Source organism: Brevibacillus sp. NPDC058079 (assembly GCF_042885155.1).
Taxonomy (GTDB): domain Bacteria; phylum Bacillota; class Bacilli; order Brevibacillales; family Brevibacillaceae; genus Brevibacillus.
On record NZ_JBHVSO010000007.1, the window covers coordinates 1 to 109,718 of the forward strand.

Here is a 109,718-nt window from a genome sequence, read left to right on the forward strand (position 1 = left end):
TAAGAAAAAGAAACGGATAGTATTTCGAGTTCGTTCAATCTGATAAAAAAGAAAAAGAGCTAACATTTGTTAACTCTAATCTGTAACGATACTGTTGTTTACTGAACAAGATTAGGTATCAAATTTGGATCTGTTGGTCTTTTTGGTTTTACAACTAAAGCACCCAATCCATATGTCGAAACATTCCGAACGAATTGCAAGGCTTCCGCACGAGTCAAAGAATCATTCCCCTTGTACGCAGCAATTGATTTTTGATTCCCCTTCCCTGTAGCCAGATGGAAGACAAGCAGGTATTTCACCGCATCGTTCCCTTTGAGATTTACTCCCTCTGTACTGGCAATTAATTCTGCAACTTGATAACGATTCATCACCTTGTTTCGCAACTCTCTCTGAGAGTTTCCTGGCAAGATGTAGTTATAACCAGCCCCATATGCATAATACCGATCTGCCCAATGGGAGGCTGTTTCACCCTGAAGATTTGGTTCATACAAACGGAGGAGCATCGTTAAAAATTCGGCTTCTGTCACCTTCTTCTCCGGTCTAAATGTCCCATCTGGGTATCCATTGACCATGTTCTTCTCTAATGCCCAATCAACGGTTTCTTTCACCCAATGTGTCTGAACATCGGTAAAAGAGTTACTTGTTTCGGCTTTAGCAACAGATTGTGGTAATCCCCCTCCACAGAGCACGGTAACTGCAAAAGCGATACTAAGAGCAACTCCCCTTATTCTCTTTATAATTTTCATAGTGCAGTCTCCTTTTTTGTAAAATAGAATTTATAAATGTTACTTCGAATAAAAGCGAGCTATTCAATAATTAGGATACCGTCCGATCCTTTCATCTGTCAAATTCTTCCCTGATATTCTTTACCCCTTAAAAGCGAAGAATCTGTTCCATTCTTTCTCTGTTTCTATTGCATCGTTACATAGATTGCATTACAAAATCGTATCAGATTCTGTTATCATCAAAGACAGATTTTTAGAAAGATCGATCTCCGAAGGATTACTAACTGCATGACCATTAGGATCTTTTAGAATGCGTACAGTAGGACGACCAGGTGCATCAAAATGATAAGCCACAACAACGGCTGTTTCTCCTGTATTCAACTTAACAGTTACACCAATTGGATACGATGCAACTGACTTTTGAAACATCTGGATTAACTGAGAATCAAAGTGAGTATTTGCTCCTGCAAAAATTATCTCCATTGCATCGTGTGGAAGCATTGCGTTTCTATAAGACCGATGAGAAGTTAATGCATCAAACACGTCAGCTATCGCCATAATTTTTGCGTATTGGTGAATTTCATTCCCTTTGAGTTTTCGAGGATAACCTGTGCCGTCCAATTTTTCATGATGCTGGAATGCACAGTGAGCGGCAAGTAGTGGCACAGATGATTGTCCCCTTAAAATCTCAAAACCGTACTCTGTGTGCCTTTTGATTTCGTTGAACTCTTCATTTGTTAATTTATCTTTCTTATTTAAAATCTCAAGCGGAATCATTGTTTTTCCAATGTCATGTAACATGCCCCCTATAGCAAGATCGTTTAGCTTTTTGTCATCGAGTCCTAATTTGACTGCCATTGCCAAGGTATAGATTGTTACATTTACTGAATGAGCAAATACATAGTTATCGTGAATATGGATGTTTGTTAATAAACTCAAGGCACTTCCTGATTTTTTCAACTCAGCTATCATTGTTTTCAAGACCTGTTGGAGCTTATCCGTGTTTAGGTTGTCAACAACCTTGTTCCATTTGTGATTTGAGTCTGAGATACTTGAAAACGTTTCGTTAATGGATTTCGATGCTTCAATGCGAAGTTCCATCGGAATGTCTTCTGTAATCGTCAAATCAGCAGTCAATTTATCTTTGATATAAACCATGCCCACTCCACGATTAGACAAACTATCAATCATCCGCTGAGTCAGACTGACACCCTCGCCGATGAGTACGGTTCCATTATCTGTATAAATAGGTTTTCCGATCTGCATCCCCGCTTCACATTTGGCAATCGATACCAATCTCATGTTTGAGTCCCTTCTATCTATAGTAAAATTATCACCTTAAACATTGACTATAGACAATAATAACTTATAGGATTACTATCTGCAATAGAAGATCTGATCAATACTCTTCGATATGAATAGGTAAGAAGCGAATGAGTTCTTATGCTTTCTTCTATGATGTAGAAAACAAAAACAAGGTAGATGATCATTTGCATTTATAGGAGGCTACCCAATATGGCACTATCATTTACAGGGAGAACTGCAAATTTTGAAAAATGGTATGAGAGACTTGAGAAATACACGATGCCCTCTGTTTATTTCGCAGTAGATGAGCAAACAAAACGGGGCATTATTGCAAAAACATTTGAACGAATATGTGAGTTTGATCCATACTTTGGGGAGATGAATAGCAATCCAAGTTTGTCGACACCTTTGAACTTGGATGAGATTCTAAGGAACCTGGAAAAACGTTTTGATCACATTCTGCAAGGCAAGACTTTCTTTTTTCGAACGAATTTATTTTCTCCAAAAGACGTTCGCCCAGACTGTCTTGTATCTAACGGAAACGAAGCTCTCGATCTTCTCTTGGCATCTCAACGGCTGTACAAAGGGTATCAAAATTTACTTAAAACGGAGGACTTGTACATTGTCTTTCGTGAGGCAGTCTCTTTCTCAGAAGAATTTCGTTGCTATATTGAAGGTGGGCAAATTAAAGCGATATCACAGTACGACGACAGTAATTCTGTTCATAAAGGGTTAGGTGCTTCGCGTTTGTTTCAGTATGCCCCCGATCAATACATCGATTTATATCGTTTTGTAGACAACGCTATAAAGGAGGTCGGAATAAAAGACGCGGTGATTGACGTTGGAAATACAGCTAATGGATTTTTGATTATCGAACTTAACCCGTATACAGAAGCAACTGATCTTTGCTTATTTGCCAAAGAAAATGTCTACAAAACCCCTTTCAATGGCACTCATATTCGTTTTTGGGAAGAAAAGCAACTCATGAAAACCTATGTACTTAAAGAGGCAAAGATCGTCGATATCTTGACAGAGGAGGTACATGAGAGGCAGAGTGTCTTTTCCACAGAATTGGTACTCTCTCGACTTCGTGCATCCTTGCCATCAAATAACCAAAACATATAACAATAAAAAAAGAGAGCGGGACGTGATATCCCCGCTCTTTCTTATTTAGCAGACCTCTGTGATAGGAGCTGGTTCTAATAATCCCTTCTCTAAACACATGTCTACAGCTAAATTCTTAATTCCGAGTCCTTCAAAACGAATGCCGATCATTTGGTTGTCGACTCTTTCAACAAACCCTATACCAAATGATGTGTGCTTTACCTTGTCGCCTACCACAACGTCTCTAATATCTTTATAAGCATTAGGATTAATGGTAGCAGGTACCTTTTTCGGTTTATTCAAGGTCTTTTCGCTTGATTGGTTAGGAAACATGATTTTCTTCACATCTTTAACAAAGATCGATTCTTGAAGGCTCTCTCCGTCCTTTCTTCTGTAACTGAGCAGCTCAAGGTCAAATCTCGCCCTGGTCATGCCCACATAGAAAAGACGCACTTCTTCCTCCATCTCATCAATTTTTCCATCTTTAAAATCTTTGATGATGTCATTAGAGGGTATTACTCCATCTACCAAGTCAATCATGAAAACATGGTCAAATTCTAACCCTTTTGAACTGTGAAATGTCGATAAAGTAACGGCACCTTTATGCTTATTAAACTTTGATACCTTGAGCAAGGATCTCAAATAATTGAGTCGCTCGGCAAAATCTTTAAGCGATTCAAGTTTGGATCCAATCCCCTCTAATGTATTTAAAATACCAAAGAGGTACTCCTTACTGAATCCAAGTCTTTCCGACATTTTCGTCAAGTTTTTATCGTAACCCAAGGTGTCTCGAATCACCCGAATTGCTCGATCCGGTCGCATTCCATTAATCTTTTGGAAGGTATCCTTACACATTTTCAATTGTTTGCGCTGATAGAGAGGAAGATCTAAGCCAAGGAGATTGTCAAAAACCGATTCTCCATTATCTAAACCCTTAATATGATCTATTTGCCGCTTTGTTATATACCCATTGAATTTGGTATGAATTCTCTCCAGTATCGCAGGGTATTTATCACTGTAAGAAATCCTCATGAAGTTTAAGATATCCTCAATGATCCAGTGGTTAAAGAACTTGTTATCTGAATCCTTGATGTAAAACGGTATTCCGCAGTGATCTAATTCATCGATCAACGAAATAGAAGAGGCGTTGTTCCGATAGAGGATGGCAACCTCCTTTAGATTCTCAAGTGCTTTCACCTTCTCAATCACATGACGAATTTGTGCATCATGCGTGTCCAGGTGTGTAAGTTTAATGGGAGCATGAAGCCCCTTTTCCGTGAACATGTTTTTGTCATAGCGATTCTTGTTTCGTTTGATGAATTGATTCGCGATATCGACAACATCTTTGGATGAGCGATAATTTTGCTCCATGTAGATAATGGCAGCATCAGGATATATCGACTTGAAGTTAAGAAGATAATCTGGAGCCGCTCCACGCCATCCATAAATGGACTGATCGTCATCTGCTACCACACAGAGATTCCTTTTGGCTGAAACCAATTTCTCTACGATTTTGTTTTGAACAAGAGAGTTATCTTGGCTTTCATCGGTAAGGAAGTAATCAAACATTTGCTGGTAATATTCGAGCATCGCTCGATCCTCTTCCAAAGCTCGATTTGCAATGATTAACATGTCATCAAAATCAACCAATTGCTTGTCATTATCCAAGTTTTTAAACGCTTCATACTCAGTGAAAATCTGCACAGCAGAAGGAACATCTGTTTTTACTTCTTTTAAGAGTTCCCTTGGTATTAGTTTGTTCTTTACATAGCTAATGTAAGAAAGTAAATCCTCCATTTGGTCATCCGTGATGTTTTCGCCTGTTACATCTCGAAAGATTTTTCGTAGTATCCACTTCTTGTTAAGAACTTGCTCAGTACCATCTCCTCCATTCAATCTCTCTTTGTCAGTTTCACCCTCAATCAACTGATAGCTGATTTTGGACTTTCGAAAATAATGTCTCACGACTTCAAAAGCAAAGCTATGAATCGTAGAAAACTTCACCTTGTTTTTGGATAGGTACGGAAAGAACTTATCAAATCGTTTGTCCATATCTTCCGCAGACGCATTACTAAAGGTGACTGCCCGTATCCGACTTGGATCTACATTCTTAACTTCAATCAAATATCCAATCTTCATGATGATAACCGTTGTTTTTCCTGATCCCGGTGATGCCAGGATTAATTCTGGTCCCTCGGTATGCTCGACAGCCTGACGTTGAGCAACGCTCAAAACGACCCCTAACTCTTGCCGCTTTTTTTCAAAAAACTCTTCGGCTAACATATAAAATCCTCACTTTCCTTTTCAAAATTGTCTCATATAAAAGGTGGCGCAATTAACAGAAAGATTTTCCTGTTCAAATACAAAACAAGTAATGTTCCCAGTTTTATCGAAGATTTTATGTTATATGCCGCATCAATGGTTGCTATTAAGCTGTTTTCATTTAAAAAAGTTGATATCAGCTGGTGACCAAAGATACAATCACCTTCTTTGAGCATTTTCAAACGGACTGAATTTACATGTCGGATAATATGCTTTCCCAAAATGCTCATGATACAAAAAAGAGCAACCATTTTTGGTTGCTCTCCCCCATATTGCTTATTCTACTTAGACTTCATCAGGATCAACATCAAACCTACGGCATTCAGTCGGTGAATGGCTCGAATCCATCCTTTGGATTATCTCCCTAAACTGACCATTCGAGTTAAAGTAAGTTAGAATGCGTTCTGCTTTCGAACGACCAATGCCCATGTTTTCAATTTCGTCTTCAATGTCATAATATCCGCGAAAGGCTTCGAATCGAACCCGATCCAGATGATATGGATTGAGGATGTTCGCCATAATTGCGATGTCTTGTTCCGTAATTGGATCATCTACACCCAACTGAGTGTCAATGACTGACTCAATCCCATTTAGCAAGCCAAAAATGGTTGTGTCTGACACTTGGCACATTCCCTCATTAACTCTTTTTTGAAGTCGATAGGTTTCCCCTAAAACTTTCCCGAGCGCAAATTTCAAGTCTCTGTCCATCATTCTTCATCCCTTCTGTTATAACGACCTTTGACTTTGACTTTCTTTGACCTTAATTATAGTTTACCATTCTTTTCGCTGTCAACCGTTGGAAAACAAGAAAGAGGAGCTACCGAATCTCCTCTCCTCTTCACACTTAAAACATATCTTCTGTTATTTTGTGACTTTGATGAATCCTTTCGCCCTTCTTCTCTTTCTTCAAGGAAGTGTACCCCATTCCAGCATAAAAACGCTCTTTTAAATCCTCTCTCATATGAGCCTTAATATGTTTAATGATGTGACCATCCACGCTCATTTGGCAAATCTTAATCATATGCCGTTGAATCTCAGGCTCAGCAAAATAATGGGTTAAGATCGATACATCAAATCGTTTACGCAGTGAGATGTTTTCACTCAATTCTTTTCTTCTTATTTCGCCAAGCAGAGAAACAAAGACCTCCAATACCCGCTCCAATCCAATTTTTCGATAGGGTGCCGTTCCTGGAGCAAAGATTTCATCTGGTTTCCCTTTTTTCTTAATGGTGAAGATAGGTGCATAGGTTAGGATTTCATGAATCGCTTTGATATCGTCAACAAAACAATCGTTATTCCACAAGGTATAATACGCTCCACTTTCAACGCCGCCTCTTGTGTAGTAATGATTGAGATCTCGCCCCGATGTATAAAGGTTAATAGCTCCAATGATTCCGCCCCATAACATTTCCATATCAGTAAACTTTAAACCATATCGATAGTACAATCCCAGTTGAAATCCACGATCCATGTATTTTTCTGCGCCTTCCCCACTCACGAACTTCCAAGAGTTATACAAAATCATAGAATTTATCCATTCCAGATCATTTAACCTGTCGTAGACTTTAACCAAAATATCAATATCAGGCACTTCATTCATACAAAACATCCGCTTAAACCCATCTACCAATTCTATTTTCGTATTCAGGTCTTCAATATCGCCTTCTACACATACTGCGATTGGCATTAATTCATAACCAAAGGCAATGCCTGCTTTTGTCCTTTTATCAACTGGTGCATTTTTTACCACTTTTTCTTTCGCTTCATCTAAATCCTCTAAATGCAAATCTAATACTTCATGCCCCCGCAAGTTTAGTTGTTTTATTTCCCTCGTATATTCCCCGATTTTCGATTCAGAATTGAATGTTTGTATCTCAAGCCTACTCAATCCATAGTTACTAAACAACCGTTCGCTTAGTATTCTTGCATTCACTTGATAAAGCTTATATTCCTTTTGCAGAAGATTGTCATACATTGTGTGTAAATATTTCACAACTATCCCTCCAACAAAGACATATTATACCATGAACACCTTATGTTGTAATTTATTTTTTACCTTTTTTATTGCAAAAAAGTAATTTATCACCTTATTATCTGATTTTCTCTTCATGATATGTTAGCAACATTCGTAAAAAGGCAATTTGTTTATCCTTCTTCTTTTTGTATTCATCTTTTCCCAGGCTTTGCTTATAGAGTTCAAAAAGATCTATGGTTTCAAGAATCGCAGTTCTAAATACATCAGCTGGAATATCAATCTCACTACTCCATCCTCGATCTTCATGTCGATGCATGTTTAATAAGAATTCATCATTGTGACAACTAACCGTTTTTAGGACATCATAGTTAAGCTTCCATTTTTTATTTTCTGCTTGCGCCTCTTTAAGTAATTCATTCTTTCTATTTTCATCTGAAATACGTTCAATTAAGCTCACTATAATGGCTTGCGTGCTATCTATTTTGATCTTCATCTCTGATAGGATGTTTTCTAAGAGAATTTTCCTTTGTATCGTCATACGAAATAAATGCTTTTCTGCTACGCTTTCTTCACGAAAAGTGAGTAATTTCCTCAATAGATCAATCTGCTGGTCTTTAGACTTTTTATGCTTTTCATTTAATGTCCGTTTCTTATAAAACTCCAACAGGTCAATGAAATGATGAATGGCTTCCCTAAATAAATCTATCGGAATCTCAGATTCATTATTCCAAGCCCGCTTCTCATATCTGAATATTTCTAAGTCGTAATCATCGTTATGTGAAACAACTGTTTCTATAACATCATGATAAAGCATGAGCTTTGTAAGCTCAGCATGAGCCTTCATTCGTGCTTCTTTCCCTATTTCTTCATCAGGATATTTTTCAATGATTTGTAATCCTAATTCAACGGATTCAATTTTGTTTCTTATGGTACTTATAATCCGACTTAGGATCATTTTTCGTTGCATGGTTAAACGAAACAATTTTTTACCACCTGTTTGCATTTTGTATTCCCCTCTCACTCTGAAAGAGAGCGAACCGAATGATCCGCTCTCTTTTAAAAAGTTATTCCTCTTCTTGATCTTCTTCATCTTTGCTTCGTTGAAAAGCTTCATCAATCATATTAAACAAATGGTCATTGTTTTGTTCAAAATCAATATTGTCCATTCCCACCGTTTGAAGTTTTTCCAAAAAGTCAGCAAAATGGAACAAATCTACTCCAACCAGTTGCTCTCGCAACACCATTGGATCAGAAAGATCTAATTGATTGAGTTGCAGGGCAATTTTCAAGTATTGCCCTGCATTGATTTTCCAACCACGACTGATAAATTTCCGTGTACGAATAAGCGAAGCCAGTGGATATTCTGAACCTGTAAAAATAAGACGCTTATTTACAATTGCCTTTTCCGTCTCTTCGCTCACGATAAGCTTATCCTCTCCGTAATCGTAAATACCTTTGCTATGCTCAAAATCAAAGTTTTTCTTAATCTCATCGGGACTTGCCACAAAACGCATAACGAATTGAACCTCATCCGTAAATGAAAAAGCATTAGAGGTAACAGCTACAGGTTGATACTTTTGACCCGTTTTTTCTACTTTGTGGATACCATGAGAAACAAAAACAGATACTCCATCTACCTTCTGTTGTATATCTCTACATTCGCTCCCAGCATCAGGCATTTGATTGATGAAATACTTAACGACTCGGTAACACGCTTCTGGATTTTTGAAGTAAAAGTCGTAGTCATTTGGTTTTTCATCCAGGATCAAAGACGCTATCGCTCCGCCAGCGATAAAAGCGTATTTCTCAAACAACTCCCTAATTTCTACATCTTGAATAGATGAAAAGAAGCCCTCTGCCGCAATGCGAAGTTTCCGTTTAATTTCATTCACTTTTCTTGGTTCCATGTCTTTATTCTCCTTTCACAATATCAGATATAAAATCCCACCAACTTTCTCAAATTCTCATTATTATAGATTTTAATCCCTTTTTCATAAGATCTAACTCTGCATGAAAAAGCTGACTCTAAACGAATCAGCTCATCTTTGATCTTTGTTATTGCATTTCTGGTTTCATAAAGGCTATACGTACGTAAAGTACCACGCCAAAGAATATCGTTGCAAAGGCAACAAGAATGGATGGAATGTCCATTCCTATTTTTAAGGCTCCTGTATAAAGAAGTGTGCTTGATAACATCAATAGATTCTCGCAAAAATTTTGGATCGCAATCACTTTCCCCGCTCCTACTTGATTTCCTTCGCTTTGAAGTGTTGTATTCAAAGGGATAATATAGACTCCACCGAAAAATCCTGCAACAAATAGAATCGTTCCTGTTACGATGGTGTATGGTAGGAAGCCAACTATGGCAATTGCAACAGCCATGCCAATGCCCAAGTAGTACAGGCGATCCTGCTTAACAAGAGGGATGATCTTTGTTGATAAAAGCGCCCCAAGCATAATGCCAATCGCTGAAACACCCATGAATAGTGACGCTCTATCAGCGCCCTCTAAGTGCAGGGCTATCGAAATCCACGCTAACATCGCTATACGTAGAACGGCTGAGATCATCCAGAATGCACTTGATCCAACCAGGGCTGACTTTGCCTTGGGTATACGAACCAGTGAAAGAATGTCCTTCGTGAATTCTCTCCAAGCACGGTTGCATGCTACATTGGTGGTAGCTCCTTTTGGTAGAATCCAAGCAAAAAAAAAGATAGTCCATAACAAACCATAATGACAATCATCGCGAGGAAAAATGACCATGTTGCTAAGAATCCACCAATAACGGTTCCTAACAAAATAGATACAATCGTGCTTCCTTCTACTGATCCATTCGCTTTGTATAGTTCTTGCTCGTTTTTTGTCAATTCTCTCAAGATCGCATACTTACCCGGCCCATAAATACAAGCACCTACACCAACCATTGCGTAAGATACCGCAGGATTAATCCCTATGAACAACATGAGTGCTCCTATGAGTTTAAAAACATTACCAATCCATAGAATATTCGACTTCGGCAATCGCTCAGACAATACACCCGAATAAGGAGCAAGGAGAATGTAGGCGACAAAGAAGCAAGCCTGCACAATGCCTACATAAACATTGCCCAATGCTTTCTCAGTAATGACGTAAATGGTCGCCATTAATATCATGTTATCCGCAAGTGCAGACAAGAATTGTGTAGCCAGTAATCGATTGATATCACCTATTTTCAAAATGGCTTCCCCTCTTAATCATAGAATGATTGAATTTGCTTGGTTAATTTGGTGACATCAACTTTTCCACTGCCAAGTAGAGGGATCTCACCGATAATATGAATTTCACTTGGTAGGGAAAGAGTTGTGATGCTATTCTGTTTCCAAAAATCTCGTATAGCTTCTTTTGTTGCAAGAGGGGACGTCGCAACTAACTCAATTCGTTCGCCTTTTCTCGCATCCGCAATGCGAACAGCGACAACCTCTCCATCGCCCACAGCTTTCTTCGCATTTTGTTCAACAGCTGCAAGACTTACCATTTCTCCTCCTATTTTTACAAAACGTTTTGCACGACCTTTGATACTTACGAAGCCCCGCTCGTCTACATTTACAATATCCCCAGTATCAAACCATTCGGGTTTGGGTACAAATCCTTCTCCAGCAACAAGGTATCCTCTCATGAGGTTTGGCGCTTGGATTTGAAGCCTTCCACCATCCTCAATGCCATCTACCCACTCCAATCGATGTTTTACTCCTGGAACAAGACATCCTACCGTTCCTTTCTTGTACAACATGGGCGTTTGTAACGATAAAATAGGGGATGTTTCGGTTAAGCCGTAACCTTCTAAGACACGAATTCCAAACTTATCAAACCATTGTTCTTTTACATTGTCTTGCAGTTTCTCCGCACCAGCATAAACATAGCGCAATCGATTGAAGTCATACGGATGAGCATAGCGAGCATAGGCGGATAAAAACGTAGAAGTTCCAAATAGAATGGTTCCGTTTCGGTCATATGTCAATTCAGGAATCGCCTTATACATCAGTGGTGATGGAATTAAATAGGTTGGTACATGACACAAGGGTGAAAGGAACATAAGAATGAGTCCGAATGAATGGAAGATTGGTAAAGCATTCATGATTTTGTCTTGGCTTGTAAAATCCACCATTAAACGTGCCTGTTGAATGTTTGCAAAGATATTGTTGTGAGTAAGTAATACACCTTTTGGTGTCCCCTCAGATCCTGATGTAAAGAGGAGAATATCTTGAGCTGGGGTGGTCACTCTCTCTGTTTGTTTCTTTAGCACACTTAATTTCAGGAATATATTCATTTCGCCCTTCATGTCTTCCAAATAGAACACCTTTGCTTGTTTCGAAACAGCTTCGATCAATGACTCAAGCTTTCCCTTTGTAACGAATGTTCGTGACGTCAAAATCGACTTAATGTCACCTGTTGTTAAGCAGGAGCAAAAGGTAGAAACATCCATTGATGCATTTAACATTGCTGGTGTTCTACCACTATATAGAGTGGCAAATGTAACAGTCATTCCAGCCATACTGGTTGGCATTAGAATACCGACTCTCTCCTCGCTCGTTACTCGTCGATCAATGAGAAATGATAATCCAATAGTGCTTTGCCACAATTTTTTCATGGTCATATTTCCAGTTGGCGGCTTCTCGAAAAATGCTGCTCGCAGATTATTTAACTTTTGTAAGATCGGTTGTTTAGTGTTCCATACTGCTCTTATCCTGCCTTGTACTGACTTATATACGACATTCCCTGTTGGATCTTCTGCAATTACCATATTTGGGGCTTCCAGCACCCGCTTGCGTAATACCTCCGCTAAATGTTCTGATTTCAACATACGGCATTCGAGCAACACCTCTTGAAGTTTCCGATAGATAATATGGCTCCCCATATCCTTTTTCTCTTTCATCATCATCCCTTCCATATGTGGAAGGTGGAATGCCTCGCCAATAAACATCGTTGTTTTCGGGAACCATTTTGTCGGAATTTTTCCCTCTAAGTAGGTCAATTTCTTCGCTTTTTCCCCACCATCAATTGCAATAGGAACAAGTGGAACTCCTGTTTTCAGTGCCAAGTAACCAACACCTGAATAAACTTTCATCAAGCTATTTGTAACCGTAATCCTACCCTCTGGAAATATCACCAAAGATTTTCCCCGTTTCAACACCTTGAGCATATTACGAATAGAGTATGGATTCATCGGATCAACAGATAATACTTCTCTTCCCCTCATCGCCCAACGGTATTTAGCTACGATCATTGTATTTGCCACAAAGACGATATCTTTCGGCAAATTCATAGTAAGGAGCACTGCATCCAGGAGGCTTGTGTGATTTGGAATGTAAATACATGCCCCGTTATTTTGAAACCTTTCTTTGTGAATGACATCGCATTTAATAAATGTTTTTAATAAGGACACTGGAATCATTATGACCCTCCTCAAGTTAATGTTTTTGAATTTAGTATCTTATATGCAAATTAGTATCAGGTAATAAAAGCTACCATAAGTTCATGTTATTATATTGACTATAAGCAATATTAAATTAAAATTCAATTATAAACAGGATAAATATGATTTAGATTTCCATCCTAAAAATCGCTTTACTGTTGTGATGTCAACGACATAGATATATAAAACCAAATTATCAACCCAAAAACACCTCATTGACTATGGTCAACTTTACGTTTAAGATTGCATATAGAATTCAAAGGGGGTGTGAACATGAAAAGTATCACGTTGTTCCTTCTATTGGCGATGATCTTATCGACTTTAACGGGGTGTGCGCAGGAAACTCTAACCGCCATCGAAGAAACGAAAAACAAGGTAACGTATGCAACGGGGGTTTTAAGCGAAGCTGCGCCGCTGGCGACGGCGTATGTAGGCTTGAATAACCTTTATCTAAATCCATTAAGTTACACAGATGGGAATTGGAAAACTGAATTTGATAAACATGACGACACCATTGAAGGCAGCTATGAAAGATTAAAAACCCTACAGCCTACACAAGAGTTTTCCGAAATGCACGAGCTTCTGCTGTCCACGTTGGATCAAACTATCAAAATTAATGATGTAACGGAGAAAACAATTGAAGTTGGGGGGAAAATGACAGGGGATATAACGAAGCAATTCGAAACTTCGTATGAATCCTTTCGAAATATATCGTCCCGCCTTGAAGAGTTAAAAAACATAAAAGAATAATGCTTTTAGACTCTGAGCCATTTCAGAGTCTTTTTTGCATACAAAAAAGCCAGCCTTATTACAGACTGACTCTCTTACGTTTACACTTTGCTATCAGTAATATAGAGTTTTTTAAATCTATTTAATCCTGACACGAGCATTTTTAGAATTTCTTGATACGTTAATGAACTTACTTTCAACTCTAATGTATAACGTGTTTCAAACTTTTCTTCTTCCCTTCCTATCTCTCTTTCTACTTGAACGACAGCAGCAAAAGGAAATTCGGTTTGTAGGTAGGCTTGCATATTTGGGCAATATTTTTCTTTCAGTGCTTCCCACTCTGCGCCATCATAGCACCTCTTGTTCAACTCACTGTAATACTCACGGTGAATCAATTTCACGAATGAAATTGTCATAAGTATCATTTTCGTATCAGCATTTATATCGTATACGCGTACAAATTTCGAAGCAAAGCCAGGTTCATAGATGTAATCAGCATCGTGTTTTTCCAAATCTCGCATCAATTTAGAAGCAATATCATGTGGACTTCGAATAATCTCAAAACGCTTTTGATTAATGATTTCCGTAACTTGTTCCAACTTTAAACGATTATCGCTCAGATTTTCTCTGCACTTTTTCATTTGACTTTCCAATTCTGCTAATTCTTTTTCCAACAAAAGCCTTTCTTGATACAACTTGTATGCTTCTTTCAGAAGGTTGGAGACTTCCTTTGGGAATCGAGTAGAAGATACAGTCTCGACTTCTTTTAACCATATTGGCATAGCTTCTGCATTTTTCGAAACCGAATCAAAAGGTACTAATAGGAGATGATCCTCTGATACATGGACAATAATCCCTTTGTATTCCATAGTTTCCGTAAGCTTTCTTACTATCACTTTTACCATACTTTTCACTTTCAAATTGGTCATATAAAACTCTCTCCTCACAAGTAAAATCGTTGATTTTCCTTTTTCATGTCCTTACTATTGTTGTATTCAAGTCGCGGGAAGTACATAAAAGAGTCAACCCAAAAGTTGACCCTTTATTTTTTCTACTCCATTATTTTCAACCTGCTATTAGTGTGATCCAGTAGGAGAGTTAACTCCGATACTCTCTTTCAGATCCCTATTATTGACAACCTTATTGTTTTGTGCAATGGTTTACAAGACGCTATCAATTTCAAATTCCTGAAGATTCGTGGTGTATGAGAAAATGAATGATTTCTTCGAGGAAATTTCTTTAGATCATACAAAACCCTTTATCACTTATATCAAATTAGATGACAAAGGAAAGAAATCTAAACGATTTGCGATTCCTCTTCATAAAGCAGTTCAAATGGTAATTGACAAAATGGCTTACGTCAAAAACCCAACCCAAATCGTTTCCTTGTATACAAAAGAAACGCTCTATTCCTATATCCAGAATAGAGACGCTGGTTTCTGTCAGATATGTGGTGGTTCTGGCAATCGAACAAGAATCCTCCAATCAAAAAATAAGGGGGGACTTCATTCTCCTGTTAACACAATTGCTTGTTGCAATCATTGTCTCAATCAAACGATAGATGATACTTGGATTCAAAGATGTCGAGAGGAAAACATCCGGTTATACAATGAATCAACAGTCCGACCAAAACCTGTATTACTGTTTCCTATTGGCTCTACGACTTCTTTGTTTTTTTCTTGTAACAAATGTAACGATAGCCTCTATTATCATGAATTCATATTTGATTACAAGAATGGAGTTGTTTCTTCCTCCATATGCAAAAATTGTCAACAACAGGAGCAGATTCACAAGCAAAATGTAAAAAAAACTGAAACCTCTATTATCTCGAAACTCGTACAAGACTACCCTGCATATATCGAACAAGCTACGATCCAGGAGTCGTCCAAACTGGATAGCAATAGAGAATTCATCTATGTGATTCATAAAGGCGGAATTCATGTAAAGACGATCCCATTTGAATTAGCAAAACGTTATGTGGAAGAAGGCATGTCAAAATTCATTAAAGAGTATCCTTATGTTATTTTTCACATGTATAATACGAGCTATAATAAATTCCGACAAGAGATTCTTAATAGAGATCAGTTCATTTGTCATTACTGTGGGGAATTCGGGGATACACTTGATCACATCCTCGCTGAATCGTGTGGGGGACTTCTTACTCCCCAAAACAGTGTATGTGCTTGCTTTGGCTGTAACAATGAAAAGGGAGATATGAGTTACGAAGATTTTATTCAAAATCGCAGAAAAATTGACGTTTTGAATACCTCTTCTCCCCTATATAAGTTATGTGTGAAATGCAATGAATACCGCTATCACATCTTCTTCAAAAAATATAAGAGGTCAATAGGCTCCACATGTCGATCCTGCGAATCGAACGAAGTCCGTATTGAAAAAATCGAGCAAATGTGTCGAAATATTTCTATGACCACTTTACCAGAAAAGAAAATATGGATTACTTTAAGCTGTAGTAACAATTTGCATTTACTCAATAAGAACCCAAATCACTTATGGAAAATTCAATTCGAATCAGGATCCACTGAAAAAATTTCTTACTCAATGGCTGTATCGCTCATACTCAATGGGATTGCTGGAATCTTGTATACTCATCCGTTCATTCTCATTGAATGGAATGAGCAATTGAAAACATTTCGGAATCAAGTGCTTCAAAGAGACAATAGAAAATGCGTATATTGTTCATCTGAGGGTGAAATACTCTCCTATAATGAAGAAGAGATCGATGGAGTTATGCCTTCTTTTGATCAAAACATGTGGTCAACCATTTGTACAACTTGTGCAAAATTAAAAAAGGGAAAAGGGCATCAAGAATTTTCGATAGTAAGTAAGCATTACAATAATGGAAAACTCGTAACGAATAAAATGAAAAAAATCCAAATGAAAAAGGACTGATTCAAATTTCAGTCCTTTTTCTTCCTGTGTTAACCTGCATCTACAATTAGTCTTCGTTTCGCTAAACGTTTTTTGATGATTTCAACTTCTTGAACATTCTCTTTTACCAGGTAATCCAATACCTCTCCAATCTTCTCTCCATATATTCCCCAGTTCATTAAGTCTCTTCCATTAATGGGCAGTTCATTCCGATAGAAAATCGTATCCAGCAAAACTTGCCGAAAATGACCTTCAACCGAGTTAGTAATTCGCTTCATTTCTGCTCCAAATGTTGGTTCAAACCCATCAGAATCACAATCCATAAACTGAAAGAGTTTTGTTATTCCAACGACTAATGAAGGCTTGTCACGAAAAAAATTCCCCATGCTTCTAAGATGTCTCGTTACAGAGCCTCGTCTTGGATTCTCATCCAATCTTGTCCCATGGAACTTGACAATGAAGCAGACTTGTTTCGCGACGGATTTACCAAACTGTAAACGTAGCAAAGCTTGTTCTGTAATCGGAACACCTGCTTCTTCATGTTCTAAGTCATTCGGTTGTCCTTCCTTATTGATACCTCGAACATCTGGCAAACCTTTGGCAACATCATGAAACACGGCAGATAATTGTAAAATCGTATCGCCAGGATATTTTTCTTCTACCGATTTCAGAACCCGCATGATATGATCAAATACATTTGAATCATGATACTTTGGATTCTGTGGCATTCCTATTGTATGGCAAAGTTCAGGAAACACATATTTTAAAGCTCCCGTCTCTTTAAGGAATAACATAAATGGATGCAGGCAATTGTGTTTCATTACTTTCATGAGGATTTTCCCAACCAACTCCACAGACGTTTCTTTCAACAAATTTATATTCTTTTTCATTGTACGAAAAGTTTCTTCTTCAATGGAAAATGAAAGTTTTGCCGCCAGATACATACCCCTTAAAATGCGACTTGGATCTTCTATAAATCGTTCAAGGGGGTTATTAACCGCTCGAATTACTTTTCTTTCAATGTCCTGTAACCCGCCATGATGATCAATGATTGTTCCGTCCAATTTTTTCGCCAAGGCATTAATCGTGAAGTCTCGTCGAGCAGAGTCTTCCTCAAAATTCCCAACTAATAGTACATCTGGTTTTCCTGGAATCAAATAAGATTCTGAACGAAATGTCGCTACCTCAATCCCATTGACTATCATCACTCCGAAATTTTTCCCCACTTCTTCAACAAACCATGTGCGAAAGATGTGGGCAACCTGATCAGGATTAGCGTTTGTAGCAATATCATAATCATTTACTTCTTCTCCAGTAAATTCTCCACGAACACATCCACCTACATATAACGCTTCAAATCCATGTTCAACCAGTAACTCAACAATTCTTCTGTGACTTTGTGTTGGCACAATAACTTACCCCTTCCCTATTCAAAGTAGAACTACCTGATGATACAAATTTCCTTTTTGATCAGTCGAATAAACAATCATTTGTTCTCCTCCGACTACGACACCATGCAACAATCCTCCGAATACTGCCCCACCATCGATCCCAATTTTTGTACGACATGGTGATATCCAAATCTCGTTTGTACCATTCTTGTGTAAATGTTTGGTTTGTTCATGCCCGAAGATAAATATCTTGTTAGTATCATTTTTCATGTAATGAAAGGGCTTTCTAATCCATCGATATTCAACATCCGATGTTTTTTTCCAATCCACATATGCCAGGTTCACACCTGCATGAACACAAACGTATTCCTTCCACTCGAAGAAATGGGGAAGACCTCTTAAAAAGGCAATCTCCTCATCAAAATTAGCTTTAATATATTCTGCGTGACGACTTGGTAAGTAGCGATAAGCACACGCTTTTCCATAGAAAGAATCAATCGTTCGATTTCCTCCAAGAGAATAGTATGCTATGCTTTCACTCATTCCCGCTTCTTCTTCCTCATTCACGCTGGACTCATCTTCAACCCATTTTAAGAACCAGAAATCCTCTGGGTCATCTAACCATTGAAGAAATAGACTTTCATGATTACCTCCAATAACCTCTGCACCATATTGTTTATGGAGTTTCCGAACCAACTGGATTACTCCGCATGATTGTTTTCCTCGATCCACATAGTCCCCTAAGAAAACCAACTTTTGCGAATCTTGTTTCCATTTTGTTAAGAGAGTATGAAGCTTATCTAATTCACCATGAATATCTCCAATGACAAACAATTCATCCATCCTGATTACATCCTTCTTCTTTTGATATAAAAGCAGGGCACTCTGTTTGCACACCCATTGTTACTTGGGCATCTTAATATTGTTTTCAACCATACTCAGTGACAACTCTATTTCGTTTCGAATGTTTTCAATACGAATTTGATGTTCTTGAATGGATGTTTTCAGCGCATTCATTCGTCGTTGTATTTTTCGCTGGTTTTTTAATAAACCTTGAATTTGTTTCTCGCGTCCAACGGTGGGTTCTTTCTCTTGACGCTCCGCAAGAAGATCTATCTTATCTTGGAGTTCAGAATCTCTGGTTTGAACGATGCCTAACATATTTCGTTTGCCTTTTATTTCTTCATCGACCTTTACTATCCGTTGTTCCATCATAGATTTAATCTTTTGTTTGAAATATTCAACGCTATCCTTATTAAATATATAAACATTCTCTGGTTTATCCTGGATTAAGAAACCCTCCACTTCCAATATCATTTCATTTGTATCAGGTCTTTGATAAATAAACTTTGCCAATCGAAGCAAATGAATTTCAACAGAAGAATTACCTACGCTTGAACGAATGCTGTCCGAATAGATACTTGCTTTTTCGCTTAAAACAAATGTTCCAAATTCCATTTAATAACTCACCTCATTATTATATTTTGATATTAAAAAAACCTGTCTTTTGTCAATCTAAAGTATTGTATGACCTTCAACGCATAGTAATAAGATCTATGGAAAAATTCGTTTATTGTCTATAGTCAATTATATCATTTTATTGTTTATAGTACACGAACAAATCAGAGACATAAAAAAACTTCCCAATACGCTTTGGGAAGTTTTACAACCAATTTAAGTATGATAAATATGATTGCCTGTTATTATGTAATCACAATCAAGTGACAAAGTGATTAATCCTCTCGAATAATATCATCAAGACTTCTTCCAAACACTTTAGCAAGTCGATAAACAACAATGAAACCTGGATTGGCCCGATCTCCTCGTTCTAAGCGATGGATGTAACTCTTTTCCACCTTCGACTTTCTGGCAAGTAATTCGAGTGACCAACCTTTTTCCATTCGTTTTTCATGTACCCATTTGCCAAACTCAACCATATCAGGTTTATACATCTCATATATATCATCTTGTTGATCCCGATCAATAATCTCCTTGTTATCGACTGTCATATTTCGTACACTCCCCAGTTTCATTATCTTGACACAATCATACACAGTTTGCACTTTTTTGTAAAGTTTATTTTACATTATGCTTTTAAATAATATCCTCTGTATTTAATTCAATAGAACCACCTTTTTCATTGTCTTATTCCTATTATAGTACATGAAAATTGACTGAATAATAATGTAAAGTCAATAAAGACATAAAAAAAAGAAGAAAAAAACTTCTTCTTCATTTTAATTAGTGCTTCATTTTAATAGACAATATGTACCCTTCCTGATTCAAATATTTCAATTGTATGTGAAGACATTAAAAAATCCCCAGAAGTATATCCTTTTTTGATTAATTCTTCTTGACCTTTTTCCCACGCGATCTTATCAATTACTAAGGTATACTTATAGAGAGTTTCATTTTCTACGTAAAGACTATCAGAAAGCATGAACTTATCTTCAAAAATGTCTTCGAACCATGTTTGAGCCTCAATATGAGAAGAAAATGAGGGTATGTCATTTTCAAAATTTCTTGTTAGCCTCCTAAATTTTTCATCCCACATATGAAAGTAAGACTCTACATTTTCCTTGGTTATCATAACTTGAACCCCCTTGAGTTCTTCATTTGATTTCAAAATTATTAATAACGTTTATCAGTATAACTATTTTACCATGAAACTTATCTCATTTTTAGGTTTAATAGTAATATATTTATCCAAAAACGGAGGACGTATTAATATGATTACGAGTGAGGATTTAGATATTATTAGAGAATCCATCTTTCTCGATCTACTCTTAACTAAATTAGAAAAAGACAAATCTATCCTAATCAAATCTCCTATTAAGATTATCAGACCCTACCTCTTCTTAATCGAAGATGTCATGATACGTGTAACAAAAGACATCTCTTCATTGAATAAATTGATACGTAAACGCGGAATAAAGATCCTCGATCCTCATCTCATGGAAAAACAAATAAAGGTTCAATTTCTTTGCCGAGGTTATCAAGATGATATTGTATTACAGTGGGAATTTGTTAGAGCTGAATTAGAAGTACGATTGAATCGATATTTTAATCTTACAGAGAACAAATAGTGATTTCATAATAAAAAGAGGAGACACCAATTTGTTGTTGTTTTGTTGACTATAGGCAATATATGATATACAATACCCTATAGTTTATAAAATGCGGATGGTGATTTATATGGCAAAAGTTTTATTCTCCTGGTTAAACGATGACTCAAGGATAAGAATTCATACCCTGTTAGGAAATTACTTGAGTTACTATCTCAAGCAGAATTATCCAAATCCGACAATTGAAGAATTCAATGGGATTAATCGCGATCAACTTACAAGATTGTTTTTGCAGAAAAATGGTCAGTCTTGTTCCTTTCTTGTTCATAAATACAACTACACAACAATATTTACATTTACAGAAGCAGAATTCCGTAGAGATATCTCTCAATTCTTCGATCTAAAAATGCCTCTTTTTTATTTTCGGTTAACCGTTGTAGGTGATAAAGATTGGATTAACTACAAGAAACGATACAAAGGTATCAGCATGTTTCCAGGGATGAAATTTCAAACAAGTAGCAACTATGAAAGAGAAAAAGATTGGATAGACCGTTGTGTCAAATTTTCATCTTCAAAGAGAAGAGAAAGCGAATCCTTAAAGTCGGAAACATTCGAATTAGTTCCGAATCCGTTTACTGGCAAAGCACGAGCTACGAAAAAACAAATTTCGTTCATTCGAGGGCTTTGTAGTAGAGCTGGGCTTGTATTAGTAAATGGAGACAACTTTGACTATTCGACCGCAAGCATCACGATTAACGCATTGTTACGTGGTAAATATCAATCTCCTGCTTTTATTATTCGAAGTTCAGATGGGAAAATTGTCACCAATGGAAACTTCCGTCGTTTTGAAAAAGAGATGGAACTATTAGAAAAATTGAATGCAATTTTCGAACAGATGTCAACGAAAGTTTCTACGCGAACAAAACTAACTCATTCGAATCGAAAAAATGCTTTTATCCGACCTTGGATTGAAGCTTTGGGTTATGATATGACGAATCATGAAGAAGTCTTTGAGGATTTTGTGATTTCTGGTGGAAAGAGTTCTGATTCCCTCGACTTCGTTATCAGGAATAATCAGATTCCCCAATTATTTGTGAAGTATACAGACAGTCAAGATTCCTTTCTACAATATATCGCTACTCGTAAAAAGTTCTTAAAAGCTGCCCGCTATTTTATCGTAACCGATGGACTCAAATTTTGTTTCTATGTGAATCATTTTAAATTTGGGATTATCTTGTTACACACTCATTCTCTTGGCGATGATACCACTGAGATTCTACACATCCTTGAATCTTTCTCAAAAGAAACCTTCTTCGACCAGGAAGAACCAGTTCTTTTGAAAGAACTGCTTCGAGAACAACTAAGGGAGACAGCGGTTGATCACTTCAAGGATATGCTGAAAAACCCTTCAAGTGAATTGATCTCACTTTTTGAGAAAGAAGGATTTGAAGAAGAAGTAGTAGCTTCTTTATTCCCACAGGCAGTAAACGAATTTGTTCAGGATTTGGCTAAGACATCAAAACCGAATAAGGCTGGATAATTAAGAAAAGCTGAGTAACGAATAATCGTACTCAGCTTTTTGTAACCTTGAATTCAAATGTTCATTGATATGAGCCATTCCAATCCTCAAGATTTTACACAAATTGAATCGCGAGTGCTTTCTTTCTCCAGTCTTTCTTTCTCCAGTCTTTCCACTGCCACTTTCCTTGCAGAATATAATGTATAGTTTTCTATGAATATCATCCTTTCAATCTTTGGTGATTGGATAGTGAATGTACCTATTCAGCAACTATTATTGATTCAATGTCTTTTCTCCTTCCATTCGGAAGTCCATTTACGTTTTCGTAAATGCCATCTGAACTCGTACTCATCCAATATCTATACCGATCTCCACCTATTTCAACTATCCAAAAAAACTGAATCACGCCACGAATGACTACTTCACGTAGCAAATTAACTTCATGATTTGGAAATGCAAGCTGCAATTTTTTTCGAAATAATTCGCCCATTTGCTTTTGTTCTGGAAGCATAAACCTATCCTCCTATTTTAGCTAAAGTATTTGGTCAATTCCTCTTCGGTTCAACAATCTAACACCATATGATATGCAATAAAGCACGTAGAAACAAAAAGACGACCTTTAATGGTCAGCCGTTGTTCGATTAGAATCAGGATTTATCAATGCGTATTAATAGACTCTACGATTCGACATTCCGATAAGATATTGATAACACTTTCAGAGATCGAATCATAACCTATTACTTTGCCCAGTTTTAGGTATTCTACAAAGTAAAAGGAGTTTCCAGATACATCATGATGAGGAGATTTCATCAAAATCTTCCCTCGAATTAAACCGTAGCTGATATGATCGAATTCCAAGACAGTTCCAACAACCACTTTAGATAGATCAATTGGTCGAAATGTATAAGGATCTTCCTCTACTTTTCTAATTGCTTTCGGAAATTTCTTCATTGCTTTTTTGAGAAGTTTTTCTGTCATGAAGTATGTTCCATATATAACAGAGGAAGAAGGAGGATGAAACTTACTATGTCGCTCTCCACCACTTGATTCGATAAATGTCCAGACATCATCGGCACACGGCAATTCAAGCATTAATCGATATGCCTTCATTTGATTTTATTCCTCCCGCATTCTCGCCAATTACTAACCGATTTTTACCGAATCCTTTTCTACTAAATAGTGTTTGCCATCTTTACGCAATAGATATACTTCTAACCCTTCTACTCTACGTTCTCCAATGACTTCAACTTCTACCATATAATCCAGAAGACTCCCCCATACAAGCGTTCCTTCACCTAATGTGATTGCTTCCAGAGATGCTTGAGATACTTTATCTGTTACTTGTTTGGTTGGATTAATCAAAACACCTTTTAATGAATCTTCATCAGAACTCCAAGCAGGAATGCCTGCTTTTATGCAGGCTTCAATGGATGCATATAGCGCGCTCCCACGTTTTCCAGTGATCTCTACGGGGATAAGCTCAAGTAGATCCATACTAAATCCGTCACGCTCCATAACCTCTTGCGCCAATTCTTTCGTAGAAAATGCGATTGCGGCATCTTGACCAGCAGTATCAATGTAACTCCATAATGACATTCCCATTATGTGTCCAAGAAATACTCCATCTTGCTCACTATATACAGCATAACCTGTTTGTTGCATCAAAATCTCCTCCTCAAAAGTGAATAAAGATTCGCCTAAATTCTTCCGATGACTTTGTATCTTATTCGATTTCATCATTGATTATCAATCGGCAAAATTTCGATTTTAATTCTTCTGCAAAAAACAAAAGAGTTTCCCCTTTCATGAGAAACTCCTCTCAATTGCTTCGTGTTTACCTGAATCTATTTATCTACATGGTTTGTTAGATCTATAATAATGGGTAACGAATTTAAATTAAGAAAGGAGACATTAAATCATGTCGCATTACTCATTCATCTTCCTGAAAAACATATCTGTTCACCCTTCATTCGATGCCTTCTTTGCGAATTCAAATACGCAGGATGCACTCTCTAAGGTAGAGAATGTCCTTTCAGGAGCCGTCTATACACCCGCTGCGGATGTTGTTCTTCGTTTTGCAACAGTCGATTTAAAAAGTGTAAAGGCAACTATTTATGGCAAGGATCCATACCCACAACAAGGCGTAGCTACAGGACGTAGCTTTGAGGTAAACGGCGTGACATCCTGGTTTGATACTGATGTTAATAGTTCTCTCAAAAACATCGTAAAGTCAATGCACAAATCTTATATGGGGTACGATGTAGGTTCTCCTATCGCTATTGTTCGAGCTGACATCGAGAGCGGTACATTCCCGATCCTTCCCCCAAATCAAGCGTTCGCTTATTGGGAATCCAAGGGTGTATTGTTCCTAAATACAGCGTTTACCTGCGAGGTGGGAGGAATCAAACAGGCAGGGAGCCATCTTGCACTCTGGAAACCATTCTTCAAGCTTCTAATGGCGTATATCGCACAAGAAAACCCAACTATCAAGTATTTCCTTTGGGGAGATGCAAGAAAGCATGCAGAGCCTTTGAAAAAGCTTGGTATACCGTCGGAGAACATCTATTTGGGAAAACATCCTTGCACGAATGGTGATAATGGGGGGTATCAGAACGGAACCAAATTCTTAAATTGCCCTTGCTTCAAAGATACAATGGACGTAATTCCTTGGGTAGTGTTTCCAGAATAAAAGAGAAAAGAGGCTATCTACACTACAGCCTCTTTTCTCTTATTTTTAATTTTTTATTCCTAACGAGAACTTATCATCCAAAACGTTCAATTTCTCACAAGAACTAATTTGTTTTACTTTTTCTTGATCTCCATTCACGTTTAGTGAATTCATATAGCTTTCAATGCCGACCAAGAAATAGTTCGGATGAATAAATTCTACATCCTTTTCTTGCAATGTCACTTTGGGATGACTCCCATTTACAACAATCGTTAACCATCCAAGCGGTGATACATGTCTCACATATCCGCACAAACCTTTAAATTCCCCTGTTAAAACTTTTACTTTTTCTTGACCTTTATACTCCATTACTAACCCCCGAGGACGAATCTGGATTTAATCATATACGACCTTTAACTTGCTATGTCGTGTCCGTAATATACTCCCAATTGAACAGCAGCAAACCGTACTCGATCTACTACAAGCTCCTCATTGTGATTATTCATTAATTGATACTTTGGGTCATTTTGATCGTCTATAATATTAAGAACCATATGTGGAATACTATCTCGACATGCAATGACGATATCGTAACCTTTCATCATATCTTTTATATGTTTCGGATGTTTTTCGAATGGATCAATCCATGTTGAAGTTAGACCATGTTTTCTCAACCGATTTACATATTTCTTGCCTTCGTTTGCCGTAACTATCAGTACCGAAAAATCTCCCAGGCATGGATAACTCATTTCTATATCTTTTTCTTGAAGATTTTGCTGTAAACGTACTGTATTACTCCTTACCTTCTGATTTTCTTTTCTTCTTGATCGAAAACATTTTTCGATGTATGCAACACGCAAATCATTATCTATGCTCGCTGTTACAACTGTACCCACGTTATATTTTTCATCATCAGACAAGAGAATCGGAAAGTGATCGCCATTAAGATTAATAAATCTCAAACGACCTTCTTTTTCTGTGACGTATCCAAGCTGGTGATTCACTTGGTTTCCCGATTGCTCAAGGTCTGCTTCAGACAAAACTTCTAATTTCTCTTCAAGTAATTTCACTTTATTAATAATCGCATGGATACCATGATAGTCATTAATGTTTGACATGTTTACTTGTTGATGAAGATATTGAATGAGGAAAGTCGTATCCATGTTTTCAAAAACTTGCAACCTTTCTTTTACCTTCGAAAGCTGCATCTCTGCCTTCTCTAATCGTTTTTTTACAAGCTCAAGCTTATCTTTCTGTTCGACGATACGGATTGAGTGAATGCGATTCGTGTTAATTAAATTTTTTAATCGCTTACGCAAATTACGATTTAACATTTGAAGAGAATCCGCGATATACAGGTCTTCATTGTGTTGAATGGACAAGCAATTATTTTCTTCAACTACCTTTTGTAGAATCTCCAAACACCCTTTTTGACTTTCTTCATGTTTTCGCTGAATATCTTCTACATGTTTTCTTGCCTGGTACAACTCCTCTTTTAAATTTGCAATCGTCTTATCTTTTTCTTGATTCATTTTCCGTAGTTGAACATTTTCTTTATGGCTTACCTTGAACATTTTCTCCAAACTATCAAATTCCTTTTTTAGCTTACGATATAAAGTTTTATATTTCATTTCGTTTTCATTTGGGTCTGTTGTTTCTGAATTTGAGGTTGTTGTTACCTTTTCTGACATTTGTTTCACAACATTCTTTTTGAATTCCTTATTCTTTTCCTTCATATCATCTATTTGTTCTTTTTGTTTTGTACTCATCCAATTTTGTAGTTCATACATTCGATTACATCCTCTCTTCTTATATAGGTTTGATGATATAATCGAAACAAGAAAAAAGACATGTCTTATGCGTCGAACCTCGTTCGACACAAAAAAAACGTGTCAATGATTGACACGCTTCTATTATAGAAGATAGATAACCATGTATGTTGCAAAGTTGATGCAATTAAACGCAATGACAAATGTAACAAATCTTATCACTGAACGTTTTCTGTTTTCTGATCGTTCGATTATCTGTTCAATGCTATTAATCAATACAGAAGGAAAATCATTTGCCTTTGCTTCTGTATGCATTTCTGCTAATTTTTTATCTACTTCTTTCCTTTTCACTTGATAGTAGATCAGAGGAACTACCGAGATGATAATTAGCATAAAATGATACATACTTTTTAAAAGAGATTCGTCTATTCCAAGTACCTCATTATTAAAATAAGATAAATAAGATCCGCTGAAAATTAATATCCCCATCAAAACAATGATAACAAAGTGATTTCTACTTAGAACACCCATAAATAAATCCTCCCATTGAAATGAGTCCTGCATTCATTATACCTATTCTTTTCCTTAAAAGACATCCGGCGGTTTATGATCAAACCTGGATATTACAAACACACGCCTAAAGGAGTGGGCTTTCTCGGCTTAGTTCTATAAACACAAAAAGAAAAAGCCGCAATAGCGGCTACATTTGCATACGTTACAAAAAAGATCAGTTATATACAAAAAAGCTAATCATTCATGTATTTCCGAAATGACCATGCGTAAGGAACTTTCCACCCACTCCTTATCGGATCTCTTAAATCCTTTTACATCTAATATGCTTCGACCGTTTGTATATGAAACACCGTTCCCTACTAACTTTTCTCCTTCGATTTCTCTCAATGTAATCAAGAACTTTCTCAACGTTGAACGACTACTGTTTTCAGTGATAATCTCGATTATGACAAGTTCGCGTTTTTCTTTTTGAAACTTTGCTCTATAAACTACCTCATTTTGAATCATGATCCGTCTCCCGCAGTTGTAGAGTAAATAACAACACAGCTCATTAGTCTACTTTAACAGAAACAGTGCTGTACTTTCCATCATCGATTACCAATGCATTTAGTTGACCTCCGAATTTTGCTCCACCATCAATTCCAATTTTTCTTTCAGAAAACCATACATCAAAGTTTTCTTCGTTTTCTCTAAGAACCGAACATGATGTATGTCCAAATACTATCGTTTTTCTATGTGGATTTGGTACATCATAGAACTTATTACGAATCCATCGAAAATCCTTCTTTCCGGTTTCCTTCCAATCTGTAAACGATGGATCAATTCCTGCATGTACAAAAATGTGCAGTTCGTCTTCGATGAAGTCTGGAAGATCTCGTAGGAAGTTAATTTCTTCTGTATAATGAAGGAGTATCCACTTCCTCGCCTCACCATCATTGACACCAGGTTGAAAAAAAGGACAGAACGACAAAATGGTTTCTGTGCCTCCATTCTTCTCATTCGTATATGGACTTAATTCGTAATCTTTATTATCAAGCCAAGCCAGAAACATGTCATCATGATTTCCGCCAATGACCTTTGTGTTTGCATGTTTTGAGAGTATATGGACATACTGCAACACCTCTCTGCCCTTTGCTCCACGATCCATGTAATCACCCAATAGATACAACTGGTCTGACAATGGATTATACTGTACGCTACTCAGCAAATTTCGAAATTCGTCATAGTAACCATGAATATCGCTAACCACAATGGTTCTCATCATTCGGCCACTAAACATGCTTTTTTTATATCTCGACGAGCATGCTTTTTGAGTCTTCGATTCATATTGGGTTTTGATAAACAATCTTTCGGATGTTTACTACTCATATCGCCACAACCACATCCTCGTTTCACACAAGTAATTCGATCTTTTTTCTGTAATCCGTATGGTTTCATCGAATTATCCCTTCTTCCCATTCTATCGAAATAGCTACATATAATCTTTGAATACTTGTTAGACTATCTTTAGATGTTTGGCTGATTAAATTGAGTGTCTCTGGTTTCTTTTCTCTCTTTGTAAATGACGAAAGGAAGCTGTATAAATCCAAGTACAATGTTAAATGTCCACTGCCACATCCCTCTCGGATTAAGATAGCAGGGAAACATTTCTCCGAATCCTTCGAAATCAGGGACAATTTGCTGTGAAACCCTAAACATTTTCATTTTCTCTAACTCATCTGCATACCAACCGAACGTAATACGGTCATAAAATAGAATCTCGAAACATTCATCTAATTCATTCATCAGATATCCCGTAGATATACGACGGCTCCAATCCATATCAAACGCGGGAGGTTTCAATCCTTTTGACTTTGGAATTCGAATCACAATGTAACTTCGTTCATTAAGAACGTTTCCATCAGCATCTGTCCATTCCAGATGATCGTTACGAACTTCTTTGCCAACATAAATATCTTTTGGATGCTTCAAGGTAATCTTTCGCTTATCGATCCCTTCCAAGAACCAAAATATCGTTTTCAACCACATGACCTCCTTTCTAATGGACAAAGAAACCTACTATTCATAGAGAGTCGATACAAAATTATTGTGACTTCTTATCGCTTCTTGACAAAATCGAATGGCAGTATCTTTTAATTCACACAACTCACTTGGGGTAATATTTTTTATAGTGACGGTTTTACCAAAGTCCTCACGATTTGATCCACCGTGCTCCTTAGATACTTCCATTTCGCCAACAGTCAATACATACTCTGTCCATTCTTTCCATGCATCCTCATGATGTTGTTTTACAAAGTAGTCATACCTCTCAATCTTATAAAAGTATTCAATATCTAAACCGAAACTGTCTTCTAATAAGATTTGATGGTATCTGACCTTTCTTTGGTAGCCGTTATCCTCAATATCTTCTAAAAGGTAAGCTTTATCCATATCAAAATCCATCAGATGTTCAATATATGACGGTAAATTCTGCACCTTCGGGAAATCATGAGTTCTCATTTCTAATAAGACTTTATTATCATGTAACAACGTTATATCGTAATAGAAGTACATAACCTCTGACATACTTTCCACTGTTAACTCATTTCCACCTCTGTCATAGGAGGTGATTGATGGTTTTCCATAACTAAGATACAACTCACCTTTTTTCCATGTGCTCCTACTCATAATATCCTCCTTATCGCATTATCTATAGATTTCCTTTCGATATCGTTTTGCTTACTTGGTTTTGTTCAAATAAAGCTGTTGATTTACCTAAGTTTTCAGTACATCTGGTGTATATTTTGCAATTTGCTTCGCCATTTTTTCAGCACAAGAACGACAAATGCCCGGAACTGCCGTGTTCCCCCAATATTCCTCTGTTCCACAAAACGCACACGAGTATTTCGTCATTGCCGTCCCACCCACGCCGCTACGAGAAAAGAGAATGGCTTTTGTCATTTTTTCAATATCAATAGGAGATTCGTGAATCAATATACGCTCTTCTAACTCACACATGAAAGGGAGGAGTTTTTCTTTCTCTTGTTCTTGCATTTGCTTCCAAGTTAGTTCTTTTCCAAATACTTCTCGTTGCAAAGTTTTATATAAATCAGGATGTTTTCGCTTTTTCCCATAAATTGAATTCAGATAAAAATGTTTCAGTTTAATCCCCTCACTTATTTTGGAAGTAAAAAAGACATTATCACTCTCTATCAGCAACAATGTCTTTTCTCTCAAAAATACCGAATCCAATGAATCCAATATGTCGACCCTTTTTATCCCTGTGAATAGAGAAGTGAACTTCTCAAACACGTACGCATTTTTTGTTCAGCATCATGGATACATACTTCACACATCCTAAAAAGGATCACGCTCAAACTCTTTTTCCGTTTCGATTCTACATACTCTTTTTATCCCTCTACGATCCTGGATTACTTTGTATAATCCTTTATCTGTTTCTACTTTATAAAACTCATCATCTTTAACGATTGATTGAATGACTTCATTTTTTTCATCAAAATAATGACACAAGGCTTGCGATCCTACCATTGTATGTTTATTGGTTCTAAACATTAGCTCGCTAATCACACAAGTAGCAACACAAACTGCAATACTACTGATTACAGATTCCCAAATTAAAAAGGAGATAAAGTAAATCCCTACGAAGACAATTGGAATACAAACAACTTGCGCTACAATTTGAACTTTGCGCTGTTTCTTATAATCTTCATAATTCGTTTTGTAATTATTTATCATAAGCACCATCACCTTAATCCTTATATTTCTCAACATCCTATAGCTGCGATCTGCGAATGATCCAGTTTCCATATACTCCAACAAACACAGCTTGCAAGAACGTCCAAATTCCTTTTACCCAAAACGACATCACGCTTGAATTTGTTTGTACCATTAAGTAAATGGGATAAGGCATAATTACAACTGATATCATCCATATCACATTTGCAATTTTACGAAACATCTTGCTATCATCCTTTTATACCAATCTTTTTTTGATTCTGAAGTACCTACGTCTATTTTCAAATTTTGACTCACACCAGGACTGGTTCCATCTTGCTTGCAGAGTTGCCATAACGCTCGGTTTAGGATTGGAGTAATGCGTTTCACAATGTTCCAAAATTTGATCTACCGTTACCCAACCGTCATTTTTTCTGAGTATCCAAGCCATCTTTAAATACTCTTGGATGTTTTTTATGGTTACGGAATAATCAGTTTCACTCTCTCCTGATTTCACTCCGCCTACTTGCGTTTCATGGTAAGATCTGATCAACTTTCGGATGTTTGAATTGCGTGTTCTCAGTCTGTTAAACTTAGCGGGAATATGTCTTTCAACCTGATTGTTTTTATCAACAAGCAACAGACCAATTCTCTTTTGAATAAGAATTTCTTTGGCAAGTCGTGATATAGACTTCGTTTTGGGTACAGCTACATAAACATAATGACCACTGTGCATACGATCTATAGCCTGCTCGATCACTTTGAAGCTCAATGATATTTTCAGCTCAACGATAATGTTCACATCACCCTGAATTCCCAAAACGTCGCAACTTCCGACTTCCCCATATACATGAGAGCAACCAACTACATCCATTAGATATTCTTTAATTGGAATAAATAAGTCCGATTCTTTCAAGCAAACCATCTCCTTTCCTCTCAACTACATTTTTCAAGAAGAAGGAGGCTATTATAGCCCCCTCCTTACTTTCCACTCTTCCCATCCATATGTTCGATACCATGAGGTACATGATTGTGAACTTGATTTTATAGTCTTTTTTCATTTTATTTTATACTATAGTCAACGAATGTGCAAGTAAATGTACTTAAATTTGAGTTCGTTTCAAACACTTATTGTGATGCGCAAAGTAGTCTCGAATGACCACAAATTGTTACGGAAAAATAAAAAAGAGGCAAATCAGTTGCCTCCCTTTTATATGTGCTATTCCAAATATCTTATATCAAGCAATTGCGGGAATGTCTTCTGATGAATACTTCGCTTTTGGCTTGATTCTTCCTGACATGTATGCGTCTTTAAAGATACTCACAAACTCAGGATTATAACGGCGAACTGCTTCATCATAGTTCTCGATAGCAAATTCTCTGAACCAGCCCGACGTGAGAGTGGTGCAAATGCGTTTAAGTGCCTTCTTGTAGCATTCAAAATGGTCTTCCCAACTATCACCAAATTGCGGGATAATGTACCGTTCTAACGCAATTACATAACCCTCTTCTTGTACAGCTTGCACTTGGTATTCATAGGGCAAAGCATAAAACATCTCTTTCTCGCACCAGGCTTTGCTGTTGTCTTTTTGCATCATGGTGTATACAGGTCGATCATTATGAGCCATTAGTTCATGGAGATCATCATGAACAAAATATGGTTCTACTGCGAGCTTCGAACTAAAGAAGTCTTCTGTCGTAACATTCAACTTCGGCGTTTTTTGTTTATAGCGTTTTTTCGCTTCTTCGTAACGAAGATTATAATACGTCTCCATATATTCATCTTTATTCAAATCGCCCAAAATATTCTTTAACAATTGATAGTCTTCCATGTTCTTTTCAAAATGAACAGGATAAATCAGATGGGATCGCTTCGTCAGCATTTGATAAGACAGCGTTAGGGATGCATAGTTTTCACCAAAAACACCTTGCACTGTACCACTTGTAACTTCTTCAATATGATCAAGCAGAAAACGAGAGGAAGTTCCTTCTGTAGCCAACTCAATTTCATAAAGTTTACGAATACCATCCTTGATAACGATAACTCTGTATTTGTTCCCATGCGATGGAATCATCGTTACGATATATGGCAGGTGTGCTTTGTGCCACATAGAGAAATCAGAAAGACTCATAATGACATCAAAATCGGATTTCGTGAAGCGTTCATCATCCTCTTGCTTCAACTGGTGAAGCAATGCTTTTGAACCGATAACAATCATTGGAGTACCTCCTTTTCTAATGGTTGTTTTCATTCTCCTCATTTTCATCATCTTCTTCGTCTTCTTCGTCTTCTTCGTCTTCTTCGTCTTCTTCGTCTTCTTCGTCTTCTTCGTCTTCTTCGTCTTCCTCATAATACGAAGATTCCTCATAATACGAAGAGGAACTGGACTCTTCAAATTCTTCGCTCTCATCTCGATTGCGTTCAATCAATTCCTTTGCATCTGCAACAAATGGGACCTCATTTTCTTCTGCATACTTACGTAGTTCATCCAATTTACTTTCCACTTCATCATAAAGTTCATCGTAAGAATCATCGCTATTGCGAATATATTCTTCCAATTCCCTTACTTGATTTGCTACATACTCAAATTTGTTAACTGACATGTGAGATCCCCCTTTATGGTTGTTTTCATTATTTTTTGTAGACAATATCTTATGCGGAACAATAACTTTATAGTCGTCACATATAAATATTATAGACTATAGTCAATACGATGTAAAGCCTCTGTGAGTTTTGTATAAACAAAAAAGAGCCGAAGGATCGACTCTTTACTTTAGTACCATTACTTTAGTACCTTTACTTTAGTACCTTTCCTTTGCCTCTTGGTTTAGCGAGTAATAAATGTTCAGGAACTCCTTTTTTTATTCGCAAATACAACCCGTTGTACGTAAGTCCCGATTCTCTTGCAAAATCAGCGATTGTTTTTGTAATTCCATTTATGGTGATATGATTTTGCTGTTCTTTCACACGATACCCCACATGATTACTCACTGGAGAATAGAGTCGTTCTCCTCTCCATCCTTTATTATAGCGGTTTTGCAATACTCTTAATGGAATACCCGTTTGCTCGCTTAATTGACGAAGTGTGATTCGATTTCCTTTATAGTGTATCCATAGAGTATTAACTCGATAATAAGAGGATTCAACAACCGTCATGAATTTGCAGTTGGAAGGGGAAAAATCCCCGTTTGGATCCAAGCGTTTTAATATTAAGTTTTTTTCATATCCATTTTTCAAACACCAGGAAGCGAAGGTTTCAAAATCATGCCATTCCTTGCATACTTGGATACCTTTTCCACCATAATTTTCATAGCCATCTTGATTTGGGTTGTAGCACCTTGAATTAAAGGTTCTCCAAATATTATACAAGCTATGATCGGACAATCCATGTTTTTTGTTTCGAATGCTACTTTCAATCAATAATTCCTTTCGATAACAACCACAACTTTTCTTTTCTCCAAAGCGCAATAATGATGCACAAGAGATTGTCATTTCTCCACAATCACAAACGCATTCCCATGTATTTGAGCGTATTTTTCGAACCACAACTAATCTTCCAAAACGCCGTCCTGTAATATCTTCAAGATCACTTCGAGAATCACTTGTTCTACAACGTTTGCAAATATGATTCTCAAATCTACCTGTTTTTTTCAGGTACATAAATCGTTTATTTGATAGGGTAAATGGCTTCTGACACCTATCGCATTGGAAATCAATCATCGCTTGAGCAGATGGTGATATATCTTCAACTTTAATGGGAATTTGATCTCCCATATGTGTAAATATATACCCTTTTGCAATTAGGCGTTTGATATTCCCGGCACCCCAGCGAACAGTCACCGTTTTTGAAATTATCATTTTAAACCACCTCGTTTTGTTGCCTATTGTTATTTTGATTATTATTGTAGTCTATAGTCAATTCCTAATCAACTATTCATTTAGTGTCCAATATAAAAAAGCCTCCCAATGGGAAGCTTTCTTTATGAAACGACTTTTCTTTTCTCTATTTTTTTCTTATTAGGCTTATAGACGTAATACTCCATCGCTGTCAGATCTACCAATCCAAGCCCCCTTTCCTCCAAGACTTCATATGTCGAAGATCCCATATCACAATTCATCCTGGCACCATCAAAATAGATTCGCTCAACGGGGGTGTGTCCATGAATGATAGGCTTATTCTTAGTTATTGCAAGCAGATCATCTTTATAATACCGATAAAACTCCGATTCCTGCATCCAAAGAATTTCTCGATTTTGATTGTCTATTGATTGAAATGGATTCAACCCAGCGTGTACATATACAAATTCATCATCCTCTATAAAAAGAGGGAGGCGACAAGCCCATTTCAAATGACTATTGGTTTCCGCTTCATTTCGAAAGACGGATTTAAAACTCTCAATCGCTTGCTTTCCCCCATGAATCAGCCACATGGTTGACCTTCCATCCAGATACCATCCCATCATTTCCTCATGGTTGCCAATCACAGCTTTTACATGGTTCGGATGCTGTTCGCAAAGCAACTTGATTGCCTTTACTACTTTTCCACTATCTTTCCCTCTATCGATCATGTCGCCTCCGAATACAATTCGATCTCTGGTTGGATCGAATGAAACATAATCAAGCAATCGTTGCATGGCATCAAAATCTCCATGAATATCTGTCATAAAAAACTTTCTCACTTTACATCCACCTTTCTACATATGTTTCTCTATGTTAGAAAGATGGAATGCTCCTCATAACTCTGAAAAAGCAAAAAGCTGACTTGTAATCAAGTCAGCCTACCAAATCACTATTCCAACTCTGAAAAGATGCTCGAAAGCGAAGTATCTTCTTCTTTTTTCTTACTGCTCTCTGCTTTCACTTTCATCGTTATTTCTGGATTATGTTCATACAAAGAATACAATTCCTTATAATTTTCAAAAAGGCATGGATCACTCAACCTATACGGATTCGTTTCAATTAACAATACATTGTCGTCTCCAACATGGACATCAAATACAATCGTTGAACACGGTAAATACTCCCTAATCTGTTCAAAGAATGTCTTAATGCGTTCCAATACTTGCGTTTCATTTTGTAAGACCCAGACGTATGAATCATGGTAATCATATTGTGTGATTGCGAACAAGCGTCCCTCTTTCACAAAACAACGAAATTCTCGCTCTCTTTTTAATTCCATCCATTTACGTGCAACTAAAACAGGAAGGTGATTCCAGCGTTGAGCATCTTTGAAGTCCATATACATTCTCTCACTGTATAGACAAAATCCAATTGCCTGTTCTGGCGACTTAGCCGCAACGATACCATCTCTCGTAAAGAATGAATCAGAGTCCTTTGGTGATCGTCTGTCATTTCGAAGAAAAATTCCATCTGGAAACTCTTCGAACGCGGGTGAAATCTTATCACTGAAATATGAATGTACCTTTTTAACTTCTTCTGTCTCCTTTTCAGGGAACATCAAAGTTAAAAACTGATCACGCTCTTCGGCTGTAAGTGGAAAGAAAACAGTTGGAATCGAAAAATTCATTAATTCATGACTCCATTTTGTTATGAACGTATTTACTTCATTGTCCCAAGCGTACATCCTCATTCCTCCTCGAAATAGAAAACCTTTGTTTTTCCTTATTTTTGTTACCTATTTTATTATAGAGATTTCAGCTCTCGTTATAAGCACACTCCGCTTTTCATTCGAATATGGTTTCGATATAGCACATACGTTCTCCACTCAATAAAAAAACTCCTGCACACCCATATTAAACACGGATATGTGAGAGTTCTTTATTTGCTATTCAATCCAATACTTTTTCAAATGAACATCTCTCCCCCAAACCCCATCAGGGTTAGAGATTGAAAAAGTGTCTTGGTGAATGATATTCAAATTTCCTTCTTGATAGTCTTTTAACCATTTTTCGCCCATTTCGAACATTTTCTCAAGTTTTGCTGGATTACTTGTTCGTGCTTCCAGTTGACATACGCCCATGTTTTGGCTCCCTCTTAGATAAAGCTGAACCATATAGGATCCAAACATCATTTTTGATACATAGACAAAAACTCTGCCATTCACCTTTTGGTAAACATTAAATCTGGCGTTATAATGCCAGCCTTTTTCAATAGAACATGGTGCAAACATTGACTTCTCTCCTTGACATCACATTCTCATATATAATATCACATGTTTACCATCTACATACTCAATAGTGTTTTCTTAATAACAAGAAAGGATGGATATAATCCACCCTTCATTGCATTTATTATTTCCCTAAGAAACGGGAGACAAGAGGATTTCCTTTGTTGCATACCAAACAAATGCCTGCAAGTCTTTTGTTGTTTCCTTTGCTTCTACAATCGTAGCTGGTGAAGACATCATTGCTTTTGAAATACTTAGCTCAGAGATGAACATATTTTTAATTACAAGCTTTTCACTCTCAAAATAGAGAGCGGAAATTGTTTGATTAAAAACTCCCTCCAGTCCAAACTCATGCCGCTTCATAAAATACCCATGAAATGTCTCTTTGTCTTTCAAAAGGTACAGAGCAACGAATCTTTTTACTCGATGATTACTTGCGATGCTACCAAAAAGATCTTCTAAGGTTGTATCCATAAACAGGTTATTACGCATTTTATCTATATATTGATTGAATAATTCCTGGCAATGGGTCATTTCCCTCATCCTTTACTTCATATCTCAAACTTACGATGTTTCAAAAAGATTACTCGCCTTTAAATGATTGTAAAATAGTACGCTTAAAATCTTGCCATTTGTGCTTGAAATTATCATAGTCCTCAATTTCTAATTCTGCTGCTATTTGTTCGAGGAGTTCTAAATTAGTTTCATATAAAATGCCTGTATTCAAAATATCTTCAATGTCGGAAGCTTTCGAACGTCCAATTTTAGCTAAAACCAAGTCTTCATTGCTCAACAGTCGAACTTCCAATACTTTGCATTTACTCGGCATCTTCTTTGTTCTCTCATAATAAGACTTTGAGATCGTAATAACTTCTGATGCCGCATTATTAATAGAGAAAGACTCCAAGTAATCCAAGACTTCATGATCCAACCTTGTAACATTGTCGATATCAAGCGTAAACTTACTTTCGAAATTCTTTAATAAAAAGCAAGCTCCTCCTCCGATCACCAACTCCAGCTTTTTTAGATCTGGGAAGATTTGATTGATAAATTGATCTGCCATTAAAAAATTTTCCATCACTTCTAATTTCGTATTCATATTTAGATCGCTCCTATATAAAATTAATCCTATTTAGCAAAAAAGCAAAAAAATTACGCACGACTGCGTATCCTAAATTTTAAAATCCCTATATTATAGAAATTTTCATTGCATTTATAAGAATCATCGATTTTTATGCAAAAGAAAAAGGAATTGATCATGAAGATCAACTCCTTTGGGTGAATCATATCTATATGTACTTACTTCTATTGAAGATTGAAAACTCCCGACACCTATAGAAGATACCGATTCATCTCCCCTTGGAGAAGAGGGAGTCTTATCGGGTGATTTAGATGAAATCCTATTCAGGTCGATCAAATACACCTTTTCGTTTTCTTGCGTACATCATGAATGATTTTAAGTTTTTCATGAGAACTTTTTTCTCATAATCTGAAGGTTCTTCTGTCATCATTTCTGGTGATAATTCCAGGAAAGAAACGAGATGCTCTTTAATTTTGTCTCCTGTTACGTTTTCAGTGAGCGTTCCAATGATAATATTGAATAGAGAAGTAATGTTTAGTTCATCTTTTTTATTGTAATAATAACGGAACGTCTTTTTATCTTTGAGGACATGAAGCGTCACCATATGATGTTTTTGATGATGCTCATGAACTCCTGCAACCAAATCTTCCAGGGTTTGCGTTTCAAACAAATGCGTATGTAGCTCTTCTATGTACGATAAAAATAACTCGTGATCAAACTCAATATCAAACATCATCGGAAGAAACCTCCCTTTCCTTTATCCATATAGTTCACCATCACCATCATGTATTTTTGATCCTTGTAGAGAAGTGCTTCATCCTAAAGTACGATGTCTTCAGGTGAGATTATCTTATTGGTGACGGCATATAACATTGGGTTGTTGTTTTTGCCGTAATACCAGTCATATTCAGGATCTCTGTACAAAGGGAATTCTCCCTTATAATAAAAAACGATAATTTCTCGGTTTTTAAGATATGAACAGATATCTCCCTCATTCACCATTGACAAATAGATACGATGCTCACCATACTCCACACCGTCTTGAGAACACGTTGTCGGTTTTAATCCGTTTTTAATTATTGAATCGATGTTTTCCTTTTTTGCATAATGCCACAATTCAGTACCAATCGGAATCATTAATTGATTACTATATGCCCCTGGCTTATTAATCTTCACTTTAGTCCTCCATTTACGCACCAATGAAGAGTAGAAAAGAGCCAACCCCGTTGGTCAGCTCTCCCTTAATTTGTGTTGAGGGAATTACGCACTCAACTCAGAAATGAGTTTTAGCTCTTCTTCTTGCAAAGCTTTCAGCTTCAGGACTCCATCTACAAATTCTTCAAAGCCTTTGCCGTCCATAGGCTTCTCTTTGCCCATAAGAGAAATAGCGATCCCCTCGGCCTTTGGAGAAATCTCGACAATTTCTTTTGCTACTTTGCCCTTTTGAGCATCAGGAACTACAATGCCAAACTGGAATACAGGTTGCCCTTCCCTCTCAATAGCTTTATAGCGCAGCCCCTTTTCGTTCAACGTGTTCACGGCTTGTACAATAAAAATTCCCATGAAATTCAACTCCTTTTATGTGATTTCGTACTCGTTTATTATATACTCATTATATCTCTATAACACTAATTTGTCAATTATATTTTACTATTTTCTCTTTATTGTTGACTACTATAGTCAAATTTCGTTGTAATATTATTGCGAATTTTTCGATTGTCGAAGTATCCTCCATTACCAAATGCAATCGTCTCACCTGTTTGGTTGTCAATTAATGCGTAGTGAAAATCTCCCGTTTGAGAAAATGATGGCATTAATGAGACATTGTGTTCAATCAACATAGTAACGATCTGTCCTTTTATGTCCTGGAGCTTATTAAACTGATTCATAACGAAACACCCTTTCAGTCAAAGTGGTTATCAATCGCAAGAATCAAAAAGTACAATTGATCCGCATAATTACGATTACCGAAGAACATGTTTTGCTCATGTGGCAAAAGTTCATTCATGACAAGATGATTGACAACTAACTCTCTCAGTTTTTCAAGAAACGGTCTTGCATCCATCTCTCCTAATCGAATAATGGCTCTCAATATAATTTTAAGATGCTGTACATAGGTGTATTGGTTTCTTGTGAATTCTGATTCCAGCTCATCATTTCCATTAGCCGTATACATATCCTGAGTAGTTAATAGGAATGGCAAATCAAAATAAGCAATTCTTCTTCGATCTTTTTTTATGTAACCTGATTGGTAATAAGGGCTGATCGTTTTAGCTACCACGCTACTCATCGTTTGTTTCCGAAGGAAGTGAAACGTCCCCACATTTCCTCCAAATGAAAGCTCTGTTTTAAAAAGATGGGTGGATATAAGCTGGATGGCATTCCCGACGGGAGTTAAGTCATAATCATACTCCTTTGGTTGAAAAGCCCTTTCTTTTATAACAGCTCCATTTATAAGAAGAAAAATGGCGTAACATACTTCTCCAATTCTACGAACCATCTTCTTTCCTCATTTCAATTTTCTTGATAATTTTGAGCCGATCCTATTTTTCCGCTACCCTTCCAACTCCACATCGGCGCATACCACTCCTCGCCCACAAGATACGTGATTCCTGGATGCTCTTTTATATTGTGACGATACACTGGCAAAAATCGATAATCTTTGTGTTAATCGTGATTTCCTCTGGATTTTCGAATTCCTCTCGAATCCATTTATACAGACCTAATAGTTCTTTATACTGTTTCCAAGCAAATCCTATCGGAACTTCAACATACATATCCATGGATAAAGGAAATGGAGTATCCATTACTAATTTGCTCTCGATAATTGGTTTCTGAGGAATAACAATAAAATTTCGATCCGAATTGATAAAAAGATGTTCTCGTCTGGTATCGATTTCAACATTCTTTACATAGACGGCGCTTTCTTCTGGCATTGTTATTATGTGTCGAGTTTGTCCTAAGCGATTATGTAGGGAAGGGTTTTTTCGTGCAATCTCTTCTCTATAAAGGAGTAATTCTTCTTGTTCCACTTCAATGAATGCATGACATCCCTGTATGATGCCATTTACACCTTTAATGTGGCTTTGCTCGTAATTGAAAAATCCTTCATTTGCATATCGTATCAAACGAATATTCATTGCTTTATCCCTCCTACCATCACATAATACCATTCTTTTGTCATTTTGTAAAAAATAATTTCGTTTTTCTGACCAAATTTAAAAAGGATCATCTTTTAGATAGATCCTTATATGAAAAACGCAATTTCAACATCGCAAAACTCCAGAGAACCCAAGGGAAAACGTAGAGAAAGCGCTTGGAACGAGCAAATTTACGCCCTTTCTATTGGATTAAAGCAATCGCAATACCATCAATAACATAACGACTATTCCGAATACCTTTACCAGAATCAATGGATCATTATTTCCCAAGTTACCTGTAATTACTCAATGGCACAAGTTAATAGTGGCAATTTTATTAAAAAACCCTTGATTCATTGACTTTAGTCAATTTACTATATAGGATATAGTATAAGCAAGGCTTTCGTGCAACTTTTAACTATCAATAATTTTGATTTACATATCTGCATAGAATAGAACATTCCATAAGAAATAGGTGTTATTCAACAATTTATTTGGCAATATTTTTAGAAGGGACGATTTTCATTGAATTTACAACAAAACATGATTGAAAATGGTAATGATGAAGCACTATCTTCCCTATTAAAAGAGGTAGAACCTTTTATTCTTCGAATTGTTTCCGGCAAAATCTCTAATCAACAGGATGTATTAGATATTACACAAGAGGTTCTGGTTCGTGTGTATCGAAATTTGCACAAATATGATCCTGCAACCGCAAAATTAACTACTTGGGTAGGACGTATAACAAGGAATCTATGCATCGATTATTACCGCAGGCAACGATTCGCTTTTAGTTTATTGGGTGAGGAGGAAATGAACATTCAATCGAGAGATCGAGTTGAATCAAGCATTGAAAAAAAAGAATTTTCCTCTCATCTTTCTCAAGCGTTAAATCATTTATCGAACTCACATCGTAAAGCTTTTATTATGCGACATTTATATGAGAAGAGTTACGATGAAATTGCAATGGAATTACGCTTGCCTCTAAACACGGTCAAATCCCATATTCATCGGGCAAGACTTGTGCTACGCGAATTTCTTGGTGAATTTAAATTGGCAGGTTAACCAAGAAGAGTAAACTGGTGTATCCGGTTTACTCTTCTTGTATTTCATCCACAGCTTAGATTCGGAAGGCTGGCATCAAACACTATACGACATATATCCCAATGGCAAACTATTTTAACCATGATACAGTTGTATCACACAAAGGAACAAACTGATTGAGGAGGTATATTTTGCTATGCGTTACATGGGTAGACTGTTTTGTATTTCACTGACTCTCTTCATTCATTCCTTATACACGATGTACTACATGTTTGTGGTTGGCAGTGTCCAGTGGATTGAATGGATGGGGTATCCCCTCTTTATTTTCATTGCCTACTGGGTAGGTCTTCAATATGACAAAGTAAGATTTTTCGCAGAAAAAGATGTTTTAACCAATTTATATAATCGTCGTTTTGTTTTGCATTCTTTTAATAGGATTTCGGATTTGGTTAAACGAAATAACAAAAAGTATTATATCCTGGTTATTGATTGTAATGATTTTAAAATGATCAACGATACGCATGGACACGAAATGGGAGATGAAGTCTTGCGACAGATCAGCCTGATCTTGTCTAAACGTACAAGACAGTCTGATATTGCCGCTCGTTGGGGTGGGGATGAATTCCTACTCATTGGAGAGTATCAAGGTGACATAGGTCTTCAAATACTTATTAATCGAATCAAATCGAAAATACATTCGCTTTCCTCCAAGTTAAATATTCAAATTTCCGTATCCATAGGATATTCTATCTGCCCAGACGATCACAACGTTTTGCAAGAACTCGTTTCTTTGGCAGATACCAAAATGTATAGGGAAAAACAGATTAATCGAAGGGAAAAACTGCTCAATGCATAAAGAAAAAGAAGCCACCAATCGAGGTAGGCTTCTTCTTTACATTGCGAGTCGTAGAAACGCTGTGCGTTCAGATGTTTACAGCAATTACCATGCACATTCCGATTATGATTTGAATCAAATTCCAAAAATCCAATATATACTTACTGACCTGAACCTAAATTTAGATACTCTCCATTTCCATCGTCTATTTGTCACAATTCCCCGATAAACCGATGACTAATTGTCTGACACCGATCAACGACTTGTAACGATTCATTCAAAACTCTTTCCAAAGATGTCTCACATCATCCAGGGTATTTTTGGATTTTAACTTTTGGATCCTATGAATGATCTCTTCTTTTCTCCAATTTTCAGATTGTTCACTGCCAAGTAAACGATTAATTTCGATTAATATCTGATTCAATTCATCCACTGTTTCGGTTGTGGGTTTATCTTCTTCTATCTTGTAACGTGACCCATCCTTTTCATAGCGTTTTCTCATGACAAATTCAATGCCATAACGTAAAATTCCGTATGCCATCACAATCGGTATAGTGAGCTTTTTAAATCCATTGTCTTCAATCGGGAATACCTCTCCTACCATCTTGGTTACCAACGGCAAATTCGCAACTACTATCAGAAACACTGCTGTTGCTAAAATAACTTCTTTTGCTTTATCCGTAATGTGTATCAAATCTTTTATATTCCCTTTATTGTCCTTAACATAATACTTCCAGAGGATAAACGGATGCGCTGTCCCAACGATGACAATGAATGAGATAACATAGGCAAGATAAGAAGCATCTCCATCTAAACCAAATAAACTCGCGATGACTAAAGGGGCTAAAAAGGATGTAAGTGGAAGTGAAAACGCGTAATCCAACATTATATCTTTGGCACTTTTGTTCAAGTAAGCTGTAGACAATTTCAAAGCTGTCTTTATTGTTCCAAGGATAATTAAACATATTACAATTCGAACGACATTTGGATAATTACAATAAGAAGAGACTCCATAAGCAATCAAGAGAATCAAAGTGACGACCAGATACTTCCATCCTCTTTTTACCTCATCTTTTAAAATATTCATCGCTTTTTTAAAATGGGGAACTCCCATTTGATTTAATGTTTTCACACAGTCTTTCACTCCTATTTCCTGTCAATAATCCATTTCTATTTCGTTTTTTCTGCTTTTATCAACTCGTCTCGCAGATTTGTTTTGGTGAATTTGACAACTTTAGCAGCCATCTTTTTACATCAATTTACAGACAGTTTGTATAGCAATCTCTGATGCGCTGTACTCACTTCGCCTTTTTGATTTAGAGTAACATATCTAAGGTGATTATTTCCAGTAGCACGTCCTGACCGCAACATTTCCATTGATTTATCCAAATGTATTCAACATTCTGGCTAATAAATCAGTTTAAAGAAAAGAAGCCTAACCCTTAGACTTCTTTTTGTGCCTTCTATAATAATTATTGTTGCGCTTGTTGATAGAGTCTACGCATCCACTCTCTATCCGCTTCAATCATTTGGAGTCTTGCTGTTTCGTACATTCTTTTATAGAACTCCACACGCTCCTTCATCTTTATTCGATGATTTGTAACCACTTCATCATTCATCACTTCATATTTTGCATTCATTGCATCCAAGATCCATTCGCTTCCTTCCTGCTTGATATAATAATTAGTATTTTCCAATAGCAAACAGTTTATTCTCATTCCATTCATACTCCAGGAACGGGGATTCGCTCAACATGATCAGTATTATATAATAGTTAATTAAATCCCTTCCCCAATTTTAAATATTTTCATTATAAAGAAGAGGACTATCTGTTATTTCGTAGTCGTATTCATCAAACGAACGAAGGAGCTGGCTCATGAGCCAACTCCCCCTAAAATAATTGAATACCTGTCTTTTCTTTTATTACTCGACGCATCGCTTCAGTATGTTCCTTTGACACACTCTCAGAAGCATACACATGAAACAACTCTTGCATCCATACATCAGTTTCACTTAGCAAACTCCGCATGATCGTTTCAATTTGATTGTCTTGATACTTAACGTACACTTCTTTCGAATCAAAAAGTTCTGCGTGTCCCAGGGAATGATGATCAAAAACCTTCTCATGATGAACCTCTGTTACAGGCTTGGTATCAATAATGCGTGTATAATCTTCAAGATAGACATCCTCACTGCGAGTTGTTTCATAACGAACCATATACAAATTCCCACGATCAAGTTGCTGAGCATACAGAATTTCTACGTCCGCATCAAACAAGGGCGAGTAAGCGGTAGCCCCTACATCATAAAACTTTCTCACGATCATTTCTCCTCTCAAACTTTCCCTTGCAGTTGATCCACTTGCTTTTCTTGCAAGAACAATCTCTTACTTGTTAAGCATTTCTTTCATAATAAAGTAAGAACATTACCACTCTTTGTGAACCTTTCGGAAAGAAAGCAAGGCTTCAATAACATGCCAAGCTACAAATATCGTCATCATAATAATGATTCCTGATTGAGTTGCATCCGAGAATTGTTCTTTGCGAAGTATTAATAAATAAATGACCCCGAATGTTATAATCCGAAGCATATTCACTGCTTGTCGGAAGTAGTATTTTTGGGAGGAATGCTTGTTTACTAAGTACCTAAAAAGGTAGTGGCAAAATCCAAGAACACCTACCAAGATCATTAGATACAAAAAACTCTCGATGTTATCCACTCTCCTTTCTCTCTAATGTCCAATCTTTACATGTTGTTTTTTACATTTTTTATCTTATTTCTCAAGATAACCATCTTTATACGAAAGAATACAATCACGTAACCAGATCGGATACAATCGTCCATCAATTCTTACATATACAGCGTCTGAAACCTCTTCTTCAATATCAATCGTTTGTCCAATTAATGCATCGTAACGTGGATAACCCTCTTTCATAGTGCATCGTTTTATCGTTGCTTGACGACCGTCTGGATCATTCGATTCTGGAAGATAACGATCTCCCTTATCGCATAGCCCGTAGAATCTATTTAAGCACTGCTCTCCATTTTTAAGAGGAAACGGAGAGGTTGACACATGGTTATCACATACTTCACCGTTTCGGAAACACCAATCTCCCGTTTTGCTATATTCATACATATGCATACTCCTTTCACTCGTTAAAGGACAGTTGCCCATTTCCAGAGTTTATCTTTTTGTCGGTGTTTCTTCCAATTGATACTTCCACACCTTTATACACCTTTACTTGATCTTCATCGAAATCAACTGAAATCACCGCTGCTTGAGAGTTTGTTTCCATACATGAATTTCCTTCCTTTCATTTTTGGGGAGAATCGCTTCTACATCGTTTCTCGCCTTTCATGAGGAGTTCCAGTAAAATTAATCCGTTTGAATAGCTTTTCACATTCTTCTTCTGTTTTATAGCGAGTTAGGTATATTGCGATTTTAAAACTTTTAATGATCGCTTTGTATTTATCTGGAAGTTCTGAAAACAAATAACCCCTCCAGGTAAAACGATCATTGCAAAAATCAAAAATAGTCGTCAATCTCTGTTTGCCATCTACTACCTCTATTGGTTCGTCCTCACTCCGCTCATTCAAAAAAATGGCATTGATCGGCAACCACTCAACAATGGAGCAAATTAGTTCTTCTTTTTGTTTTACACTCCATACTAATCCTCTTTGATAGGAAGGAGTCAAATTGTAAGGATTATTCTCATGTTGTATTAACAAGGTTGCGACATCAAAATTAGATGTCTCTCGAACGAATCGTTTAGGGGATTCCTCTAACCATTGCTTCATATCTGCTTCACCTCATCCTCTCTGAATTCAAGATCGATCTTAATTTAATCTATTTCTCTTCTTTCTCCACTAACAATTCATATTTTCATTCAGCAAATTGATAGGTTCATCATACTACACCTGTGTTTTTTTGTAAAATATTTTTTACATATAACGAATGGTTTTCTTGCAAAAAGACCGCCGACAAAAATTCTGCTGTCTGGTTGAGTAGGTCTTGCGTTTGAAGAATTTTGACTTATTTTACTAACACCAATCAACAAAAAAGTAACCCCTCAACCGCCAAGCTTTGAAAAGGTTACCCCCAACATAAAAATATAAGATTAGATGCCCATATAAGTCCAATATTCATCGGTGGTAGAAACTTTCCGTAGCGTTTCTAATTCCGAAGGTGGATGTGCGTGATGATACTCAAGCTTGTAGTAATCCTCTAAATCGCTCTGTTGTTTATTAGAAAACGGTATAAAGCGATACAGGTATTCATGTAACATTGTAAGACCCCCTTGAATCTAAATAATCGAAAGCGTCTCTTGCTTTCGGTATATTGTAGATGGGAGTCTACTGAATACAATCAATTAGAAAAAGAAATCCCTATTTATATATGAAAAGATGGAAGTATGTCACAGATTCGAAACATTTTCACTGCAAATTCGTTTTTGTATCCATCTTATTTCGAGCCATTTTTTGTTTGCGAAGCGCCTTATATTCTTTTCTGAAGTCATGGGAATGATGAGGATTTTTCTCTTCTATTGATTTCAATTGTCGGTATAAATACGCTACTTCATTTGATACGTATTCAATATCTTTATAGTGATGTTTGCGCGTTGGCATTTGAATCACATTTGAGGAAGGAGTTGTGATTTTTTTAATTTCGCCCATCAAAGGATGACCACTCCTCATCATTTCTTCCTTTATTTTTTCAAGGATAGGAGCGTAGTCAAAGGCATGTGCGGTATCAAATCCGAAATACCAGTAGCCTTTTCGGAATCCATCACCTTTTTCCTTACCAGCAAAGGTAATTCCGCCATGGACATTGAGTTCACCAATTCTTTTATCACTCCTCTCTTTTCCAAAATAGGAGTGACTACGTTTGATCCCTACATATCCATTCAGTTGTCCAAACTCAGGATGCCTCCATATGACTAAATGATACTTTCCAAATCGCAAATCTGAAAATTCAGGTTCAATCTCCCATTTTTCTTTCAATATCCTTCCTACGTTATCACGATTATCTTCATTCTCTAATCGATTGACTACCATATGTATATAGCCCCCTCAAGAGGTTTCGTCTCTATTTAGCTTCTTATTATTGTACCAAAGTCCAATGCCAATTAAAATAAATGACCCCTACTAAAAAGGAGTCGATATCTTTCTGTGTGTTCAACCTCAACCTGGATATACAACCTAAACAGATGTTACAAGGTATTTTGACGAATTCTTTCCAAATTTCTTGCGAATTGAATCATGTAGGATATGTTACCATCTCCAGCAAGCATGGAATGGGAAGCATTAAGTAAATCAAGCTCCTCAATATTATACCACGCTACGATTCCTTCTTTATTTTTTTCCCAGATAACAGGTTCACAAGCTAAAATTGCATAGAAACAAACCAATTCGACTCCGTTCGGGAAAGTCATTTTCACCATTTCCTGATAAAAATCTATAAGACTTGATGAAATCCCTGTTTCCTCCTGCATCTCACGAAGGAAAGCTTCATTTGGTGTTTCTCCTTCTTCAATCTTACCTCCAATCCCATTCAACATATTCGCATATGGTTCCCTATTACGATGTAAGAGCAACGTTTCTTCCATGGTTGGATTAAAAATGACAGCAACGACATACTTCTTCATTCTTGCCCCCTATTAATTGATTAAATGTTAACTGTTCTGAATAAACGTCTTTAATTTTTCAATTGTTGATGGATCAAGATGACCGTCAATATTTTCAAGCATAATTAACAAGTCTTGTTTTTCAGCCTGCCGTTTAAGGTATAGCGAGAATTCATCTTCTTTCCCTTCAACTGTATCTATACGAGTTTGGATCAATTCTTCCAGATTGTCCATGAAATGGCGTTTTAGATATTCCAGCTTAGCGAGATCTGTCATTCTCCCAAACTTAGCAACAATTTTAGATTCAAAACTCGCTTTATTCATGATAATCCCTTTGTACTCAGCCACCTCTTCATACCATTCTTGGGCTTCTAAATCAGATACTTCCATAATTCTTGCAAATTCACTGACACCCATTTCTTGAATACTCCACATAGCAGCGAAATCTCCCAGGAAACGATTAATTTCATGCATTTCTCCTTGGAGTGTAAAGAAAACCTGATTTCGACGATACTCAAATGATTTAACTTGAAGTTTTAACTGTTTCGCTTCCTTATGTAGCTCTTTCGTAAAATCATCCAATTGTTCTTCTTTCATATGAAAAATGGTACATTGGTGATTCCGAATGACTCCTTGTGTCATTTTACGCATCTCCCTCATTATTTGTGTGCAAGAGTGATCGAATATCTTTTAGTTGTTTTCTCATGAAACATAGTTCTTCAAGAAATTCATTTCCCTTACCAAAAATTCGCACTACTGCTTCTTGATAAGGAATGAATTCATCAAGAAGTAACAGCGTTTTTTCCAAATTAGATAGTAGCTCCTGCAATTCATCTATGCTGAGTTTTGTTATATCTTTCGTCATGAAACTGAGTCTTTCTTGTGTAAGCACCTCATACTGCTGAGAAAAATTCATCATTTTTACAGGATACTCATTGATGAAATGATCTGCTATTTCTCTTGCCATTTTCTTGTGATCCATTTTATCTACCTTCTCCCCGAAATACGGTTTTTCGTATTAAAAAGACTTTTATATTAAATTTCCATTCAACAAAAGGTTTCATTGTTGCTTGTTAATCGTAGAACTACAGATTCATAAATCTTTAATCACAATAAAATGTCGTCATTTATGGTTATTATAACAATAATACAAAATTAGAATGAATATGTAAATTATATTTTACGATATGAATGGATAATTGAGAACTACTGCGTATCTTTAATACAACAAGAATAGACCCAAAGTTCACTACTAACCGTGAGTCTATCTTTAATATTAATCTAACACCTCTAACACTCGTAATTGATTTCCATTTGTTAAATCGAAAATAACTCCACCAAATATTCCTATCACATCTGTATTTCCAACTCTCGTATTCTTAGCACTATGTTGGTGTCCATGTATCAGATACTTGGGTTCTTTTTGCGAGATATATGTCCGCAACCCCATAAATCCTTCGTGAGCCATATCTGACTTATCGTGAATTCCATATGGGGAGTTATGAGAGATTAACAAATCTGCTTTGGGTAGCTGCTCACAAATAATCGTCGCTTCTTCTTGAGTCAACATAGGCGCTTCTTCTTTCTTGTATTTAATACTTCCTTCTACTCCCGCTATTGCTATTCCATTGATCACTTTCATTTTTCCATGAATATTTTCAATCCCGAAATACTCTAAATCACCTGAAAAGTCATGGTTTCCTAAAACTCCAAGTTTGGGTTTCGATGGGAATTTTTCTGTTATTACTTTCAAATACATTTGATCAATATCTCCAAGAAACAAAATGATGTCGAACAGTCCAGAATCCAAACTCAAAAATCTCATCCACTCACGATACTCGATTCCTTGTAAATCTGACAAAACCAACGCTTTCATTCTTATCCCTCCTCGTCTTCTATACGAAGATTATAAACTCCAAGGAGAAATTTGATTCTCATTGCGTTGCTTAATACTGAACACGCTCAAAACATGGGGTGATCCATCCTGGATCGCAATACCACGAATCACCCCTCTTTTCTATGTGTGTTAGTATGAATGGATCAACTTTCACGTATAAAAAGAAAGAGAGCCGATTTCTTGGCTCCCTTTTCATGATTTGATTTAATAATACGAAATTACCAATTGATTAATTGTTGGAATAGCTTTCTTTATTTGCATCGTAATTTGTTCTCTTGAAAAATCAATGATCGTTTCTAAATCAGATGAAATAGAGACATGAAATTCTTCATTGTTTTTCACATCAAGCACTTTTGATTTTTTTGCAATCCCTTCTCCTACAATCCGATTCCATACGTCCTGTAATAGATCTAAATCAATGTCTGAGTGTATCGACACGCCAAAATTCCGGACATCTATCTCTTCTAAAAGCCTATTGTTTCCGATCTCATCTTTTTGTATGTCAAGAATCATCTCTTTCGTTGCACTTCGTATTTCCTGCTTTAACTTCTCAGCAGTCATACCTTTATTAAATCGGATACGGATCAATGGTATTCCGCTCATCTTGAAAATTTCATTCTTCATTTTGTCCTTTTTTGCCGCTAATTCCGTATCGTGATAGTTGCTATCTTTCTCAATTGCAATGACAGGCACATACGTAGAGGTACTAATGATGGCAAAGTCTACATGAGCCATAAACAGATAGTTCATATGCTCACTGGATATCAATTCTTTAAGTTTTTCAATATCTACTATCGTTTTAAGACTAATATTCGGGAAAACGAAATGTTGGGGAAACAACTCCAGTAGAACTCGATACAAACTGATTTCTGATTCATGGAAAAAGATCGGACGATATAGATTCATTCGATCAGCTTTAATGATCTGACGTTCTAATTTGGGATCTATGAAGTCTGCTACAAGTTTCTGAACAGTTGGTTCAATCTTGTACGTACCATTTTCACTTTGTAAGATTTCCATTCTTAGTAACTCATTTAAATTTTTCTCTACATAACTTTCTTTTTGATTGGTAGCTTCAGCTAAATCCTCAATAGAAATAGGGCGCTCTCCAAATTTATAAATCGTGAACAATAACTTCTTGTGCCATTTGTTCGTGATTTTAAAGTAAGATTCAGTTAATTTCTTAGGCTTTTCCTTTTTCTCCTTCAACTTTTTATTGATAATATCCAGGTTTCCTTTTGCTGTCTTATCTTTTGGATCTAATTCTAACGCTTTAACATAACATTCCCTTGCTTTTTCATCATTTTTTTCTATATTCGAGTAAATCACACCAAGATTATTATAAATAGAACTACTTTGATCTCCCTCTTCAATTGCCTTTTCGTAAACCTGTTTTGCTTCTTGATGATATCCACACTCCGAAAGAGAATACGCCACTTCAAAATAGAACATCTTGCGATTAGCTAATCCACGCATGTAACATTCTGAAATAATCTTATACTCTTTTCTTTCAAACAATGTACGGAGGTGAACATTTCTATCGATAATATCGTTTGCAAGGCTACTATCTATCTTGAAACATTTTTGATACGCATGTTTAATGATCGTAAAATTGCTATCGTTTTCTCCAAAATAAAGCTCATTCCAAAATACTTTTAAAGGCTCTCTAAAGTTATTTGAAATACACCAATCAAAACTACAATCAAATGCCTCCTTAAATCGTTTGATTTGCTCCTTATTCAATTGTAGTTGCTCAAAACCACTATCTTCTCCTTGCATCTTTGCTTCACAAAATAACCGATATAGATAGAAAATTTCACCTGGTATCGAACTTTGTTTTATCATGGCTTGTAATTTCTCAATGTATAACAGAAATTTCGAGTTGTTTTCCAAGTTAAAATAACTTAGGTGATCATATATCATCTTCAAACATGCAAGTATGTGTTCGTGATACTTTCGCTCAGTCATGTCTGTCTTTTTAAAGAGTTTTACCATATTTACATAAACCTCAATAAAATCTGATTCATTATCATTAGGAAGAGGACTATGAAACTTATATCGTTCACTCACATGATCTTCACTGTTATCTGGTGCTATATTTAAATAATCAAAGGGAAAGAAGACCGCATCGCTAAGTGCATCAGTTGAAATGTAACTCCATATTGAAAGAACCTCTGTATCTACTTTTCCATGTGCTCTGAACTGTACGAACGTTTCTAATGCTATAAATAAAATGGTATCTTTGTATTCCAATTCATTTCTGTCATTTCCAAAATCCCATTCTTGAATCCACTTCATATAGTCTCGTGTATATTCTTGAAATACTTTCGCAGCTTCTACAAAATATCCACCATTCGCAAGTGAAACCTTGACAGCGTGTACGATGTAAGGCCCCCAATCAAAGTTTGAAGCTTGAACTGTTGGACTTGACAGGATCTTATGTATATTTCTTACGATGTAATCAATCTTGGGAAACAGTGCCTCTTTTGCATAAAACGTTCGCAAGTACTCTTCATAATCTCCCTCATATTCTTTACTGGGTATAGGAGTAACTAACAACATTAATTCTTGAGGAGTTTCAGCTTGGATATGACTCATTAACATAAAGCATGTGCTCCCTTCACAATCATTGTCAGAAATAGGATCTGTTTGTATTATACAAGAAAATCAGTAAGTAAACATTCGCTCTCTAACAAGAAAAAATGGTGCTATTGAGATTTCTCAACAACACCATCTGTTTGTTTATATATCTGTATCCGACGAATCTCCTTCTTTACTTTTTCTCGCAAAGATAATAACGCAGTCTTCATCGCGATGTCCTTCCAGAAGAGATAGAATATGAAATCCTTTATTCTTTGAGGAGGAATTGATATTGGCATATATAAACTTCTCATTAGCCTCCTGATATACACCAGGACTCCCATCGAATGTTCTTTCCACATCATATGACTGACCGTCGATTTCGATTTTCCTTGAAATATCTCTCATATACTGACCTCCATTGTTTAAAGTGTCAACAAAGGGACTCCGACTTTTCATGTTTTGTCTATTTCCTCCAGATATAGACATCTACGTGCCCTTTGAGGGCGGATACATATTCTCTTTTCTTTTTGAAGCCTCTACGTATCAGCATTCCTTCGAAAACAGGATTTGTTACAAGTGGGAAGCGAATTGCGTTGTATTTTTCCTTCAAATATTCAATAAACCTTCCTACACTTCCGTTCCCCTGTTTAATTGAATAAAAAGCGGGAATCACTACTCCATTTTGTCGATCTTCGATCAAGTGCCCCATGATTCCATGAGTTAACCGCTGCATGTGACCAAGGGAATAAAAGGGATTGTTAACAGCCGTTGGACTGACATATGGCATTTTTAAGCACCCTTTCATTCATTAATAAATTGAAATCATTATTCACCTTTATATTCAGTGCCATTTTCCTTTGTCCATTTTGAGTGACCAACTAAATGTTCACCATTTGGGAAACCAGCTAAAGCGTAGTCTCTTAATGAAAATTGAAACCATAAACAGAAGTCAGTTGACCAGTTTTCTTGATAATTGTTTTTATAAACCTGTTGTGCCCATTCAACAGCTTGTTTTGCATCCATATAGCATCCTCCTTTTTAGTTGTAATTCTCGCTGTCTACACATTCCATTGCGTTCTTTCTGTTAATTGCTTCGGTTTCATCAGTAAGTAGAACGGACTAACAGATTCAACCTGATAGCACCCTCTATATTGAAGTCACATCTTATTTACAATCAGTTTTTCTTTCCTCCAAGTTATACAAGGGTATGGATTATATTTCACATAGCCAGTTTCATGCCACCCATCCCTCACTCGTTCTTCCCTATCTTTTTCATACTCTGTCATAGTTTCATACTGTATACTAACTACTTTAACTTCCTTTGTTTTAGAGAATATCTCTTTCATTTGCAAAATCACCTTTCAATAAAACTCACATTTTTATAGAATCGTAATGGATTTCACATCTTCTGACTTTGGTTCTACGTGCCTTCCCATTAATAAAAACAACTCCATTTTATCATTACACTTGAATGTAACCATTTGGCTATCACCATTTGCATAACAAAACACTACTTTATATTCCAGTTTCTTGGAATTCTCTCTTTCAGGCTCTCTTTCAAGATAGAATTTTTCAGTGTTTTGAATATCATGATGACTCATAATAACCGCACCTCTCATTAATAGATTTGTTTCGTTCTTTTAAAAACACAGGCTATTACGGGAACCGATTACTAATTTCCATCTGCTTACTTATCCAATTGTTATACTCTACATCAGATCGCAAATCTTCCTCTGACTTATTCCATGTTCGCTGCTCCATTGCTTCTTCAAATGTTAATGTAAATTGGAAATATGGCTTTTCACCAGCATTCAACTGTTCAACTATTTTTCTTGCCTTTTTTTCATTCTCTTCTCCAAATTTCTTTTTATATTCCATGAATATGTCATCTGCTGTCATATCATAAAAGATCAAATCTTCAACAATAGTTGACCAAATGCAATATTTATCGTCTGGTGACTTCAAAATTTGCCATGACATACATCTCTATTCTCCTTCTCATATATAAATTGAAATCATATTTTATTAAGACTGAAATTCGTTAATAGACAACTTTTTAGTAACTTTGTAAATGTGAAAATTAACACGTTTATCTCCCTTGTATTTATCTACCAAGTCCTTGACTTGCTTTTTGGTTTGATTCTCATGCACAATAAGTTCATGGTAGTTATTTTCGATTACAAGATACATATACTCGCCCCTTCTTAATTGATCTCACATGTTGTTAGCGAGGCTATAACAATTCTCTTGAACTATATACATCATATATGCTATACCGTGTATTGCCTTCTCCATCGTCATCAGGATTACGTTCAATACCTCGCCATAATTTGTCATTATACTTACTGTTTTGTCTCCATTGATCCTCATGCCATACACATACACCATCAAAGAGAAATACAAGCGATCCACTAATGTGATCAATGATCTTGATTTTACCTTTCAGTGTTTTTGCGAATGTAACAACCTCTTCTAAAGTTTCAAATTGATAGGTTCTTCCTTCACCCTCGAAAATGTATTCACTCTTTCCACTATCAAGATAGTTGATATCCAGACCATATTCCGTTTTAAATTCAGCTTCTTTTTCTTTTCCCAAATATCCGAACTCCATAACCCATATCCTCTCCTTTATATATCCCTACGATTGCAGCCTAAAATAAATACACTTCAAGATTCAGGATATTAGCAATACTACGTATTTAGAGAGAATATGCTATCGGTTTTAACCCGATAGCACCCTCTAAAGAAGTCATATTTTATTTACATTCTTTCGAAGCAAGCAAAAATATGGCATTCTCCGTGTTAAGCAGTTGTCCAAATCTTATCATATCACTCCCACTATCCACAGTAGTTTTAAAGATAGAAAGAATTCTCTACTTCCTTGATAAACACATCGTAGAAATAGCTGCGTTCATCGTCGGTCATCTCTCTACCAATTTGTTCTTCGAGATTCTTGATTTCAGCATCACTGTCGTAATTTACTCGAAGATCAAACACAACGTCTTCCAGCTTCTTGCGATGATAGCGGTCTTTCCAAGCTTCGAGATGCCCCTCTACGATTCCTTCCAGGTGCTCGCTAAGATATGCCTCCAAGTCATCACCAACCTCAATCTCGATTTCTTCTTCTGGTTTAACATTCCTTAGAATTTCTCTTGCGGCTTGTTGTCCCCATCGAAGACAATGATTCAGGTTATAGTTTTCATTGTGATATGCAAACACTTGCTCTTGCTCTTCATTCGTCAGTTGATTAAAGTCCTTTTCAATTTGATCGAAGTGACCCTTAATATTGGCAACCGCTTGAATGGATTGTTTACTAAGTTTCATAATAACCTCTCCTTTAGAAGTAAATGTTTGTTAAGTTATGTTCATAGAATTAAAGATAGTAAAAACGCCATTCTTTTGCACAAGTTGACGCAAAAGATTTTACATCTTTAAAATTGCCTGGATAGTAATAGTAGCAACCATTTTCAAATTGACCGATTAGTGTCTCACCAAGAACTTGTTCAAGGCGAATCGGATGCCATCTATTATCCTTAATCTCAAACACAAAAATTGGATCCGAAATCAAATCTCCAGCTTGTTCTCGATAATAACCCACAAACAACCTGTTTCCATTTTTCTCAATAGAAAAGTCCAGATAATTTGGTTTAATAATTTTGATTGTCTTTGCGTCCGTCGCATAAAATTCGTCAATATTCATCTTTCCGAATTTTTTGATGAGGCTTTCTACTGTTTTCCGAAACAATGGATACAAGAAAATCTCTCCTTTTTAGATAAAAATAGAACACTGTTTGAATAAATAAATATCTCCTGCTTTTTTGTAAATCCATTTATTATAGTTGTTTTCCAAAAATGATATAAGCTTGAATTCACGGAAAATGTAACGGATTTCTGATGTTCTACATAAAAAAAGCTCTCCTTTAGAGAGCTTCTTCTTACTCCGCTACGAGTGCCAATGTTTCTGCCTCTACCACTTTAGCAATCGTAATACTACTTAAACTCCATTCTGTAATAAATGGAACGTCTTGTTCTTTGCAGTATTTTTTAATTTGCTTCATACCTGTATGTCCCGATACTTTCAGGAGAAAAACGACGAGTTCGGCTTTTTTAACTAATGACTTGATTCGACTTATGGAATCTTTCGCGTCTGCCCATAAAAACATGCCGCCTCGTTTTTCAATTTCGAATTGATACTCCGCCTTGTTTGGCTCGTTACCAATCACCAAAATCGTTTTGTTCTCAAGTGTTTTAACCAAATCACTTTGAACCAACTCTTCTTCATCTTTCTCCTTATTGGGCTTTGGGGGAAGCATGTTCCTGCCCTTCTTCTCCGTGTTTTCTTCGAAACGGTGTACCCAAATGACTTTAAAACTCTCTGGTTTGTCTTCGTAGAAAGCGATATCGACAAGATCACCTTCTTTAATTCCCAAACGTTCAATATCTTTATCTTGTAATGTAAAAAACAGCTCTGGATTTTCCATTAAGTAAGCCTTTGAGCTTGACTCCATACTTTTTCTCACGAAGAAATTATTGTCATAAGATTCGACCAAACAAAAACTAATTTGAACACGTCCGGTACGTCCTGGGTTTTCACTTCTTTTGGCAAAATCATAAATAAATCTCTTTCGCTCACCAAATCCACTTTGAAGTTCTCTTGCATAGACATAATCATGATGTTGGAGATCTAATTTTCGAAGAGTAATTTCTGGCACATACCCTTCTATTGCGGGAACGAAGCCACCTTCTAATTTACGCTCAAATAAATAAACGGGACGAGAATCTACTAAGTGTGGATAGGTTTGTAATTGATTTTGTTCTTCACTTAGCAGTTTGTCAAATAACGATTGTGATTCATTCCCTACTTCAACTTGTCCTTGCTCTTGTTGTTTTTCTGGATCTTGTGAATCTACATCTGGAACAGATTCATTATTATGTACTTCATTTGTAACAGATAACACCTCTACTGGACTCGCTACCAAAGACGTTTCTTCTTGTATTGTACTGTGACTATGCTTGTTTTTGTTCTCCAATAAACGATGCATGGATTCGAAAAATTCAAAATACGATTGTATCAGTTCTTTCTGACTCAATATCGTTTCAAGAGTAGAGTTTTGAAGTGTTTCAATCAACTCTTTTTTACTCAGATTAAATACTTCATTTGGATCAAACATCAACAGCATCTCCCTACATTAGACTCTAACCACTTTATCCTAAGAATTAATCTGGTTATAATGGATATCATTCCCTTCTTATAATACATGAAATCACTCCCTATGATAGTTTCGGCATCGTCCTAAATGGTTCCTTTAATTGCATCATTTTTTCTGTATTGTTGCAAGTCGTTTGTAATCTGTGTAAAATATAGGTGAGCAAGTAAGCTGTTTAGACGGCTAAAACTGGCTCTCCTTGCATAAAGTAAAAAAAGAGGAACGATACTACCAATATCGCCCCTCTTCTCTTGTAGAAGCGTACCAGTGCCGCCTTTAGTGGTCGGTTCGCTCTAAACAACTATTTTTTTCGTTTTGAACGAGAACCGCCTCGGCGTCGGGAAGCGAAGGGGCGGTTCTTGGCGTTCGTATCATTAGAGGTCGTGAAGGATTTTGCAAGATGAGTGATGATCTCTCGAATCAAAATCCTTAGTGCCTCAAATACAATGATCATTAGCCATTCCATTTTTCGACTCACCTCCCTTCGTCGAATATTATCGACTCAGGAAGAGCGATCCGCTCCCCTAAAAGCAACAGGTTTCCCTATACGCCCTACATTTCTATTGTACTATGAAACTATTCCCTCTCAAATATTACCAAAGACCCATTTGCGAACACATGTTCCTGATCTTGTTATAATAAAAACCGCATGAAGTTGTTTCTGAAAATACTTCTGTATCGAGAAGAGACAGAATCTCATGAGACTACTTTAGATTTTTAAAGGCACTATTGAACTTCTCCCAAGCTTCATTCTCGGAGTCCGCTATGATCTCCACGCTTACACCAGGATATCTTTCATTTTTAATCTCAAATTTTTTAAAAGTCTGCGTAGCTCCAATAATTTGGATTGTCCACTCATTACTCATCCAACCACTCCTTTCATTTGCTCAAATCTCCCAATCCGAAGGAACGTTTTCAAAACACTATTCTAAAATAAACTTTAGCATCCCATATTTCAAGTCTCACATGTGAAAACGCCCCAATTCAAGGGGCGCTTATCCAAACCTACTTCTTAATCGAGTGATGGAGTTTGGTTGTACGAATTCGCTCAATAGCATGCTTTACACCCTCAATTTTTCCACCCAATCGAATTGCTTCATCTTCTAATCTCCTTTCCTTCAATTCTTCCAAAATAGGCACATCTTTTTCCAATGATTCTTCTAATTCAGCAAATGCCTCAACATACTGATTCAGGCTCTTTTCCAACCATAATACGTAAGAGTCGTTTGATCCGCTCTCTGCGTATGCTGAAAGCAGGTCATTGTCTTCAAGTATTACCAAAGGTAATTCTTCTTGAGGTTCATAATACATCTGTTCAATACCATCCTTTGGATAATATGCCGTATCAATTACCTTTTTTGTATCATCTTCATTCCATGGTTTCATATGTGGAATATTGTAAGCTTCAAATTCTTTTACCTCAAACATAAATCTGATCAATCCATCAGTTTGTTCAATAAAACCAATTGCTCTCCCACGCATATTATGGTCAAAGATCGTTTCAAACTCTTCAACTGCTGGCTCAAACTGAACAACAGGCTTTTTTCCACTTTTCAAAATCGAAATTAATTCATGTGCCATGATTGCCACGTATATTTCCTCCTCATTTTTCGCACGTCGACCACTTACATTATGTAACAAGTGACATGTTGCGTAAATTATATTTTACACTAAAAAACCCTAATAAAATGGAGCGGTTTTTCACTCCATTCTTTTAATCCTATGACTTTTCAATCTCTAAACGAGTAAAGACTTCTCCAAGTGATCCAAGTCCAAAAGCGAATTCTCTCCCGTCTTGCTCAATTGTCCATTGCTTTTTCTGAATCGCCATCGTTCCCGAATCTTCAACATATGGCATTTTCACAATGAATTGATTGCCAGCTTTTTGAATCAGGTATCCCATCCAAACGATATCTTCTTCCGACCTCGTGAATACTGTACAACCATCCACGCTATAACTGCTCTTAATTGAGTTTGCAAAATTCTCGATATCCTGCATAACAGTTTCTTTAGCAATAAAATTCATTCTGCCACCTCATCAGATAATTTAAAATTCAAACAAGTGATACATTAATCGTATCATTACAACAATCTCGAATCAAACTCCTCCTCTGTATCCAAAAACGGATTCCTTCTATTTATAATTTTTATATTGTAGTATTTACTAAGTGATTGATTCCCGTTAACAAATTAACAAGGTTCCTGTTTTCTAAAGATCATATAGATAATAAGAGAAAGGAATCCCTTCCTCCTTATGATGTATTAATTCAAATATCTCTTTCTAAAAGAAAAATCTTGGGGTATTTCCCCTTCATTTTTGAGTATTTTCGTGTAATTTCCTACCGTGGGTGGTGTCACACCAAGCTCCCAGGCAATTTCCTGTCTTAACATACCAGTATTCAATATAAGGTATTTAATTTTGTCCTTCAGTTCTTTTTCCGTCATAGGTATCTTTCTCCCTTTATGATCAGAAATAATCCCCGCTTCACGCTTAACTCTTTCTATCGTTGTAATAGATGTCCCTAAAATATCAGCCAATTCTTCATGTGTCAAATTTCGATTCATTGATAACAGATTGACGATATCCTCTGCTGTTACATGTACGAACCTATTACAATCCTTTGTCGAATAACCATAGGTATTACTCTTCTTTGTTTTTCTTCCCCATCCATATTGCCGATAAAATTCATATATAACTTCCCTGCTAACTCCAAGTCTTGCACCAATTTCACTTGCATTCAAATTTGGATTTTCTTCTAATATCGCTTCGACTTCACTCTTCTGTATAAGTTTACCCGCAATTTTGGATTTCATCTGTGCAACTCCATATCTTATAGTTTCAGATTCACGACTACAGTCAAATACCTTTTTTGGCAAAGTTAACAAATATATAACCTATAGTCAACGTTTTTACAGCACAAAAAAAGGAGGCTTTATGTGCCCTCCACTTTTCATCGGTCTATTTTGTATTCATGAAATTGCTTTCGCTTGCATGAGATTCACTATTTCTTTGTCATTTACATCCCAAATCGCACGATCAATTTTGTCCTTAATTTCATCAGATTTTCCTTCACCACCTGAAATTGACCAAAGAGAAACTTCGATGTTCCCATAGTTCGGTTCTCTATATACCTTCTTTCCATTGTGCCAATCAGTTCTCCCATCATCCAAACGCGGATACTCAAAGCCCCACTCCGTTTTACGATAGTAAAACTGCCCACTTCCAAAGGGTTTTTCGATTGAATACCAACCACATTTTCCTTGGATTGCCGACCATGCCCCATTCCAGGTAGTTGCAATCCAAAACAATTCTCCATCTATTTCTTTTAGAATCGGAACGTGATGATCTGCATGAAGAATGCGCGGCCATACTTCTTTTTTGAATCGATCTGTTTTTTCAAATTGGATAATCTCTTCTGCAATCATCTTCCGTGCTTATTTAAGAGATGAGGCAGATTTCGTAAGCACCTTTAAAGTGATTCGACCAGACTCGCCACCATAAACATCTAAACTAACTTTCCAACGGCTTTGTCCTTTTTTCGTATACGGTTTATAAACACTTCCTGTATACGAGTAAGCATTATTGATAGTGTCGGATGGAACACTTATGGAGTACGATCCCGAAAATTTCCACTCACCCTCCACATCCACACCTCCATTCGGATTCAACGAGATGTTTTGGTATGGCGCTTGGTTCACTTCTTCTTCTCCATCGAATATCAAATCTCTTGTACCCATTATTTATCACTCCTTATATTCTTTTCAAGATGACAAAGCCTTCTAATTTCTAAATAAACTTAGAGAATCAGCCCATTTCTTGTATCGAAAGAAACGAATAAATTCCCTACCATTGCTTTCAATTTTTCTTTGCCTTTTGAGCCTGAACGCTGATTTGACATAATAAATCTAAATGCCTTATTGATCCCAATCTTTTTCATTTGTGCGATACATTTTGCCATTTGATACATTTGGCTCGTGTAGTAAACAGTGATGATAATATACTCTCCATTACCTATTTCTTTAAATACGGCAACACGATTATTCCTTGTCGCTTTTACTAAGCCTTTTCTGGTAAACTCTCGTGCCCCTTTACTAACAACGCTTGCTACATTGCTCTTTTTGATGGCTCTATCATTCATTCGTTTGATAGCATGGTCAGTGAATATTAATCTCATTGCTTACCTCCATCGTTTTTCCTTTTGAATGAAAAAGCGCAAAAACCAAATATAAAAAGGAGAAGGAGTTTGTCCCTTCTCCTTGCTATTATCGTGTTTACTTTTTAACCACTTTCAATCCATATGCTTTGCTATTTCGTTCTCCTCTCATAAATGCTACATAACCTTCTGCGCTCAGATGGTTTCTGAAATTCGCAACGTTAATTTTTCCTTCCTTATCATTGAGACGAAATACTGCCGAAACATACTCTTCTGGAAGATTGGGGAACTCATCTTCGCCCCGATTGATAATACGAAACTCAGGTTTCTCATATTTCGGATGTTTCCATAATACCTGCCCACCATTTGATGTAACGATTTTTACAATGCAGTCGTCTGACAAACCGATGCCACTATTACTTTTACTCGAAGCAATGAGAAGAGGGATTTTAGCTTCACCAGTGGATCGACCAATCGTACCCATCGTACTGTTCTCCACAGCCCAATCATATCCCGTATCTTGATCTCCCAAAAAGAAGCGGCAACGGGTGCCTGAACGGAATATGCCATCCAAGACACGAAGAAGGTCATCAGGTGTATCACTGTTGTACCAGGTATCATTCAATACTTTGTACACTTTTACTTTCCCATCAGAAATTCTTTTTACTGTAACGATCTTAACCCCAAAGATGCCACCATCTCTTATTTCTAAAATCTCGGTTAATTTTCTAACTGTCGCCAAATTACTCATATAAAAAATCCTCCTCATGTGATGCAAAAAGCATCGCCAAGTTTGTAAAAAGATATAGTATCTTACGCAAAAATTGACATGTTCATAAGAGAGTGCTATTCGTTCTAACACAAAAGAAACACCCAACCTTGTTGTAAGATCAGGTGTATCGCATCTTCTTTAAAATAAATAGTCACTGTTAGCAAAAATGAATTTTATCAATTGCTTATTTGGCATGTTACTTTATCCTTCACTAATGATTTCTTTAATCTTCCTTAACTGAACCAATGAAATCTTCTGTATTCTACCGTATCCCTTAAAAACATCTCGTAGCTCATCTAAAATAGCCTGCGTTTCCTTTTCGTCAATAATTTCTTGCATACTACAATACAATCTCCAATCGGGCGTATAATCTGTGACCTGTTCAAAAGAATCTATATGGAATTTAATTGTCGTATATTCCATACCATCCTTCCAAACCTCGAAATATTTTCTCCCTACTTTCTTAATCACATATTCTTGAATTTCTTCTCCATGAAATCTGGCTCTGTTCCCTACAGGTTTCAATAATACTGGCATTCCCACCGTAATTTTTGACAAGATCAAAAAACCTCCTTAATTAATGTAATTACATTCCTTAAATGAAACTTGAATTCGTGAAAAAGAGAAGAGAATTTCCGAGCCATTGATAGTGTTTCATGATACGACTCCCCCTTCTGTCTCTACGGCAGTCCTTGCCATTTTAATTATTCCCGCTCTCAACAACCCCATAAAATCCATTGTATAGAAATCTCTGCTGGAAACCATTGGATTTGGATTTTCGGGAACCAAGGTCAGTTTATACTGATCTTTCACTTTATAACGATGTTCAGATACCTTACATAAAACATCCTCCGTCTCACTGGTAAAAATACCAAATCCAAAAATATCAGCTCCTGATCGTTTAAAGCATGGAACAATGAAACGAACATTCTCAATTCCATCGTTAATGATAGCCAAGACCAGTTCCTTATCGGTAACATGCTCACCCTTTTCAATCATATCCTTGATCTTTTTCATAGTGTAATCCTTCAAAAATTCGAGGTACATCCGAGTGCTATTCCAGACAAAATAACGCTTCCCTTGTTGGTCTGTGTGTACCCGTTTAGTGGCATTGCCACGACTAAAATCTACACGAATTGTGTCTTCGATGTTTGGATAATCGCATTCCAACCACAAATGCTGTTTCCCGCAAAATACACTGATTAACATATAATATCTCTCCTTGTTCCTAAATTATTTGAAATATCATTTGTGACAAATTTTGTTTCAACCAGTTACATCAAACTCATCATCTGAAAAGACTTTTCTACATCTTCTGCGGTTTCCCAAGTTTGCCACAGGCTTTCCCCAGCACTTGTATGCACACGATAAGCAACAAATGTTCCATCTGTATTCGGGTTCACTTCAATCTTAAACGGAATCGCTTCGTACTTGTCCTTTACATTGACTGTAATGGTTTCTGTTTGATTTAATACACCTTGCTTAAAAAAGGATTGAATAAATAATAGAGCCTGCTGATTTCCTGAAATTAGAACTGCGTTTGCTGTAGCTACTGCCATTACACATTCCCCCAAATTAAATTTGAAAATACTCTTCACCCTGTTATGTTGGTAACGTTATACTCTATGCAAAATAAGAAAAAGGATAAGCAAATGCTTACCCTTCATCAAAAAACAGTTTCGATATTACTTTTGTTTCTGAATCGCAGAGACAACGATCTGATAAATATAATTGCTGTCTTTTAAATACTTTTCATAATCATCATCGCTTATACCAAGATATTCTGGTAATTCAAGTTTAACCTCATCTCCAGCAGTATGCCAAACCTCAACATAATCATCAATGCGATCAACTGTTTCCTCGCCAGAAACACATTTTTCAATAAATGTTTTTGGACGAAACTTTTCCTCAAACTGATCCATTTGAAGAATCGCTCGTATTGCTTGTGGTGCGTATTGACCAACTCCATACTTTTGTCCGAGTGCAATGACTACTGCATGATCTAACGTCTCAGCAACCTCAAAACTGCGTTTTCCATTTACAACAGGATGAAAGTACGTCACAACTCCATTCTCTGTTCTTTTTTCTACTTGTACAATTGCCATAGAGTCACCTAAAAGGGTTGTTTCAACTGCTCTTTCTCTTCTCGATAAATTCAGAATTTCTTCGATTTGATTTTCTTTCTCTTGTTGTTCTTCATACATGTGCGCCATACCACAAATACGAGCCAATTGATATTTACCGTTTGGTTTGTCCAACAGCTCTTTCATGTATGTTACAACGTCCTCTGCTCCTTGAATATCCTTCAACATTAATAATCCTCCCTTGTTTAATCACATAGACTATCATCTCACAGAGAGACATCTATGAGAGATGCCCCTCCTTAACCATATAGATAAATTAGCCAGCCGCTTCGGTACTCGTTCCAGTCCCAACACTTGATCTTGTGTATCCAGAGGATGAACGCGGCTTCGAAGAAACGACCTTTTTGTATGACGACTTGATTTCTAATTCTTTACTACCACGGATCATAGTTAATGGTTTGTCTTTTGCAACACGAACTTCAATCGTTTGAAAACCTGGATCGTCATATGTCGTAATCGATTCTCCGTTATCCACAAAGACTGGGAACTTCACTCCAGACAAGGTACTAACCATATTTGAAATCTCCAGACCCGCTCGAATGGTTTCCGAAGTAGAGCAAATCTTCAACTCTTTCCCTCTGTAAAGAATCTCAAAGCAATCTTTCAATTCACCCGTAGATTCTATAGTTTTTTGCAAACGAATTTCCACGTCTTTGAGCTGCTTTTTAATTGTTTCGTTAAGAAGTTCAATCTTCTTCGCATTGAAGCTTTTCATGTAGTAGATCTTATTGCGAATTTCGACCTCTTTAACGCCGTAACCATCCATCTCTTTTTGACGGTTTTCCAAGTCCTTCCTCTGATCTTCTACTCGCTTGAGTAGAGAATGGCGATTGGATTCATAGGCAAGAACCTCTTCCTTTTCCTTTTGCAGACGTTGGATCTCAGCTTGAAGTTTGGCTTTTTCAGTCGATACCACCGCATCAAACTCCCGTTGAATACGAATGTTTTCTTCTTCCATTTTATCAACGCCAAGTTGCTGTATTTGAACTTGCAAAGCTTGAATGTTCTTTTTCTTCATCTCTTCAAATTCTTTCTCTTGTTTGCTGATGACAAGAAGTTCTTCCTCAATCAATTTCAAACGACCATTGATTGTATCGATAGCATTCTTTTTACCCACTTCAAATTGCTGACGATTTTGTTCGTCAGTTTCTTTCGCCTTGGCGATTTCAGCAAGTAGATTTTTCCCCTCTACCTCTAATTCTGCCAATGTCTTTTTCTTTTCTTGTTGCTTGCCTTCTAATTCTTGCTTGTCTTTCGCAACTTCCATTGCCAATTCTTTTGCAAGTATCTCTACACTCTCTTTTGAGATAGATTGCTTGCAATAAGGGCAATCATCGCCTTCTTGTACATGAACCTTTTTAGCATCCAGTTTTCTTGATTCTTGATCCAACAAACGAGCAGCTTCAAGATTATGTTTATAGTCTGTACGCATTACTTCCAATTTTGTTTCAATTCCAGTGAAATTTATTGGGGTATATTGTTTTGCCAACTCCACTGAAAGCTCTTGCTCTAATAGTGCCTTTTTCTTCATGAGATCTGATTTTTCCATCTGATGACCAAAGTTCTCATGTTGAATTTGTGCTAACTTCCCTTGCAGATCACCGCGTTTTTTCAACATATCTTTGATATCTTTCAGCTCAGGCTTGCGAGAAAGAAGATCTTCCAGTTGTTTATGCAACGAGGTAAGAGAAGCATCATTAAATGTTCGTTGTTCAGGAATGACGACTTTCTCTTTCAACTTACCAATATATCCTTCAAGCCATTTCCGATTATCTTCGAGTTGTTTCAATTCTTCGTTGCGATTTTTCAGATATTGGTTGGTTTGATCCACTTCGAAAGACTCTTTTTCCAAGTGCTCTCGATTCGTAGCATCCATCTCAGCCAAGATTCCCGCTTTTGTTAACGTTGGAAATAGACTTGCAATCGTTTTTCGAGACACGTCTTTATCCAAAGAGAGAAAGTAAATAGGATTAAACGCACATAGGAACAAATCCATTGGTATCAGTTCTTCTAATCGTCTTTGTGAAATGTTTTCATAATCAAACTTGATGGTCATAGAAGAGGTTTGTTTTCGCTCAAGTTCATGGATGTTCCCATTTTGATCTTTAAATGTCAAGATTCCAATAACAAATTGACAATCCTTATTGGTAATATTGATTTCCTTTTGCTTGCCAGCAATATTTCGACCTGTAATAATCCAAGCAATCAGTTCACCGATACTACTTTTTCCTTTACCGTTATCGCCAATAAACTCATTTTTACCTGTGGCGAAGTCAATCTCAACGGAATCTTTGAACCCACGAAAACCTTGTGCTTGAACACGAACTAACTCAATTGTCTTTAACGTATTCAAAGCTGCTATCATATAAAATCTCTCCTTCGAAAAGTAAGTAGTTAAATAACTGTCTATGCCTTGCTTATAAATAAATCCAATTAAAATAACTTTCCTTTTTCAATCTCATCGCGGAAGAATAACATCCCCAACAATGTGTACAGCCAAATTGTAAACACAGCACGAATTCCAACATGCCAGAGAACCGCAGCGCCCATGTCAGGTGGATGAACAGAAATCACAGCATTAAGCAAAATAGCTGTACCCATACAAAGAAACTTTGTCTTCCTGGTAGATGACATAACAATCCCCTCCTCAAAAATATAAAAATATGCCTTTTTTCTAAAATCATCTTTTGTTTTATGCGTTTCCTTGCGAGAAAATAGCAGGACAATACAAAAAGAGAAGCTATCAACAGGCAGCTTCTCTCATTTTTTGATGCGATTCTGAAATGGTCTTACGGTTACGGTTCACCTGCTCGATTTATATTTCCATTGTTCAACAAGTACCTTTTGAATCGTTCCTTTTCCTTGATAAGTCCAAATGTCAATCTTGCAAACTCCAGACTCCCATTCACCTACAGTAAAGGTCATCGCTTCGTCGTAAACATACCCATCAGCAGCTTTTATGATGTTCCCGCTTTTGTCGTATACATATACATTGAAATGCTCACTATAGTCTTTCGGATTTATGATATCCATCACAAGCATTACCTTGTAGTCGCCAGCTTTCAAATCCAAAAATAACTCAACTGACTCTTGTCCTTCAACAACCACTGGGTTTCTAAGCGTTGCATTTGTCTCGGTATATAGAGTAGGTACTTCTTCTAACAAATCGGAACGATCTATCTCATGAAGAATATCTACGATCCCGCGAACCTTCCCATTATCTCCACACGAAGAGGCATATTGATAATAGCGCGATATCAAATGAGGCTTTCCTTCACTAAAAAGCAATTCCAAGGTTTTGCTTGCCCCAGAATATGCCCCAACCGCACCTTGATCCAGGAACATCTGCAATTTGTCTTGAACACTCATGATTACTCACTCCTCAACCTTTTATTATTTCAACCTTTGCTTTCATTAACTACTCGTTACCAGGGTTTGTTTCATAATACGACATACACCAACATGCTCAGGTGTTTCACGAAACATCATCTTATTAGAAACCTTATAAAACCATGTCGGTTGTGGCTTTAGGTAGTGTTCCTATAGTGTTCCTATAGTGTTCCTATAGTGTTCCTAAGCACACAACAAAACACCTCCCCTGACTGGAACCGATAAAGCATATACCCCTGATTCCAATTACATATTTATGGTAGTAGCCATAGTACTATCTACAAATTGGATTTTTTCTCCTAAACTTGAGTTTTCCACTCAAATCATCGCCCCTTTTAATATCGTTTACAAAGTAACTGTAGACTCCTGATTCATGGTTCATATTCATATACTTTGTTTTATGCACCAATTTTCCTATTCAGTTTCTGTCAAAGCATAAAGTTATGTTTTTTGTAGGTTTGACAATGCGCCACCTGTTTCCATACAATAGTATAGAAATTAAAACAAACAGGAGATCGTATATGATAGGAACACGCTTGAGGGAATTAAGAGGTTCTAAATCACAAGATGAGGTAGCAGAACAATTGGGCATTGCCCGTGCTTCAGTAAGTCATTATGAAGTAGAGCAACATACACCAAATAAAGACATGTTAATCAGAATGGCTCTTTATTTTCAAACATCTGTTGACTACATATTAGGATTAACGGATGAAAAAGAGCCTTATTTACCTCCTAAACAAATGATAGACTTTTACAATCTCTTTTCGTCGCTCTCTGTTAATCAACAACGCATCGTATCAGATTTAATGGAAGAACTTTCGAAAAAACAATAAGGAAGGGAGTTGTTATCATCCAACTTCCTTCCTCATGAAAAATATTTAAATATCAATTTCATTTATCCTTATTGTCTAAGCGATATTGACGCCCCATCAAAATAATAGCAGTTGCCTCCAAAATCCACTCTTTTCCTTCGTTTAGATATTCCTTCTAACTACCGTTACTCGTATTCAGTTTGACTTTGTAAAACAAGTCGCATACCCCCTAAGAATAATCTTCCCACACAGGTTTATTATTCATATCATAAGTCAGTTCGGCTTGGTGTCCATTTTCACATTCAAAAAAAACTCCATTGATGCTCTTTTGAACCTCTACCTGATTACTTTGACATTGCGCACAAATGACTGTAAACATGCACTACGCCTCCTCATTTATCTGTCTAATAATGAAAGATCATATACCACTGTGAATCTTCATGTATCTACCCAGTAAAATTCCTTTCCCCCACAATCTTTTTACATTCTACCCTAATTATGAAACACAGGTTTATTCAGCCAGTCAATTTGCTGACGGTTTCGACAATCCATAACTGCCTTACGAAGTGCTTCTTCTGTCTCAGTTGAATACCGCGTAACATTGATTTCACTTACTTCTTCTCCAACCTTAACGATAACTTTCCATTTAGAATCATGACTATTCGATCGTTCAATTTCTTCAATAGATACAAGCTCCATCTCTTCAACAAAATCTTCTGGAATACTACGATAATCATCACAACCATATAAACATTTACTCATGACATGATCACCATGTTTATCGTTCAGCTCTTCCAAATAACGACCTTCTTTATGACAAAAATCACATTTTCCTACAGGTGTGATAGCTTTCATAAATAGCATTTTTAAACATCCTCCTTAAATATAAAAGAATATACTCCTGCTATATCAACGTTCCGTTTCTTTTATGCAGTTGAAACCTATTTCATTAGTATTTAATCCTCGAAAACAAAAAGAGAGGTGCTTTTACTATACTCTTTTAAAGCCTTGCTATTCTTCAACATTTTTCATTATTCCTCATCAAAAGATTTCTCTTTTTCCATAACTTCTTTGTCCAATAATTCTTTTCTTTGCTTCTCATCTCGAAAAAAAAGAATGACATTTTCGATTTCCTCTGGCATTGCTTCTCTCATTAACTCTTCAATCGTTATTCCGTAAAACCCTGTTAAGGAAACTAACATTGCAGATGATGGTTTGCGACGATGAGCTTCAACGTGATCAAGCGCTGATGAAGTTATAGATGTTTTTGCAGTTACGTCCGCCATGCTTGCATTTCGTTCCAAACGTATCTTTCTCAAACGCGTTGCGATAATAAAGGTATTAACTCTATCCTCCACCATTTCCTTGCTTATTTCCCTGCCACATAGTAATGAATGAATTTCATTTATTTGCTCTTGAGTCAGATTTACGCGTACCTTCATCAAGTTCCATCCCCTTTTGTATTTTGTTCATTTTTGATACCTTGATTATATGTCTCTTTCACTCTTAATAATAGTGAACTAATCAAAGAAATCAAAGCTTTCACCTTTATCGAAAACTTTCACTTTCTCTTCATCGGTGAATCATTTGTAAAATTTCCCCTCTTGTTCTCTATAAAATAACCCGTATCCCAATTTTTCTAAATGTGTCATGTCAGACTTCTCAGTCTTCTTTGGATTTCTACATTGCTGTGAGATTTAACATTCTTATAAGTATTTAACAACAAGAAAAAACAGACCTCGTTACAGGTCTGCATTCGTATTTTTTCGTGATACATAGATGGATTCGAAGAAGAGAATAATCGTTGAAACAGCATGAAAAAACCATCCAACAAATGGAATAAAGCCGAGAATAGATCCGATGATGCCTACGATATTACCTGTTACAGAATACTGCTTATTTGCAAGGGAGAATACTATGACCACTGCATGCAAAATTCCCGCAACAAGAAGCGGAGTCCATCCGTTTGATAAGATGATGATTCCTCCCAGGATCGGAATTGCTAATAAAACCTCCAGTCCAAAGGAACACCATTTTAACAATTTATGAATCGTCACCATTTGTAACACCTCCCTTTTTGTTCTTTTGATTTTCTGTTTTACCTTTTTCGTAAGTAATTTACATCATGCGCTTTTTTGTTTGACTATCAAATACACCAAACTCTGTTGTTGATCTATATCAATCCATATTTACTCTTCTTCTTCTTTGGTTACATGATAGTCCAATCTCATCCCTCTTTGATTCATCAGAGTTGAAAGCACCATGCATTACATCTTTGTGAAATCTTCTGCGCTTATCCAACAGGCATCGCTTCCTTTATCCCACTCAACGCGAATGTCATATTGCATGTGCCCAGATGTCAAAGTCGTTGATTTTACATCAATCACAATTCCAGTGTCTCCGCTAAAGAGTCCTGCATCTTCATAACTACTGGATACAAGTTCTACACGGTCATCCACTTCATAATCTGGCTGTTGCAAATCTTTAATAGCTGTTAGTAGTTCCCTTCTGTAATGATTTACGGCTTGATTAACAGCTTCGGGTGCATCGACTTGTTCCGACTGCCACTTGTTCAATTCCGAAATCGTTCTTTGCATCTTTTTTATGAACGGTTCTATAATCGATCCCTCCTTCCAAACATTTTTACATCATAGTTAAAATCGACCAAACTTATAAACAAATCGTGTTTGACGTTTCATAAAAAAAAGACCCTATATAAGAGTCTGTTGTATTCGGGAGTCGAATAGATTTGGTTAAAAGCGAAAGAACCTATTTTTTATTCGAAGCTGATATCTGGATTGTCTTAACAAAGATCCCAGTAAATGTACTTATAGCCAAACAACATTTTTAAGCCCCTGTCTTGAAAAACAATTCTACCTGCTCTTCATACTCAAGGAAAAATGCAGGAATCAAGTCTAAAGGAAGATTTTCTTTCCCACTTTTTGCAACACCAGAAAAATACCAATACTGATCCTCTTTACCTCGATTAAAGGACTTCCATATATCCTCACCAAGTATTGGATAGATTTGGATCAGCTCCAGTAAATTTGCAAATTTATCTGCGATAACTAAAGCTTTTTGCTCAAGCGTTGCGAACTTGAGGTGTTCAATTGTGTGCTCTTTTCTTTCTTGCCATGATTTACTTTTATCTTCCGTATTAAAAGCAACTAAATCAGAAACAACTTGCCCGAATTCAAATTGAATCGCCTCTATTGTCACATCCGTATCCTCTACCGTATCGTGAAGATAACCTGCTGCTATCACAACAGGAGACATTTCCGCTTCTTCGAGGATCGTTGCTACACGAATCGGATGTACAATATACGGTGCCCCTGTACTTTTTCTTGTTTGTCCATTATGAGCTTTTGTTGCAAATATTCGAGCTTTCTCTATTAATGTCATCTTTGTCCCTCCTTCGTTGACTCTAATACAGTTTCTTTTTTAACCTCAATGACTTTCTCAAGCAAAAATTTGCGAATGCATGCTTGTATGAGGGCTTGTACGAATGCATCCACATCATTTCTAAGGAAAATCCAAGATAACGCTTAGCATCCTTCGAATCGCTACCGTATTCCACCTCTTACGACCTTGCCACGTATACAAGTCCTTTTGTCATTGTGCAAACTCCTCCATGTGCTTTTGTACGCAACGCGGCTGTTGAATTGTCCAGGACAATCCGCAATCACAGTCGATCTCTTCTACTGTTTGACCAACCAAATGAAAACCAGCTTCAAGTTTATTGCCACAGTTACATTCAAAAACAAAAGAATGAATAGGAATGACCTTGCGTGTATCCAATCGCTCTTCTGCCCACTTACAAAACGATTCAACTGTCATCGAACCTTTGCTATCTATTAATTGGTGAGATGAATAACCTCTCACTACTTCATACTCTATGATACTCATTTTCGGATAACGTTCATTATTTTTAACATTTAGAACCATCCGTTCTGAATAAAATCGATCTTTCTTTCCGTTTGAGTAGATTCCACCTACCACTATTTCATCTCGTTTTAACACTTAAAGCTCCCCCTTTATTATAAAATCTAATATACTTAAAGCTGTTCATATCCGATCCTATGAGCACCGATTAGTACATAGGATGCCGCTAACCAAAGTGTAAATTCAATAGATCCCTGCGAGCACATTGCCAAGCATTTCTTTGACTTTTTTCGTAACAGCACCATTCTCATTGAAAACCATTTCACTATACTTTCTTGGATTAGGGTTATCAGGGTCTTTATCTTGACAACCCTCTCTATTTAGCTGGTATTGAAACAAACTTTCCTGGCACCATTTAAGACCGCCCCACTTAACCCAAGGGCTATCAGAAACTCGAACAGATAATACGCCAGATGGATAATTACCATCACGTCTTAAAATAAACAGATACTCATCAAGTTGCGTTGCCCAAGGCTTATATGAGTTTCCAAACATCACAACATGATCTTCTGAAAACGCAACTTTAACGATCAAATCTTTCATCCTCTTTCCTCCTTGTACAATAGGTAAAAATCATTCACTTGATTCTTCCTTTGCGATCATAAACAACATTCCATTTTGAACCAGATTCATTACATTATGCTATTTATGCGTGCTGAAAGCTGAGTCTACTTCACTAATCTGCTTACCATGTCTCCAGATAGCCTTGATTTTTCTTACTGGATACATTCATCCGCTTCTTATAAAGAGAAACAAGTTAGTTGATCACGCCTCGCAAATACTCTCAAATATATTACAACTGTTCCTCATGGGCTTCCTCTTCCTCTTCTACTTTCCACGAACCCACCTTTGGACAAGAATCAAACAGTTTTTGTGCTGCTGATTCTGTTCTTTTTCTGTTGGTAAATCGTTTCGTATTGATTGTAATGGACTTTTCACATATAGGGAACTTCTCTCTTTGGACTGTGTAGGTCTTCCCTGTCCAATATCCATAGTCATTGCTCTGATAACTAATTGATTCTGTAGAAAGAAAAATCACGTAACTGTTCAATGAAATCCACCTCTTACTTCACTAACTACTTTGTGTTATTTCATCTATTTTTTGTTTTAACTCAGTCCAACACTCTGGAACCCAACTTTTCACTTCCATTCCTCGATAAGCCTTAATTACCTCAGAACCGTTACTCATTGCAACTAATCCACAACCCACTTCAACGCATTTCCATCCCTTATAATTTCCTTTACCGTTGTAGACCAAGGCAATTTCTTCTTCAGTCATATTGCCATACCAATTTTTTTCCCGATTGCTGGCAATCATATTACCTTTCCTCCATAACTACTAAGATTGAATGTTCTTGATTTCTTAACAACAATTGCATTTCCACGTTCCATCAACTTGCTTTGTATGTTCTTTATAAGTCCTCTCCTCCGTTCGGACAATTCATTTTATTTCACCTCTATTCTCGTTAGCTATTGAGTAAAATTAATACCCTCCCTTGTTTTCTCTTAGCCATCCCTTTAAGGCAACATGTGCCTTCGCAAATACTAATTGCATATCGCAATCTTGAACATCAATTATGATTTCACCATGTTTTGGATGTGTCATTTTATAGCCGATGGTTATACGCCAATCCATAATACTCGAATGATAAATTTTCAAAGACCACTGATAATCATTTGTGATTTCATCGTAGAACCGCAGAAAATCTTGCATCTTATTTATATCCTCCTTTCCTCCTTTATCTCAGTAACTATTAAGATAATAGTCTTATGGATAAAACTTGGCATAAAGTCGGTCAAACTGCTCAAGCACAAGCCAGCTCACTTTTTTTTCATCCCAATCCGCACGACCTAAAGCATTAAACATACCTAACTGTAGATCATTGAACTCGTACCCTTGTTTTTCAGCCTTATTAATCAACCGTTCTACTCTACGTTGTAGAGCAGTTTTCTTAGGTTGTGGTGGAACATCTACCCAAATTTCCTTTCGCATGTCTACTCACTCTCCAAGCCGATCTATTCACAATAACTATTATGTTAAACAGCGTTCCTACGCTTGCCTTCAACGGCAACTTTTCTGATTATTTCCCAGAGTTCATACTTAGACAGTTCTTCATAGGCATCAATAACTTCGTCTGGTATGGTTTCGTAAGCTCCTTCTATTTCCATGATGCGATCTATAAATGATCCCTTTGCTGTGAAGGGCGTATTTTCCATAAGGTAGTCCAGCACTACTTTTGCCGACTTGCTCATCAAGTTCACTTCCTAACTATTGAGTAAAGTCACCAGTGCATTCTTTTGATTTTTTTATTTAGATCGTCCCAATTCTTGCTTTCCTCCCATAACTTGCCCTTCAAAACAGCTCCTTGGAGATACGTATTTGCGCTAAGATACCCATACTCATTATCGAAATCATTGTAGGATCCAAATTCGTAGAATGCCCTTACCCCACTACGCTGCATTACTAAAACAATAATATTACTTAACATTTAATCACCCTTCTTTCTAAACGAATCATCCTACACAGTTTGCAAAGTACTTAACTTAGCGAAATGGTGATCGTGAACTCCGGTTTGATTCCTTTTGGCAACAGGTAATCAGTGCGGATTGCTCCTGTTACTCTCGATCAAACTTTTGTAAAATGCTTGTTCCACATACTACACCTATCGACCTCGTTTTTTCCTAACCATTGGTCGTAAGTAGACGAAGTAAAAAATTGCTCCGACAACGAGAATGCCAAATATGATGTACTTTACGATCAAGTTATTTGTAAGGACTGAGCCATATATTGAAAGACTAATCATAATTAACACGAAAATATCGGCAAGGCGTTCCAAATATAATCACTCCTAATGTTGCTCTCTCTTATAAAACATAACTTGTGCTACCAAGAAGCTAATTCCAAAAAACGCTGCGAGTGTGTACAGAATGGCAGAGCTGATCTCTTCACCATAGTTGGTGAACAGGAAAAAAATACCTTTGACTGCAATGACTGTGGCCGAGATGTACATATAGACAGAAGACACAAGCATAGCTACAGCAACTATCCAAGCCAGATTCATCGTAATGTAGTGATTTTTTAATCCGCAAACCCACTTGCTTATATCGTCAGAAAGAACATAGATCAAGGTGAATGTCACATTCATTTGAAGGCTATTGCCCATCCCGTATGACGGAAACAAAAAATTAACCATAAAGATCAACGTGGCCCATAAAAATCTATCTTCCCATCTCTCAAACAAACGGTATACCTCCAATCATTTTTATAGATATTATCCCTTACCCCTCTTACAAAGAAGGGTATTTAACACATTGAGCAATAAGTAAAATCAATGCTTTTCAAACCACAAACAAATATTCCTCGCATCCTCCCCATCTGGTTTTAAGCGACAAACGTTCCCTCTTAAATCCAAAGCATAGTCATAAGTATAATCATTCATTTTATTCAATGAATCTTCGAAAGTTTTAATGTCCCGAGTGACGGCACCGTCATACACATGTGTAAAACCATCTTTTTTTGCTTCTTCAATAACCTCAAAAATCGACATGATCGGAACGACTCCTTTACATGCTGAGCATATTGTTAACTGTATAACTTCATAACGCCCGCTAAAAATTCTGTTAGAGATTTTAACATCCATAAAACCGAACTACCTATAGCAATTAAACAAATAGTCCTCACTATATGTACTTTTTGTTCTAATTTCATAGAGATACTCCCCCAACTTTTCATACTGGGCATTTTGATAACTAAACACGATTAGAACTTCTCAGTACAACCAAAGCATCTTCAATATCTCTCGTCTTGTTCATAACAAGAGCCATAAGATGAGTGTTATCAGATATTGTATTTTCTTTATACGATTCCGAAAGGTTCACTCCGCCTTTGCACTCAGCAATTTCATGTTGGCAAGCTCTTATATACCTGTTATTGGATTCAAGCTCATTTTCCAAAATTTCGATTGCATAATTCACTGACCAAACATCTCCTTTCAACTCATACATTTTAATCCAGGCGAGTATGGTTTACTCTCCGTTCGGCACACGTTATTACTATTCAGAATTCCCTTTACTTCCTTGTACAGAAACCTTAATGCAAAACATCACTTACATCATCCAATATCCAATCCGTATCAAAATTTTCAATTGGTGGCATTTTCCCTAAACGCTCAAATGCAGATTTTTTCATTTCATCCAGATGTGCGTCAAGATTATCAGTCCTTTCAACAATTCGTTTTAACGATTCGCCTATTTTATAAAGAAACTTAATTGAACTCTCTTTGGATTCTGTTAACATCACAATCTCAGAATTCATTGGTATGTTGAAAATTTTCGTACCAGATGTTACCTCTGAGACATTTACATTTTCCTTCAATGGAATGGCGCAAAATCGGTATTTTCCTACTGTAATTTCATGACCAATTGCTGGCTTCCATTTATCAAATGCTAAGTAAAAGCGTTGAGCTTGTTCGTTTACTGTAATCTCCATATCCTTCACTCCTTCTGTCGCATTTGGAACCCCGTATATTGTTTACTTGACTACACATTATTTTTAATGGCGGCAATTACACTCTTTTTCATTTCGTTGAACTTGAAAAAAATCGAAGCACATGCGAGCCTGTCGCCTTTCTTCAGATGATTTTGTAATATCTCGGACTATCCTAACTTGTTCTAACATTTTGTTGTGCAACACATGCCATTCACATTTCTCAGCCATTGTTGACCTCCTTTTATATATCTTTTTGGCATTATGTATCCAGGCGAGTACGGTCTGCTCTCCGCTTGGTACACAATAACTATTTTGCTTAACGTATTACTTCCGCATCATTGATTTTTAAACCCTCTATCACATGAACCTTATTGTTACTTGTGAACTTGTCCATTTCCTCTTCCGTTTCAAACCATGCAAAAGTAGTTCCTTTATCATTTTGAAACAGTAATCAGATTACATTTTCTGATTTAATCCCAATCTTGTCCTCGAATAACTCTACCTTTCTTATCTCGATCAATCTCATATTGTCGATAACAATCCTCGCACTTGAGTCGTTCGTCGTTCCGCGTTGATTCTCCGCATCTTTCTACTTGTTCATATTTGCTAAAACCACCGTTTTTGGTGATTTTCCGTGTGATAGTGATTGCTTCTTGTACCCAGTAGACTAATATTCCACCACAATCACACAAGGGTTTTTCATACACGATAATTACCCCTTTCGTTAATTGTGAAAGTAAGTTGTCGCAATCGTTATTTAAACATCTGACTCTCACCTTGATATTGTGATGCTGAAAACGAGGCACCCCGTACATAATAATTCCGATCCATTTACGAAATGTGGTTTCCATATACAAATTATATCATTCATTAGTGTTTTAGTAAATTATTTTTTACATTTACTATTTGGCTTGCTATGATATAATGAAACTACTTTGTCATTTGGAAAGCAGGTGTTTCCTGATTGTTTGAAACAGAAACGAATTTGAAAATCTACGAGAAGAAGACGGTTGCTCATCACCGAAAAAACTGGTACAGCGAAATAAAACAGTCTTCCGATTTTTATTTGTTTCAAGGCGAATCCCTTCCTGAAGAAGTTGTCAGACATCCAAAGTTTTTGCCGATCATATCGTATCTTTCGGAGATTTTTGAGAATGCGAAAGCCTATAGAAAAGATCATTTACCTTCTGAACTTATAGATGAAGTTCTATATTATGAGCAAAAAGGTCAACTTTGTGTTCATATGTCGATAATCACCTATGCTTTGCTCTACCACAACAACATTGCGGACGAAAAACGAATGAAATATGTTCAAGGCTATTATCATCACGAAACCAGGACGAATAACTGGATAGCGGGACTGATGGGGAATGCACATATTGGGAGTCATGCTTGGATCACAATCGGAAAAGCTGTTGTCGACGTTAGCATCAAGCAGGAAGAGTTGTTCTTTGACTTTGGAACCTACCCTATCATTCTTGGTAAGGTTCCATCCGGGATGACATTGAAAGGTTTTACAGAACCTAAAAAGACTGTGAACAAGTACATGGAGACGTTTGCTAAAAGACGCAATGTCTCTATACAAGAATGGATAGAATATCACAATCAAATGATGGAAGAACTCTCACATGCTCTTCAAAAGAAAACTCTATAGCAAGAAAAAAAACTCATATTAACAAAAAAAATAAACAGCTACCATTTAGTAAAAAGGAGTGAGTCGATGGTTTCATTCGGAGAGAGACTTGTCGCCCTCAGAAATCATCAGAAGTGGTCACAAGATCTATTGGCTGATAAGTTGGGTATGAATCGAGCAAATATATCAAACTATGAGAGAGGTATTATCACAAACATACCAAGTGACGTTCTATTGAAGCTTTCATCGATTTTTAACGTCTCCATCGATTATTTGCTTGGGATCACAGACGCGAACATGTATAGACAGACACTTTCAATAGATGCAGAAATCAACAATTCAATTAAAAATGAAACTACCGTTTCCTCGTTGGATGAGATAGATTTGTCCGATGGTACAATTCCTACACACTGTAAATTCTCTTTAGATGGTCGAACGATCACGAGTAGGGAATTTAAAAAAATGATAGCATTTGTACGCTGGGACCGAAATTTTGATGAAAAACAATAAGGTTGAATAATGAAAAGCAGACCTCGTGAAAGGTCTGCTTTTTCTGTACTCCTTTTAGTTTACCTCATAAAATGATTGATTTTAGTACATCCGATCCACTTGAACTCTGAAGTGAAGAGCTTCATTCGCTGACTTGATTGATAACTTTTCAAGCTCGGTAATAGCTTGAAAACATTCATGTGGGGCAAGACTTACTTCTTCACCATCGAGAACCTTACTGACGAATACTGTGCCTACCATAATATCAAGAACTTTCCCGTTTTCCTCATATTTCAAATTCGGCATCAACTTCTCCATTTTCCCCGTTGAATGATGATATAAATCTAAGTTCGTTGTTCCAAGTGGGATACAATCGATATCTCCACCAACAATGGCTTGCATAGATTCAAGATCTTTTCCTATTAATTTGATTTCAGCTTGTTGAAGCGGGGCTTTCATCACAACTCGAATCTTATCATCACCTTTGTAACCAAGAACCTCATTATGATTCATCTCTGTATCTCGAAACAACAACCGTTCGAAATCAGATTGAGACATCATTTTACCTCCAACGATTACAAACATTGCCATGCATTATGCCCCCTTCTTCATCCAAAATCGAGGTTAACGACTTCATTATTCAGAATACCCCAGCGCCTTCCAACCTCAAGCTTCTGTGGATAGACTCCAGATTTCTCTTTCAAATACCTTACGACAAAGTATTTCGAAGCGATCATTTGTTCCATTGCTTCTTTGAGAGAAAGCGATCCAAAGCATTCCCCTCCGATCATGATTCCTCCTGCCAACCATGTTCTTTGCCTATTTGCAAAAGACGCTTTATTCTGAAAAAATAACTAAAAGATGGTTGTGAACCTTCAAAATTTGTTTTTGAAACAATCCGATAGACTGCTTTGCAATAATCCTCGTTTTCCTTGATAAATTCAACCGTTAATTCGATGTTTTCCAATATTGTCTCCAATATTAACGGATGGTTCAACTCTTTTTCATGCAATAGTACATAATCATTGAATTTAGATTGTTCTTCCTCTCCAGTACATACATCCATATGAAGCATATTCATTTCCTGGAAACGACTCCAAATTTCATTGGTTGCTTTATAGTGCATCATATGATTCTACACTCCTTGGTTTTTCATATTGAGATGTTTCTCAGATCCATCCACTTTTAACACTCTCTCGTTACATTTCCATGTGGAATATCTTCATTTTTTTCTTCATAGTATACTTTTACCTTTGCGTGCTTTCCAACGACATTTCTCAACAAGCTTTCTGCTTCTTTTTCATTTCTTGCTCCTATTTTGTATCTTCCCAAGACGGTATACCCGCCATGATGAGCTTGACCTCTATGATGAACAATATAGGTTTTACTTTTGGGCTTACTTGCCATGTCCTTTCACTTCCTCTACTCCATTTTCTTTACTATCAAATAAAAGCAACTTGTCCTTTCAAGCGCAAATACGTCCGATATTTAGCCCATTCTATATTTCGAAATCGACGCATAAGTGCATCCAGTTTTTGCACATAGAGATTCTTTTCTTCAAGATTCCTCTCACTATTTAAGAGGTAAGCTATAAAGAGTCCTTGGCATAATACCACATCTGGATTTTCCATGTTATTTCGATAGGCAATATTCCAAATCGTGCATTTCACTAACTTTCTACAACCCGCTCTCTCTGCTTCTTGCTGGTACTTTGTTTGATCAATTTTGGGAATCATACGATGTAATAGCTCCTGCAATTGACGATTGAGCAAAGCAATATCGTTTGCTATCATCATATCCCTTTTTCTCTTTTGATCATTCCGCCACAAATCAAGATGATGCATATACACTCTCCTTTACCAACAAATTATTAAAATCACCTGATATATAAAGCATCCTATACTATAGTCAAACTTTTAGGGTCTTATAGCGCTCTCCCTTACTATGCTACTAATAAATATCCAGAGTAGAGCTTCTGATTCCTTCATAAAAAACTCCCTTGCAAGAGAAATGCAAAGGAGTTTGAACATCATTACAATTCTGTTATATATCGATCCATAAATCTGAATCGTTTTCCCTACCTGTAACAGTAAGGACATCCTTACCATATATTCCATAACCGCCCTGTAGATAAATCCTATCACCACTACCACTTCCAACCAGGTCTTTCACATGATTTCCTTCCTTTTTATACGTTACTTCGTCACCATTGAATAGCATGAGAGTATTACAATTCCTCACTACTCACCACCCCTTTCACCATAATTAAGCCGCAAGTCTTGTTTGAGCCAAAAATCCATTCCTTTTATCCCATTCACAAATATGATCTTCTCACAATCACATGCCATGTTAGTTGCTCATAACCGCATTTGTCACTTCGATTGCGATAAAGGTCAGTTTAATTTCTTTAGCAATATCATGAATACTACTGGTTGTAATCACATGTACTCCCTTTTTATAAATGGTCCATCCAGCGTTCACCCGATAAACGGAAAATCCATTGCCGTAGATCCAATGTTCTCCTACTGAGAGATGTTGTAGTTTCTTTATAATAAACTCCATCCAAACACACCTCGATCATCTTTCATGCACATTATTAGTTGTTTCATCAGACTACCTCTATGATTTTAACAAACATTCCCATTAAGAGAAGAAGAGATTGAATTTTCATTGCTTGGAATTCGCAAGTGAAGAACTGATTAGGCTCTCCACTCGACAAGCTTCTTCAAATGCCCCGACACAACTATTTAAAAAATCAACACTTGCAAAGCACTCGACATTCTCCGTTCCATCTTTATATTTTTACTGCAATTAGTAAGAACTGTTCATCTACAAAGTGCTTACATAAAGCTTGATCGATCTCTTCACGACTTTTCATTTTATCGCTCGCTCCATTTCCCTTAGAGTTAACTCCACATTGCTTTTTCCGCTAAGGTAAACCAATTGAGTGTTGTTATTGCTCATATATTTCATCAGCTTTTTATAAAATTTATGATTGAAGAATGTAGCGTAGACAAAAACCACATCCACATTGTCTATGTAGGACAAATCCCGATTAATCTCCTCTACTTCAGCAAACGAAACCCCTGGTAGAACTTCTTTCATCTTGTGAATCCAATTGGGGTGTCCACCAACAACAGCCACTTTCTTCTGTTGAATCCGATTCACCAATTGTTCAACGGTTAATTCTTGTGTAAGAGAATCCTCCGTGTTTAACGAGTACACATATGCTCTCAAAGCAGCCACTTCTTTGGAATGATCTTCCCGCTTCTCAAGCTCTATCTGTGTTTGTTGTAATGCTTTTTGCGTTTTTCGTAATTCTTCTTCAAGCAGGCTAATACTTTCCACGCGATTTTGTTCAATGGATCGGATTCGCTGCTCTTGCTCAATAAGAATTTCTTCCTTCTCTTTAATACTTTTTTCTATTTCCTTCAGCTCAATATAATGTTGCTCTTGTGAATCATCTAAGTACAGTCTTTTTGTGTCCAAATACACAGATGCCAACGTTTGTATATACAGAATTGCAACTATATATAAATCCCGATCAGCATCTGTTAAACGGTTGGAATTAAATTGCTTTGAGATAATAAAATCAAGAAAAGCAGTCTCTACATCATTTTTCGTTATGATAAGGCTTTCCGTTAAATCCATTTCATTTATCCCGTTATTCTTTACCCAATTGCTAATTGATCCAATATATTTTGAAATACCTTCTTTGAAGACTTCCTGTCTCGCTTTTTCAAGCGAAATAAATGGGTTTTCTTCTCCTTTTTTCATCATCTGCTTTTCGATGAACAATTCAAAAAACTTCCCCATACTCATAGGTTTCATATTTCGAGGAATATCATAATGCTTAAACAACTCGTTAATTCGATCCTTAAATTTCTCTTTATTTTCTTTTGAATAACGAAACTCTTTTGCCACAATTTCAAAGGTAACGTCCCTCATCGCATCAAGAAACATTCTGCCATATCCATTTAATTCATATGGGAGCTGCTCTTTATGACATAAGTATAATGCGACAGAAGCGCCATAAAACAATTGAAGATCTGAAACCTTTTCGACACCACCGTTCCGTTTCAAAAACGCAACTTCGAATTGATCAAAGTTGACTCCACGAACTCGGTTTTGCTGGACAAACTGATAGACAAATTTGTAACCCTTCTTAATTAATCGGTATAGTTTTTCAAAATCGTTGTGTTGATAACACCATTCAGTAATACCAGCAACCTGCTTCATTTTCTCTTCATTCTTTGTTGTATGTCGGGGAATAAGAGCATCTTTATACATATTACTTTTTCTATAACACTCATAATATTCCCATTTTCTTTCTTGATAGATATCCTCAATATATGAATGTAAAAATGAATTTCCACCTAAAGCTATGATTAAAAAGTGCCTCACATTAACACTACTTTCGGACACGAATATCCCCCTCTTACTAATTCCTTATAAGAAGATTGTATCATATGTAAATTATTTTTTACAGCTTTAGTTTTCTGACACATAAAGAAAAAGCCTCATATAGAGGCTTCTGTATGACGTTACCATTTTTCAACTGATCGCAAAAGCAAAACCTTCTCCAAAATCACCGACTTCATAAACGTCGTAAGAAAGAATATTCACATTGTATCGATCATTGAGCTGCGGTACAAAATTACGAATCGGAATATCCTCTTTATACTTGTTTGTCGTTACACTTACGATGTCTGTATCTAATTCCTCAGAGTACCCAATTTCACAGGAAAGCTGAGTTTGGTCTGGTTGTTTTATAATTTCCTTCAATGCTTGAGTTAATTCAGATGGGGTCAAAAATAGTAGTTTCATTATCTTGTCACCTACATTTCAATGATTTTTCTCTCATGTGTCACAAGTATTAAACAGGAACATCTGTTCCCTTTGTAGGCGAATAAAAATTCCGCTCATCCAAAATTATATCGAGAGGGTGAGATGGGCGGAATGTGGATCATTCTACCTATGAAGAGGGGAATATATGTTCGCACGTTTGTGATAGGTCTATTATACCAATCGACGAAATTCTTGTAAATATCTCCAAAGACGAATAACAAAAAACCCTGGATATCAGGGCTTATTGTACAATTGTATGAATTTTAAAACTAAATACTTTTAATAGTTTGAATTCAAGATGTTAGCTACAAAAGGATTACTTATAAAAAAACGCAAACCCATCACCGATATCCCCAACTTCAATAACATCATACGATTTGATATGAATCTGATAATACTCATTTAATTGAGATATGAAATTTGTGAGTGGTACATCATCTGTTTCACCATCACCTGTGATATGTAAGACATCTGTTCTAAGGTTTTCTGAGAAACCTACACGATATTCTTTTGTTTGTTGCTGTTCATTGTTACTTGTGGCAATACTCGTTAAAACATCTGTCAATTCAGCGGAAGTAAGAAACAACGTTTTCATATTGAGATACCATCCTTTTTAATTTTATTCATTATTGTTGATTCCACTTCAATGCATCTACGAGTGTTCGCCAATGTAGTGTATTACAATTAAATTAAGACTTCATTAGAACACTATAGTCAACGTTTTTATTTTATTATTTTATCATCGACATAATTGTTTGTAAACAGATAAATGGAAAATTTTAACGAAAAAATATCTCGTTTAATAGAACCTGGTTCGACCTGAAAACAATAGCCCATTATTTACTATTTGGTAGGATAGAATTGTCATAATCAATATAGGAGGTAATAAAATGGGTATACTTGCACAATCTGAAATGAAAGTCGCTTTTGAAATGCGATTAAATGATATGGATCCAATGAAACATGTGAAACTTTCTTATGATATGGTTCCGAACACCGCTTTTAACGTTGATGTCATTGTAAAATGGAGACGAATCATCAAAGAATTAGTTCAAAAGGAAAAAAATTATATTGAAAATGAATCCATTCCGTATGGGCTATACCCTATGATCGCTGGCTTTCCAACGGGGTACTTCACCTATCTCTTTGATCCATCGAAATATCAGCATTTTATTGATGAGAACAATATTCAGACCATCAAAATTCCAACTCTCCAGCTCATCAAATATGTTGATCAGCAACAACTTGACCCTATCCATCGTTTTGAAGACAACGACAAAGATGCTCCTATTATCATTCTTGAATCACCTTTATTCAATCAACCGTTTTGTATTAGTGGTAATCTTAAAATCACTGATGCTTACAAAGGTGTTAAAAGGAATTTGAGCGTCTACTATCTACTAACTGATGAATACTTACACTTGATGCATGATGACTTGAGCAAGGCAATGCACATGTTCCACAGTGATCTCCAGGTACTTTCTCAATCTGGATTACCACCAAAATTCGAAGAACTTTACATCTCAAAAACAATAAACTATCTTTTCAAGTGAATGTAAATCAAAGAGCAATATTTGTATTAGTCTTTGTTCTTATCTACACCTAATAAATACGATTCTATTAAAACGGATCAAGCCTAATAAAATAGAGAAATCAAAGTAACAGGTGAATACGCATTCTATTTCAAAGAAGGAGACATAGTTGATGAAAACAGTTCAAATTCGTGATGAAAACGACGTTATTGCAACCCTAAAAAGTCCTGCTGTACTCTATGACAAAACGACATGCGTTTGGCATAAATGGGGCGATGTCTCATTTATTAACGAATGCTACAACGTCATGAAATCTGCATACGAAAAGCATGGATTCGATGCGCTTGCAAATGATCTCGCGATACTCGAACTTCCAACTGACCAAAAATTGATTGATGATTTGTTTCAATCATCAGGACGCTTTGAACAGTTTATTAAGGATTTCGTAAAACAGTAACTCATTTACCCCTGAAAAAAGAACGCGCAAGAAAACTTGGCGTTCTTTTTTCACTATCAGCTATTGGATCTTACAAATATCTCACTCGCCCACTCCGAAAATGTCTTTATTTCGCAACGATATGGCTTTCCAAGTACGTTTCCATCTGGATCCACACGTACATACTCAAGCGTTGCATTTTCCCTGTTAGTTACTTTAATATCCTTCTTCCCCATACGAACTCTGTAGAAACCCGTGATCTTTCGCAATGGATAAGTTTTCCCACTGTATATTCTACCAACCTCTAAATTCTCAACAGGTATCATCTCTTTCACCTCACTTTGTTTCTGAAAGCCATCTCGCAGATTCTTCAATAAGAAATGATGTGTGTTGCTTATTCTTTTCGAACAAAACCATATTCAAATCAGTATTCATCATAAACATTGCTTTACTCAATTTCGTGTTGATCATTGGAAGACACTCTGCTTCTTCCAGGCAGTATAGCGAAATCGTTCTTTGCCCCTTTTTATAGGCATCCAAAATACGATGATTCCCGTTTATGCATTGTGGTCGATCAAATATCTTGCTTTTGATTAGAATAATGGGGTTTCGATGATTGTCAACCTTTGTGAATGAGTTTTCATGTAAGTTATCGAGGTCGACATACTGTTTCGCTTCTCGAATCGACATTTCTACAGGCTGTTTTTTCGATGAAAAAATAATTTCGTTTGCGATATCAATATTAAAAACATATTCAAAGAATCCCGTTGTGTATTTTACAATGAAAGAATACGTCTCGTGATGATAGTCAATTGGAGCAGGATATCCTTCTTCTTTATAAATTGAAAGGATAATTTTGCTCCAACGTATGATGAGATTTTTAGCAAGCGGTTTGTTTTGTAAAACATTCAGCAACAAATCCATGTGCTTGTTCACATCAAATTCTCTCGATTTTTCCTCGTAAAAGGTATGCTTCATATGGTAAGTTCCTCCCCTTTATCCATGTCTAATGATCATCTCTTCTTTGTGTTGCATAAGAAACTTTATAACGCTTTGACCAACACATAGAAACAACATATAGGCGATCTTTAATATGTTGGGCATTTTGCGTGATTTTTAGTTAGATGAGTAGTAAAATTGATTTCTTTTCTATAAAATACAGCATCAATCATGAAAAAAAGACAAGATTTTTTCTTCAATACGTTTTTCTTTTGTGAAAGCCAATTTGCACATCTCCTGAGAAACAAGGTATGCCCATGCCTTGTTTTTTCATTTACAAGGGCTTGGTTCTCTTTCACATTCGGATAGATGAATCCATCTACATCAGGATTCATCAAGAGAATCTGAGTTTTCGTCTCTTTTCTTTTTATCAAACGGCATTCGACACGTAAAGTATAGAAGAGTTCTTACCTAATGATTATCGTAAGAATATACATTTTAAAAGAGAGGATGACGGCAATGAACTTATTCCCAGATATCAACGAACTCATTCATACAGAAAACCTGCTCTCTTCCACAACTTATCCCTATCAAAGTAAAACCTATTGTGCTTATTGTGGTACACAAGTAATTGACGAAATCTCCTATTACAAAAAGGATTCTGTCCATGTACGACGTTGTGTATGTGATGACGCAATGGAAGAGATCATCATTAAATCAAAAGTGATGGAAACACTTGAAACGTTAGATGCCATGAAATACAAAATGGACTTAGATCGGATTGGAAATGCACTTTTTGAAGATGGGGTAGAGAAACTGCGCAAAAGATACAGACCAACTAAATGAAGTATTTTATCAAGGTTCCTCCTATTGCATAGAATAGGAGGAATTTTATATACAAGGGAAATTGAATTTACTTATTGAAAGGATGACGTTTATATGAAAAACAATTTTTTCGAAGAACGACAAGCGCAAGTGGCAAATGATGAACAAAAAACGTATCATATCCCAGTTACTTGGGAGATGAGAGGTGTCATCTCGGTTAATGCCTTTTCTTTTGATGAGGCTGTCAAGCTTGTTAGAGATGCTAATCTGCCGACAGATTGGGAGTATGTTGATGGAAGTAAGGAAGTTAATGAGGAATTGTTTCTTTCCTACAACAAGCCATATCAAGTAGCTGTGAAATCCTTTTCCTCCAACCGTGATTGGTATTCTCTTCTCATAGGTAGAATATTTACAGTTATAGACTTATCGAAAGACAAAACGAATTTTATTGTCGAACACGATGGAGAACGGAAAGAACTACGTATGAAGGATGCTTTGATTCTGAATGTTGCTTAAACAAGAAGAGAATCTATGGGTTAAAATACTATGGTAGATCTACATTTGACACATTCATGATAGTGTATCGGAATCTTTTAGTAAAGACTATTCCATTGTTCAACGAAAAGCCTGGATTGAAACTCCAAAAGAAAGGTCTATTTTTAAAATTTGGGATGGTAAATAGCTAATTATTGGAGGGGTAAGATGTCGATCATTAGAAAAATGGTGAATCAATTAAGTGATACTGAGCTTCTTAAAGGATTTGATGAAATCAAAGAGTCAAGGAAAGGTGGGACTTTTTCTGAAACAGGTACAGTTCTATCAATTCACGAAAAATTTGAAGCAGCTATGAATGAGGAACTCTCTGTGAGGACGACGGAAGATGCTTTTCTCTTTGAAATGGCCAGTCGTTACGCAAAGTACATTAATGACACTGAGAGAAAAGCATTATCCAGCTTTCCTCAATTGCAAACACCGTTTCAACAGCTCCAACAAAAATACCTATCCATTCGTGAAGACCACGTACACGGTGATACCATATTCTTTCATAACGGCAAACTAACTGAACACAATTGTTTCAATTTGCGGAGTGAATTGTTACAACTGTTTATTTCAGGTAGCTATGCTACAAGCGACGATATTATCTTAAAAAAAGTGCTTAAATTCTTGGATAAGGAAAATGTACCTTATACATTGAAAGATGGATCAACTTGTTTCAAACATATTATAAACATTAAACATCTCGAAAAATAGCAAGAATCAAAAAAGGAAGCCCAAATATATGGTAGCTTCCTTTTTATTGTTTAAAATTCAATTTGATGCTCAAGCATTACACCTCTTGCTGCTTTTTCCAACTCCCATAATTTACTACGGTTATCGATGTTCCTCCTCGTGTTACCAGGTGCGTAGTCAAATTGATATGTGATAGATAGTTGATAGATGGCACGGATCGCTTCATAAGTCTCTGTTTGCATATCGGATTCTTCCATTTGGATACTTCGATATTTGTTTAAAAGCGGAGAAACAGTAGCTTGATAATCTTGCTGAAAACCATCATGAACAATATCGCAAGCAATTCTTCGAAGCTTATTTAGTAACATTAAATTAGGATGTAATTGAATTACAGAAACAAAAGCAGGAATCAATTATTCCTCGCCTCTTTCTATTTTGAACTTACTCTACATTTTGCATCTAATTTATAGGGATTACAAGTTCCGCTTGTTTGTTTTCACGATAGTTTGAGCCAGTACATCTTGAAATGACAATTGACTATTAGCTACCTCTTTCTTTTGGTTCATGATAGGTCTATTTTTCGGCAGTTGTGCGACCATAGGATGAACCCCATTTACTTTAAGCACCTCACTCACTCCTTCAATATGTAAAAAGAGAGGGTTCCCCCTCCCACTCTCTAATTCGGAATCGGAATCGATTACTGAGCCAGAGGAACTACATTATTGTTCAACTCTGGAATGTAACGAAGGTACGTAAGGAAAACAGCGGAAGTCTCCATTCTTCCTTCTGGAACACTAAGAATGATTGGTTGAGTCTGATCAAATCCTTCTATTTGATAAAGTTCGATAGGAGCAGCCATACCTACTACTCGCCCTTCATTCATCAATTCTGAAATAGATAAAACCACGACCTCGGACAAACCACCCCACAGAGCGACATTCTTTTCTTTCATTTCCAAATTGTAAGTCCCGTGAACTTTTACCCCCTCTGCTTCCAATACCCTGAGTAATTGTGGATAGGTAAACCAGCTTGCTTTCTTTATATGATTCACAATAATTTGTTTGACTTTGTTTTTATTCAACGTAAATCCTCCTCTGAGTTAGTAGCAACATCCCTATAAACAATAGTAACCTTTTTATTGTCTATAGTCAATGTATATAATGTCTAATCAATGTTTGTCTATTTATTCGGTGTTTTAACATCTTCAATCACGCATCTTTTCATCCAACAAGCAATTGTCCATAGAATGAGGGCTGAAATAACAGTGAATATATATAGATCATTGTTATAGAACCCATTTAACAAAATAACAATGAGATGATAAACGTAAGCCAAGACTAATCCTCGATAAGCTTTTATTGTCTCTCTTTTCGCAAAGCACAACAAAATTCCCGTCCACATTCCATAAAAACCGATGGTATAGATCAAGCTTGAAACTGGAGCAAACAAAAACCATCTCAATAGAAAATGCTCAACCATCATCATACTTACACTTACATTCAAAATCTTGTCGGAGTATGGTAATAGCTTTGTCGTCAATGAAAAATATCGAAACAGCGCTTTTAATGTTAATGTTGCATTTGCCAAATAAAAATTCGTAGTAACATCATACGAAAATGTCACTTTTCTAATTACAAGGATCGTTAGCCCAATCAATATCAGACAACTCACGGTTCCTACAACATTCACATTAATAATGAATGGAATCAGCAACACACTTAATATTCCAAGCATTATCCAGTATCCAGACTTCTCTAACTTTGTAGCATTTAATGCTTGTATAACCGTCTCCGAAATTTCTTGAGCAACGTTCGCTTGGGACGCTTGTTCATGTAAAGGATCCTTAGCGAAATATTGATACATCGGCTGATCATCTTCTTTTCTTGTATCTTGTGATAGATGGTCACGAAAATCCTTTCTCATTTATTCACCACCATTCGAATTATAATTAAGTTGAAAAAAGAAGGGGTAATGACCCCCTCCTCCTTTCGTAATTACTTGTTTCCAAGAATGGAACCAAGGATTCCACTAAGTCCACCTTGCTGATTCGCTTGACCACTCTGCCCCATACCACCTGGCAATCCACCTTGCCCACCAAATGTGTTTCCAAACGAACTGGATTGCATTTCTGGTTGGTAACGCCTATCATCGATTCCAAGCTTCACGCCACTTTCACGCTCATATGGTTGTACGATAACGACCTGACCAGGTTCGTTAAATTCATAGATATAAGATTCACCAGAAGTTTGACCAATTAAAGTCTTCCAGCTCACATCAAGCTTCACAGTTGGATTTTTACCTGTCCAAGCAACTACTGCATCAGGGTCAACACGACATGGAGCTTCAAGGACAATTGCATTCCCTTCTGTTTTGACGCATACCTGTGCATTATGACCGTTATAAGTCAATTTCGATGTAAACAAGCCACGTTGAGAGAGAACTCCTGTCCCCACAACAGATACACCGTAATGACAAGTATCTGTAAATGCCAACAGATTCTCACTTTCAACGGATACACTTTGCCAAGGACCATTTGGTTCAAGAGTAATGACATTCGCATGCGCCCCCTGATCTGCCATATATGCCGTTCCTTGTCCCGAAACCTCCATGATCTCAAGATTTTCTCCCGTTATTTTTCGCGCCAAATGATTAATGACTTGTCCAGCAATGTTTCCTTGATTCGTACCGAGCAATCGTTTGGAATACTTGAATCTCCCTTGATCTGCAATCATAGATCCCTTTTTTGCAAAGAAAATACCATTTCCTTCTGCTTTTAGTGTAAGCTCATTGTGCTGTTGAAAAACAAACCCCATTTTATTTATTACCTCCTTTACTTTCACTCACTGTGCATTCACAGCTTTTTTCAAGAATTGGTTTTTTGTTCTGATCGAGAATAGGGGTGATACTAATGCCAGAGTCACTGTAAACTCCCACTGTAATCACCATGTATTGAACTCCGGTATATCTGTCTGTAAGAATATAGTGAGTTTTGTAGTAATCCTGCATTGTCTGATGCGTGTTTATATAATTGGAAACAAATCGATCTCCTTCTATTTCATTAAGAACTTCTTTTCGTATAAGGGGATTACCATCTGTATCCAAAAGTTGAGTCGTTCCGACACTTGCACTGGAGAATTTAATGTCAGGTGTTATGACAAGGAATTCTACTCCACTTTGCCTATCGCGAAGAGCGTAATGATATTGGGATTTCTGTTGCCCCATGTCATGCTTTCCAAAATAACTTGACTCAAATCGACTTGGCTTACTTTCTTCTGGAACATTCATTAACGAGCATGCAGATAGTGTCATAAGAGCAAGTATCAAAAGACTAAACCGGAAGAATCTATGCATTCAATCTCGCACCCTTTTCTGAAAGAACTCTATATCATATACGGGTTGATCCGTATCAATAATGGTCAGCAAATCATTATCTATGTGATGGGTTTTTCAACCTCTTTTGCAGATGGGAATATCTCGCCAAACAACACCAATTGCAATGGGAAGAGCATGGTTCTCGTTGCCACGCTCTTTTTCAATCCCGAATCTTCTGGCTTTAATATCAATCAGCTTACATTCTTCTGAAATACATACCAACACAGTAGCTGACTCTATTAAATAGGCAATCGATATCTGCGGAAAATTTCATCGTACTCCTCGTCGAGTCCACGACCTACCGCTTTGAAATCCCAATGCTGACCATTTCGAACCAACTCCGCTACTTCAATCGAAATGTTTTGTCCGTAGTTAGCGGTTAAATTGTAATTAATCAATTCGCGACGATTTGCCACATCTTCAATCGTAATACTTGCATTTGATACTTGCGAAAACGTTTGTCTATTGCGACGCGCATCAAAAATGTGTGTTACAATCAAAATCCGAACCGCTCTCGGATCGACTTTCGAGAGTTTAATTGTCGATTGTTCCGAGTATTTTTGTCCTCCCGTTCCGCCAACCAGATTATCTGCACCTTGATTAACGGAGCCATCAGCTGTACGTTTGAAACGATTATCGAAGCAAGTGAAGAAACCCATTCCCGAGTTATCATATTGATCCAGAAGCAAAATAGCATGGTCAATATCAAAATTCACACCTGGCATAGCGCTGATATCCCACTTTAGACCAATTAAGATTTCATCCAAATTCGGATTATCTTTTGTTAATGTCAAGACTTCCCCTGTCGTTGCTTGTTTCACCAAGTTAAGTCCACCTGCTTGCCCCAAACCATTTTGTGGACTCCCAAAACCCCCGCTCTGAGCAGCTCCCAAGCCGCCTCCGAATCCACTATTTTGCGAACCGCCAAATCCTCCACCAAAATTGCCATTGTTTGATTGATTGCGATTTCCGAACATTTAAATTCCTCCTTTTTTAGTATTCGTTTACATTGTTGGACGCATGTACAATTCGGATCTATAAATAACGCCCGATTGTTGTCTCACATTCTTCGTTCATCCCACGTCCGATTGCCGTAAATGACCAAACATCTCCACTGCGATCAAAATCTCCAAGTTCGATAGCTGTGAATCCAGAGTAGTTATCTGTTAAGTTGAATTGAGCGAGAATTGCTTTTGTATTGCTTTCTTCAATTCGGCAGAACGCATTCTTAACCAACCCGAAGTGCTGTCCTTTATTTGCAGCGTTATGAATATGGACGTACAATTTAATCTTCACATCGTCAGGTTTCAACAGACCAAAGGTCATATCCACATATTCATCGATGTCATCGCCTTTTCCATCTTGGTTATCTCCGCTATAACGCAACGCGTCCTCTTCTGAAACATGGTAACGCTTATCAAAACACACAAACTTACCCATTCGCGCACTTCCAGATGCATCTAAAATAATGGCACACAAGTCGAGATCCCATGGTAGACCCATCTCTGCTGGATCCCAACCACCACCAAACCGTACTTCCTCAACTCTACCTTGTTCTTTCACCAGGAAGAGTTTATCTGATTTAAACAGCTCCAGTTTAGGTGCCGCCGCTTGAGCGGCTGATGGTTGTACGTTAGGAGTTGGTGCAGGCGTAGGAATAGCACCTCCCAAAGAAAGTGTTCTACCTTGCCCTTGATTAGATCCGCCAACTTCAATACCCAATATTATTTCCTCCTCTGATTTGATGTGTTAACCCTTCTTGGGCAACACATATTGTACTTACACAACCGTTTCGCAATAATGAAACAAGTAAGCTTTTTAAGCTACTGTGCAAATTACATAGGAGATTACCTATGTACTATAGTCAACTTAATAACAGCCGTTGACTACATTATCCCTTGCAAGTTCGATTGTACACATAATATTGTCTATAGTCAACACGTATAAGTTTTAGATTTCTTGTGTTAAATTAATAAAGTTTTGCATTAAAAAAGAGGCATCCTAATTAGATGCCTCTGAACCCTCTACGGTTCTACTTGCATTTTCAAGACTCTTGTAATAGTCAAGGACTCTGTACCAGCCTTCTACCCCTTCTAAAAATTTTTCGTACTGATGTGTATTCTCAAATGTCATCTTAAAAGTCCCATTCTTTTTATCAAGTTTTTGAACTGCTGAAAAACCAAAAGCTCTTGGATCAGGGACTGAAAAACTTTCATAATCTGTACCAATGATGCTATAACCTTCTTGCGTTTGTTTAACAGGAAAAACAGAGTAGTAAGGAAAGCGCCCATTAATATATTTGAAAACAATTAATGTTTCGGCACCACCCATTTCTTTCTCCCTATCATTCGAAGTGAAATATTGAATTTCAACATCTTGTGGTGAGGTAAACCATCCTACTTTTGATCCTTTAAATATGACAGGCGGAGTTGCCTGTTTTTTCATCTCATCAAGATCACATGCAGACAGCAGAAGAACCAGTGAGATTATAGAAATACAAGGTGCACAAATCCTCCAAATTTTATTGATCATAAAGAACTTCCCTCCGGTCAGAAAAAAGACACTCCCTCAACAAGAAATGTCTCAATTCCAAATCTATTTTCGTTCTGTATTGGCATTCGTTGTAGCAGCAACTCTCGTTGTCTCTTTCGTTGCTTCTACTTTTGATAGAGCATTCTTCTGTTCTTGCACTTGATGAAACGCAGGATGCATCGCGGCTTGCGCTTCCATTCGTTTCAACAATTGTGCAGTAGTATCTTTTTGTTTGGTAACATTGTGAGATTGCGTTTCTGCTTTTTGTGCATCAGCCTGCATCTCTATTTTTGAAACCTTTCCTTCTTGTTTTTTTGCCACTTCTTGCGAATTCTGGTGCCCATTCGTATGGATTTGCTGTCCTTGCTCTTTAGTCTTTTCTGTTTTCTGTGGCTGTTTTAATTGCTTCATTTGTATGGATTGAATATTAGCGTTCGATACGCCTGTAATTTCCATATAAACACCTCCTAATATTTTTCTTACCATTCTACGCAGGCATTGTATTACTTATTATTGACTATTGTCAACGAATTAATTGTTTTATATATTGGAAGACAGGTGAATTCTCTAAAAAGGTACAGCGTCATAAAGAAACTCAATTTGAATATTTCGAATCAGCTATTTATATAATTTCTCAATCAACACGCAAGGATTTTTCTTTGAAAGGAGCGGAACAAAGATGAGTATTACAGAGGATAATCGTCGAAGGTTTTTTCGTCATCAATTCGGATCTAACCTATGTGCGGAGATTCGCATCATAAATATCGGAGAACAACTTGTTGACTCAAAAAAAGCATATGTTTGTGTCAGAGATATTGGAGCGGGAGGTCTTCGCTTTGAAAGCCACCTTTATATTCCGCCAAGAGATGATGTTATATTAGAAGTATCTACGATCATTTGTGACAAACCAATCATTATCCATGGAATGTTGAAACGAACACAAACATTAGAAAACGGATATTTTCAATATGGCATGGAGTTCCTTTCAGATGACGATGATTCGAAACTGCTTCTACGCTTAATTAACGAATTAAGTGTTAAATCTCACAAATCAACGTTGCCTACTGGATGTAGTATGTGCTCTTCCTATACGAAGTGCCATAAAAATTTACTTTCAAAAAAGAATGAAGAAAAATGGAGCCGTTAATGGCTCCATTCATCTTTACGGAAGTAGGCGGTATTGAAAAGCAGATTGCCTAATCATACTTACAAACACATCACGTTCATCGAACGATTCAAAAGTTGCTATGACCGTGTTATTCCTGCTCCCCTTTATGTTATTTGGAAGAACCCTTCTAATTTCACACGGCAACAACTCTCGAAGAGCAAAATTCGCAAACAATTCTACTTGAAACATATGCACCATTCCCTCCTGTTTAGCGATCAATCTATATGGATCGTGAAATCAAGAATTATTACATAACAAAAAGCCGAAGATTTCTCCCCGACCTACCCGCGTTCTTTCAATATAGTTTTAATGTCTCGTATTTTTGAGAAATCTTCCGCGTATTGGTACAACCAATTTGCGATCTTTACGATTCCCTCTCTTGCTGAAATTTGAATATGAGGAATAACATATTCCTTTCCATCACGTAAATTTGTAGATGATCCCTTGTACATAGAAACGTTCGTATGACTTGCCATGATTTTCAACAACTCATCCAAAAACATCTCCGTGCCAAAAAAGGTCAATGTTGTTTGCGTGTAGACTCTACCTTTCTTATCTTTGCTACGAGTGTTATAACAACTTCCCTTTCCCTCATAATAGCCTAAAACAAAACTATTATAGAATTCTTCCTCTAAACCTATAGGAAACCGTAGTTCATCTCCTTTGTTATTTATCAGCCCTTGAGCAAGAAGAGCCTTATAGATCTCCCGATTATTGATTCTAAGTTTCGCGACTTGACCACTATGAGTCTGGTCAAAACCTTTTCCCTTTACCAGATTGACTGGTTTTTCATAACCAATCGTTTTTCGAAATCTCTCTAACGTATTCTTGTCTTTTAGAGAAACGACAAGCGTGCATTCATATCCTCCAATTTGTCTTGAAATAAAACCAGTTCCAAACCAAATACCAAGCCAATATGCTTTTTGATGAGTATCGATGTTATTAAAATAATCTGCATGTTTAATTGAATACAACCGAGATGTTTCCGCGTACTCACGCATCTGTACCTTATCTTTGATATGTTTATGTACCGTTTGTGGGTAGGTATGATATTGATCTGCAATTTCTTGTAAAGACAAGCCGTATGGCTCTTCATACAGCTTGATCCATTCGGATACAACTGTTTCAAATAGAGAAGTTTTCTTTACTTTTCTCCTAAGATTAACACCAGCCTTTTTCAGATATTTCGTTACTGTAGCGGTATCAACGCCATCAGCTTGTGCAATTTCATTTGCTGACCATTCATTACTTGTATACAATTCTACCCATTTCTCCATCATATGAGCGTAGGTTTCTTTAGGTCTTGGTGTCACGACTTCTTTTAACACTGTTTGAATCGTTGTATAATGCAGTCCCTCCTGCTTTCCAATTTGCGTAAAAGACAAGCCAGATTCGTATAATTTTTTCCATTCTTCTTGTTTATGCATGTATTGAGACTGTCGTTTCTTTCTTTCCATTACATCATTTCCAATCCAGGTTATCTAAATGCCATTTTAGCACATAATAATCGTTTCCATACAAACTGACAAAAAGAAAAAAGCGTAGCATCTGTTCGAGACTACACTTCACCCTTTACATTACATTACATTTAAGCTTTTGCAGCTCCCTCTCACGCTCTATTCTCCGTTCTTTAGTACCTTTATTCCATTCGTATAAGAAGATTGAATTTGGAATAGCGTCAATCAAGAAAAGAGGATTAAAGAGTGCTGCTATCCACAAGATAACATCCATACCTACTAACCCGTCACCTATTCCTGCGTCTATTGCATCTGAAACATTTGCATAGGTCAGCTTACCAGCCAGCCGCAGCTTGTTTTCTATCAAACGAAAAAAACTATTGACTTCTTCAATTTGAACAACTCCAATAACCGTAGATTTCGTTACCCCAATTAAAGATTGCCCTGTAAAGAGACATGTATATCCACTATTTTAAACACGGATCTGAGTATTTCATCAGGTAAGTTTTTCAACAGCTTCATCCGTTCTTCTTGCGATTTCAACTTCGTGAGTGTTGTGATGACATCAACGATTTTTCGTGGTATATCCTCGGTTGATAAACCAATCTTTTTAAGAAATGACTTTCTATGATATCCTTAATCATCCAACGAATGACTCCCATTTCCTATGCCCTTCAATACAATGGGTTGCTGACCTTCCCAAACTGTTTTAATTCCTCTCATCCAGCCTCTGTAATAGGCAAGCGTTACTAATTGCATAATCCGACAAGAACTTGTCTTTTTACCACGTCCAAAGAATCCATCAAGAAACATGGTTGCAAGATCTTCATCTGTAAAACCATCTTTCTTCGCCATCTCTTTTATTCGTTCAATATGCTTCTCGTATCTTTCTTTCGTCACTTGAATCCCTCCCATTTTTTTCTGAATAGTCATTAGCGACATTTTCAGCATCACCTTTATCCTTTATGGAAGGAAAACCCTTCGCCACAGATCGTGGCATGCGCACGCCAATCCATTGTAACTGAATGAGACAATACATCTTCTTTACATTCCTGGACGAATGATTGTTTATACCCTACAGGTACTAATGGTTATCTTTCCATTCCTGTGTTATCTGAGCAACCCAATAATCCAATCCTTGACATTGAGCATATTCAGGATCTTTTTTCATCACTTGTAGAAATGAACTGGATAATAATATCTCAGAGGCGTTATCACCCTCAGACTCCTTGAGTTCATCGTAAATATCCAGAAATAATGCAAGATCAATAGAACGCATTGCAATTTGTTCGAACAAACATCTCACCTCCTGCATTTTCTTTTCATCATAGAGAAATCAATCTATTTCCATGCTTGTTACAGAAAGAATCTAAGATATCTATTTGCGTCCAATTGAAATTCCTTGATTGCCCATAACCCAAATCGTATTCCTTTTACTCCATCATTTTTAAATCCATTTCTGAGGCAATTTTTGACTACATCTTCTTCTACATGCGCACGCTTTGCAACTTCGGCAAGGGTCATATTTTGCACTTCCATAAATGCAGATATAACATGTCTAAGCTGTGCAACAAGAGATTGATATTCAGGTGTTGTTTTCTTTAACTCGTGCAAGGTCTGATTAACGTGACCTAATTGTCTCAAATATAATTCCCTCTTTTGAAAATTATCTGAAGTATTTTCCACCTCCTCGCAAAGTTTTCGAGCCTCATAACTCCAAAAGTCAATATGTTTTTGTCTTTCAACCATTTCTCGAATATCACTAATACCTTCTTGAAATTCCATATTGTGATTCATATATTCCTCCTCATAAAATGTTAATTTACTTTCATCACTATATCTTGTGTGCTTTACTATTCTCATTATGAAACAATGTTTATAAATGTCACCTTTTTATCAGTCGAATAGTGTCTAATAATAAGAAATTTACGTTATTTTTTAAAAGACATCCCTAAATCTACATATTGTGGTAAAAAATTATTGACATACGTTTTTTGCTATGGTATTTTCAAATTAACAAGATCAATATTTTGTGGTTGGACATTCAAAAACGTACAATACATAGCCTACATATAGAATATAAGGAGGATATTAAAATGAAACAAGTGTTCGTGAAAATGAAAGAGGGTTTTATTGGTGATATGTTCGCAATTGGGGTTGGTGTAATCATTACAAACATAGCAAATATCACTGGTATTATCTAAAAGGTTACATACATGAATAAATCCAAAAAGTAGCGAGGTGAATACAAATGTTCAATTCATGGGTTAAAGAAATTCCAGGCGATGTACTTTCTATGGCTCTTGGTGTAATCTTTGCATACGCAGCAACACAATTGCTATCGTAAGGAGGATTCCAATGACCCAATATCGACTATATTTAAATTGAAAGCCCTATTATACGGTGTGGAATCCGAGAATAGGGCTATTTGTATTCACTTAATTAGAATGAATCCCTCCATACAAAAAGACTCTCCTTTACAACTATCGAAAAGAGCAAGAACTTATAATGAGTATTCCATCTAAATTTCGCTCTTGACAGGATTCAATATTGTACAATTAGTTCGCGAGAAAAATCTATTCACTATTTCATAACATTCTTACTGGTTGTATAATGGTGAAAATATGGAAACAGGAGGAAGTTGTATGGGACTCCAGGTAGATGAAGTTTTATCTCTTTGCATGCAGGCTTCTCATGAAAAATTCGGTGATGACATTCAATACGAACACTTACATACATCTTATTTTACTGATGATGCTTATGGTTTACTTGAACAGAACGGAAAAACAAACTTGTTATACTTTGATCTTGCGGGGAATCAATTGCAAAATTGCTCGATACTCTTCGCCTTCCCTACCGATCTACTCAATGCAAAGGAACTTTGTGAAAGATTGATTCTTGCAGGCAGGGAATTTGGACACAATGAAAAGTATTAACAAAAGAGGCTCTTTGTAGGAGCCTCTTTTGTTATGCTGGTGACTTTACCACATCGAGTCTTTCCATTTTTACCATGTATTTTTTGTGAACGTCTCTTCCACGATACTTAGATACCTTTCCATCCTCAAAACCCCAAATTTTCGTTTCTCTACCCACTTCATGAATACCTCCACCAATACAGACCCAACCTTGATCCATCTTTTCTTGTACCGCTTTTTCCAATTCACTCCGCTTGTAGCGAGACATTGTGATCACCATATATATAGATCCCCTTTATATTTTAAGCATTGTACATATTGTCGTTCCTTTTGTCATGATAAACGCTATTGACTATAGACAATTGTCTATAGTCAATATATCACGATTAGTTGACTATGTAAATCATTTAATGGAAAATTTCGGTCTTGCATAAGGAAAAACTACAACAATCTTCATGGTTGAAAGGTTTGATTTTTAAATAAAAAATAGCTATCCCATTTATGGGATAACTATTCTGACATAATATTGCTTATTTCATATTCGCTTCTATTTATTTCGTCGAGATTTGCGCTTTGCATTTTGAGCCTTAATGATTCTTGTGGCATTTTCGTTATTGAAATCACAGAATCCTTTTGCCCATTTTTTAAAGACAGCGTACTCGTTCATTTCGAGATTTTCTCCATTGTATTGTATCTGTACATCTGTATGACTCACTTTACTTTCAGCAACCATTACTCGAACAAACGAAATAACATTTTCTGTTGAAACGTGATAAACACTTGAACCACCATTGCGGAACCATTGTTCAACGACTGCCTCGGCTTCAAAATCGGAATATGGAGTACCTTCAACACAATAATTAATTGTTATCATTTCATCACCCATTCATTTTTAATATCAAGTTGTTTTTCTTACTTCGAAGAAAATCAGGGTTGTTTTTGTTCCAGCGAAAACTTGATCTCCTATCCATTCCTCAGAAATCCATCGTACTAAACTCACCATTCATTGAAAATGATTACACCTCGTTTCCTACCATCCCTTTCCTACATCGTCATCCAAAAACTATTCCTGTTGGAAACTCTTTTGGTAATTCAATTTTTTCAAATAATAAATCGGGATCATAAACCTCTTTTCCCTCTTTTAGTACCATCGGGTTTTGTACTTTGTACAATTCAATAATTCCGGTTGTTGGATACAGACCAATTCCGAGTTCTTCAATCACAGCATAATCATAAATGTTTTCACGCAAATCGCAGCGATTATTGATAACAGTGTCTTGAGCAGCTTCAAGTGTCGGATAAAAACCAACCGTGCGTTTGCTTCCTAATTCCCAAAAACCGTTTTCCTCTCTCTCCAGTTTTTGAAATGTTGTTACGAAGTACATGGAAATGGCATCTTTCTCTTCGACTCGAACAATATGTCCATCTACTTCTTCAATGAGTGTTGTCGAGCCAGTTGCATATCCGCCATCTTCAAAATGAAAACTCCAGGCTTTCCTCGCCTCATAGTCATTTTCAGCGATTGTAAGCTTTACCTCAGTATCATGTGAGTCCATTGCCTTCAACATATATAGTTTCTTCATATAACACGCTCCTTTTTAAGTGATTCAATATCGAGAAAACTCACTACGATGCATCAGAATAGTATTTTCCACTTGTCATCCGAATGACTTACCCCATCGAAACAATTTTTTCAATGACGGCGAACAATAAGAAAAAGCCGAGTTGTAGTCCTTATTTAGATACTAATCAATATCAGTAGATTCGAATCGTAATTATGTAAATAATATTTTACCACGACCGTTGACTATTGTCCATATTTTGATTATATTTACATATAGTAATTGGAAATGAGGGGTCAATGATGAACGGAATTCAATTAATTATAGAGCCTGGGAAGGTCGTGTCGTGGAAAGACTTTAAGCGAAAAGCTCCTATTCGATCCATTGCGATTGACGGTTATGTGGATCATCCTACTGTATTCGATGAAATAAAGATAATTCACAATTTTGACCATCACAAAGGAGTGAACCGCCTCGCTACCAGAGCAACTTGTGATCAAGTAAGAAAAGCCATCTTGCAAGGATTACTTGATTGTTATCGTGATGAAAACGGTGAATTGTCGTTCACGATCTATGCGAATGATTGCGATGAAGATGTCTGTCTCTCTTATTTCTTGCTACACAATCCAGAATGGGCATGCAAAGTCTCCGACCCCCTACTAAATAAGTTGCTATTTTTTGAAGATATGTTAGATACTACAGCTGGAACCTATCCATTTTCGAAAGACTCCAGTTTTTTGCGTGAATTAGAATGGATCTTCATGCCTTATAAGAAAGCTCGAATTGGCGGAATTCTGGAGAAAAACAATCCCCAGGATTACTTCGATATTATCAAATCCGTAGAGCGCAACATACTTCATTATCTTGTTGGAAAAGGCGATAAGGTTGATTACTTTAACACCTCATATGAAGTCATCGGAGGTGGAAAAGGTTGGTCTATGGTGAAAGAAATCGGAGAACAAGCACGGAAAGGTATGATATCAGATGGTATTAAAAAGTTCATCTCTGTTCGAGAACGACCTGATGGCAAATGGACATATGTCATCGGTAAAATGACACCATACAGTTTAGGTTTCAACCTCACGGATTGGTTCCCTCGATTAAATGAGATCGAAGGGTGCAAAGAGGGTGGGTGGGGAGGCTCTGATACGATAGGAGGAAGTCCAAGAGGGATAGGAAGTTCCATTCCTCCAGAACAATTGCAAATGCACATTAATACTTGGATCGCTGAATAAAGAAAAAGACAACCCGATAGATGTTTTGGGTTGTCTTTTTATGTCTTATTCTACTTTGCACCACACAGAAACAATAATAAGAATTTTAATAAATGGATAAACTGCTTTCCACTATTTTTATAATGTTACAATAACAGAACCCAGTTAATCGCACAGATTCTTCAGGTCATAGTGCGACTCCAGCACCAAAATTCATCCGAGAGCCTCTTACCAGTCACCAGGCTTTAACTGGTCTTTCATTACAAATTCTATTTCCTCATAAGCAAACCCAGTAAATCCATCGGCATGTTTCATATTTAAGAAAGATTCCCATGCGAGTAAATCTTCTTCTTTATCAACTTCATTGTAAACACGCGCTTGAATCAAATAAGGTGTACACTCTATCTTGTTTATGCTAACAACTCCTTCAACTGAAAGAATGTTTGCCCATTTAACATACTCGTTACCTATTCTAATCACATATCGTTTCATTATGATTCATCATCCTTTTTTATGAATATCAATTCTGGAATGTTAGAACAACGGAACTTCTTTCATATTGCTCCAGGAGCTTACAAGATTTGCGTAGCTCTTTTCCAATTCTTTTTTTGATTGTTCATGTATTTTATCGATAACATTCTTCAATGCTTCTTTCTTAATACAATGCCATTCAACCGCGAAGTTATCTGCCTCAATCAGCCGTTCTTCACAAGTGGATACCAGACTGACCACTTCTTTCCAAAAATCCTTGCAGTTGATCCGAGTGTCACCAACCCAAATGTCATTCCAATCGACGTTTTCACCCATTAGCGTTGTTGATAGATTAATAAAATTTCCTTGAACTCGTACTTTCAGATTCAATTCAATTGCGTGTTTTTGGATGACACTCAAGATATTCTCTTTTTGCTCTATTAAGCATATCCCCATACCGTTTTTTTCAGGAGTGTACAAGCAGAATTCCTGCACCTCATTCATAATCTCAAATGCTTTCTCCTTATCAATCCCATCTAACATGTCGAAAATATCAAATGCTTTCAGCATCATGACTTTTAACATCTCCTTCTATTCCATCTTTATCTTTTGGTTTTGAAATTAATGTCTTCTTGTAATCAAATGGCATCCCATGTAGCTCCCATCTGTTCTTTACTCTCTCACGTTCAAAAATAACAATTCGAAGAGTTGCATCTGGGAAATCTGCTCTAAAATCTTTGATATATTTTTTGCACGAACGAATACCACTTTCTTCGGTTCCACTAAAGCGAGTGGTTAACACCATTCCTCTTACTGTTTTGATTTCAAATCGAAAATAATTCAATGTAGAATCACCTACTTATTCTTCATCAAAAACTAATTTCCTTTAGCCAATTACGATTAGAGTCATAGAAATTGGCACTTACGGCAAAACATTCTCGGTAGGTTTTTAAAACATAAAGGATTGCCCCTTTCAAGGAACCTTCAAAATGGATTGTAGCCTCTTCCTTCTCAGCATTACTTACATGGAAAACAGGGTTGAATCTATCTTCTTCTTTTAAAAATTGGATTTTGATTGTAAATGTACCTCTCCAAAGGCTTCTTCTCATAAAAATAATCCTCCCTAAATACGATAATCTTACAAAACCATTTTGAAATCTTTGATCGATCTTTTGTTCTCTACCCACCAAACCTCTTCAATAAATTGCCATAATAAGCCTGCTATTGTTTTTTATGAAAAACCTGTTTTATGAGTTTCCTTTATTCTATGGAAAATTCATTCGATTATTGCAAAAAAGCCCACTTTTTAAAGTAGACTCTTGTTTAACTCAATCTTGATCTTTAGAAATCATTCGCTGGAGACAATCCGAGAAGTGTTGGTACTCCTCTTCATTTATCAATTTATAATCGTGATAAAATGAAGTCATCTTAAAGCTGGTTCCATATTCTCTATTTCATAGATCGTTATATTTTCGACTTTTTTACGATCATCCTCATAAAGCAGGATTGTTCCGAGACTTGGCTCATAACTTAGAATCCTTCCATGCATACTCATACTTTCACCGCGCTGTTTCAAAATCTTCAAACTGAGCAACACTCCGCTCACGATCCACTCATTGATTTGTTTTTCAATATATCCAACCACGTTCATCATACCCCTCTTCGTCCATATCTTTTATTTTAATTTAACTTCTGTTGAGGTCAATAAACCATCAGTTTAACTGTGTTTTATAGTCAGTTGTGATACAATAAAAAAAGCCCATCGATTAGATAGGCTCTCTTTCAAAATCATTCACTTGTTCTTGGAGCGTGCTGAGCAAAAAAAGTTTCTGTTAAGTTCATACGCTTCTTCTGGTGTACAAACCAATTTCACCTTCAACCCAAACCCTTTATCAAGAAAATCCTGTATGTCTTTTGCCTGCGAATAGTTCATCGGTAGAGCCTTTAGTTTGGTTTCTAACAGTTTTTCTTGTTCAGAAAGGTCGATTTGTATTGCTTCCATCATTGTAAGCACATGATCGCAAATACGCCATTCTCTGCCCTCAATATTCTCTTCACGGTGTGCTTCTCTTGTACGTTCCAATTCTTTCTCTAAACTTCTATATCTTCTCTTATCTACCAGGAGCGCTTCTTCATTTGTTTCAACATCGTACTCAGAGATATTCATTCTTCATTCTCCTCTTCCAAAAATGATTTATTCCTTTGTATAATTGCCTTTCACATCTTATCCTCCAACGTTACCGTCGCAGTTGATCCAACAGTAAACCCAAAAAGTCGAACACATCATGGTCTTTCTGGAATTCTTCGTAAATTGTTGAAGCAAATCTGATTGGATCTTCAATAGCATTTGAGATTGAATTTACAATCAAGCTACCCAAACAATAAATAAGCAAAGAAATGATTCCAGTACAAAGAGCCGTGAATAAATTTAACCTAATCATAGACTTTACCTCTCTCTATTTATGATTACATCCCAATAAAATACAAACGAACCAGTTGCATAATCAGTTTTTTCACCTTTCTCATCTGTCTCTTTACAAATCGTTTTAGAGGCTTTTTAAATAAAAACAAGAAAACGAATCCAATAATAATCCACTGCCACAACGTCAAACCGCTTACAAATAAAACGACATTATGCCATGCTGTGATCAAGTTGTTCATACAAACCTCTCCTTTTTCATTTTTCAAACGAGAAACCTATCTAATTGAATTCTATGTATTTTACATGGATTCCGATATAAATATAGCTGAATTCAGTTTGTTTCGCACATTAATTTATTGACTATAGTCAACTTGTATATTACAATTCACTTCAATGACTATATCTTGAGGTGATTTCATGAGTCCTGAATCTAATTCAAAGAAAATATATGGGTTGGATAAATTATATATATTTGTATTAATCATGGTTCTCATTTCATTAATCAGCATAATAATAAGAATGTTTGATGAAGAAAATAAAGCTGATTATTTAAGAACCAAATACAAAGGTGATCTGATTCAGGTCACTGAGAATCTTCAAGTCGAAAATGGTGATTCTAATCCTAAAAAAATCAACTATCAGTTTCGAGGTTCCAAAGATAGCCCTTTGTTTGGTCAAAATCACAAATACGTTCTAAGATATGAAAAGTTGTTTTTCGGAGCATTCTTTTTAGGTACAAAAGTTGAGATTGAGCGAATAAAGTGTCTACAAAATGAATTTGAAATCGTTACGGGGAAAAACGCAGGAAAAAAACTCAATCCAAATGCATTACCTAATGAATACTTAGGAGTATTAGACTTTACAGAACGAACTGGATCTTTTACCTTGACTATTCCAAATGCTCATGTTGAAGAGTACATCACTAATAGATTAAGTAACGATCTCGAATGGTACGAACAAGTGAAATATATCGAAAATAACAATTAATATAAATCTAAAGGACTCAAAAAAGAGTCCTTTTTCATATTTCATATAAAAAAGCCGCTTTATAGGCGACTTCGATTTTGCATTACTTTTTTGATTTGACGAGCGCAATCCCTTTAATCTCTTTTGCTTCCTCATCAACAATGAAATCGAATCTTGGCTCTACTCCATTAAATTTGGAAGATTTGATGTAATTGAGCATTTCTTGATAGATTCCATCTGTTCCATTGCGTATCTTGTAGTTCTCTTGCACTTTGTTTCTTGTCATTGTTACATAATAATTTGTTATTTTTCCTTCTAATTTTAATTCAACTTTATCAACAACAACATTATCGAGCAAAACGTTGTTATAGATACTTTCCGCAGGAGAACATCCAACAAGAAGAACTGTTAGTAAGGCAATAAACATACCAAGATTCCATTTCATTTCAATTCTCTCAATTCGAGACAAACCAGCCACTTCTTTTTTGCATACATGTTTTGCGCTTTCGAACTTTGGACGATATCGTTCACCCATCTTTTTTTCCTGACTACTCATGTATTCCATCCCTTTCAACGGTTCAATTTATATTGACGATTCATTCAAGCTACACTTCCACTTCCACAAGCCACAGAAGATTTATCATTCGAACCAATTTGCACGTCGTACATTCTCTTCAGATATTCTTCGTTGTTATAAGAGGAATTAAAAATCATCGCTTGCGCGAAGTAAGGAGCTTGCTCTAAGAAATGAATTTGCTCTTTTGAAGTGAATGGATGCTTTTCAAGAGAGAAGCCTTTGTCAAAAGCGAGTTTCACTTCTTCTCTTAGAAGTGTAACCAATACATCTACAACCTCTTCATTAGCCCCAAGTCTAAAGTATTTACTCTTTAGTTCCTCTTCAGGAGCGTGTTTTAATTCTTCGATCAGACTTTTACGTAATGGATTTAAATAGAAAGCACCCCATGTCAATCCTGTAAACTCAGTAAACTCAAAAAGTTGAGTATAAATCAGATCGAACCATGCTCTGCCATGTGGGTTTGGCGTTCTCACTGTCGCGGGATGATGATGAAGAAATTCACCCATAAAGTCATAACAGAACTTTTCGTAGTCTCTTGTAGAGAGGATGAACGTGTGCCAAACTTCATCAACTTCTTCACTAAACATGGGAACATCTTTTAAGACCGAACACATAATAAAATAACGTTTCAATTCGACCAATCTCAGATCAAACTCATGTTCACTTACATGTTGGTTATTTCGGTAGAACAGTAATTTTAGTTTTCGATGCAGATCTTCACCGATTGCATGATTAATTGATTGTAATT

Annotated in this window: 154 protein-coding genes (1 of these 154 running past the window's edge); 20 read left to right on the forward strand and 134 right to left on the reverse strand. The window is 36.6% G+C overall.

From position 1 onward, the window contains the following. Positions 1-98: 98 nt before the first annotated feature. Both ACFVS2_RS20065 and ACFVS2_RS20070 read right to left on the reverse strand, forming a co-directional pair. Positions 99-746 carry an S-layer homology domain-containing protein gene (locus ACFVS2_RS20065; RefSeq protein ID WP_390236914.1) on the reverse strand — a complete coding sequence of 216 codons (648 nt, stop codon included), beginning with the start codon at positions 744-746 and terminating at the stop codon, positions 99-101. 189 nt (positions 747-935) lie between these two features. Continuing rightward, positions 936-2,027 carry an HD-GYP domain-containing protein gene (locus tag ACFVS2_RS20070; RefSeq protein WP_390236916.1) on the reverse strand — a complete coding sequence of 364 codons (1,092 nt, stop codon included), beginning with the start codon at positions 2,025-2,027 and terminating at the stop codon, positions 936-938. A 180-nt stretch (positions 2,028-2,207) separates the two neighbouring features. Here ACFVS2_RS20070 and ACFVS2_RS20075 point away from each other — a divergent pair, with 180 nt between their 5' ends. Beyond that, positions 2,208-3,155 (forward strand): ATP-grasp domain-containing protein, encoded by a 948-nt coding sequence (locus ACFVS2_RS20075; protein WP_390236918.1) that lies wholly within the window; start codon positions 2,208-2,210, stop codon positions 3,153-3,155. 45 nt (positions 3,156-3,200) lie between these two features. Here the strand turns inward: ACFVS2_RS20075 and ACFVS2_RS20080 are convergent, their stop codons facing one another. The 8 genes from ACFVS2_RS20080 to ACFVS2_RS20115 form a co-directional block, all read right to left on the reverse strand. Next, positions 3,201-5,417, reverse strand: a complete 2,217-nt coding sequence (locus ACFVS2_RS20080; protein WP_390236920.1) for an ATP-dependent helicase — start codon at positions 5,415-5,417, stop codon at positions 3,201-3,203. A gap of 324 nt (positions 5,418-5,741) precedes the next feature. After that, a complete protein-coding gene (locus tag ACFVS2_RS20085) occupies positions 5,742-6,167 on the reverse strand; it encodes a hypothetical protein (protein ID WP_390236921.1) in 426 nt (141 codons plus the stop codon). Between the two features lie 133 nt (positions 6,168-6,300). Next, complete coding sequence (locus ACFVS2_RS20090) at positions 6,301-7,449, reverse strand: hypothetical protein (protein WP_390236923.1); 1,149 nt, start codon at positions 7,447-7,449, stop codon at positions 6,301-6,303. Between the two features lie 97 nt (positions 7,450-7,546). Next, entirely contained in the window at positions 7,547-8,434 is an 888-nt protein-coding gene (locus tag ACFVS2_RS20095) for a hypothetical protein (RefSeq protein ID WP_390236925.1), read from the reverse strand. Positions 8,435-8,495: 61 nt separating this feature from the next. Further along, on the reverse strand, positions 8,496-9,338 hold the full coding sequence (locus ACFVS2_RS20100) for a Gabija anti-defense Gad2 family protein (protein ID WP_390236927.1): 843 nt from the start codon (positions 9,336-9,338) through the stop codon (positions 8,496-8,498). Between the two features lie 148 nt (positions 9,339-9,486). After that, entirely contained in the window at positions 9,487-9,912 is a 426-nt protein-coding gene (locus ACFVS2_RS20105; protein ID WP_390236929.1) for an MFS transporter, read from the reverse strand. Positions 9,913-10,097: 185 nt separating this feature from the next. Next, the gene (locus ACFVS2_RS20110) at positions 10,098-10,646 is read right to left on the reverse strand and encodes an MFS transporter (protein ID WP_390236931.1); all 549 of its coding nucleotides are present in this window, start codon (positions 10,644-10,646) and stop codon (positions 10,098-10,100) included. A gap of 14 nt (positions 10,647-10,660) precedes the next feature. After that, the gene (locus ACFVS2_RS20115) at positions 10,661-12,862 is read right to left on the reverse strand and encodes an AMP-binding protein (protein WP_390236933.1); all 2,202 of its coding nucleotides are present in this window, start codon (positions 12,860-12,862) and stop codon (positions 10,661-10,663) included. A gap of 294 nt (positions 12,863-13,156) precedes the next feature. Between ACFVS2_RS20115 and ACFVS2_RS20120 the strand changes: the two genes are divergently transcribed. Then, positions 13,157-13,633 carry a hypothetical protein gene (locus tag ACFVS2_RS20120; protein ID WP_390236935.1) on the forward strand — a complete coding sequence of 159 codons (477 nt, stop codon included), beginning with the start codon at positions 13,157-13,159 and terminating at the stop codon, positions 13,631-13,633. Positions 13,634-13,713: 80 nt separating this feature from the next. On the opposite strand, the gene ACFVS2_RS20125 is transcribed toward ACFVS2_RS20120, so the two are convergent. Further along, positions 13,714-14,541, reverse strand: a complete 828-nt coding sequence (locus tag ACFVS2_RS20125) for a hypothetical protein (RefSeq protein WP_390236937.1) — start codon at positions 14,539-14,541, stop codon at positions 13,714-13,716. Positions 14,542-14,824: 283 nt separating this feature from the next. Between ACFVS2_RS20125 and ACFVS2_RS20130 the strand changes: the two genes are divergently transcribed. Further along, entirely contained in the window at positions 14,825-16,522 is a 1,698-nt protein-coding gene (locus tag ACFVS2_RS20130) for an HNH endonuclease (protein ID WP_390236938.1), read from the forward strand. Between the two features lie 29 nt (positions 16,523-16,551). On the opposite strand, the gene ACFVS2_RS20135 is transcribed toward ACFVS2_RS20130, so the two are convergent. The 5 genes from ACFVS2_RS20135 to ACFVS2_RS20155 all read right to left on the reverse strand — a co-directional run bounded on the left by ACFVS2_RS20135 (position 16,552) and on the right by ACFVS2_RS20155 (position 20,482). Then, the gene (locus tag ACFVS2_RS20135) at positions 16,552-17,910 is read right to left on the reverse strand and encodes a CCA tRNA nucleotidyltransferase (RefSeq protein WP_390236940.1); all 1,359 of its coding nucleotides are present in this window, start codon (positions 17,908-17,910) and stop codon (positions 16,552-16,554) included. A gap of 21 nt (positions 17,911-17,931) precedes the next feature. Beyond that, the gene (locus ACFVS2_RS20140; RefSeq protein WP_390236942.1) at positions 17,932-18,735 is read right to left on the reverse strand and encodes a metallophosphoesterase; all 804 of its coding nucleotides are present in this window, start codon (positions 18,733-18,735) and stop codon (positions 17,932-17,934) included. Between the two features lie 60 nt (positions 18,736-18,795). Beyond that, complete coding sequence (locus ACFVS2_RS20145) at positions 18,796-19,350, reverse strand: hypothetical protein (RefSeq protein WP_390236944.1); 555 nt, start codon at positions 19,348-19,350, stop codon at positions 18,796-18,798. A gap of 275 nt (positions 19,351-19,625) precedes the next feature. Continuing rightward, entirely contained in the window at positions 19,626-19,901 is a 276-nt protein-coding gene (locus ACFVS2_RS20150) for a helix-turn-helix domain-containing protein (RefSeq protein ID WP_390236946.1), read from the reverse strand. A 245-nt stretch (positions 19,902-20,146) separates the two neighbouring features. Next, entirely contained in the window at positions 20,147-20,482 is a 336-nt protein-coding gene (locus ACFVS2_RS20155; protein WP_390236948.1) for a hypothetical protein, read from the reverse strand. A 139-nt stretch (positions 20,483-20,621) separates the two neighbouring features. Between ACFVS2_RS20155 and ACFVS2_RS20160 the strand changes: the two genes are divergently transcribed. Both ACFVS2_RS20160 and ACFVS2_RS20165 read left to right on the forward strand, forming a co-directional pair. After that, the gene (locus ACFVS2_RS20160; RefSeq protein WP_390236950.1) at positions 20,622-20,978 is read left to right on the forward strand and encodes a YhjD family protein; all 357 of its coding nucleotides are present in this window, start codon (positions 20,622-20,624) and stop codon (positions 20,976-20,978) included. A gap of 109 nt (positions 20,979-21,087) precedes the next feature. Then, the gene (locus tag ACFVS2_RS20165; protein WP_390236952.1) at positions 21,088-22,497 is read left to right on the forward strand and encodes a hypothetical protein; all 1,410 of its coding nucleotides are present in this window, start codon (positions 21,088-21,090) and stop codon (positions 22,495-22,497) included. A 238-nt stretch (positions 22,498-22,735) separates the two neighbouring features. On the opposite strand, the gene ACFVS2_RS20170 is transcribed toward ACFVS2_RS20165, so the two are convergent. From ACFVS2_RS20170 to ACFVS2_RS20180, 3 genes are all read right to left on the reverse strand, one after another. Beyond that, positions 22,736-22,987: a hypothetical protein gene (locus tag ACFVS2_RS20170; protein ID WP_390236953.1), complete on the reverse strand. Its 252-nt coding sequence runs from the start codon at positions 22,985-22,987 to the stop codon at positions 22,736-22,738. 146 nt (positions 22,988-23,133) lie between these two features. Further along, positions 23,134-23,586 (reverse strand): hypothetical protein, encoded by a 453-nt coding sequence (locus ACFVS2_RS20175; RefSeq protein WP_390236955.1) that lies wholly within the window; start codon positions 23,584-23,586, stop codon positions 23,134-23,136. 33 nt (positions 23,587-23,619) lie between these two features. After that, complete coding sequence (locus tag ACFVS2_RS20180) at positions 23,620-24,138, reverse strand: hypothetical protein (RefSeq protein ID WP_390236956.1); 519 nt, start codon at positions 24,136-24,138, stop codon at positions 23,620-23,622. Between the two features lie 256 nt (positions 24,139-24,394). Here ACFVS2_RS20180 and ACFVS2_RS20185 point away from each other — a divergent pair, with 256 nt between their 5' ends. Next, complete coding sequence (locus ACFVS2_RS20185) at positions 24,395-25,165, forward strand: uracil-DNA glycosylase family protein (protein WP_390236958.1); 771 nt, start codon at positions 24,395-24,397, stop codon at positions 25,163-25,165. A 45-nt stretch (positions 25,166-25,210) separates the two neighbouring features. Here ACFVS2_RS20185 and ACFVS2_RS20190 read toward each other — a convergent pair whose 3' ends face one another. From ACFVS2_RS20190 to ACFVS2_RS20305, 24 genes are all read right to left on the reverse strand, one after another. Further along, positions 25,211-25,513, reverse strand: coding sequence for a hypothetical protein (locus ACFVS2_RS20190; protein WP_390236960.1), 303 nt, complete (start codon positions 25,511-25,513; stop codon positions 25,211-25,213). A gap of 44 nt (positions 25,514-25,557) precedes the next feature. Beyond that, a complete protein-coding gene (locus ACFVS2_RS20195) occupies positions 25,558-26,934 on the reverse strand; it encodes a hypothetical protein (RefSeq protein WP_390236962.1) in 1,377 nt (458 codons plus the stop codon). A 123-nt stretch (positions 26,935-27,057) separates the two neighbouring features. Beyond that, complete coding sequence (locus ACFVS2_RS20200) at positions 27,058-27,444, reverse strand: hypothetical protein (protein WP_390236963.1); 387 nt, start codon at positions 27,442-27,444, stop codon at positions 27,058-27,060. 219 nt (positions 27,445-27,663) lie between these two features. Then, positions 27,664-27,933: a hypothetical protein gene (locus ACFVS2_RS20205; protein ID WP_390236965.1), complete on the reverse strand. Its 270-nt coding sequence runs from the start codon at positions 27,931-27,933 to the stop codon at positions 27,664-27,666. A 43-nt stretch (positions 27,934-27,976) separates the two neighbouring features. Further along, entirely contained in the window at positions 27,977-28,705 is a 729-nt protein-coding gene (locus ACFVS2_RS20210; protein WP_390236967.1) for a metallophosphoesterase, read from the reverse strand. A gap of 227 nt (positions 28,706-28,932) precedes the next feature. Further along, a complete protein-coding gene (locus ACFVS2_RS20215) occupies positions 28,933-29,448 on the reverse strand; it encodes a hypothetical protein (protein WP_390236969.1) in 516 nt (171 codons plus the stop codon). Between the two features lie 36 nt (positions 29,449-29,484). Next, the gene (locus tag ACFVS2_RS20220; protein WP_390236971.1) at positions 29,485-30,093 is read right to left on the reverse strand and encodes a hypothetical protein; all 609 of its coding nucleotides are present in this window, start codon (positions 30,091-30,093) and stop codon (positions 29,485-29,487) included. 87 nt (positions 30,094-30,180) lie between these two features. Next, a complete protein-coding gene (locus ACFVS2_RS20225; RefSeq protein WP_390236973.1) occupies positions 30,181-30,666 on the reverse strand; it encodes a hypothetical protein in 486 nt (161 codons plus the stop codon). Positions 30,667-30,762: 96 nt separating this feature from the next. Beyond that, positions 30,763-31,161 carry a hypothetical protein gene (locus ACFVS2_RS20230; protein WP_390236975.1) on the reverse strand — a complete coding sequence of 133 codons (399 nt, stop codon included), beginning with the start codon at positions 31,159-31,161 and terminating at the stop codon, positions 30,763-30,765. A gap of 238 nt (positions 31,162-31,399) precedes the next feature. Further along, a complete protein-coding gene (locus ACFVS2_RS20235; protein ID WP_390236977.1) occupies positions 31,400-32,065 on the reverse strand; it encodes a hypothetical protein in 666 nt (221 codons plus the stop codon). Positions 32,066-32,378: 313 nt separating this feature from the next. Further along, entirely contained in the window at positions 32,379-33,359 is a 981-nt protein-coding gene (locus tag ACFVS2_RS20240; RefSeq protein ID WP_390236979.1) for a DUF7275 domain-containing protein, read from the reverse strand. A gap of 16 nt (positions 33,360-33,375) precedes the next feature. Continuing rightward, positions 33,376-33,744, reverse strand: a complete 369-nt coding sequence (locus ACFVS2_RS20245; protein WP_390236980.1) for a hypothetical protein — start codon at positions 33,742-33,744, stop codon at positions 33,376-33,378. 193 nt (positions 33,745-33,937) lie between these two features. Continuing rightward, positions 33,938-34,999: a hypothetical protein gene (locus tag ACFVS2_RS20250; RefSeq protein ID WP_390236982.1), complete on the reverse strand. Its 1,062-nt coding sequence runs from the start codon at positions 34,997-34,999 to the stop codon at positions 33,938-33,940. Positions 35,000-35,121: 122 nt separating this feature from the next. Beyond that, positions 35,122-35,820, reverse strand: a complete 699-nt coding sequence (locus tag ACFVS2_RS20255) for a metallophosphoesterase family protein (RefSeq protein ID WP_390236984.1) — start codon at positions 35,818-35,820, stop codon at positions 35,122-35,124. 110 nt (positions 35,821-35,930) lie between these two features. Continuing rightward, positions 35,931-36,725 carry an ATP-grasp domain-containing protein gene (locus tag ACFVS2_RS20260; protein WP_390236986.1) on the reverse strand — a complete coding sequence of 265 codons (795 nt, stop codon included), beginning with the start codon at positions 36,723-36,725 and terminating at the stop codon, positions 35,931-35,933. Between the two features lie 201 nt (positions 36,726-36,926). Next, a complete protein-coding gene (locus ACFVS2_RS20265) occupies positions 36,927-37,271 on the reverse strand; it encodes a hypothetical protein (RefSeq protein WP_390236988.1) in 345 nt (114 codons plus the stop codon). Positions 37,272-37,400: 129 nt separating this feature from the next. Beyond that, positions 37,401-37,802, reverse strand: coding sequence for a hypothetical protein (locus ACFVS2_RS20270; protein ID WP_390236989.1), 402 nt, complete (start codon positions 37,800-37,802; stop codon positions 37,401-37,403). Positions 37,803-37,851: 49 nt separating this feature from the next. After that, a complete protein-coding gene (locus ACFVS2_RS20275; RefSeq protein ID WP_390236991.1) occupies positions 37,852-38,367 on the reverse strand; it encodes a DUF6036 family nucleotidyltransferase in 516 nt (171 codons plus the stop codon). Positions 38,368-38,668: 301 nt separating this feature from the next. After that, positions 38,669-39,085, reverse strand: coding sequence for a hypothetical protein (locus ACFVS2_RS20280; RefSeq protein ID WP_390236992.1), 417 nt, complete (start codon positions 39,083-39,085; stop codon positions 38,669-38,671). A gap of 83 nt (positions 39,086-39,168) precedes the next feature. Beyond that, positions 39,169-39,525, reverse strand: a complete 357-nt coding sequence (locus ACFVS2_RS20285) for a hypothetical protein (protein WP_390236994.1) — start codon at positions 39,523-39,525, stop codon at positions 39,169-39,171. 84 nt (positions 39,526-39,609) lie between these two features. After that, on the reverse strand, positions 39,610-39,912 hold the full coding sequence (locus ACFVS2_RS20290) for a hypothetical protein (protein ID WP_390236996.1): 303 nt from the start codon (positions 39,910-39,912) through the stop codon (positions 39,610-39,612). Between the two features lie 98 nt (positions 39,913-40,010). Beyond that, positions 40,011-40,238 (reverse strand): hypothetical protein, encoded by a 228-nt coding sequence (locus ACFVS2_RS20295; RefSeq protein ID WP_390236997.1) that lies wholly within the window; start codon positions 40,236-40,238, stop codon positions 40,011-40,013. A 14-nt stretch (positions 40,239-40,252) separates the two neighbouring features. Continuing rightward, a complete protein-coding gene (locus ACFVS2_RS20300) occupies positions 40,253-40,849 on the reverse strand; it encodes a hypothetical protein (RefSeq protein ID WP_390236999.1) in 597 nt (198 codons plus the stop codon). Positions 40,850-40,973: 124 nt separating this feature from the next. After that, a complete protein-coding gene (locus ACFVS2_RS20305; RefSeq protein ID WP_390237001.1) occupies positions 40,974-41,489 on the reverse strand; it encodes a hypothetical protein in 516 nt (171 codons plus the stop codon). Between the two features lie 525 nt (positions 41,490-42,014). Between ACFVS2_RS20305 and ACFVS2_RS20310 the strand changes: the two genes are divergently transcribed. After that, positions 42,015-42,554, forward strand: coding sequence for an RNA polymerase sigma factor (locus ACFVS2_RS20310; protein ID WP_390237003.1), 540 nt, complete (start codon positions 42,015-42,017; stop codon positions 42,552-42,554). A 247-nt stretch (positions 42,555-42,801) separates the two neighbouring features. Further along, positions 42,802-43,389: a GGDEF domain-containing protein gene (locus ACFVS2_RS20315; RefSeq protein WP_390237005.1), complete on the forward strand. Its 588-nt coding sequence runs from the start codon at positions 42,802-42,804 to the stop codon at positions 43,387-43,389. 256 nt (positions 43,390-43,645) lie between these two features. Here ACFVS2_RS20315 and ACFVS2_RS20320 read toward each other — a convergent pair whose 3' ends face one another. The 37 genes from ACFVS2_RS20320 to ACFVS2_RS20500 form a co-directional block, all read right to left on the reverse strand. Continuing rightward, the gene (locus ACFVS2_RS20320; protein WP_390237007.1) at positions 43,646-44,500 is read right to left on the reverse strand and encodes a hypothetical protein; all 855 of its coding nucleotides are present in this window, start codon (positions 44,498-44,500) and stop codon (positions 43,646-43,648) included. 340 nt (positions 44,501-44,840) lie between these two features. Continuing rightward, positions 44,841-45,017: a hypothetical protein gene (locus ACFVS2_RS20325; protein ID WP_390237009.1), complete on the reverse strand. Its 177-nt coding sequence runs from the start codon at positions 45,015-45,017 to the stop codon at positions 44,841-44,843. Positions 45,018-45,259: 242 nt separating this feature from the next. Beyond that, the gene (locus ACFVS2_RS20330; RefSeq protein ID WP_390237011.1) at positions 45,260-45,688 is read right to left on the reverse strand and encodes a hypothetical protein; all 429 of its coding nucleotides are present in this window, start codon (positions 45,686-45,688) and stop codon (positions 45,260-45,262) included. Positions 45,689-46,141: 453 nt separating this feature from the next. Beyond that, the gene (locus tag ACFVS2_RS20335; RefSeq protein WP_390237013.1) at positions 46,142-46,504 is read right to left on the reverse strand and encodes a hypothetical protein; all 363 of its coding nucleotides are present in this window, start codon (positions 46,502-46,504) and stop codon (positions 46,142-46,144) included. 13 nt (positions 46,505-46,517) lie between these two features. Then, positions 46,518-46,664 (reverse strand): hypothetical protein, encoded by a 147-nt coding sequence (locus ACFVS2_RS20340; RefSeq protein WP_390237015.1) that lies wholly within the window; start codon positions 46,662-46,664, stop codon positions 46,518-46,520. Between the two features lie 40 nt (positions 46,665-46,704). Continuing rightward, positions 46,705-47,166, reverse strand: a complete 462-nt coding sequence (locus ACFVS2_RS20345; protein ID WP_390237017.1) for a DUF262 domain-containing protein — start codon at positions 47,164-47,166, stop codon at positions 46,705-46,707. A 636-nt stretch (positions 47,167-47,802) separates the two neighbouring features. Further along, complete coding sequence (locus tag ACFVS2_RS20350) at positions 47,803-48,423, reverse strand: hypothetical protein (RefSeq protein ID WP_390237019.1); 621 nt, start codon at positions 48,421-48,423, stop codon at positions 47,803-47,805. A 155-nt stretch (positions 48,424-48,578) separates the two neighbouring features. Continuing rightward, positions 48,579-49,013, reverse strand: coding sequence for an NUDIX domain-containing protein (locus ACFVS2_RS20355; protein WP_390237021.1), 435 nt, complete (start codon positions 49,011-49,013; stop codon positions 48,579-48,581). 27 nt (positions 49,014-49,040) lie between these two features. Then, positions 49,041-49,634, reverse strand: coding sequence for a hypothetical protein (locus ACFVS2_RS20360; protein ID WP_390237023.1), 594 nt, complete (start codon positions 49,632-49,634; stop codon positions 49,041-49,043). Between the two features lies 1 nt (position 49,635). Beyond that, positions 49,636-49,974, reverse strand: a complete 339-nt coding sequence (locus ACFVS2_RS20365) for a hypothetical protein (RefSeq protein ID WP_390237025.1) — start codon at positions 49,972-49,974, stop codon at positions 49,636-49,638. A gap of 294 nt (positions 49,975-50,268) precedes the next feature. After that, positions 50,269-50,868 carry a metallophosphoesterase family protein gene (locus ACFVS2_RS20370; RefSeq protein ID WP_390237027.1) on the reverse strand — a complete coding sequence of 200 codons (600 nt, stop codon included), beginning with the start codon at positions 50,866-50,868 and terminating at the stop codon, positions 50,269-50,271. Positions 50,869-51,093: 225 nt separating this feature from the next. After that, the gene (locus ACFVS2_RS20375) at positions 51,094-53,493 is read right to left on the reverse strand and encodes a DUF2726 domain-containing protein (protein WP_390237029.1); all 2,400 of its coding nucleotides are present in this window, start codon (positions 53,491-53,493) and stop codon (positions 51,094-51,096) included. Positions 53,494-53,631: 138 nt separating this feature from the next. Beyond that, the gene (locus ACFVS2_RS20380; RefSeq protein ID WP_390237031.1) at positions 53,632-53,877 is read right to left on the reverse strand and encodes a hypothetical protein; all 246 of its coding nucleotides are present in this window, start codon (positions 53,875-53,877) and stop codon (positions 53,632-53,634) included. A gap of 58 nt (positions 53,878-53,935) precedes the next feature. Next, the gene (locus ACFVS2_RS20385; RefSeq protein ID WP_390237032.1) at positions 53,936-54,259 is read right to left on the reverse strand and encodes a hypothetical protein; all 324 of its coding nucleotides are present in this window, start codon (positions 54,257-54,259) and stop codon (positions 53,936-53,938) included. Positions 54,260-54,297: 38 nt separating this feature from the next. Continuing rightward, a complete protein-coding gene (locus ACFVS2_RS20390) occupies positions 54,298-54,495 on the reverse strand; it encodes a hypothetical protein (protein ID WP_390237034.1) in 198 nt (65 codons plus the stop codon). A gap of 134 nt (positions 54,496-54,629) precedes the next feature. Beyond that, on the reverse strand, positions 54,630-54,818 hold the full coding sequence (locus tag ACFVS2_RS20395) for a hypothetical protein (RefSeq protein WP_390237036.1): 189 nt from the start codon (positions 54,816-54,818) through the stop codon (positions 54,630-54,632). Between the two features lie 33 nt (positions 54,819-54,851). Further along, entirely contained in the window at positions 54,852-55,073 is a 222-nt protein-coding gene (locus ACFVS2_RS20400; protein ID WP_390237038.1) for a hypothetical protein, read from the reverse strand. 55 nt (positions 55,074-55,128) lie between these two features. Next, the gene (locus tag ACFVS2_RS20405; RefSeq protein WP_390237040.1) at positions 55,129-55,452 is read right to left on the reverse strand and encodes a hypothetical protein; all 324 of its coding nucleotides are present in this window, start codon (positions 55,450-55,452) and stop codon (positions 55,129-55,131) included. A 253-nt stretch (positions 55,453-55,705) separates the two neighbouring features. Beyond that, positions 55,706-56,083, reverse strand: a complete 378-nt coding sequence (locus tag ACFVS2_RS20410) for a hypothetical protein (protein ID WP_390237042.1) — start codon at positions 56,081-56,083, stop codon at positions 55,706-55,708. Between the two features lie 242 nt (positions 56,084-56,325). Then, the gene (locus ACFVS2_RS20415; protein ID WP_390237044.1) at positions 56,326-56,796 is read right to left on the reverse strand and encodes a hypothetical protein; all 471 of its coding nucleotides are present in this window, start codon (positions 56,794-56,796) and stop codon (positions 56,326-56,328) included. Between the two features lie 49 nt (positions 56,797-56,845). Then, complete coding sequence (locus ACFVS2_RS20420) at positions 56,846-57,226, reverse strand: DUF6908 domain-containing protein (protein WP_390237045.1); 381 nt, start codon at positions 57,224-57,226, stop codon at positions 56,846-56,848. A 181-nt stretch (positions 57,227-57,407) separates the two neighbouring features. Beyond that, a complete protein-coding gene (locus ACFVS2_RS20425; protein WP_390237047.1) occupies positions 57,408-58,643 on the reverse strand; it encodes a DUF2325 domain-containing protein in 1,236 nt (411 codons plus the stop codon). Between the two features lie 740 nt (positions 58,644-59,383). Beyond that, positions 59,384-59,545: a hypothetical protein gene (locus ACFVS2_RS20430; RefSeq protein ID WP_390237049.1), complete on the reverse strand. Its 162-nt coding sequence runs from the start codon at positions 59,543-59,545 to the stop codon at positions 59,384-59,386. A 139-nt stretch (positions 59,546-59,684) separates the two neighbouring features. Beyond that, complete coding sequence (locus ACFVS2_RS20435) at positions 59,685-60,269, reverse strand: hypothetical protein (RefSeq protein WP_390237051.1); 585 nt, start codon at positions 60,267-60,269, stop codon at positions 59,685-59,687. A 130-nt stretch (positions 60,270-60,399) separates the two neighbouring features. Beyond that, entirely contained in the window at positions 60,400-60,705 is a 306-nt protein-coding gene (locus ACFVS2_RS20440; RefSeq protein ID WP_390237052.1) for a DUF5634 family protein, read from the reverse strand. Between the two features lie 236 nt (positions 60,706-60,941). Beyond that, positions 60,942-61,493, reverse strand: a complete 552-nt coding sequence (locus ACFVS2_RS20445) for a hypothetical protein (protein WP_390237054.1) — start codon at positions 61,491-61,493, stop codon at positions 60,942-60,944. Between the two features lie 156 nt (positions 61,494-61,649). After that, on the reverse strand, positions 61,650-62,105 hold the full coding sequence (locus tag ACFVS2_RS20450; RefSeq protein WP_390237056.1) for a hypothetical protein: 456 nt from the start codon (positions 62,103-62,105) through the stop codon (positions 61,650-61,652). A gap of 9 nt (positions 62,106-62,114) precedes the next feature. Further along, positions 62,115-62,417 carry a hypothetical protein gene (locus tag ACFVS2_RS20455; RefSeq protein ID WP_390237058.1) on the reverse strand — a complete coding sequence of 101 codons (303 nt, stop codon included), beginning with the start codon at positions 62,415-62,417 and terminating at the stop codon, positions 62,115-62,117. A gap of 59 nt (positions 62,418-62,476) precedes the next feature. Then, complete coding sequence (locus ACFVS2_RS20460; protein ID WP_390237059.1) at positions 62,477-62,854, reverse strand: DUF4258 domain-containing protein; 378 nt, start codon at positions 62,852-62,854, stop codon at positions 62,477-62,479. A 97-nt stretch (positions 62,855-62,951) separates the two neighbouring features. Continuing rightward, positions 62,952-63,584 (reverse strand): hypothetical protein, encoded by a 633-nt coding sequence (locus tag ACFVS2_RS20465; RefSeq protein WP_390237061.1) that lies wholly within the window; start codon positions 63,582-63,584, stop codon positions 62,952-62,954. A 222-nt stretch (positions 63,585-63,806) separates the two neighbouring features. Further along, complete coding sequence (locus tag ACFVS2_RS20470) at positions 63,807-64,163, reverse strand: beta barrel domain-containing protein (protein WP_390237063.1); 357 nt, start codon at positions 64,161-64,163, stop codon at positions 63,807-63,809. Between the two features lie 96 nt (positions 64,164-64,259). After that, positions 64,260-64,814 carry a hypothetical protein gene (locus tag ACFVS2_RS20475; protein ID WP_390237065.1) on the reverse strand — a complete coding sequence of 185 codons (555 nt, stop codon included), beginning with the start codon at positions 64,812-64,814 and terminating at the stop codon, positions 64,260-64,262. Positions 64,815-64,879: 65 nt separating this feature from the next. Continuing rightward, positions 64,880-65,164 carry a hypothetical protein gene (locus ACFVS2_RS20480; protein WP_390237067.1) on the reverse strand — a complete coding sequence of 95 codons (285 nt, stop codon included), beginning with the start codon at positions 65,162-65,164 and terminating at the stop codon, positions 64,880-64,882. A 126-nt stretch (positions 65,165-65,290) separates the two neighbouring features. Continuing rightward, positions 65,291-65,917 carry a hypothetical protein gene (locus ACFVS2_RS20485; protein ID WP_390237069.1) on the reverse strand — a complete coding sequence of 209 codons (627 nt, stop codon included), beginning with the start codon at positions 65,915-65,917 and terminating at the stop codon, positions 65,291-65,293. An 88-nt stretch (positions 65,918-66,005) separates the two neighbouring features. After that, positions 66,006-68,114, reverse strand: coding sequence for an AAA family ATPase (locus ACFVS2_RS20490; protein ID WP_390237070.1), 2,109 nt, complete (start codon positions 68,112-68,114; stop codon positions 66,006-66,008). A gap of 68 nt (positions 68,115-68,182) precedes the next feature. Continuing rightward, the gene (locus ACFVS2_RS20495; protein ID WP_390237072.1) at positions 68,183-68,383 is read right to left on the reverse strand and encodes a hypothetical protein; all 201 of its coding nucleotides are present in this window, start codon (positions 68,381-68,383) and stop codon (positions 68,183-68,185) included. A gap of 168 nt (positions 68,384-68,551) precedes the next feature. Continuing rightward, a complete protein-coding gene (locus ACFVS2_RS20500; protein ID WP_390237074.1) occupies positions 68,552-69,118 on the reverse strand; it encodes a hypothetical protein in 567 nt (188 codons plus the stop codon). A gap of 542 nt (positions 69,119-69,660) precedes the next feature. Between ACFVS2_RS20500 and ACFVS2_RS20505 the strand changes: the two genes are divergently transcribed. Further along, positions 69,661-69,972: a helix-turn-helix domain-containing protein gene (locus ACFVS2_RS20505; protein WP_390237076.1), complete on the forward strand. Its 312-nt coding sequence runs from the start codon at positions 69,661-69,663 to the stop codon at positions 69,970-69,972. A gap of 208 nt (positions 69,973-70,180) precedes the next feature. Here ACFVS2_RS20505 and ACFVS2_RS20510 read toward each other — a convergent pair whose 3' ends face one another. From ACFVS2_RS20510 to ACFVS2_RS20590, 17 genes are all read right to left on the reverse strand, one after another. Beyond that, positions 70,181-70,330 carry a hypothetical protein gene (locus ACFVS2_RS20510; protein ID WP_390237077.1) on the reverse strand — a complete coding sequence of 50 codons (150 nt, stop codon included), beginning with the start codon at positions 70,328-70,330 and terminating at the stop codon, positions 70,181-70,183. A 113-nt stretch (positions 70,331-70,443) separates the two neighbouring features. Then, on the reverse strand, positions 70,444-70,815 hold the full coding sequence (locus tag ACFVS2_RS20515) for a hypothetical protein (protein WP_390237078.1): 372 nt from the start codon (positions 70,813-70,815) through the stop codon (positions 70,444-70,446). A gap of 167 nt (positions 70,816-70,982) precedes the next feature. Continuing rightward, the gene (locus tag ACFVS2_RS20520; protein ID WP_390237079.1) at positions 70,983-71,393 is read right to left on the reverse strand and encodes a helix-turn-helix domain-containing protein; all 411 of its coding nucleotides are present in this window, start codon (positions 71,391-71,393) and stop codon (positions 70,983-70,985) included. Between the two features lie 300 nt (positions 71,394-71,693). Continuing rightward, positions 71,694-72,011: a hypothetical protein gene (locus ACFVS2_RS20525; RefSeq protein ID WP_390237081.1), complete on the reverse strand. Its 318-nt coding sequence runs from the start codon at positions 72,009-72,011 to the stop codon at positions 71,694-71,696. A 207-nt stretch (positions 72,012-72,218) separates the two neighbouring features. Continuing rightward, positions 72,219-72,527 (reverse strand): hypothetical protein, encoded by a 309-nt coding sequence (locus tag ACFVS2_RS20530; RefSeq protein ID WP_390237083.1) that lies wholly within the window; start codon positions 72,525-72,527, stop codon positions 72,219-72,221. A gap of 271 nt (positions 72,528-72,798) precedes the next feature. Further along, positions 72,799-73,353, reverse strand: coding sequence for an HD domain-containing protein (locus ACFVS2_RS20535; RefSeq protein ID WP_390237085.1), 555 nt, complete (start codon positions 73,351-73,353; stop codon positions 72,799-72,801). 210 nt (positions 73,354-73,563) lie between these two features. Next, positions 73,564-73,971: a hypothetical protein gene (locus tag ACFVS2_RS20540; protein ID WP_390237087.1), complete on the reverse strand. Its 408-nt coding sequence runs from the start codon at positions 73,969-73,971 to the stop codon at positions 73,564-73,566. A 105-nt stretch (positions 73,972-74,076) separates the two neighbouring features. Then, positions 74,077-74,436, reverse strand: coding sequence for a spore protein H (locus ACFVS2_RS20545; protein WP_390237089.1), 360 nt, complete (start codon positions 74,434-74,436; stop codon positions 74,077-74,079). Positions 74,437-74,686: 250 nt separating this feature from the next. Beyond that, a complete protein-coding gene (locus ACFVS2_RS20550) occupies positions 74,687-74,944 on the reverse strand; it encodes a hypothetical protein (RefSeq protein WP_390237090.1) in 258 nt (85 codons plus the stop codon). 21 nt (positions 74,945-74,965) lie between these two features. Then, positions 74,966-75,211, reverse strand: coding sequence for a hypothetical protein (locus ACFVS2_RS20555; protein ID WP_390237091.1), 246 nt, complete (start codon positions 75,209-75,211; stop codon positions 74,966-74,968). 165 nt (positions 75,212-75,376) lie between these two features. After that, positions 75,377-75,607, reverse strand: a complete 231-nt coding sequence (locus ACFVS2_RS20560) for a hypothetical protein (RefSeq protein WP_390237092.1) — start codon at positions 75,605-75,607, stop codon at positions 75,377-75,379. 54 nt (positions 75,608-75,661) lie between these two features. Further along, complete coding sequence (locus ACFVS2_RS20565) at positions 75,662-75,886, reverse strand: hypothetical protein (RefSeq protein WP_390237093.1); 225 nt, start codon at positions 75,884-75,886, stop codon at positions 75,662-75,664. A 44-nt stretch (positions 75,887-75,930) separates the two neighbouring features. Continuing rightward, positions 75,931-76,146 (reverse strand): hypothetical protein, encoded by a 216-nt coding sequence (locus tag ACFVS2_RS20570; RefSeq protein ID WP_390237095.1) that lies wholly within the window; start codon positions 76,144-76,146, stop codon positions 75,931-75,933. 596 nt (positions 76,147-76,742) lie between these two features. Continuing rightward, positions 76,743-77,135 carry a hypothetical protein gene (locus tag ACFVS2_RS20575; RefSeq protein WP_390237097.1) on the reverse strand — a complete coding sequence of 131 codons (393 nt, stop codon included), beginning with the start codon at positions 77,133-77,135 and terminating at the stop codon, positions 76,743-76,745. Positions 77,136-77,222: 87 nt separating this feature from the next. Further along, entirely contained in the window at positions 77,223-77,441 is a 219-nt protein-coding gene (locus ACFVS2_RS20580) for a hypothetical protein (protein WP_390237099.1), read from the reverse strand. A 202-nt stretch (positions 77,442-77,643) separates the two neighbouring features. After that, positions 77,644-77,868: a hypothetical protein gene (locus tag ACFVS2_RS20585; protein WP_390237101.1), complete on the reverse strand. Its 225-nt coding sequence runs from the start codon at positions 77,866-77,868 to the stop codon at positions 77,644-77,646. A 115-nt stretch (positions 77,869-77,983) separates the two neighbouring features. Next, positions 77,984-78,382: a hypothetical protein gene (locus ACFVS2_RS20590; RefSeq protein ID WP_390237103.1), complete on the reverse strand. Its 399-nt coding sequence runs from the start codon at positions 78,380-78,382 to the stop codon at positions 77,984-77,986. A gap of 964 nt (positions 78,383-79,346) precedes the next feature. Here ACFVS2_RS20590 and ACFVS2_RS20595 point away from each other — a divergent pair. Further along, positions 79,347-80,036, forward strand: a complete 690-nt coding sequence (locus ACFVS2_RS20595) for a hypothetical protein (protein ID WP_390237104.1) — start codon at positions 79,347-79,349, stop codon at positions 80,034-80,036. Positions 80,037-80,102: 66 nt separating this feature from the next. Next, on the forward strand, positions 80,103-80,525 hold the full coding sequence (locus ACFVS2_RS20600) for a helix-turn-helix domain-containing protein (protein ID WP_390237106.1): 423 nt from the start codon (positions 80,103-80,105) through the stop codon (positions 80,523-80,525). An 81-nt stretch (positions 80,526-80,606) separates the two neighbouring features. Here ACFVS2_RS20600 and ACFVS2_RS20605 read toward each other — a convergent pair whose 3' ends face one another. The 9 genes from ACFVS2_RS20605 to ACFVS2_RS20645 form a co-directional block, all read right to left on the reverse strand. Beyond that, entirely contained in the window at positions 80,607-81,095 is a 489-nt protein-coding gene (locus ACFVS2_RS20605; RefSeq protein WP_390237108.1) for a DUF3846 domain-containing protein, read from the reverse strand. A gap of 17 nt (positions 81,096-81,112) precedes the next feature. Then, positions 81,113-81,295 (reverse strand): hypothetical protein, encoded by a 183-nt coding sequence (locus ACFVS2_RS20610; RefSeq protein WP_390237110.1) that lies wholly within the window; start codon positions 81,293-81,295, stop codon positions 81,113-81,115. Continuing rightward, the gene (locus ACFVS2_RS20615) at positions 81,292-81,633 is read right to left on the reverse strand and encodes a hypothetical protein (protein ID WP_390237112.1); all 342 of its coding nucleotides are present in this window, start codon (positions 81,631-81,633) and stop codon (positions 81,292-81,294) included. Before ACFVS2_RS20615 ends, ACFVS2_RS20610 begins: the two co-directional genes overlap by 4 nt. A 56-nt stretch (positions 81,634-81,689) precedes the next feature. After that, a complete protein-coding gene (locus tag ACFVS2_RS20620; RefSeq protein WP_390237114.1) occupies positions 81,690-81,911 on the reverse strand; it encodes a hypothetical protein in 222 nt (73 codons plus the stop codon). A gap of 35 nt (positions 81,912-81,946) precedes the next feature. Further along, positions 81,947-82,348 (reverse strand): hypothetical protein, encoded by a 402-nt coding sequence (locus tag ACFVS2_RS20625; protein WP_390237116.1) that lies wholly within the window; start codon positions 82,346-82,348, stop codon positions 81,947-81,949. A 505-nt stretch (positions 82,349-82,853) separates the two neighbouring features. Beyond that, on the reverse strand, positions 82,854-83,066 hold the full coding sequence (locus ACFVS2_RS20630; protein WP_390237118.1) for a hypothetical protein: 213 nt from the start codon (positions 83,064-83,066) through the stop codon (positions 82,854-82,856). Between the two features lie 312 nt (positions 83,067-83,378). After that, complete coding sequence (locus tag ACFVS2_RS20635) at positions 83,379-84,929, reverse strand: hypothetical protein (protein WP_390237120.1); 1,551 nt, start codon at positions 84,927-84,929, stop codon at positions 83,379-83,381. A gap of 129 nt (positions 84,930-85,058) precedes the next feature. Further along, the gene (locus ACFVS2_RS20640; protein ID WP_390237122.1) at positions 85,059-85,331 is read right to left on the reverse strand and encodes a hypothetical protein; all 273 of its coding nucleotides are present in this window, start codon (positions 85,329-85,331) and stop codon (positions 85,059-85,061) included. 337 nt (positions 85,332-85,668) lie between these two features. Beyond that, on the reverse strand, positions 85,669-85,947 hold the full coding sequence (locus ACFVS2_RS20645) for a hypothetical protein (protein ID WP_390237124.1): 279 nt from the start codon (positions 85,945-85,947) through the stop codon (positions 85,669-85,671). Positions 85,948-86,242: 295 nt separating this feature from the next. On the opposite strand from ACFVS2_RS20645, the gene ACFVS2_RS20650 reads away from it, so the two are divergent. Together ACFVS2_RS20650 and ACFVS2_RS20655 are read left to right on the forward strand one after the other, a co-directional pair. Further along, positions 86,243-86,905 carry a hypothetical protein gene (locus tag ACFVS2_RS20650; protein ID WP_390237126.1) on the forward strand — a complete coding sequence of 221 codons (663 nt, stop codon included), beginning with the start codon at positions 86,243-86,245 and terminating at the stop codon, positions 86,903-86,905. 151 nt (positions 86,906-87,056) lie between these two features. After that, positions 87,057-87,341 carry a hypothetical protein gene (locus ACFVS2_RS20655; RefSeq protein ID WP_390237128.1) on the forward strand — a complete coding sequence of 95 codons (285 nt, stop codon included), beginning with the start codon at positions 87,057-87,059 and terminating at the stop codon, positions 87,339-87,341. Positions 87,342-87,656: 315 nt separating this feature from the next. Here ACFVS2_RS20655 and ACFVS2_RS20660 read toward each other — a convergent pair whose 3' ends face one another. After that, positions 87,657-88,298 (reverse strand): hypothetical protein, encoded by a 642-nt coding sequence (locus tag ACFVS2_RS20660; protein WP_390237130.1) that lies wholly within the window; start codon positions 88,296-88,298, stop codon positions 87,657-87,659. Between the two features lie 435 nt (positions 88,299-88,733). On the opposite strand from ACFVS2_RS20660, the gene ACFVS2_RS20665 reads away from it, so the two are divergent. From ACFVS2_RS20665 to ACFVS2_RS20675, 3 genes are all read left to right on the forward strand, one after another. Then, positions 88,734-89,105 carry a hypothetical protein gene (locus ACFVS2_RS20665; protein ID WP_390237132.1) on the forward strand — a complete coding sequence of 124 codons (372 nt, stop codon included), beginning with the start codon at positions 88,734-88,736 and terminating at the stop codon, positions 89,103-89,105. Positions 89,106-89,198: 93 nt separating this feature from the next. Beyond that, the gene (locus ACFVS2_RS20670; RefSeq protein WP_390237134.1) at positions 89,199-89,600 is read left to right on the forward strand and encodes a hypothetical protein; all 402 of its coding nucleotides are present in this window, start codon (positions 89,199-89,201) and stop codon (positions 89,598-89,600) included. Positions 89,601-89,786: 186 nt separating this feature from the next. Next, complete coding sequence (locus ACFVS2_RS20675) at positions 89,787-90,335, forward strand: hypothetical protein (RefSeq protein ID WP_390237135.1); 549 nt, start codon at positions 89,787-89,789, stop codon at positions 90,333-90,335. A gap of 50 nt (positions 90,336-90,385) precedes the next feature. On the opposite strand, the gene ACFVS2_RS20680 is transcribed toward ACFVS2_RS20675, so the two are convergent. From ACFVS2_RS20680 to ACFVS2_RS20725, 10 genes are all read right to left on the reverse strand, one after another. After that, positions 90,386-90,727, reverse strand: coding sequence for a hypothetical protein (locus ACFVS2_RS20680; RefSeq protein WP_390237136.1), 342 nt, complete (start codon positions 90,725-90,727; stop codon positions 90,386-90,388). A 60-nt stretch (positions 90,728-90,787) separates the two neighbouring features. Beyond that, positions 90,788-90,940 (reverse strand): hypothetical protein, encoded by a 153-nt coding sequence (locus tag ACFVS2_RS20685; protein WP_390237138.1) that lies wholly within the window; start codon positions 90,938-90,940, stop codon positions 90,788-90,790. 71 nt (positions 90,941-91,011) lie between these two features. Beyond that, on the reverse strand, positions 91,012-91,395 hold the full coding sequence (locus tag ACFVS2_RS20690) for a hypothetical protein (RefSeq protein WP_390237140.1): 384 nt from the start codon (positions 91,393-91,395) through the stop codon (positions 91,012-91,014). 98 nt (positions 91,396-91,493) lie between these two features. Next, complete coding sequence (locus ACFVS2_RS20695; protein WP_390237141.1) at positions 91,494-92,237, reverse strand: hypothetical protein; 744 nt, start codon at positions 92,235-92,237, stop codon at positions 91,494-91,496. Positions 92,238-92,308: 71 nt separating this feature from the next. After that, on the reverse strand, positions 92,309-93,127 hold the full coding sequence (locus tag ACFVS2_RS20700; protein WP_390237142.1) for an AIM24 family protein: 819 nt from the start codon (positions 93,125-93,127) through the stop codon (positions 92,309-92,311). A 1-nt stretch (position 93,128) separates the two neighbouring features. Beyond that, positions 93,129-93,665: a DUF6440 family protein gene (locus ACFVS2_RS20705; protein ID WP_390237144.1), complete on the reverse strand. Its 537-nt coding sequence runs from the start codon at positions 93,663-93,665 to the stop codon at positions 93,129-93,131. 260 nt (positions 93,666-93,925) lie between these two features. Beyond that, on the reverse strand, positions 93,926-94,663 hold the full coding sequence (locus tag ACFVS2_RS20710) for a TerD family protein (protein ID WP_390237145.1): 738 nt from the start codon (positions 94,661-94,663) through the stop codon (positions 93,926-93,928). A 58-nt stretch (positions 94,664-94,721) separates the two neighbouring features. Further along, positions 94,722-95,408, reverse strand: coding sequence for a TerD family protein (locus ACFVS2_RS20715; protein WP_390237147.1), 687 nt, complete (start codon positions 95,406-95,408; stop codon positions 94,722-94,724). Positions 95,409-95,687: 279 nt separating this feature from the next. Further along, complete coding sequence (locus ACFVS2_RS20720; RefSeq protein WP_390237148.1) at positions 95,688-96,218, reverse strand: hypothetical protein; 531 nt, start codon at positions 96,216-96,218, stop codon at positions 95,688-95,690. Between the two features lie 63 nt (positions 96,219-96,281). Continuing rightward, the gene (locus ACFVS2_RS20725; RefSeq protein WP_390237150.1) at positions 96,282-96,674 is read right to left on the reverse strand and encodes a hypothetical protein; all 393 of its coding nucleotides are present in this window, start codon (positions 96,672-96,674) and stop codon (positions 96,282-96,284) included. 223 nt (positions 96,675-96,897) lie between these two features. On the opposite strand from ACFVS2_RS20725, the gene ACFVS2_RS20730 reads away from it, so the two are divergent. Continuing rightward, complete coding sequence (locus ACFVS2_RS20730) at positions 96,898-97,365, forward strand: PilZ domain-containing protein (protein ID WP_390237152.1); 468 nt, start codon at positions 96,898-96,900, stop codon at positions 97,363-97,365. 302 nt (positions 97,366-97,667) lie between these two features. Here the strand turns inward: ACFVS2_RS20730 and ACFVS2_RS20735 are convergent, their stop codons facing one another. The 5 genes from ACFVS2_RS20735 to ACFVS2_RS20755 all read right to left on the reverse strand — a co-directional run bounded on the left by ACFVS2_RS20735 (position 97,668) and on the right by ACFVS2_RS20755 (position 100,640). Then, positions 97,668-98,843 carry a hypothetical protein gene (locus tag ACFVS2_RS20735; protein WP_390237154.1) on the reverse strand — a complete coding sequence of 392 codons (1,176 nt, stop codon included), beginning with the start codon at positions 98,841-98,843 and terminating at the stop codon, positions 97,668-97,670. A 115-nt stretch (positions 98,844-98,958) separates the two neighbouring features. Further along, positions 98,959-99,210, reverse strand: coding sequence for a hypothetical protein (locus tag ACFVS2_RS20740; protein WP_390237156.1), 252 nt, complete (start codon positions 99,208-99,210; stop codon positions 98,959-98,961). A 269-nt stretch (positions 99,211-99,479) separates the two neighbouring features. Then, complete coding sequence (locus tag ACFVS2_RS20745) at positions 99,480-99,743, reverse strand: hypothetical protein (RefSeq protein WP_390237158.1); 264 nt, start codon at positions 99,741-99,743, stop codon at positions 99,480-99,482. A gap of 184 nt (positions 99,744-99,927) precedes the next feature. Continuing rightward, the gene (locus ACFVS2_RS20750; protein WP_390237160.1) at positions 99,928-100,140 is read right to left on the reverse strand and encodes a hypothetical protein; all 213 of its coding nucleotides are present in this window, start codon (positions 100,138-100,140) and stop codon (positions 99,928-99,930) included. 59 nt (positions 100,141-100,199) lie between these two features. Then, positions 100,200-100,640, reverse strand: a complete 441-nt coding sequence (locus ACFVS2_RS20755; RefSeq protein ID WP_390237161.1) for a hypothetical protein — start codon at positions 100,638-100,640, stop codon at positions 100,200-100,202. Between the two features lie 848 nt (positions 100,641-101,488). Between ACFVS2_RS20755 and ACFVS2_RS20760 the strand changes: the two genes are divergently transcribed. Then, positions 101,489-101,779: a hypothetical protein gene (locus tag ACFVS2_RS20760; RefSeq protein WP_390237163.1), complete on the forward strand. Its 291-nt coding sequence runs from the start codon at positions 101,489-101,491 to the stop codon at positions 101,777-101,779. A 31-nt stretch (positions 101,780-101,810) separates the two neighbouring features. Here ACFVS2_RS20760 and ACFVS2_RS20765 read toward each other — a convergent pair whose 3' ends face one another. From ACFVS2_RS20765 to ACFVS2_RS20775, 3 genes are all read right to left on the reverse strand, one after another. After that, entirely contained in the window at positions 101,811-102,038 is a 228-nt protein-coding gene (locus ACFVS2_RS20765) for a hypothetical protein (protein WP_390237164.1), read from the reverse strand. A 267-nt stretch (positions 102,039-102,305) separates the two neighbouring features. Then, the gene (locus ACFVS2_RS20770; RefSeq protein ID WP_390237166.1) at positions 102,306-102,632 is read right to left on the reverse strand and encodes a hypothetical protein; all 327 of its coding nucleotides are present in this window, start codon (positions 102,630-102,632) and stop codon (positions 102,306-102,308) included. 178 nt (positions 102,633-102,810) lie between these two features. Further along, entirely contained in the window at positions 102,811-103,341 is a 531-nt protein-coding gene (locus ACFVS2_RS20775) for a hypothetical protein (protein ID WP_390237168.1), read from the reverse strand. A 281-nt stretch (positions 103,342-103,622) separates the two neighbouring features. On the opposite strand from ACFVS2_RS20775, the gene ACFVS2_RS20780 reads away from it, so the two are divergent. Then, complete coding sequence (locus ACFVS2_RS20780) at positions 103,623-104,555, forward strand: hypothetical protein (RefSeq protein WP_390237170.1); 933 nt, start codon at positions 103,623-103,625, stop codon at positions 104,553-104,555. 207 nt (positions 104,556-104,762) lie between these two features. On the opposite strand, the gene ACFVS2_RS20785 is transcribed toward ACFVS2_RS20780, so the two are convergent. From ACFVS2_RS20785 to ACFVS2_RS20815, 7 genes are all read right to left on the reverse strand, one after another. Beyond that, positions 104,763-105,026, reverse strand: coding sequence for a hypothetical protein (locus ACFVS2_RS20785; protein ID WP_390237172.1), 264 nt, complete (start codon positions 105,024-105,026; stop codon positions 104,763-104,765). Between the two features lie 42 nt (positions 105,027-105,068). Further along, positions 105,069-105,578: a hypothetical protein gene (locus ACFVS2_RS20790; protein WP_390237173.1), complete on the reverse strand. Its 510-nt coding sequence runs from the start codon at positions 105,576-105,578 to the stop codon at positions 105,069-105,071. After that, the gene (locus tag ACFVS2_RS20795) at positions 105,559-105,849 is read right to left on the reverse strand and encodes a hypothetical protein (RefSeq protein ID WP_390237175.1); all 291 of its coding nucleotides are present in this window, start codon (positions 105,847-105,849) and stop codon (positions 105,559-105,561) included. The genes ACFVS2_RS20790 and ACFVS2_RS20795 overlap by 20 nt, the downstream gene beginning before the upstream one ends. Positions 105,850-105,874: 25 nt before the next feature. Then, on the reverse strand, positions 105,875-106,114 hold the full coding sequence (locus tag ACFVS2_RS20800) for a hypothetical protein (protein WP_390237177.1): 240 nt from the start codon (positions 106,112-106,114) through the stop codon (positions 105,875-105,877). Positions 106,115-106,428: 314 nt separating this feature from the next. Next, positions 106,429-106,656 (reverse strand): hypothetical protein, encoded by a 228-nt coding sequence (locus tag ACFVS2_RS20805; RefSeq protein WP_390237179.1) that lies wholly within the window; start codon positions 106,654-106,656, stop codon positions 106,429-106,431. Between the two features lie 141 nt (positions 106,657-106,797). Next, positions 106,798-107,172, reverse strand: a complete 375-nt coding sequence (locus ACFVS2_RS20810) for a hypothetical protein (RefSeq protein ID WP_390237181.1) — start codon at positions 107,170-107,172, stop codon at positions 106,798-106,800. Positions 107,173-107,471: 299 nt separating this feature from the next. Next, complete coding sequence (locus ACFVS2_RS20815; protein ID WP_390237183.1) at positions 107,472-107,666, reverse strand: hypothetical protein; 195 nt, start codon at positions 107,664-107,666, stop codon at positions 107,472-107,474. Positions 107,667-107,844: 178 nt separating this feature from the next. On the opposite strand from ACFVS2_RS20815, the gene ACFVS2_RS20820 reads away from it, so the two are divergent. Next, the gene (locus ACFVS2_RS20820) at positions 107,845-108,414 is read left to right on the forward strand and encodes a hypothetical protein (RefSeq protein ID WP_390237185.1); all 570 of its coding nucleotides are present in this window, start codon (positions 107,845-107,847) and stop codon (positions 108,412-108,414) included. 82 nt (positions 108,415-108,496) lie between these two features. Here ACFVS2_RS20820 and ACFVS2_RS20825 read toward each other — a convergent pair whose 3' ends face one another. Both ACFVS2_RS20825 and ACFVS2_RS20830 read right to left on the reverse strand, forming a co-directional pair. Beyond that, complete coding sequence (locus ACFVS2_RS20825; RefSeq protein WP_390237187.1) at positions 108,497-108,949, reverse strand: hypothetical protein; 453 nt, start codon at positions 108,947-108,949, stop codon at positions 108,497-108,499. A gap of 44 nt (positions 108,950-108,993) precedes the next feature. Beyond that, positions 108,994-109,718 carry the 3' portion of a glycine-rich domain-containing protein gene (locus tag ACFVS2_RS20830; protein WP_390237189.1) on the reverse strand. 88 nt of this gene lie beyond the right edge of the window, so only the last 725 of its 813 coding nucleotides appear in the window; its start codon lies off the right edge, out of view — the gene reads right to left on this strand; it ends in the stop codon at positions 108,994-108,996.

Bases quoted from the DNA above. Each gene is read 5' to 3' on its own strand.
- ACFVS2_RS20065 (WP_390236914.1), bottom strand. From the start codon at position 746: ATGAAAATTATAAAGAGAATAAGGGGAGTTGCTCTTAGTATCGCTTTT.
- ACFVS2_RS20070 (WP_390236916.1), bottom strand. From the start codon at position 2,027: ATGAGATTGGTATCGATTGCCAAATGTGAAGCGGGGATGCAGATCGGA.
- ACFVS2_RS20075 (WP_390236918.1), top strand. From the start codon at position 2,208: ATGATCATTTGCATTTATAGGAGGCTACCCAATATGGCACTATCATTT.
- ACFVS2_RS20080 (WP_390236920.1), bottom strand. From the start codon at position 5,417: ATGTTAGCCGAAGAGTTTTTTGAAAAAAAGCGGCAAGAGTTAGGGGTC.
- ACFVS2_RS20085 (WP_390236921.1), bottom strand. From the start codon at position 6,167: ATGATGGACAGAGACTTGAAATTTGCGCTCGGGAAAGTTTTAGGGGAA.
- ACFVS2_RS20095 (WP_390236925.1), bottom strand. From the start codon at position 8,434: ATGCAAACAGGTGGTAAAAAATTGTTTCGTTTAACCATGCAACGAAAA.
- ACFVS2_RS20100 (WP_390236927.1), bottom strand. From the start codon at position 9,338: ATGGAACCAAGAAAAGTGAATGAAATTAAACGGAAACTTCGCATTGCG.
- ACFVS2_RS20105 (WP_390236929.1), bottom strand. From the start codon at position 9,912: ATGGGTGTTTCAGCGATTGGCATTATGCTTGGGGCGCTTTTATCAACA.
- ACFVS2_RS20115 (WP_390236933.1), bottom strand. From the start codon at position 12,862: ATGATTCCAGTGTCCTTATTAAAAACATTTATTAAATGCGATGTCATT.
- ACFVS2_RS20120 (WP_390236935.1), top strand. From the start codon at position 13,157: ATGAAAAGTATCACGTTGTTCCTTCTATTGGCGATGATCTTATCGACT.
- ACFVS2_RS20125 (WP_390236937.1), bottom strand. From the start codon at position 14,541: ATGACCAATTTGAAAGTGAAAAGTATGGTAAAAGTGATAGTAAGAAAG.
- ACFVS2_RS20130 (WP_390236938.1), top strand. From the start codon at position 14,825: ATGAATGATTTCTTCGAGGAAATTTCTTTAGATCATACAAAACCCTTT.
- ACFVS2_RS20140 (WP_390236942.1), bottom strand. From the start codon at position 18,735: ATGGATGAATTGTTTGTCATTGGAGATATTCATGGTGAATTAGATAAG.
- ACFVS2_RS20145 (WP_390236944.1), bottom strand. From the start codon at position 19,350: ATGGAATTTGGAACATTTGTTTTAAGCGAAAAAGCAAGTATCTATTCG.
- ACFVS2_RS20150 (WP_390236946.1), bottom strand. From the start codon at position 19,901: ATGACAGTCGATAACAAGGAGATTATTGATCGGGATCAACAAGATGAT.
- ACFVS2_RS20155 (WP_390236948.1), bottom strand. From the start codon at position 20,482: ATGATAACCAAGGAAAATGTAGAGTCTTACTTTCATATGTGGGATGAA.
- ACFVS2_RS20160 (WP_390236950.1), top strand. From the start codon at position 20,622: ATGATTACGAGTGAGGATTTAGATATTATTAGAGAATCCATCTTTCTC.
- ACFVS2_RS20165 (WP_390236952.1), top strand. From the start codon at position 21,088: ATGGCAAAAGTTTTATTCTCCTGGTTAAACGATGACTCAAGGATAAGA.
- ACFVS2_RS20170 (WP_390236953.1), bottom strand. From the start codon at position 22,987: ATGCTTCCAGAACAAAAGCAAATGGGCGAATTATTTCGAAAAAAATTG.
- ACFVS2_RS20175 (WP_390236955.1), bottom strand. From the start codon at position 23,586: ATGAAGGCATATCGATTAATGCTTGAATTGCCGTGTGCCGATGATGTC.
- ACFVS2_RS20180 (WP_390236956.1), bottom strand. From the start codon at position 24,138: ATGCAACAAACAGGTTATGCTGTATATAGTGAGCAAGATGGAGTATTT.
- ACFVS2_RS20185 (WP_390236958.1), top strand. From the start codon at position 24,395: ATGTCGCATTACTCATTCATCTTCCTGAAAAACATATCTGTTCACCCT.
- ACFVS2_RS20190 (WP_390236960.1), bottom strand. From the start codon at position 25,513: ATGGAGTATAAAGGTCAAGAAAAAGTAAAAGTTTTAACAGGGGAATTT.
- ACFVS2_RS20195 (WP_390236962.1), bottom strand. From the start codon at position 26,934: ATGTATGAACTACAAAATTGGATGAGTACAAAACAAAAAGAACAAATA.
- ACFVS2_RS20200 (WP_390236963.1), bottom strand. From the start codon at position 27,444: ATGGGTGTTCTAAGTAGAAATCACTTTGTTATCATTGTTTTGATGGGG.
- ACFVS2_RS20205 (WP_390236965.1), bottom strand. From the start codon at position 27,933: ATGATTCAAAATGAGGTAGTTTATAGAGCAAAGTTTCAAAAAGAAAAA.
- ACFVS2_RS20210 (WP_390236967.1), bottom strand. From the start codon at position 28,705: ATGTTTAGTGGCCGAATGATGAGAACCATTGTGGTTAGCGATATTCAT.
- ACFVS2_RS20220 (WP_390236971.1), bottom strand. From the start codon at position 30,093: ATGAGTAGGAGCACATGGAAAAAAGGTGAGTTGTATCTTAGTTATGGA.
- ACFVS2_RS20230 (WP_390236975.1), bottom strand. From the start codon at position 31,161: ATGATAAATAATTACAAAACGAATTATGAAGATTATAAGAAACAGCGC.
- ACFVS2_RS20235 (WP_390236977.1), bottom strand. From the start codon at position 32,065: ATGGTTTGCTTGAAAGAATCGGACTTATTTATTCCAATTAAAGAATAT.
- ACFVS2_RS20240 (WP_390236979.1), bottom strand. From the start codon at position 33,359: ATGATTGTTATCGGTTCAAAAGCATTGCTTCACCAGTTGAAGCAAGAG.
- ACFVS2_RS20245 (WP_390236980.1), bottom strand. From the start codon at position 33,744: ATGTCAGTTAACAAATTTGAGTATGTAGCAAATCAAGTAAGGGAATTG.
- ACFVS2_RS20250 (WP_390236982.1), bottom strand. From the start codon at position 34,999: ATGATAATTTCAAAAACGGTGACTGTTCGCTGGGGTGCCGGGAATATC.
- ACFVS2_RS20260 (WP_390236986.1), bottom strand. From the start codon at position 36,725: ATGTACGCTTGGGACAATGAAGTAAATACGTTCATAACAAAATGGAGT.
- ACFVS2_RS20265 (WP_390236988.1), bottom strand. From the start codon at position 37,271: ATGTTTGCACCATGTTCTATTGAAAAAGGCTGGCATTATAACGCCAGA.
- ACFVS2_RS20270 (WP_390236989.1), bottom strand. From the start codon at position 37,802: ATGACCCATTGCCAGGAATTATTCAATCAATATATAGATAAAATGCGT.
- ACFVS2_RS20275 (WP_390236991.1), bottom strand. From the start codon at position 38,367: ATGAATACGAAATTAGAAGTGATGGAAAATTTTTTAATGGCAGATCAA.
- ACFVS2_RS20280 (WP_390236992.1), bottom strand. From the start codon at position 39,085: ATGATGTTTGATATTGAGTTTGATCACGAGTTATTTTTATCGTACATA.
- ACFVS2_RS20290 (WP_390236996.1), bottom strand. From the start codon at position 39,912: ATGGGAATTTTTATTGTACAAGCCGTGAACACGTTGAACGAAAAGGGG.
- ACFVS2_RS20295 (WP_390236997.1), bottom strand. From the start codon at position 40,238: ATGAATCAGTTTAATAAGCTCCAGGACATAAAAGGACAGATCGTTACT.
- ACFVS2_RS20300 (WP_390236999.1), bottom strand. From the start codon at position 40,849: ATGGTTCGTAGAATTGGAGAAGTATGTTACGCCATTTTTCTTCTTATA.
- ACFVS2_RS20305 (WP_390237001.1), bottom strand. From the start codon at position 41,489: ATGAATATTCGTTTGATACGATATGCAAATGAAGGATTTTTCAATTAC.
- ACFVS2_RS20315 (WP_390237005.1), top strand. From the start codon at position 42,802: ATGTTTGTGGTTGGCAGTGTCCAGTGGATTGAATGGATGGGGTATCCC.
- ACFVS2_RS20335 (WP_390237013.1), bottom strand. From the start codon at position 46,504: ATGTATGAATATAGCAAAACGGGAGATTGGTGTTTCCGAAACGGTGAA.
- ACFVS2_RS20340 (WP_390237015.1), bottom strand. From the start codon at position 46,664: ATGGAAACAAACTCTCAAGCAGCGGTGATTTCAGTTGATTTCGATGAA.
- ACFVS2_RS20345 (WP_390237017.1), bottom strand. From the start codon at position 47,166: ATGAAGCAATGGTTAGAGGAATCCCCTAAACGATTCGTTCGAGAGACA.
- ACFVS2_RS20350 (WP_390237019.1), bottom strand. From the start codon at position 48,423: ATGGTAGTCAATCGATTAGAGAATGAAGATAATCGTGATAACGTAGGA.
- ACFVS2_RS20355 (WP_390237021.1), bottom strand. From the start codon at position 49,013: ATGAAGAAGTATGTCGTTGCTGTCATTTTTAATCCAACCATGGAAGAA.
- ACFVS2_RS20360 (WP_390237023.1), bottom strand. From the start codon at position 49,634: ATGACACAAGGAGTCATTCGGAATCACCAATGTACCATTTTTCATATG.
- ACFVS2_RS20365 (WP_390237025.1), bottom strand. From the start codon at position 49,974: ATGGATCACAAGAAAATGGCAAGAGAAATAGCAGATCATTTCATCAAT.
- ACFVS2_RS20370 (WP_390237027.1), bottom strand. From the start codon at position 50,868: ATGAAAGCGTTGGTTTTGTCAGATTTACAAGGAATCGAGTATCGTGAG.
- ACFVS2_RS20375 (WP_390237029.1), bottom strand. From the start codon at position 53,493: ATGTTAATGAGTCATATCCAAGCTGAAACTCCTCAAGAATTAATGTTG.
- ACFVS2_RS20380 (WP_390237031.1), bottom strand. From the start codon at position 53,877: ATGAGAGATATTTCAAGGAAAATCGAAATCGACGGTCAGTCATATGAT.
- ACFVS2_RS20385 (WP_390237032.1), bottom strand. From the start codon at position 54,259: ATGCCATATGTCAGTCCAACGGCTGTTAACAATCCCTTTTATTCCCTT.
- ACFVS2_RS20390 (WP_390237034.1), bottom strand. From the start codon at position 54,495: ATGGATGCAAAACAAGCTGTTGAATGGGCACAACAGGTTTATAAAAAC.
- ACFVS2_RS20395 (WP_390237036.1), bottom strand. From the start codon at position 54,818: ATGAAAGAGATATTCTCTAAAACAAAGGAAGTTAAAGTAGTTAGTATA.
- ACFVS2_RS20400 (WP_390237038.1), bottom strand. From the start codon at position 55,073: ATGAGTCATCATGATATTCAAAACACTGAAAAATTCTATCTTGAAAGA.
- ACFVS2_RS20405 (WP_390237040.1), bottom strand. From the start codon at position 55,452: ATGTCATGGCAAATTTTGAAGTCACCAGACGATAAATATTGCATTTGG.
- ACFVS2_RS20410 (WP_390237042.1), bottom strand. From the start codon at position 56,083: ATGGAGTTCGGATATTTGGGAAAAGAAAAAGAAGCTGAATTTAAAACG.
- ACFVS2_RS20415 (WP_390237044.1), bottom strand. From the start codon at position 56,796: ATGAAACTTAGTAAACAATCCATTCAAGCGGTTGCCAATATTAAGGGT.
- ACFVS2_RS20425 (WP_390237047.1), bottom strand. From the start codon at position 58,643: ATGTTTGATCCAAATGAAGTATTTAATCTGAGTAAAAAAGAGTTGATT.
- ACFVS2_RS20430 (WP_390237049.1), bottom strand. From the start codon at position 59,545: ATGAGTAATGAGTGGACAATCCAAATTATTGGAGCTACGCAGACTTTT.
- ACFVS2_RS20440 (WP_390237052.1), bottom strand. From the start codon at position 60,705: ATGAATTTTATTGCTAAAGAAACTGTTATGCAGGATATCGAGAATTTT.
- ACFVS2_RS20445 (WP_390237054.1), bottom strand. From the start codon at position 61,493: ATGAAATCCAAAATTGCGGGTAAACTTATACAGAAGAGTGAAGTCGAA.
- ACFVS2_RS20450 (WP_390237056.1), bottom strand. From the start codon at position 62,105: ATGATTGCAGAAGAGATTATCCAATTTGAAAAAACAGATCGATTCAAA.
- ACFVS2_RS20455 (WP_390237058.1), bottom strand. From the start codon at position 62,417: ATGGGTACAAGAGATTTGATATTCGATGGAGAAGAAGAAGTGAACCAA.
- ACFVS2_RS20460 (WP_390237059.1), bottom strand. From the start codon at position 62,854: ATGAGATTAATATTCACTGACCATGCTATCAAACGAATGAATGATAGA.
- ACFVS2_RS20465 (WP_390237061.1), bottom strand. From the start codon at position 63,584: ATGAGTAATTTGGCGACAGTTAGAAAATTAACCGAGATTTTAGAAATA.
- ACFVS2_RS20475 (WP_390237065.1), bottom strand. From the start codon at position 64,814: ATGTTAATCAGTGTATTTTGCGGGAAACAGCATTTGTGGTTGGAATGC.
- ACFVS2_RS20480 (WP_390237067.1), bottom strand. From the start codon at position 65,164: ATGGCAGTAGCTACAGCAAACGCAGTTCTAATTTCAGGAAATCAGCAG.
- ACFVS2_RS20485 (WP_390237069.1), bottom strand. From the start codon at position 65,917: ATGTTGAAGGATATTCAAGGAGCAGAGGACGTTGTAACATACATGAAA.
- ACFVS2_RS20490 (WP_390237070.1), bottom strand. From the start codon at position 68,114: ATGATAGCAGCTTTGAATACGTTAAAGACAATTGAGTTAGTTCGTGTT.
- ACFVS2_RS20495 (WP_390237072.1), bottom strand. From the start codon at position 68,383: ATGTCATCTACCAGGAAGACAAAGTTTCTTTGTATGGGTACAGCTATT.
- ACFVS2_RS20500 (WP_390237074.1), bottom strand. From the start codon at position 69,118: ATGAGTGTTCAAGACAAATTGCAGATGTTCCTGGATCAAGGTGCGGTT.
- ACFVS2_RS20505 (WP_390237076.1), top strand. From the start codon at position 69,661: ATGATAGGAACACGCTTGAGGGAATTAAGAGGTTCTAAATCACAAGAT.
- ACFVS2_RS20510 (WP_390237077.1), bottom strand. From the start codon at position 70,330: ATGTTTACAGTCATTTGTGCGCAATGTCAAAGTAATCAGGTAGAGGTT.
- ACFVS2_RS20515 (WP_390237078.1), bottom strand. From the start codon at position 70,815: ATGCTATTTATGAAAGCTATCACACCTGTAGGAAAATGTGATTTTTGT.
- ACFVS2_RS20520 (WP_390237079.1), bottom strand. From the start codon at position 71,393: ATGAAGGTACGCGTAAATCTGACTCAAGAGCAAATAAATGAAATTCAT.
- ACFVS2_RS20525 (WP_390237081.1), bottom strand. From the start codon at position 72,011: ATGGTGACGATTCATAAATTGTTAAAATGGTGTTCCTTTGGACTGGAG.
- ACFVS2_RS20535 (WP_390237085.1), bottom strand. From the start codon at position 73,353: ATGACATTAATAGAGAAAGCTCGAATATTTGCAACAAAAGCTCATAAT.
- ACFVS2_RS20545 (WP_390237089.1), bottom strand. From the start codon at position 74,436: ATGAAAGATTTGATCGTTAAAGTTGCGTTTTCAGAAGATCATGTTGTG.
- ACFVS2_RS20555 (WP_390237091.1), bottom strand. From the start codon at position 75,211: ATGATTGCCAGCAATCGGGAAAAAAATTGGTATGGCAATATGACTGAA.
- ACFVS2_RS20560 (WP_390237092.1), bottom strand. From the start codon at position 75,607: ATGCAAGATTTTCTGCGGTTCTACGATGAAATCACAAATGATTATCAG.
- ACFVS2_RS20565 (WP_390237093.1), bottom strand. From the start codon at position 75,886: ATGCGAAAGGAAATTTGGGTAGATGTTCCACCACAACCTAAGAAAACT.
- ACFVS2_RS20570 (WP_390237095.1), bottom strand. From the start codon at position 76,146: ATGAGCAAGTCGGCAAAAGTAGTGCTGGACTACCTTATGGAAAATACG.
- ACFVS2_RS20580 (WP_390237099.1), bottom strand. From the start codon at position 77,441: ATGTCGATTTTTGAGGTTATTGAAGAAGCAAAAAAAGATGGTTTTACA.
- ACFVS2_RS20590 (WP_390237103.1), bottom strand. From the start codon at position 78,382: ATGGAGATTACAGTAAACGAACAAGCTCAACGCTTTTACTTAGCATTT.
- ACFVS2_RS20600 (WP_390237106.1), top strand. From the start codon at position 80,103: ATGGTTTCATTCGGAGAGAGACTTGTCGCCCTCAGAAATCATCAGAAG.
- ACFVS2_RS20605 (WP_390237108.1), bottom strand. From the start codon at position 81,095: ATGGCAATGTTTGTAATCGTTGGAGGTAAAATGATGTCTCAATCTGAT.
- ACFVS2_RS20610 (WP_390237110.1), bottom strand. From the start codon at position 81,295: ATGATCGGAGGGGAATGCTTTGGATCGCTTTCTCTCAAAGAAGCAATG.
- ACFVS2_RS20615 (WP_390237112.1), bottom strand. From the start codon at position 81,633: ATGATGCACTATAAAGCAACCAATGAAATTTGGAGTCGTTTCCAGGAA.
- ACFVS2_RS20620 (WP_390237114.1), bottom strand. From the start codon at position 81,911: ATGGCAAGTAAGCCCAAAAGTAAAACCTATATTGTTCATCATAGAGGT.
- ACFVS2_RS20625 (WP_390237116.1), bottom strand. From the start codon at position 82,348: ATGCATCATCTTGATTTGTGGCGGAATGATCAAAAGAGAAAAAGGGAT.
- ACFVS2_RS20630 (WP_390237118.1), bottom strand. From the start codon at position 83,066: ATGGAGTTTATTATAAAGAAACTACAACATCTCTCAGTAGGAGAACAT.
- ACFVS2_RS20640 (WP_390237122.1), bottom strand. From the start codon at position 85,331: ATGAAACTACTATTTTTGACCCCATCTGAATTAACTCAAGCATTGAAG.
- ACFVS2_RS20645 (WP_390237124.1), bottom strand. From the start codon at position 85,947: ATGAAAACGTTGTTTCTTACTTCCGCTGAATTGACAGATGTTTTAACG.
- ACFVS2_RS20650 (WP_390237126.1), top strand. From the start codon at position 86,243: ATGGGTATACTTGCACAATCTGAAATGAAAGTCGCTTTTGAAATGCGA.
- ACFVS2_RS20655 (WP_390237128.1), top strand. From the start codon at position 87,057: ATGAAAACAGTTCAAATTCGTGATGAAAACGACGTTATTGCAACCCTA.
- ACFVS2_RS20660 (WP_390237130.1), bottom strand. From the start codon at position 88,298: ATGAAGCATACCTTTTACGAGGAAAAATCGAGAGAATTTGATGTGAAC.
- ACFVS2_RS20665 (WP_390237132.1), top strand. From the start codon at position 88,734: ATGATTATCGTAAGAATATACATTTTAAAAGAGAGGATGACGGCAATG.
- ACFVS2_RS20670 (WP_390237134.1), top strand. From the start codon at position 89,199: ATGAAAAACAATTTTTTCGAAGAACGACAAGCGCAAGTGGCAAATGAT.
- ACFVS2_RS20675 (WP_390237135.1), top strand. From the start codon at position 89,787: ATGTCGATCATTAGAAAAATGGTGAATCAATTAAGTGATACTGAGCTT.
- ACFVS2_RS20695 (WP_390237141.1), bottom strand. From the start codon at position 92,237: ATGAGAAAGGATTTTCGTGACCATCTATCACAAGATACAAGAAAAGAA.
- ACFVS2_RS20700 (WP_390237142.1), bottom strand. From the start codon at position 93,127: ATGGGGTTTGTTTTTCAACAGCACAATGAGCTTACACTAAAAGCAGAA.
- ACFVS2_RS20705 (WP_390237144.1), bottom strand. From the start codon at position 93,665: ATGCATAGATTCTTCCGGTTTAGTCTTTTGATACTTGCTCTTATGACA.
- ACFVS2_RS20710 (WP_390237145.1), bottom strand. From the start codon at position 94,663: ATGTTCGGAAATCGCAATCAATCAAACAATGGCAATTTTGGTGGAGGA.
- ACFVS2_RS20720 (WP_390237148.1), bottom strand. From the start codon at position 96,218: ATGATCAATAAAATTTGGAGGATTTGTGCACCTTGTATTTCTATAATC.
- ACFVS2_RS20725 (WP_390237150.1), bottom strand. From the start codon at position 96,674: ATGGAAATTACAGGCGTATCGAACGCTAATATTCAATCCATACAAATG.
- ACFVS2_RS20730 (WP_390237152.1), top strand. From the start codon at position 96,898: ATGAGTATTACAGAGGATAATCGTCGAAGGTTTTTTCGTCATCAATTC.
- ACFVS2_RS20735 (WP_390237154.1), bottom strand. From the start codon at position 98,843: ATGGAAAGAAAGAAACGACAGTCTCAATACATGCATAAACAAGAAGAA.
- ACFVS2_RS20755 (WP_390237161.1), bottom strand. From the start codon at position 100,640: ATGAATCACAATATGGAATTTCAAGAAGGTATTAGTGATATTCGAGAA.
- ACFVS2_RS20760 (WP_390237163.1), top strand. From the start codon at position 101,489: ATGGGACTCCAGGTAGATGAAGTTTTATCTCTTTGCATGCAGGCTTCT.
- ACFVS2_RS20765 (WP_390237164.1), bottom strand. From the start codon at position 102,038: ATGGTGATCACAATGTCTCGCTACAAGCGGAGTGAATTGGAAAAAGCG.
- ACFVS2_RS20770 (WP_390237166.1), bottom strand. From the start codon at position 102,632: ATGATAACAATTAATTATTGTGTTGAAGGTACTCCATATTCCGATTTT.
- ACFVS2_RS20775 (WP_390237168.1), bottom strand. From the start codon at position 103,341: ATGAAGAAACTATATATGTTGAAGGCAATGGACTCACATGATACTGAG.
- ACFVS2_RS20780 (WP_390237170.1), top strand. From the start codon at position 103,623: ATGAACGGAATTCAATTAATTATAGAGCCTGGGAAGGTCGTGTCGTGG.
- ACFVS2_RS20785 (WP_390237172.1), bottom strand. From the start codon at position 105,026: ATGAAACGATATGTGATTAGAATAGGTAACGAGTATGTTAAATGGGCA.
- ACFVS2_RS20790 (WP_390237173.1), bottom strand. From the start codon at position 105,578: ATGATGCTGAAAGCATTTGATATTTTCGACATGTTAGATGGGATTGAT.
- ACFVS2_RS20800 (WP_390237177.1), bottom strand. From the start codon at position 106,114: ATGAGAAGAAGCCTTTGGAGAGGTACATTTACAATCAAAATCCAATTT.
- ACFVS2_RS20805 (WP_390237179.1), bottom strand. From the start codon at position 106,656: ATGAACGTGGTTGGATATATTGAAAAACAAATCAATGAGTGGATCGTG.
- ACFVS2_RS20810 (WP_390237181.1), bottom strand. From the start codon at position 107,172: ATGAATATCTCTGAGTACGATGTTGAAACAAATGAAGAAGCGCTCCTG.
- ACFVS2_RS20815 (WP_390237183.1), bottom strand. From the start codon at position 107,666: ATGAACAACTTGATCACAGCATGGCATAATGTCGTTTTATTTGTAAGC.
- ACFVS2_RS20820 (WP_390237185.1), top strand. From the start codon at position 107,845: ATGAGTCCTGAATCTAATTCAAAGAAAATATATGGGTTGGATAAATTA.
- ACFVS2_RS20825 (WP_390237187.1), bottom strand. From the start codon at position 108,949: ATGAGTAGTCAGGAAAAAAAGATGGGTGAACGATATCGTCCAAAGTTC.